Source organism: Cellulomonas sp. Root137, assembly GCF_001426725.1.
Lineage (GTDB): Bacteria > Actinomycetota > Actinomycetes > Actinomycetales > Cellulomonadaceae > Cellulomonas.
The window spans coordinates 1,463,610-1,576,816 of record NZ_LMFG01000001.1 but is presented as its reverse complement, the minus strand read 5'-3'; the positions used below and the strand labels follow the sequence as shown (position 1 = coordinate 1,576,816).

General features: G+C 72.7%; 107 protein-coding genes and 1 tRNA gene (2 of these 108 cut by a window edge). 27 read left to right on the top strand and 81 right to left on the bottom strand.

What is annotated here, in order from left to right; all coding sequences use genetic code 11:
• Nucleotides 1-134: the 3' portion of an isochorismatase family protein gene (locus ASD18_RS07510; protein ID WP_056088825.1), read on the top strand. It extends 466 nt beyond the left edge of the window; 134 of the gene's 600 nt are visible here — the last part of the coding sequence; the start codon falls outside the window, past its left edge; its stop codon occupies nt 132-134.
• Here the strand turns inward: ASD18_RS07510 and ASD18_RS07505 are convergent, their stop codons facing one another.
• A complete protein-coding gene (locus ASD18_RS07505) occupies nt 135-2,225 on the bottom strand; it encodes a RecQ family ATP-dependent DNA helicase (RefSeq protein WP_056091782.1) in 2,091 nt (696 codons plus the stop codon).
• Between the two features lie 78 nt (nt 2,226-2,303).
• Nucleotides 2,304-2,385: transfer RNA gene (locus tag ASD18_RS07500), tRNA-Tyr, on the bottom strand.
• A gap of 140 nt (nt 2,386-2,525) precedes the next feature.
• Here ASD18_RS07500 and ASD18_RS07495 point away from each other — a divergent pair.
• Nucleotides 2,526-3,032, top strand: coding sequence for a YajQ family cyclic di-GMP-binding protein (locus tag ASD18_RS07495; protein WP_056088822.1), 507 nt, complete (start codon nt 2,526-2,528; stop codon nt 3,030-3,032).
• Nucleotides 3,033-3,114: 82 nt separating this feature from the next.
• Here ASD18_RS07495 and htpX read toward each other — a convergent pair whose 3' ends face one another.
• Nucleotides 3,115-3,999 (bottom strand): zinc metalloprotease HtpX, encoded by an 885-nt coding sequence (htpX, locus tag ASD18_RS07490; RefSeq protein WP_056088819.1) that lies wholly within the window; start codon nt 3,997-3,999, stop codon nt 3,115-3,117.
• 104 nt (nt 4,000-4,103) lie between these two features.
• Between htpX and ASD18_RS07485 the strand changes: the two genes are divergently transcribed.
• From ASD18_RS07485 to ASD18_RS07475, 3 genes are read left to right on the top strand one after another with little or no spacing between them, the layout of a single operon-like run.
• Nucleotides 4,104-4,940: an ABC transporter substrate-binding protein gene (locus ASD18_RS07485; protein WP_056088817.1), complete on the top strand. Its 837-nt coding sequence runs from the start codon at nt 4,104-4,106 to the stop codon at nt 4,938-4,940.
• Complete coding sequence (locus ASD18_RS07480) at nt 4,937-5,803, top strand: amino acid ABC transporter permease (RefSeq protein WP_369817253.1); 867 nt, start codon at nt 4,937-4,939, stop codon at nt 5,801-5,803. Before ASD18_RS07485 ends, ASD18_RS07480 begins: the two co-directional genes overlap by 4 nt.
• Nucleotides 5,800-6,588 carry an amino acid ABC transporter ATP-binding protein gene (locus ASD18_RS07475; protein WP_304438215.1) on the top strand — a complete coding sequence of 263 codons (789 nt, stop codon included), beginning with the start codon at nt 5,800-5,802 and terminating at the stop codon, nt 6,586-6,588. The genes ASD18_RS07480 and ASD18_RS07475 overlap by 4 nt, the downstream gene beginning before the upstream one ends.
• Nucleotides 6,589-6,655: 67 nt before the next feature.
• On the opposite strand, the gene ASD18_RS07470 is transcribed toward ASD18_RS07475, so the two are convergent.
• Together ASD18_RS07470 and ASD18_RS07465 are read right to left on the bottom strand one after the other, a co-directional pair.
• The gene (locus ASD18_RS07470; protein ID WP_056088807.1) at nt 6,656-8,029 is read right to left on the bottom strand and encodes an FAD-dependent oxidoreductase; all 1,374 of its coding nucleotides are present in this window, start codon (nt 8,027-8,029) and stop codon (nt 6,656-6,658) included.
• A 271-nt stretch (nt 8,030-8,300) separates the two neighbouring features.
• Entirely contained in the window at nt 8,301-10,085 is a 1,785-nt protein-coding gene (locus ASD18_RS07465) for a carbohydrate-binding module family 20 domain-containing protein (RefSeq protein WP_056088805.1), read from the bottom strand.
• Nucleotides 10,086-10,387: 302 nt separating this feature from the next.
• Here ASD18_RS07465 and rarD point away from each other — a divergent pair, with 302 nt between their 5' ends.
• Nucleotides 10,388-11,359: an EamA family transporter RarD gene (rarD, locus tag ASD18_RS07455; RefSeq protein WP_056088798.1), complete on the top strand. Its 972-nt coding sequence runs from the start codon at nt 10,388-10,390 to the stop codon at nt 11,357-11,359.
• On the opposite strand, the gene ASD18_RS07450 is transcribed toward rarD, so the two are convergent.
• From ASD18_RS07450 to ASD18_RS07335, 24 genes are all read right to left on the bottom strand, one after another.
• Nucleotides 11,328-12,059, bottom strand: coding sequence for a PP2C family serine/threonine-protein phosphatase (locus ASD18_RS07450; RefSeq protein WP_056088795.1), 732 nt, complete (start codon nt 12,057-12,059; stop codon nt 11,328-11,330). The genes rarD and ASD18_RS07450 overlap by 32 nt on opposite strands.
• Before the next feature lie 88 nt (nt 12,060-12,147).
• Nucleotides 12,148-13,542, bottom strand: coding sequence for an RDD family protein (locus ASD18_RS07445; protein ID WP_056088792.1), 1,395 nt, complete (start codon nt 13,540-13,542; stop codon nt 12,148-12,150).
• A gap of 73 nt (nt 13,543-13,615) precedes the next feature.
• A complete protein-coding gene (locus ASD18_RS07440) occupies nt 13,616-14,623 on the bottom strand; it encodes a polyprenyl synthetase family protein (RefSeq protein ID WP_056088788.1) in 1,008 nt (335 codons plus the stop codon).
• Between the two features lie 48 nt (nt 14,624-14,671).
• Nucleotides 14,672-16,342 carry an NADH-quinone oxidoreductase subunit NuoN gene (gene nuoN / locus ASD18_RS07435; protein WP_056088786.1) on the bottom strand — a complete coding sequence of 557 codons (1,671 nt, stop codon included), beginning with the start codon at nt 16,340-16,342 and terminating at the stop codon, nt 14,672-14,674.
• The gene (locus tag ASD18_RS07430; RefSeq protein ID WP_056088783.1) at nt 16,339-17,886 is read right to left on the bottom strand and encodes an NADH-quinone oxidoreductase subunit M; all 1,548 of its coding nucleotides are present in this window, start codon (nt 17,884-17,886) and stop codon (nt 16,339-16,341) included. Before ASD18_RS07430 ends, nuoN begins: the two co-directional genes overlap by 4 nt.
• A gap of 15 nt (nt 17,887-17,901) precedes the next feature.
• Nucleotides 17,902-19,887, bottom strand: a complete 1,986-nt coding sequence (gene nuoL / locus ASD18_RS07425) for an NADH-quinone oxidoreductase subunit L (RefSeq protein ID WP_082573636.1) — start codon at nt 19,885-19,887, stop codon at nt 17,902-17,904.
• 6 nt (nt 19,888-19,893) lie between these two features.
• On the bottom strand, nt 19,894-20,193 hold the full coding sequence (nuoK, locus tag ASD18_RS07420) for an NADH-quinone oxidoreductase subunit NuoK (RefSeq protein WP_056088780.1): 300 nt from the start codon (nt 20,191-20,193) through the stop codon (nt 19,894-19,896).
• Nucleotides 20,190-21,122: an NADH-quinone oxidoreductase subunit J gene (locus ASD18_RS07415; protein ID WP_056088777.1), complete on the bottom strand. Its 933-nt coding sequence runs from the start codon at nt 21,120-21,122 to the stop codon at nt 20,190-20,192. Before ASD18_RS07415 ends, nuoK begins: the two co-directional genes overlap by 4 nt.
• Entirely contained in the window at nt 21,119-21,796 is a 678-nt protein-coding gene (gene nuoI, locus ASD18_RS07410) for an NADH-quinone oxidoreductase subunit NuoI (protein ID WP_056091775.1), read from the bottom strand. The genes ASD18_RS07415 and nuoI overlap by 4 nt, the downstream gene beginning before the upstream one ends.
• Before the next feature lie 115 nt (nt 21,797-21,911).
• Nucleotides 21,912-23,267, bottom strand: coding sequence for an NADH-quinone oxidoreductase subunit NuoH (gene nuoH, locus ASD18_RS07405; protein WP_056088776.1), 1,356 nt, complete (start codon nt 23,265-23,267; stop codon nt 21,912-21,914).
• Nucleotides 23,264-25,843 (bottom strand): NADH-quinone oxidoreductase subunit G, encoded by a 2,580-nt coding sequence (locus ASD18_RS07400; protein WP_056088773.1) that lies wholly within the window; start codon nt 25,841-25,843, stop codon nt 23,264-23,266. Before ASD18_RS07400 ends, nuoH begins: the two co-directional genes overlap by 4 nt.
• Complete coding sequence (nuoF, locus tag ASD18_RS07395; RefSeq protein ID WP_056088770.1) at nt 25,840-27,171, bottom strand: NADH-quinone oxidoreductase subunit NuoF; 1,332 nt, start codon at nt 27,169-27,171, stop codon at nt 25,840-25,842. The genes ASD18_RS07400 and nuoF overlap by 4 nt, the downstream gene beginning before the upstream one ends.
• Complete coding sequence (gene nuoE / locus ASD18_RS07390; RefSeq protein ID WP_056088767.1) at nt 27,171-28,007, bottom strand: NADH-quinone oxidoreductase subunit NuoE; 837 nt, start codon at nt 28,005-28,007, stop codon at nt 27,171-27,173. The genes nuoF and nuoE overlap by 1 nt, the downstream gene beginning before the upstream one ends.
• Nucleotides 28,004-29,353: an NADH-quinone oxidoreductase subunit D gene (locus ASD18_RS07385; RefSeq protein WP_056088764.1), complete on the bottom strand. Its 1,350-nt coding sequence runs from the start codon at nt 29,351-29,353 to the stop codon at nt 28,004-28,006. The genes nuoE and ASD18_RS07385 overlap by 4 nt, the downstream gene beginning before the upstream one ends.
• The gene (locus tag ASD18_RS07380) at nt 29,350-30,135 is read right to left on the bottom strand and encodes an NADH-quinone oxidoreductase subunit C (protein WP_056088760.1); all 786 of its coding nucleotides are present in this window, start codon (nt 30,133-30,135) and stop codon (nt 29,350-29,352) included. Before ASD18_RS07380 ends, ASD18_RS07385 begins: the two co-directional genes overlap by 4 nt.
• Nucleotides 30,132-30,683 carry an NADH-quinone oxidoreductase subunit B family protein gene (locus tag ASD18_RS07375; RefSeq protein WP_056088757.1) on the bottom strand — a complete coding sequence of 184 codons (552 nt, stop codon included), beginning with the start codon at nt 30,681-30,683 and terminating at the stop codon, nt 30,132-30,134. Before ASD18_RS07375 ends, ASD18_RS07380 begins: the two co-directional genes overlap by 4 nt.
• Nucleotides 30,684-30,707: 24 nt before the next feature.
• Entirely contained in the window at nt 30,708-31,070 is a 363-nt protein-coding gene (locus tag ASD18_RS07370) for an NADH-quinone oxidoreductase subunit A (RefSeq protein WP_056088754.1), read from the bottom strand.
• A 34-nt stretch (nt 31,071-31,104) separates the two neighbouring features.
• Nucleotides 31,105-32,355, bottom strand: a complete 1,251-nt coding sequence (locus ASD18_RS07365; RefSeq protein ID WP_056088751.1) for a geranylgeranyl reductase family protein — start codon at nt 32,353-32,355, stop codon at nt 31,105-31,107.
• A 246-nt stretch (nt 32,356-32,601) separates the two neighbouring features.
• Complete coding sequence (locus ASD18_RS07360; protein WP_156387913.1) at nt 32,602-33,282, bottom strand: hypothetical protein; 681 nt, start codon at nt 33,280-33,282, stop codon at nt 32,602-32,604.
• Nucleotides 33,279-34,037: a signal peptidase I gene (locus tag ASD18_RS07355; RefSeq protein WP_056088745.1), complete on the bottom strand. Its 759-nt coding sequence runs from the start codon at nt 34,035-34,037 to the stop codon at nt 33,279-33,281. The genes ASD18_RS07360 and ASD18_RS07355 overlap by 4 nt, the downstream gene beginning before the upstream one ends.
• Entirely contained in the window at nt 34,037-34,546 is a 510-nt protein-coding gene (locus ASD18_RS07350) for a hypothetical protein (protein WP_056088743.1), read from the bottom strand. Before ASD18_RS07350 ends, ASD18_RS07355 begins: the two co-directional genes overlap by 1 nt.
• A gap of 37 nt (nt 34,547-34,583) precedes the next feature.
• The gene (locus ASD18_RS07345; protein ID WP_056088740.1) at nt 34,584-35,042 is read right to left on the bottom strand and encodes a hypothetical protein; all 459 of its coding nucleotides are present in this window, start codon (nt 35,040-35,042) and stop codon (nt 34,584-34,586) included.
• A 13-nt stretch (nt 35,043-35,055) separates the two neighbouring features.
• Complete coding sequence (locus ASD18_RS07340) at nt 35,056-35,646, bottom strand: alternate-type signal peptide domain-containing protein (RefSeq protein ID WP_162251732.1); 591 nt, start codon at nt 35,644-35,646, stop codon at nt 35,056-35,058.
• Between the two features lie 183 nt (nt 35,647-35,829).
• Nucleotides 35,830-36,549 (bottom strand): demethylmenaquinone methyltransferase, encoded by a 720-nt coding sequence (locus tag ASD18_RS07335; RefSeq protein ID WP_056088735.1) that lies wholly within the window; start codon nt 36,547-36,549, stop codon nt 35,830-35,832.
• Between the two features lie 72 nt (nt 36,550-36,621).
• Between ASD18_RS07335 and ASD18_RS07330 the strand changes: the two genes are divergently transcribed.
• Nucleotides 36,622-37,974, top strand: coding sequence for an isochorismate synthase MenF (locus ASD18_RS07330; protein ID WP_056088730.1), 1,353 nt, complete (start codon nt 36,622-36,624; stop codon nt 37,972-37,974).
• A gap of 80 nt (nt 37,975-38,054) precedes the next feature.
• Here ASD18_RS07330 and ASD18_RS07325 read toward each other — a convergent pair whose 3' ends face one another.
• The 5 genes from ASD18_RS07325 to ASD18_RS07305 form a co-directional block, all read right to left on the bottom strand.
• Complete coding sequence (locus ASD18_RS07325; RefSeq protein WP_056088726.1) at nt 38,055-39,734, bottom strand: trypsin-like peptidase domain-containing protein; 1,680 nt, start codon at nt 39,732-39,734, stop codon at nt 38,055-38,057.
• Between the two features lie 97 nt (nt 39,735-39,831).
• Nucleotides 39,832-41,673, bottom strand: a complete 1,842-nt coding sequence (gene menD, locus ASD18_RS07320) for a 2-succinyl-5-enolpyruvyl-6-hydroxy-3-cyclohexene-1-carboxylic-acid synthase (RefSeq protein ID WP_056091772.1) — start codon at nt 41,671-41,673, stop codon at nt 39,832-39,834.
• Complete coding sequence (locus ASD18_RS07315; RefSeq protein ID WP_056088724.1) at nt 41,670-42,629, bottom strand: o-succinylbenzoate synthase; 960 nt, start codon at nt 42,627-42,629, stop codon at nt 41,670-41,672. The genes menD and ASD18_RS07315 overlap by 4 nt, the downstream gene beginning before the upstream one ends.
• A gap of 21 nt (nt 42,630-42,650) precedes the next feature.
• Nucleotides 42,651-43,223 carry a TetR/AcrR family transcriptional regulator gene (locus ASD18_RS07310; RefSeq protein WP_056088722.1) on the bottom strand — a complete coding sequence of 191 codons (573 nt, stop codon included), beginning with the start codon at nt 43,221-43,223 and terminating at the stop codon, nt 42,651-42,653.
• Complete coding sequence (locus ASD18_RS07305; protein WP_056088719.1) at nt 43,220-43,549, bottom strand: multidrug efflux SMR transporter; 330 nt, start codon at nt 43,547-43,549, stop codon at nt 43,220-43,222. The genes ASD18_RS07310 and ASD18_RS07305 overlap by 4 nt, the downstream gene beginning before the upstream one ends.
• A 107-nt stretch (nt 43,550-43,656) precedes the next feature.
• Between ASD18_RS07305 and ASD18_RS07300 the strand changes: the two genes are divergently transcribed.
• A complete protein-coding gene (locus tag ASD18_RS07300; RefSeq protein WP_056091769.1) occupies nt 43,657-44,622 on the top strand; it encodes a 1,4-dihydroxy-2-naphthoyl-CoA synthase in 966 nt (321 codons plus the stop codon).
• Here ASD18_RS07300 and ASD18_RS21315 read toward each other — a convergent pair.
• The 3 genes from ASD18_RS21315 to ASD18_RS07285 all read right to left on the bottom strand — a co-directional run bounded on the left by ASD18_RS21315 (nt 44,619) and on the right by ASD18_RS07285 (nt 47,136).
• On the bottom strand, nt 44,619-44,783 hold the full coding sequence (locus tag ASD18_RS21315; protein WP_200938495.1) for a hypothetical protein: 165 nt from the start codon (nt 44,781-44,783) through the stop codon (nt 44,619-44,621). The genes ASD18_RS07300 and ASD18_RS21315 overlap by 4 nt on opposite strands.
• A gap of 119 nt (nt 44,784-44,902) precedes the next feature.
• The gene (locus ASD18_RS07290) at nt 44,903-45,979 is read right to left on the bottom strand and encodes a DUF3048 domain-containing protein (protein WP_056088713.1); all 1,077 of its coding nucleotides are present in this window, start codon (nt 45,977-45,979) and stop codon (nt 44,903-44,905) included.
• A gap of 62 nt (nt 45,980-46,041) precedes the next feature.
• Nucleotides 46,042-47,136, bottom strand: coding sequence for a DUF3048 domain-containing protein (locus tag ASD18_RS07285; protein ID WP_056088710.1), 1,095 nt, complete (start codon nt 47,134-47,136; stop codon nt 46,042-46,044).
• Nucleotides 47,137-47,229: 93 nt separating this feature from the next.
• Between ASD18_RS07285 and menE the strand changes: the two genes are divergently transcribed.
• Together menE and ASD18_RS07275 are read left to right on the top strand one after the other, a co-directional pair.
• Nucleotides 47,230-48,366: an o-succinylbenzoate--CoA ligase gene (menE, locus tag ASD18_RS07280; RefSeq protein ID WP_056088707.1), complete on the top strand. Its 1,137-nt coding sequence runs from the start codon at nt 47,230-47,232 to the stop codon at nt 48,364-48,366.
• Complete coding sequence (locus ASD18_RS07275) at nt 48,363-49,235, top strand: 1,4-dihydroxy-2-naphthoate polyprenyltransferase (RefSeq protein WP_056088704.1); 873 nt, start codon at nt 48,363-48,365, stop codon at nt 49,233-49,235. Before menE ends, ASD18_RS07275 begins: the two co-directional genes overlap by 4 nt.
• On the opposite strand, the gene ASD18_RS07270 is transcribed toward ASD18_RS07275, so the two are convergent.
• Nucleotides 49,232-49,525, bottom strand: a complete 294-nt coding sequence (locus ASD18_RS07270; RefSeq protein ID WP_056088701.1) for a DUF4229 domain-containing protein — start codon at nt 49,523-49,525, stop codon at nt 49,232-49,234. The two genes, ASD18_RS07275 and ASD18_RS07270, sit on opposite strands and share 4 nt — an antisense overlap.
• A 62-nt stretch (nt 49,526-49,587) precedes the next feature.
• Between ASD18_RS07270 and ASD18_RS07265 the strand changes: the two genes are divergently transcribed.
• Nucleotides 49,588-49,920, top strand: a complete 333-nt coding sequence (locus tag ASD18_RS07265; RefSeq protein ID WP_056088698.1) for a PLDc N-terminal domain-containing protein — start codon at nt 49,588-49,590, stop codon at nt 49,918-49,920.
• An 18-nt stretch (nt 49,921-49,938) separates the two neighbouring features.
• Here the strand turns inward: ASD18_RS07265 and ccsB are convergent, their stop codons facing one another.
• From ccsB to ASD18_RS07235, 6 genes are read right to left on the bottom strand one after another with little or no spacing between them, the layout of a single operon-like run.
• Complete coding sequence (ccsB, locus tag ASD18_RS07260; protein ID WP_056088695.1) at nt 49,939-50,991, bottom strand: c-type cytochrome biogenesis protein CcsB; 1,053 nt, start codon at nt 50,989-50,991, stop codon at nt 49,939-49,941.
• On the bottom strand, nt 50,988-52,640 hold the full coding sequence (locus ASD18_RS07255) for a cytochrome c biogenesis protein ResB (RefSeq protein WP_082573926.1): 1,653 nt from the start codon (nt 52,638-52,640) through the stop codon (nt 50,988-50,990). Before ASD18_RS07255 ends, ccsB begins: the two co-directional genes overlap by 4 nt.
• A gap of 40 nt (nt 52,641-52,680) precedes the next feature.
• Nucleotides 52,681-53,481, bottom strand: coding sequence for a cytochrome c biogenesis CcdA family protein (locus tag ASD18_RS07250; protein WP_056088690.1), 801 nt, complete (start codon nt 53,479-53,481; stop codon nt 52,681-52,683).
• The gene (locus tag ASD18_RS07245) at nt 53,481-54,068 is read right to left on the bottom strand and encodes a TlpA disulfide reductase family protein (protein WP_056088687.1); all 588 of its coding nucleotides are present in this window, start codon (nt 54,066-54,068) and stop codon (nt 53,481-53,483) included. The genes ASD18_RS07250 and ASD18_RS07245 overlap by 1 nt, the downstream gene beginning before the upstream one ends.
• A gap of 1 nt (nt 54,069) precedes the next feature.
• Nucleotides 54,070-54,717: a histidine phosphatase family protein gene (locus ASD18_RS07240; protein WP_056088683.1), complete on the bottom strand. Its 648-nt coding sequence runs from the start codon at nt 54,715-54,717 to the stop codon at nt 54,070-54,072.
• A gap of 48 nt (nt 54,718-54,765) precedes the next feature.
• Nucleotides 54,766-55,254, bottom strand: a complete 489-nt coding sequence (locus ASD18_RS07235; RefSeq protein WP_369817251.1) for a MarR family winged helix-turn-helix transcriptional regulator — start codon at nt 55,252-55,254, stop codon at nt 54,766-54,768.
• 106 nt (nt 55,255-55,360) lie between these two features.
• Between ASD18_RS07235 and ASD18_RS07230 the strand changes: the two genes are divergently transcribed.
• On the top strand, nt 55,361-55,915 hold the full coding sequence (locus tag ASD18_RS07230) for a YceI family protein (RefSeq protein ID WP_056088674.1): 555 nt from the start codon (nt 55,361-55,363) through the stop codon (nt 55,913-55,915).
• A 56-nt stretch (nt 55,916-55,971) separates the two neighbouring features.
• On the opposite strand, the gene ASD18_RS07225 is transcribed toward ASD18_RS07230, so the two are convergent.
• Nucleotides 55,972-56,667: a redox-sensing transcriptional repressor Rex gene (locus ASD18_RS07225; protein WP_056088670.1), complete on the bottom strand. Its 696-nt coding sequence runs from the start codon at nt 56,665-56,667 to the stop codon at nt 55,972-55,974.
• A gap of 48 nt (nt 56,668-56,715) precedes the next feature.
• Nucleotides 56,716-56,985, bottom strand: coding sequence for a glutaredoxin family protein (locus ASD18_RS07220; RefSeq protein WP_056088666.1), 270 nt, complete (start codon nt 56,983-56,985; stop codon nt 56,716-56,718).
• Nucleotides 56,986-57,098: 113 nt separating this feature from the next.
• On the opposite strand from ASD18_RS07220, the gene ASD18_RS07215 reads away from it, so the two are divergent.
• Both ASD18_RS07215 and ASD18_RS07210 read left to right on the top strand, forming a co-directional pair.
• Entirely contained in the window at nt 57,099-57,923 is an 825-nt protein-coding gene (locus ASD18_RS07215) for an HAD family phosphatase (protein ID WP_235522372.1), read from the top strand.
• Nucleotides 57,920-58,456: a GNAT family N-acetyltransferase gene (locus tag ASD18_RS07210; protein WP_056088664.1), complete on the top strand. Its 537-nt coding sequence runs from the start codon at nt 57,920-57,922 to the stop codon at nt 58,454-58,456. Before ASD18_RS07215 ends, ASD18_RS07210 begins: the two co-directional genes overlap by 4 nt.
• Here the strand turns inward: ASD18_RS07210 and ASD18_RS07205 are convergent.
• Genes ASD18_RS07205 through ASD18_RS07195 form a run of 3 tightly spaced genes read right to left on the bottom strand, consistent with a single transcriptional unit; the run spans nt 58,453 to nt 62,310 of the window.
• On the bottom strand, nt 58,453-59,475 hold the full coding sequence (locus ASD18_RS07205; RefSeq protein ID WP_056088659.1) for an arabinan endo-1,5-alpha-L-arabinosidase: 1,023 nt from the start codon (nt 59,473-59,475) through the stop codon (nt 58,453-58,455). The genes ASD18_RS07210 and ASD18_RS07205 overlap by 4 nt on opposite strands.
• Before the next feature lie 4 nt (nt 59,476-59,479).
• A complete protein-coding gene (locus tag ASD18_RS07200) occupies nt 59,480-60,988 on the bottom strand; it encodes an alpha-N-arabinofuranosidase (protein WP_056088656.1) in 1,509 nt (502 codons plus the stop codon).
• Complete coding sequence (locus ASD18_RS07195) at nt 60,985-62,310, bottom strand: glycoside hydrolase family 27 protein (RefSeq protein ID WP_056088653.1); 1,326 nt, start codon at nt 62,308-62,310, stop codon at nt 60,985-60,987. Before ASD18_RS07195 ends, ASD18_RS07200 begins: the two co-directional genes overlap by 4 nt.
• Nucleotides 62,311-62,575: 265 nt before the next feature.
• Between ASD18_RS07195 and ASD18_RS07190 the strand changes: the two genes are divergently transcribed.
• Genes ASD18_RS07190 through ASD18_RS07170 form a run of 5 tightly spaced genes read left to right on the top strand, consistent with a single transcriptional unit; the run spans nt 62,576 to nt 67,779 of the window.
• Nucleotides 62,576-63,931, top strand: a complete 1,356-nt coding sequence (locus tag ASD18_RS07190) for a sugar ABC transporter substrate-binding protein (RefSeq protein ID WP_056088650.1) — start codon at nt 62,576-62,578, stop codon at nt 63,929-63,931.
• A 52-nt stretch (nt 63,932-63,983) separates the two neighbouring features.
• On the top strand, nt 63,984-64,928 hold the full coding sequence (locus tag ASD18_RS07185) for a carbohydrate ABC transporter permease (protein WP_082573628.1): 945 nt from the start codon (nt 63,984-63,986) through the stop codon (nt 64,926-64,928).
• A gap of 29 nt (nt 64,929-64,957) precedes the next feature.
• On the top strand, nt 64,958-65,869 hold the full coding sequence (locus tag ASD18_RS07180) for a carbohydrate ABC transporter permease (protein ID WP_235522287.1): 912 nt from the start codon (nt 64,958-64,960) through the stop codon (nt 65,867-65,869).
• Between the two features lie 3 nt (nt 65,870-65,872).
• On the top strand, nt 65,873-67,126 hold the full coding sequence (locus tag ASD18_RS07175) for an arabinan endo-1,5-alpha-L-arabinosidase (protein ID WP_056088648.1): 1,254 nt from the start codon (nt 65,873-65,875) through the stop codon (nt 67,124-67,126).
• The gene (locus ASD18_RS07170; protein WP_056088645.1) at nt 67,123-67,779 is read left to right on the top strand and encodes a YesL family protein; all 657 of its coding nucleotides are present in this window, start codon (nt 67,123-67,125) and stop codon (nt 67,777-67,779) included. The genes ASD18_RS07175 and ASD18_RS07170 overlap by 4 nt, the downstream gene beginning before the upstream one ends.
• A gap of 6 nt (nt 67,780-67,785) precedes the next feature.
• Here the strand turns inward: ASD18_RS07170 and ASD18_RS07165 are convergent, their stop codons facing one another.
• The 5 genes from ASD18_RS07165 to ASD18_RS07150 all read right to left on the bottom strand — a co-directional run bounded on the left by ASD18_RS07165 (nt 67,786) and on the right by ASD18_RS07150 (nt 72,785).
• Nucleotides 67,786-68,850 carry a LacI family DNA-binding transcriptional regulator gene (locus tag ASD18_RS07165; protein WP_235522286.1) on the bottom strand — a complete coding sequence of 355 codons (1,065 nt, stop codon included), beginning with the start codon at nt 68,848-68,850 and terminating at the stop codon, nt 67,786-67,788.
• A 58-nt stretch (nt 68,851-68,908) separates the two neighbouring features.
• Entirely contained in the window at nt 68,909-70,831 is a 1,923-nt protein-coding gene (locus tag ASD18_RS07160) for a glycoside hydrolase family 127 protein (RefSeq protein WP_082573626.1), read from the bottom strand.
• A 140-nt stretch (nt 70,832-70,971) separates the two neighbouring features.
• On the bottom strand, nt 70,972-71,070 hold the full coding sequence (locus ASD18_RS20710) for a 30S ribosomal protein bS22 (protein ID WP_003792170.1): 99 nt from the start codon (nt 71,068-71,070) through the stop codon (nt 70,972-70,974).
• Between the two features lie 159 nt (nt 71,071-71,229).
• Nucleotides 71,230-71,466 carry a helix-turn-helix domain-containing protein gene (locus tag ASD18_RS07155; RefSeq protein ID WP_056088642.1) on the bottom strand — a complete coding sequence of 79 codons (237 nt, stop codon included), beginning with the start codon at nt 71,464-71,466 and terminating at the stop codon, nt 71,230-71,232.
• Nucleotides 71,467-71,597: 131 nt separating this feature from the next.
• The gene (locus ASD18_RS07150) at nt 71,598-72,785 is read right to left on the bottom strand and encodes an acetoin utilization protein AcuC (RefSeq protein ID WP_056088640.1); all 1,188 of its coding nucleotides are present in this window, start codon (nt 72,783-72,785) and stop codon (nt 71,598-71,600) included.
• A gap of 141 nt (nt 72,786-72,926) precedes the next feature.
• Here ASD18_RS07150 and ASD18_RS07145 point away from each other — a divergent pair, with 141 nt between their 5' ends.
• Together ASD18_RS07145 and ASD18_RS07140 are read left to right on the top strand one after the other, a co-directional pair.
• A complete protein-coding gene (locus tag ASD18_RS07145) occupies nt 72,927-74,303 on the top strand; it encodes a TrkH family potassium uptake protein (RefSeq protein WP_056088637.1) in 1,377 nt (458 codons plus the stop codon).
• The gene (locus tag ASD18_RS07140; protein ID WP_056088635.1) at nt 74,296-75,003 is read left to right on the top strand and encodes a TrkA family potassium uptake protein; all 708 of its coding nucleotides are present in this window, start codon (nt 74,296-74,298) and stop codon (nt 75,001-75,003) included. Before ASD18_RS07145 ends, ASD18_RS07140 begins: the two co-directional genes overlap by 8 nt.
• A 109-nt stretch (nt 75,004-75,112) precedes the next feature.
• Here the strand turns inward: ASD18_RS07140 and yjfF are convergent, their stop codons facing one another.
• From yjfF to ASD18_RS07095, 9 genes are all read right to left on the bottom strand, one after another.
• Entirely contained in the window at nt 75,113-76,132 is a 1,020-nt protein-coding gene (yjfF, locus tag ASD18_RS07135; protein ID WP_082573618.1) for a galactofuranose ABC transporter, permease protein YjfF, read from the bottom strand.
• The gene (locus ASD18_RS07130) at nt 76,132-77,178 is read right to left on the bottom strand and encodes an ABC transporter permease (protein ID WP_056088632.1); all 1,047 of its coding nucleotides are present in this window, start codon (nt 77,176-77,178) and stop codon (nt 76,132-76,134) included. The genes yjfF and ASD18_RS07130 overlap by 1 nt, the downstream gene beginning before the upstream one ends.
• On the bottom strand, nt 77,175-78,725 hold the full coding sequence (locus ASD18_RS07125) for a sugar ABC transporter ATP-binding protein (RefSeq protein ID WP_056088630.1): 1,551 nt from the start codon (nt 78,723-78,725) through the stop codon (nt 77,175-77,177). Before ASD18_RS07125 ends, ASD18_RS07130 begins: the two co-directional genes overlap by 4 nt.
• A 96-nt stretch (nt 78,726-78,821) precedes the next feature.
• Nucleotides 78,822-79,814, bottom strand: a complete 993-nt coding sequence (locus ASD18_RS07120; protein WP_056091745.1) for an ABC transporter substrate-binding protein — start codon at nt 79,812-79,814, stop codon at nt 78,822-78,824.
• Between the two features lie 343 nt (nt 79,815-80,157).
• A complete protein-coding gene (locus ASD18_RS07115) occupies nt 80,158-82,287 on the bottom strand; it encodes a beta-galactosidase (RefSeq protein WP_056088627.1) in 2,130 nt (709 codons plus the stop codon).
• A gap of 33 nt (nt 82,288-82,320) precedes the next feature.
• Entirely contained in the window at nt 82,321-83,358 is a 1,038-nt protein-coding gene (locus tag ASD18_RS07110) for a LacI family DNA-binding transcriptional regulator (protein WP_200938493.1), read from the bottom strand.
• Between the two features lie 134 nt (nt 83,359-83,492).
• Nucleotides 83,493-84,224, bottom strand: coding sequence for an ABC transporter permease (locus ASD18_RS07105; RefSeq protein WP_056091740.1), 732 nt, complete (start codon nt 84,222-84,224; stop codon nt 83,493-83,495).
• A 62-nt stretch (nt 84,225-84,286) separates the two neighbouring features.
• The gene (locus ASD18_RS07100) at nt 84,287-85,030 is read right to left on the bottom strand and encodes an ABC transporter ATP-binding protein (protein ID WP_056088624.1); all 744 of its coding nucleotides are present in this window, start codon (nt 85,028-85,030) and stop codon (nt 84,287-84,289) included.
• A gap of 41 nt (nt 85,031-85,071) precedes the next feature.
• Entirely contained in the window at nt 85,072-85,890 is an 819-nt protein-coding gene (locus tag ASD18_RS07095; RefSeq protein WP_056088619.1) for a maleylpyruvate isomerase family mycothiol-dependent enzyme, read from the bottom strand.
• 53 nt (nt 85,891-85,943) lie between these two features.
• Between ASD18_RS07095 and ASD18_RS07090 the strand changes: the two genes are divergently transcribed.
• The gene (locus ASD18_RS07090; RefSeq protein WP_056088617.1) at nt 85,944-86,333 is read left to right on the top strand and encodes a DoxX family protein; all 390 of its coding nucleotides are present in this window, start codon (nt 85,944-85,946) and stop codon (nt 86,331-86,333) included.
• On the opposite strand, the gene ASD18_RS07085 is transcribed toward ASD18_RS07090, so the two are convergent.
• The 13 genes from ASD18_RS07085 to ASD18_RS07025 form a co-directional block, all read right to left on the bottom strand.
• Nucleotides 86,326-86,949 (bottom strand): TetR family transcriptional regulator, encoded by a 624-nt coding sequence (locus ASD18_RS07085; protein ID WP_082573612.1) that lies wholly within the window; start codon nt 86,947-86,949, stop codon nt 86,326-86,328. The two genes, ASD18_RS07090 and ASD18_RS07085, sit on opposite strands and share 8 nt — an antisense overlap.
• 321 nt (nt 86,950-87,270) lie before the next feature.
• The gene (locus ASD18_RS07080; RefSeq protein ID WP_056088614.1) at nt 87,271-88,230 is read right to left on the bottom strand and encodes a hypothetical protein; all 960 of its coding nucleotides are present in this window, start codon (nt 88,228-88,230) and stop codon (nt 87,271-87,273) included.
• Nucleotides 88,231-88,325: 95 nt separating this feature from the next.
• Nucleotides 88,326-89,828: an L-arabinose isomerase gene (gene araA / locus ASD18_RS07075; RefSeq protein WP_056088611.1), complete on the bottom strand. Its 1,503-nt coding sequence runs from the start codon at nt 89,826-89,828 to the stop codon at nt 88,326-88,328.
• On the bottom strand, nt 89,825-90,535 hold the full coding sequence (locus ASD18_RS07070; RefSeq protein WP_056088609.1) for an L-ribulose-5-phosphate 4-epimerase: 711 nt from the start codon (nt 90,533-90,535) through the stop codon (nt 89,825-89,827). Before ASD18_RS07070 ends, araA begins: the two co-directional genes overlap by 4 nt.
• Nucleotides 90,532-92,112: a xylulokinase gene (locus ASD18_RS07065; RefSeq protein ID WP_056088607.1), complete on the bottom strand. Its 1,581-nt coding sequence runs from the start codon at nt 92,110-92,112 to the stop codon at nt 90,532-90,534. The genes ASD18_RS07070 and ASD18_RS07065 overlap by 4 nt, the downstream gene beginning before the upstream one ends.
• A 97-nt stretch (nt 92,113-92,209) precedes the next feature.
• Nucleotides 92,210-92,548, bottom strand: a complete 339-nt coding sequence (locus tag ASD18_RS07060) for a hypothetical protein (RefSeq protein ID WP_056088603.1) — start codon at nt 92,546-92,548, stop codon at nt 92,210-92,212.
• A gap of 15 nt (nt 92,549-92,563) precedes the next feature.
• Nucleotides 92,564-93,571: a LacI family DNA-binding transcriptional regulator gene (locus ASD18_RS07055; protein WP_235522285.1), complete on the bottom strand. Its 1,008-nt coding sequence runs from the start codon at nt 93,569-93,571 to the stop codon at nt 92,564-92,566.
• Nucleotides 93,571-94,401, bottom strand: coding sequence for a pyrroline-5-carboxylate reductase (proC, locus tag ASD18_RS07050; protein ID WP_056088600.1), 831 nt, complete (start codon nt 94,399-94,401; stop codon nt 93,571-93,573). Before proC ends, ASD18_RS07055 begins: the two co-directional genes overlap by 1 nt.
• A 123-nt stretch (nt 94,402-94,524) precedes the next feature.
• Nucleotides 94,525-96,399, bottom strand: coding sequence for an HlyD family efflux transporter periplasmic adaptor subunit (locus tag ASD18_RS07045; protein WP_056088596.1), 1,875 nt, complete (start codon nt 96,397-96,399; stop codon nt 94,525-94,527).
• Nucleotides 96,392-97,108 carry a DUF5666 domain-containing protein gene (locus tag ASD18_RS07040; RefSeq protein WP_056088594.1) on the bottom strand — a complete coding sequence of 239 codons (717 nt, stop codon included), beginning with the start codon at nt 97,106-97,108 and terminating at the stop codon, nt 96,392-96,394. The genes ASD18_RS07045 and ASD18_RS07040 overlap by 8 nt, the downstream gene beginning before the upstream one ends.
• 208 nt (nt 97,109-97,316) lie before the next feature.
• Complete coding sequence (locus tag ASD18_RS07035) at nt 97,317-98,549, bottom strand: ABC transporter permease (RefSeq protein ID WP_056088591.1); 1,233 nt, start codon at nt 98,547-98,549, stop codon at nt 97,317-97,319.
• The gene (locus ASD18_RS07030) at nt 98,546-99,265 is read right to left on the bottom strand and encodes an ABC transporter ATP-binding protein (protein ID WP_056088588.1); all 720 of its coding nucleotides are present in this window, start codon (nt 99,263-99,265) and stop codon (nt 98,546-98,548) included. Before ASD18_RS07030 ends, ASD18_RS07035 begins: the two co-directional genes overlap by 4 nt.
• The gene (locus ASD18_RS07025) at nt 99,258-100,358 is read right to left on the bottom strand and encodes an efflux RND transporter periplasmic adaptor subunit (protein WP_235522284.1); all 1,101 of its coding nucleotides are present in this window, start codon (nt 100,356-100,358) and stop codon (nt 99,258-99,260) included. Before ASD18_RS07025 ends, ASD18_RS07030 begins: the two co-directional genes overlap by 8 nt.
• Nucleotides 100,359-100,626: 268 nt before the next feature.
• Here ASD18_RS07025 and ASD18_RS07020 point away from each other — a divergent pair, with 268 nt between their 5' ends.
• Nucleotides 100,627-103,566, top strand: a complete 2,940-nt coding sequence (locus ASD18_RS07020) for a glycosyl hydrolase (protein WP_056088582.1) — start codon at nt 100,627-100,629, stop codon at nt 103,564-103,566.
• Between the two features lie 57 nt (nt 103,567-103,623).
• Here the strand turns inward: ASD18_RS07020 and ASD18_RS07015 are convergent, their stop codons facing one another.
• The 4 genes from ASD18_RS07015 to ASD18_RS07000 form a co-directional block, all read right to left on the bottom strand.
• Nucleotides 103,624-105,159 carry a methyltransferase gene (locus ASD18_RS07015; RefSeq protein WP_235522283.1) on the bottom strand — a complete coding sequence of 512 codons (1,536 nt, stop codon included), beginning with the start codon at nt 105,157-105,159 and terminating at the stop codon, nt 103,624-103,626.
• A gap of 7 nt (nt 105,160-105,166) precedes the next feature.
• Entirely contained in the window at nt 105,167-105,862 is a 696-nt protein-coding gene (locus ASD18_RS21310) for an endonuclease/exonuclease/phosphatase family protein (protein ID WP_056088579.1), read from the bottom strand.
• A gap of 18 nt (nt 105,863-105,880) precedes the next feature.
• Nucleotides 105,881-106,543: a ThuA domain-containing protein gene (locus ASD18_RS07005; protein WP_056088576.1), complete on the bottom strand. Its 663-nt coding sequence runs from the start codon at nt 106,541-106,543 to the stop codon at nt 105,881-105,883.
• Nucleotides 106,544-106,606: 63 nt separating this feature from the next.
• The gene (locus tag ASD18_RS07000) at nt 106,607-108,901 is read right to left on the bottom strand and encodes a sodium-translocating pyrophosphatase (RefSeq protein ID WP_056088573.1); all 2,295 of its coding nucleotides are present in this window, start codon (nt 108,899-108,901) and stop codon (nt 106,607-106,609) included.
• Nucleotides 108,902-109,128: 227 nt separating this feature from the next.
• On the opposite strand from ASD18_RS07000, the gene ASD18_RS06995 reads away from it, so the two are divergent.
• The 4 genes from ASD18_RS06995 to ASD18_RS06980 all read left to right on the top strand — a co-directional run bounded on the left by ASD18_RS06995 (nt 109,129) and on the right by ASD18_RS06980 (nt 112,900).
• Nucleotides 109,129-109,662, top strand: coding sequence for a sigma-70 family RNA polymerase sigma factor (locus tag ASD18_RS06995; RefSeq protein ID WP_056088571.1), 534 nt, complete (start codon nt 109,129-109,131; stop codon nt 109,660-109,662).
• Entirely contained in the window at nt 109,659-111,089 is a 1,431-nt protein-coding gene (locus tag ASD18_RS06990) for a hypothetical protein (protein WP_056088568.1), read from the top strand. Before ASD18_RS06995 ends, ASD18_RS06990 begins: the two co-directional genes overlap by 4 nt.
• 66 nt (nt 111,090-111,155) lie before the next feature.
• Nucleotides 111,156-111,695 (top strand): RNA polymerase sigma factor, encoded by a 540-nt coding sequence (locus ASD18_RS06985; protein WP_056088565.1) that lies wholly within the window; start codon nt 111,156-111,158, stop codon nt 111,693-111,695.
• Nucleotides 111,692-112,900, top strand: a complete 1,209-nt coding sequence (locus ASD18_RS06980; RefSeq protein WP_056088562.1) for a hypothetical protein — start codon at nt 111,692-111,694, stop codon at nt 112,898-112,900. The genes ASD18_RS06985 and ASD18_RS06980 overlap by 4 nt, the downstream gene beginning before the upstream one ends.
• Nucleotides 112,901-112,943: 43 nt before the next feature.
• Here the strand turns inward: ASD18_RS06980 and ASD18_RS06975 are convergent, their stop codons facing one another.
• Nucleotides 112,944-113,207: the 3' portion of an STAS domain-containing protein gene (locus tag ASD18_RS06975; RefSeq protein ID WP_056088560.1), read on the bottom strand. 72 nt of this gene lie beyond the right edge of the window; only the last 264 of its 336 coding nucleotides appear in the window; its start codon lies beyond the right edge, outside the window; the stop codon is at nt 112,944-112,946.

Sequence of the window (113,207 nt, the reverse complement as noted above, 5' to 3'; positions counted from 1 at the left end):
CCCGTGCCGACGGGTTCGACGCGACCGTCCTGGTGGACCTGACGGCCGCCGTGGCCCTGCCCACGACGCTGCGTGCCGTGGCCCGGTTGTCGCAGGGGGGCGTGAGCGTGACGACGGCCGAGCCGCCCGCCTGATCAGCCGCGCAGGGCCAGCGCGAACGGGAGCACGGCCGGCGCACCCGCCCGGCGCAGCTCGCGGGCGGCGACGGTCATGGTCCACCGGCTGTCCACCAGGTCGTCGACGAGCAGCACCGGCCCGGTCGGCAGCTCCAGCGCGGACGCGTCGAACCGGTTCCAGACGCCCGCCAGCCGGAACGCGCTGTTGCCACCCGGCTCCCCGCTCGGACCGCCGTCGCGCATCGCCAGGGCACCCGCGTACGGCAGCCTGCCGATCTCGGCGATCCCGCGGGCCAGGGAGTCGACGAGCAGCGGCCGCCGCCGCGACGGCAGGGCGACCACGGCGACCGGCCGCTCGTCCCAGCCCCACTGCGCGAGCACGCGCACGCAGCCGTCGAGCATGGCCCGTGTGACGGGCGCATCGACCGCGCCGGCGGCGAAGATCTCCCGCAGGGCGGTCCCCCACCCCAGGTCGGTGAGCCGGGCGAGCGCCCGACCCTCGACCGCACGCTCCGACTCGGCCAGGCGCCCGCGCACGGGCAGGCCGAGGCGGTCGGCGCCGACCGGCCACTGCACACGCGGTTCGACGGGCACCCCCACGCGGTCCAGGGAGCGCTCCGCCGAGGCTGTCGCTCCCTCGGCCACGTCCCGGGGGTACCAGGCGCCCGCGCACGAGTCGCACCGCCCGCACGGGGTCGCCGTCTCGTCGTCCAGGCTCCGCTGCAGGAACTCCATGCGGCAGCCGTCGGTGCGCTCGTACTCGAGCATGTGCTCCTGCTCGGCCTGACGGGCCGCGGCGATGCGTGCGTAGCGCTCCGCGTCGTAGGTCCACGGCAGCCCGGTGGCCACCCAGCCGCCCTGCACGCGTCGCACGGCGCCGTCCACGTCGAGCACCTTGAGCAGCAGCTCCAGCGGGGTGCGCCGGACGTCCACCCGGGCCTCCAGCGCGGGCGTGGACATCGGCCGGTCCGACAGCTCCGCGATCACGCGCTCCGCCCGGTCCTGGTTCGGCATCGAGGCCGTGGCGAAGTACTGCCAGATGTCGGGGTCCTCGGTGCCGGGCAGCAGCAGCACGTCCGCGCTGTCGGTGGCGCGGCCGGCGCGGCCGACCTGCTGGTAGTAGGCGACCGGCGAGGACGGCGCCCCGAGGTGCAGCACCCAGCCGAGGTCCGGCTTGTCGAAGCCCATGCCCAGCGCGCTCGTCGCGACCAGCGCCTTGACCTCGTTGGCCTTGAGCGCGGCCTCGGCGGCCTCGCGGTCCGCGGGGTCGGTCTGCCCGGTGTAGGCGCGCACGTCGTGGCCGGCCTCGCGCAGCAGGCGGGCGGTGTCCTGCGCGGCCGCCACCGTGAGCGTGTAGATGATGCCGGAGCCCGGCAGGTCGCCGAGGTGGCTGAGCAGCCAGGCCAACCGTGTCCGCGCGTCGGGGAGCCGCAGGACGCCGAGCCGCAGGGACGCCCGGGCGAGCGGCCCGCGGATGGTCAGCACGCCGTCCCCGCCCGCATCCAGCTGCTCCGCGACGTCCGCGACGACCCGGCTGTTGGCGGTGGCCGTCGTCGCGAGCACCGGGACACCCGGGGGCATCGTCGCGATGAGGTCCCGCAGACGCCGGTAGTCGGGGCGGAAGTCGTGGCCCCAGTCGCTGATGCAGTGCGCCTCGTCGACCACCAGCATGCCCAGCCGCCGCACCAGCGCCGGCAGCTGGTTCTCCCGGAACGCGGGGTTGTTGAACCGCTCCGGCGAGACGAGCAGCACGTCGACCTCGTCGGCGGCGAGGCGCGCCAGCAGCTCGTCCCACTCGTGCGCGTTGGTCGAGTTGATCGCCACGGCCCGCACCCCGGCGCGCTCGGCGGCTGCGACCTGGTCGCGCATCAGCGCCAGCAGCGGCGAGACCAGCACGGTCGGACCGGCACCCCGCTGCCGCAGGAGCATCGTCGCGACGAAGTACACCGCCGACTTGCCCCACCCGGTCCGCTGCACGACGAGCGCGCGACGGTGGTCGTCGACGAGCGTCTCGATGGCCTCGAACTGCCCCTCGTGGAAGTCGGCGGTGGGGTTGCCGACGAGTCGGCGCAGCACGTCGAGGGCGGCGTCATGGGTGGTCTGGGGCACCCGCCCACCCTGCCAGCACTCGCCCACACCAACGACACGACCCCGGACCGCAGGCGGTCCGGGGTCGTGATCACAACGTGGCGGGTGAGGGATTCGAACCCCCGTAGGCGTTGCCAGCTGATTTACAGTCAGCCCCCTTTGGCCACTCGGGTAACCCGCCGGGGATGCCTGCCGAACGAGAGGACGCCCCAGGGGCGAACGCGCGTGCAGCGTGCGGGTGGAAGGATAGCAACACCCGGGCGGTGCTAGCGAAAGCGATGCCGTGCCCGCGCCCCAGTGCCCGTAGCAGCAGGAGGAAACATGGCGAGCGAAGCCTCGTTCGACGTCGTCAGCAAGGTCGACCGCCAGGAGGTGGACAACGCCCTGAACCAGGCCGCCAAGGAGATCGCGCAGCGGTACGACTTCAAGGGCGTCGGGGCCTCGATCGCGTGGAGCGGCGAGAAGATCCTGATGATCGCCAACTCCTCCGAGCGCGTGCTGGCCGTCCTCGACGTGTTCCAGTCCAAGCTGATCCGGCGCGGCATCTCGCTGAAGTCCCTGGACACCGGTGGCGACGACGGCCCCGAGCCCAAGCCGTCCGGCAAGGAGTACCGCCTCGAGGCCCTCATCAAGGAGGGGCTGAGCAGCGAGACCGCCAAGAAGGTGGCCAAGATCGTCCGCGACGAGGGGCCCAAGGGCATCAAGACGCAGATCCAGGGCGACGAGCTGCGCGTCACGGGCAAGAGCCGCGACGACCTGCAGGCGGTCATCGCGCTGCTCAAGGGCGCCGACGTCGACGCCGACCTGCAGTTCACCAACTACCGCTGACGACGTCCAGCTCGGTGGTCCGCGCCGAGCTCGGTGGTTCGAGACACCGAGCTCGGCGGCAACCACCGAGCTCGGCGCCGGGTCAGTACCGCGAGATGCCGTCCTGCGGGCCGGCCTGGCGCTCCAGGCGGGCGATCCGGTCGGCCATCGGCGGGTGCGTCGAGAAGAGCTTCGCCATCCCCGCGCCGCGGAACGGGTTCGCGATCATCAGGTGCGAGACGTCCACCAGCTCGCGGTCCTGCGGCAGCGGCCGGGCCTTGGTGCCCATCTCGAGCTTGCGCAGGGCGGACGCGAGCGCGAGCGGGTCTCCGGTGAGCCGGGCCCCGTCCTCGTCGGCGTCGTACTCGCGGGTGCGGGTGATGGCGAGCTGGACCAGCATCGCGGCGATCGGTGCCAGGAGCGCCAGCAGCAGCCCGGCGATGGGGTTGCCCCCGCGGTCACGGTCGCTCCCCCCGCCGAAGAACAGGGCGAACTGCGCGAGCGACGTGATCACCCCGGCCACCGCGGCGGCGACGGACGACGTGAGGATGTCGCGGTTGTAGACGTGCATGAGCTCGTGCCCGAGCACCCCCCGCAGCTCGCGCTCGTCGAGCAGCTGCAGGATGCCCTCGGTGCAGCAGACCGCGGCGTTCTTCGGGTTGCGGCCCGTGGCGAAGGCGTTGGGCGCGGCCGTCGGGGAGATGTACAGGCGGGGCATCGGCTGGCGGGCGGCGGTGGAGAGCTCGCGCACGATGCGGTACATCGCCGGCTGCTCGATCTCGCTGACCGGCCGGGCCTTCATGGCACGGATCGCGATCTTGTCGGAGTTCCAGTAGCTGTACGCGGTCATCACCAGGCCGAGCGCCGTGAACAGCAGGAGGAACTTCGGCGTCCCCCGGCCGAGCAGCCACCCGATGCCGAGCAGCACGGCCCACATCACGCCGAACAGCGCGGCCGTCTTCAAACCGTTGTAGTGCCGGTGACCCATGTCTCTCTCTCCTCGCAGCAGTGCACCCGTGGAACGCACGCCACCGCGCCGGGGTTCCCTCGTATCCTGACCCCACCCTTCCCACGACACCTCCGGAGCACGCCGTGCGCAGAGCCCGCTGGACCACCCTCGCCGCGATCGCCGCCCTGACGCTCGCCGCCTGTGCACCGACCGACGAGGACGCGGGCGAGGCGCCGAGCGACGGGACGCTGGCCACGGTCACGGACGGCGTCCTCACCATCGCGACGTCCGACCCGGCCTACCAGCCCTGGGTCATCGACAACGACCCGACCAGCGGCGAGGGCTTCGAGTCGGCCGTGGCGTACGCCGTGGCCGACCAGCTGGGCTTCGACAAGGACCACGTGGAGTGGACCGTGGCCAGCTTCGACCAGATCATCGCGCCGGGCGCCAAGGACTTCGACTTCGCGATCAACCAGGTGTCGATCAGCGACGAGCGCGAGGCCAACCTCGACTTCTCCTCGCCGTACTACACGACCTCGCAGGCCGTCGTGACGCTCGAGGGCTCGGCAGGCGCCGACGCGACGACGCTCGCCGACCTCAAGTCCCTCAAGATCGGTGCGATGGTCGGCACGACGAGCCTCACGGCCGCGCAGGAGACCATCGACCCGAGCACCCCGGTGTCGCCGTTCAACGACAACGACCAGGTCAAGCAGGCCCTGACCGCCGGGCTCGTGGACGCGATCGTCGTCGACCTGCCGACCGCCCTGTACCTCACGGCGGCCGAGCTGGACGGCGGGAAGATCGTCGGCACGCTGCCCGACAGCGCCGGGGGTGACGAGTTCGGGCTCGTGCTCGACAAGGGCAGCGCGCTCACCGGGCCGGTCACCGACGCTGTCGACGCCCTGCGCGACGACGGCACGCTGGCCGACCTCGAGGCGGAGTGGCTCACCGACGCCGCGGGTGCACCGGTCCTCCAGTGAGCTGGGTGCCCTCCGAGCGCCAGCAGGAGCGGGACGCCTACCGCCGCAGCCGTGCCCGCCGGTCGACCGCGGTCGCGTTCCTGTCGACGATCGCGCTCGTCGCCATCGCGGTGCTGGCGCTGGTGTCCTCCCCCGGCTGGCCGCGCGTCAAGGCGTCGTTCTTCGACTGGGACGTGGCGCTGGACTCGTTCCCCGCGATCCTGCAGGGGCTGTGGCTGAACATCCGCGTCATGGCGGTCAGCGCGGTCCTCATCGTCATCGTCGCGATGGGCCTCGCGCTCGCCCGCACGCTGCGCGGACCAGTGTTCTTCCCCGTCCGGGCGCTCGCCACCGGCTACGTCGACGTGTTCCGCGGGCTGCCGCTGATCCTCGTCCTGCTGCTCGTCGGCTTCGGCCTGCCCGGCCTGCGGCTCCAGGGCATCCCGACGTCGGCGGTCGCGCTCGGCACCCTCGCGCTGGTGCTCACGTACTCGGCGTACGTCGCGGAGGTGTTCCGGGCCGGGATCGAGTCCGTGCACCCGTCGCAGGTGGCCGCGGCGCGCTCGCTCGGGCTGACCCGCGCGCAGGCGATGCAGCACGTGGTGCTCCCCCAGGCGGTCCGGCGCGTGATCCCGCCGCTGCTCAACGACCTGGTCGCCCTGTCCAAGGACTCCGGGCTCATCTCGATCCTCGGGGCCATCGACGCGGTCCGCGCCGCGCAGATCGAGACCGCGCGGTACGCCAACTTCACTCCCTACGTCGTCGCGGGGGTGCTCTTCGTCGCCCTGACGATCCCGCTGACCCGGTTCACCGACGTGCTGGCACGACGCTCGGGATGGGTCGGTGCGCAGAGCACGCTGGCCGGCGGCGGGGCGCTGCGATGAGCCCGGGACCGATGCGCGACCCGATGCCCGGCCGCCCGCTGCGCCTGGACCCACCGCTGCTGTCCGTCCGCGGGGTCCGCAAGGCCTTCGGCGACCACGTGGTGCTCGACGACCTCTCGCTCGACGTGCACGCGCACCAGGTCGTCGTGCTCATCGGCGCGTCCGGCTCCGGCAAGTCGACCCTGCTGCGCTGCATCGACCTGCTCGAGGACGTCGACGACGGCGTGATCGAGCTCGAGGGGCAGGACATCACCGACCCGCGGCTGGATGCCAACGCGGTCCGGGCCCGCATCGGCATGGTGTTCCAGGCCTACAACCTGTTCCCGCACCTGCGCGTGATCGACAACGTGACGCTCGCCCCGCGGCTGGTGCACAAGACCTCGCGCGCGGAGGCGGAGGCCGAGGCGCTCGCCGTCCTGGAGCGCGTGGGGCTGGCCGCGAAGGCGCAGGCCTTCCCCGACGAGCTCTCGGGCGGTCAGCAGCAGAGAGTCGCGATCGCCCGCGCCCTCGTCGGCAAGCCGGCCGTGATGCTGCTCGACGAGGTGACAAGCGCGCTCGACCCGGAGCTGGTCGGCGAGGTCCTCGCGCTGCTGGCGGAGCTCAAGCAGACCGGGCTGACCATGGTGATCGCGACGCACGAGATGGGCTTCGCGCGCGAGGTGGCCGACGAGGTCTGCTTCCTGCACGAGGGTCGCGTGCACGAGCGCGGCACGCCGGCTCAGGTGCTCGGCAGCCCCCGTGAGGACCGCACGCGCGAGTTCCTACGCCGCATCACCGGCCCGTAGACGACGACGTCCGAGGAAGTGAGCGCTGGAGCAGCCACTTCCTCGGACGTCGCGTGGTCAGACGGGGTCAGTCGCGGCCGAGGGACACGTTCACCATCTCGTCGCGCGGGACCAGCTTCACGCGCTCGCGGCCGTGCGGCTCCCCGAGCGAGCGCTCGTAGGCGTCGAGGAGCTCCCAGCCCTGCCAGGTGATCACGTCGACGCCGCGGCCGTGCAGGAACTCGGTGACCGCCTCGGGATCGCGGTCGGTGGCCGTGTAGAACGCCTCGCCGCCGTCTGCGACGTCCTCGCCCAGGTGGCGGATGGTCTCCGACGCGTCCGACTTGGTGTGCCCGATGAGGCCGACAGGCCCGCGCTTGATCCAGCCGGTCGCGTACACGCCGGGCAGGTGCTCGCCGTCGACGTCGACGACGCGGCCCTCGCGGTTGGGGATCACGCCGGCGACGTCGTCGAACGGGATGTCCACCAGCGGTGAGCCGAAGTAGCCGACCGCGCGGTACACGGCCTCGACCGGCCAGTCGTGCAGCTGGCCCGTGCCCGTGACGTTGCCGTCGCCGTTCAGGGCGGTGCGCTCGGTGCGGACGCCGACCACGCGGCCGTCCTCGCCCAGGATCTCGACCGGCTTGTGCAGGAAGTGCAGGTGGATGCGCCGGCTCGCGGTGTTCTCCTCCGGCTCCTTCAGGGTCCAGTCCGTCAGGGTCTTGACCACCTGCTTGGTCTGGTTCGAGGAGTGGATGGCCGCCATCGAGCCCTCGTCGAAGTCGAAGTCCTCGGGGTAGACGATGACGTCGACGTCCGGGACGTGACCGAGCTCGCGCAGCTCGAGCGGCGAGAACTTGACCTGGGCCGGGCCGCGGCGCGCGAACACGTGCACGTCCGTCACCGGCGAGGCCTTGAGGATCTCGTAGACGTTGGCGGGCAGCTCGGTGGGCAGCAGGTCGTCGGCGTGCTTGGACAGGATGCGGGCCACGTCGAGCGCCACGTTGCCCGCGCCGAGGACCGCGACGTGCTGGGCGTTCAGCGGCCAGGTGCGCGGCACGTCGGGGTGGCCGTCGTACCAGGACACGAAGTCGGCGGCGCCGTAGGAGCCCTCGAGCTCGATGCCCGGGACCGGCAGCGCGGCGTCGCGGATGGAGCCCGTCGAGAAGATGACCGCGTCGTAGAACTGGCGCAGGTCGTCGAGCTTGAGGTCGGTGCCGTAGTCGACGTTGGCGAGCAGGCGGATGTCACCGCGCTCCAGCACCTTGTGCAGCGCCACGATGATCTGCTTGATGCGGGGGTGGTCGGGCGCGACGCCATAGCGCACGAGGCCGAACGGCGCGGGCAGGCGCTCGAAGAGGTCGATGCTGACGTCGAGGTCGGTCTTCGACAGGATGTCGGCGGCGTAGATGCCGGCCGGGCCAGCGCCGACGACGGCCACTCGCAGAGTCGGGGTGCTCACGGGACGCGGGTGCCTTCCGATCAGGGGAGCCCTGCGGGAGGTGCGTCACGCCGGGTGCAGGCACGACGGACGGCACCGTGCAGGACTGTGCTCGAGGCCAGTGTAGGACCGGGCGTGAGGCACACCTTCCGTGGCCGCCAGCATCTGGACAGACGTGAGACGCGCGAAGGGGTGGCGCCGCACACCTCCACGCGCTCGACGCCACCCCCGTCCGCGGGTCTTCTGCATGACGAGCCGCCGCCGTCGGCACCTCGTCACGCAGCTGACCGGTCTAGCTGCGCCAGGTGTCGGTCAGGGTGAGGACCCCGCTGGCCGGCACCGTCGCGGTGCGGTTGGACCCGGACTCCCAGGTGACCGCGCCGTTCGACTCCTTGCGCACGTACTTGTACTGGACGACCGTTCCCGCCGGCAGGGTCACCGACGCCCGCCACACCGGGTAGGTCGCGGACGAGAGCGCGACGGCGCTCGCCGGGTTCCAGCTGCCCAGCTCCGCGCGGTCGCCCACGACGAACACGTTCTGGCCCCACGACGTCGTCGCGTTGACACCGAAGGAGATCTGCGACGTCGTCGGCGTGGGGGTCGCCGTGCCCCCGGCCGGCTGCCCCACGTGCAGGGCGACCGAGCCGTTGGCGGGCACCGTGAACGACGCCGAGCCGCCGGACGCGACGGTGACCGTGGTGCCCGAGCAGCCGCCGCTGGTCGTCGCGCCGCTGATCACGTCGCAGTACCGCCCGGCCGGCAGGGACGTCTGGAACGTGCGCTGCAGGGCCGAGCCGTTGCGGTTGATCGCCACGTACCCGAGCGACCCGCGCCCGTACGCCAACCGGCCGCCGTCGCTCCAGACGTTGGTCAGGGCCGCGGTGCCGACCGCGTTGCGGAAGCCGACCATGTGCGCGGTCTCGTTCCACCGGTGCGCGCAGGTCCAGGTGCCCTGTCCGCAGACGGCGTCGTTCACCTTGCCGTTGCCCTGCTGGGGCGCACCGGTGTCGTTGTTGCTGAACGCGTAGCCCGAGTACACCGTCGGCCAGCCGTACGGGTAGCTGAGCGCGAACACGTTGGCCAGGCGGTAGTCCGACCCGTTCTTGTAGCTCAGGGTCTCGCCGTTGCGCTCGGTGTCGTGGTTGTCGACGAACACGGCGGCCCTGTCGGTCGGCAGCAGCCAGGACTGGTCCTTGAGCCCGCCGAGCGAGGACAGGTTGCCGCTCTGGAACACCGACTTGAGGTTCCGGGAGTAGGTGAACTCGTTGGAGTCGCCAGAGCCGAAGTACTCCGCCGGCTGGATCGGCTCGCCGCCGCCCGCGATCACCTCGTGCTCGATGTAGACGCTCTGGTCGGTGAGCTTGCCCCGGATCGCCTCCAGGTCGACGGCGGCGATGTGCTTGGACGCGTCGACCCGGAAGCCGCGGACGCCCAGCGAGATGAGGTCGTTGAGGTAGGCGGCGATCTCCGAGCGGACGTAGTCGCTGCCCGTGTCGAGGTCCTGCAGCCCCACCAGCCGGCAGTTCTGCACCTGGTAGCGGTCGGTGTAGTTGCTGATGTTGGTCTTGCAGGAGTGGAAGTCCTGGGGGCCGTAGCCGCCCTCGGGTCCGGGATAGCGCTCCTCGGAGTACGCGGTGCCCGCCCACCCGGTGCCGGCGCTGGTCTGGCCGGACATGTGGTTGACGACGACGTCTGTGATGACCGAGACGCCCGCCGTGCGGCAGGTGTCGATCATGGCCTTGTACTCGGCGCGGGTGCCCAGCTTGGACGCCACCTTGTAGCTGACCGGCTGGTAGGAGGTCCACCACTGGCCCGCGAGCACCACGTGCTCGTTGGGGGGCGACGTCTGGACGTACCCGTAGCCGGCGGGGCCCAGCTGGGTGGAGCACTCCTGCGCGATCGCGTTCCAGGTCCACTGGAACAGGTTGGCGGCCGGGCGCATCGTCGCGGGTGCGGCTGCGGCGGGCGGGGCGGTGGACAGGCCCGCGGCGGTCAGCCCGGCGAGGGTCAGGACCGCGGCGAGCAGGGCGCCGAGGGCGGCTCGGCGCGGTCGGACGTGGATCGGGTGGTCAGACACGTGGTGCACTCCTCGAGGTGGGGCCCGACGACGTCGTCGAGCCGCTCGCGGTCACCGCACCGTCGCGGGACCGACCTGCATCCGCCCGACGCGCACCGGGTGGTGGCGGCGCACGGCAACGCGGGTGGGACCGGCGGGACCGGTCCCGGGAGGAGGTGTGCCGACCGCCGGAACCCGGTGGAGGGCGCGCTGGACCGGCGGAGCATCGCGCTGTAACACGACCTGCAACGCCGGTGAAACTTGCTGCAACCGGACACTAGGGGAGGTCTCCCGACGCGTCAACAGGGACCTAGGCTCTGCTGGTGACCGACTCCCCCGCCACGCGACCGGCGGCCACCCCCCTCGACGGCCTCGGCCTGGCGACCGGCGTCGGCGCCTACGTCCTGTGGGGCGTGCTCCCCCTGTACTTCCCGCTGCTGCAGCCCGCCGGAGCGGTCGAGATCATCGCGCACCGCGTCGTCTGGTCCCTGCTGTTCTGCCTCCTCCTGCTGATGGTCACCCGCACGTGGGGCACGTTCGTCGCGGCGCTGGGCAACCGGCGGACCCTCGGCGTGCTCGCGATCGCGGCCGTCCTGCTCGCCGTCAACTGGCTGGTGTTCGTGTTCGGGATCCTCACCGACCGCGTCGTCGACGCCGCCCTGGGCTACTTCATCAACCCGCTCGTGACGGTGACGCTCGCGGTCGTCGTGCTGCGCGAGCGGCTGCGCGCGGTGCAGTGGGTGGCGCTCGGGTTCGGGGCCGCCGCGGTGGTGATCATCACCGCGGGCTACGGGCAGCTGCCCTGGATCGCGCTGACCCTCGCCCTGAGCTTCGGGTTCTACGGGCTGCTGAAGAACCGCGTGGGGCGCAGTGTCGGTGCGGTGCCGGGTCTGGCGGTCGAGACCCTCGTCCTGTTCCCCGTGGCGCTCGGCTACCTGGTCTGGCTGAGCGCGGTCGGCGAGGGGACGTTCGAGACCGAGGGGCTCGGGCACGCCCTGGTCCTCGCGTCGTCCGGCATCGTCACGTCCATCCCGCTGCTGCTCTTCAACACGGCTGCCCGACGGCTCCCCCTGTCGATGATCGGGCTGCTGCAGTACATCGCGCCGACCCTGCAGTTCCTCATCGGAGTCCTTGTCCTGCACGAGCAGATGCCGGCCGCACGCTGGTGGGGGTTCGCGCTCGTGTGGGTGGCGCTCGGCATCCTCACGGTCGACGGCATCCGCCACGGTCACGCCCAACGGCTCAGCCGTCGCGCGGCCGACGTCAGCGCCGCAGCGTCGCGTCCACCACGATGACCGTGATGTTGTCGTGCCCACCGGCCGCGAGGGCCGCCGCCACCAGCCGGTCCGCCGCGGGCTGAGCCGCGTCCTCGGCTCGCAGCTCGGCCTCGATGCGCGCGTCCGACAGCTCGTCCGTGAGGCCGTCGGAGCACACCAGCATGCGGTCGCCGGGGCTCACCGGGAGCAGCCAGACGTCGGGCTCGACCTGCGTGGCGCCGCCGCCGAGCACCCGCGTCACCACGTTCCGTCGCGGGTGGCGGCTCGCCTCGTCGGCGGGCACGATCCCGCTGGCCACCAGCTCCGCGACCTCCGAGTGGTCGAGCGTGACCTGCTCGAGCACGCCGCCCGCCATCCGGTACGTCCTGGAGTCCCCCACGTTGACCACGAGCCAGCACGGGGTGTCGCCGTGCTCCGTCAGCACGACGCCGGTCGCGGTGGTGCCCGGTCGCCGTCCCGTGGTCGCCGGGAGGTCCCGGACCGCGGAGTGCGCCTGACGGACCGTCCGGCGCGCGTCGTCGGGTCCCGGGGTGCCGACCGCCAGACCCCGGAGCACCTCGATCGCCGTGCGGCTGGCCACGTCGCCGGCCTCGTGCCCGCCCATGCCGTCCGCCACGAGGTACACCCCGTCGGCAGCCCAGTGGAAGTCCTCGTTGCGAGCCCGCTGTCCTCGCGCCGTCGCGACACCGACGTCCAGTCGCACCCGGTCCTCGATCATCGGCGCGCCCCCGCGGCCCGGCGTCGTCGCTGGGCGGTCGGCGTCCTCACGGCGGCCATGCTACGGGTCGGCGCAGCCGCGATGCAGGTCAACCGTCCTGGACCAGCAGGCTCCGCCGGCCGAACCGCACGGTCCACCCGCGCTCGACCACCGCCCGCGTGCCCGGGGGCAGCGCGACGCTCGTGCCGTCCGGGCCGACGAGCACCGTGCCGTTGGTCGACCCGCGGTCCACGACCCACAGGCGCCGACCGCCGGGCTCCGGTCCGAACGCGAGGTGGACCCTCGAGATCGACCGGTCGGGGTCGTCGATCGACACCACGTGGGCGATCCCCGGCTCGGCGGCCGGGCTGCGTCCGACGAGCCCGTCGCCCTCGACGTCGAGCTCCTCGCCGGTGTCGAACCGCAGGTGCAGGTGGACGCGGGGCGCCGGGGCCGACGGACGCAGCCGGGTGTGCTCCAGGTCGCCCAGACCGACATCCGCCGGCTCCGGGTCGTCGAGCCCCGGGTCCGCAGGACGCACCACCGGCGCGTCTGCGAGACGCTGGAGCTTGCCCAGGCCCGGGTCGGCCGGACGCACGCGCGGGGCTCCCGTGAGGTCGGGGCGCGGCCCGGGGAGGAGGCCGGGTGCTGCGACCGGCGGTGCGGGGACGTCGAGGGCCGGCGCGTCCGGCACGTCGATGACCGACGCCGCCGCCGGCGCCTCGACCGCGGGCGGTGCAGCGTCGACGCCGGGCATCCCCGTGATGACGGGGGTCTCGAGGGGTGCAGGGGTGGTTCGGGTCCGGTCGTGCGGGGCGCTCCGGACCAGGCCGGGGGCGTCCGGTCCGGGCGGCGGCGGCACGAACGGGATCGGCTCACGCGGCCCCTGGCCGACGGCGTCCGGCGGCACGGACGGGCTCGGCTCGCGTGGCCCCTGGCCGACGGCCCGCGCGACGGCGGTGTTCCACGCCGCCGTGGTGCCCGCTCCGACCACCGGCGACCGCAGGGCTCGTGCGCGCAGGACGAGCGTGCCGGCCGCCTTGTCGTGCCAGCCCCGCTGCGCCGGGCTGTGGTCCCACGCACCGGACGCCACCACGACCCACTGGCCCACCAGGCACGCGAGGGCACCGGCCGCGACGACCAGCTGCCGGACGAGGATCGCCAGCATGCCGGCGGGCCGGCCCGTCGGGACGGCCACCGTCCGGATGCCCACCACGGCGCCGCCGACCGTCGCGCCCGTGCGAGCCTCCGCCACCCACTGCCCGATCGCCACCAGCAGTCCCAGCAGGCCGGGCAGGAGAGCGGACCGAGGCGCCGACGTGGCCGCGGCGATCGCGTAGCCGAGGCCCACCGCGGCCAGCGCGACGAGCAGGTCGAGGGCGTGCGCCAGCACGCGCGTCCCGACGGGGGCGACCGATCCCGGCGTGACGGGAGCACTGCTCGTCGCGCGCCGGGCGGCACGCGTCTGTACCGCCGCTGTCGGCTCGGTCGGGGTCGTGCTCACGGCGGTCCTCCGGCTGCGGTCCCCGGAGCGGGGCCGCGCGGCCATGGTGCCAGATCGCGTTCCCGCGACAGGCTCAGGACGCGCGGTCCACCAGCGCGTCCGCGAACGACACGAGGGCGTCCTTCACCGGACCGGCCGGCAGCGGGTCGAGCTCGCGGACGGCGGCCTGCGCCAGCGCGACCGCGCGGTCGCGCGTCTCACCGACCACCGGGTGCACGCGCAGCGCGGCGACGGCCGAGGCGAGGTCGTCATCGCCCGAGAGGTCGCCGTCGAGGAGAGCGACCAGTCGCCGGTCCTCCTCCGTCGCGTCCGGGCCGGCGGCGCGGGCGCGCAGGAGCAGCGCCGGCATCGTCGGCACCCGCTCCCGCAGGTCGGTGCCGGGGGTCTTGCCGGTGACGTCCCCGTCGGAGGTGAGGTCGATGACGTCGTCCGCCAGCTGGAACGCCACGCCGATCTTCTCGCCGAACCCGGTGACGGTGGCCACGACGTCGGGCCGGCACCCCGCGAACATCGCGCCGAACCGGGCCGACGTGGCGATGAGCGACGCGGTCTTGTCCGCCAGCACCTGCAGGTAGTGGGCGACCCGGTCGTCCTCGGGCCGCGGGCCGACCGTCTCGTGCAGCTGACCGAGGCACAGACGCTCGAACGTGGCGGCCTGGATGCGGACCGCGTCGGGACCGAGCCCGGCCACGGTGGCCGACGCCCGGGCGAACAGCAGGTCCCCGGTGAGGATGGCGACCGAGTTGCCCCAGACCTCGTGCGCCGCCGGGGCGCCGCGGCGCAGCGGCGCGGAGTCCATGACGTCGTCGTGGTAGAGCGTGGCCAGGTGGGTGAGCTCGACGACGACCGCGGCGTCGACCACCTCACGCCGCGACCCGTCGCCCAGCTCCGCCGCCAGCAGGGTGAGCAGCGGACGCAGCCGCTTGCCGCCGGCGTTCACCAGGTGGCGCGACGCGTCGTCCGCCAGGGGGTCCACGTTGGTCACCGCGTCCCGCAGACGCTCCTCGACCAGCGCGAGCCGCACGGCCAACCGGTCGGCCAGGTCAGGATCGGCCAGCGGGAAGGCCGTCAGGGAAGTCACGGCTAGAACCTATCCCGGCGCAGCGACCGCGCCCGACAGGCGGGGCACTCAGGGCAGGAATGCCGCCACGCCGTCGATCAGCTCGAGCACCGGGGACGGGAACACGCCGAGAACGACCGTGAGGATCGCGCAGACCGCGATCGCGACCACGGCGAACCCCTCGGTCCCCACGACCGTCGTCGTGACCGTGGAGCGGGCCTCGACCACGACCGCGGTGTCCCCGATCGCCGCGAAGCCGTCGCCCGAGGGCGCCGCCACCGCCGTGCCCGTGGCCTCCTCGTCGGTCCCCGCCGGCTCCGTGAAGAACATCAGCACGATGATCCGCACGTAGAAGAACACCGCCGCCGCCGACGCCAGGACGCCGATGAGCGCCAACGGCCAGGCGCCGCCCTCGACCGCCGCGGAGAACACCGAGAACTTCCCCGCGAAGCCGGCCGTCAGCGGGATGCCGGCGAACGACAGGAGGAACAGGGCGAACGTGAGGGCGAGCAGCGGGTGGGTGCGGCCGAGGCCGGCCCACTGCGACAGGTGGGTGGCCTCGCCGAGGACCGCCCCCGGTCCCTCGCCGGACCGCTCGCGCACCAGCCAGACGATGCCGAACGCGCCGATCGTCGCCGCCCCGTAGACCAGCAGGTAGAAGAGGACCGCCGTGATGCCGGCCTGGTTCAGCGCGATGATGCCCGTGAGGATGAACCCGGCGTGCGCGATCGAGGAGTACCCCAGGACGCGCTTCATGTCCGTCTGCACCAGCGCGGCCACCGTGCCGACGACCATGGTGAGGATCGCGACCGTCCAGAGCACCACGCCGAGGTCCCATGCCAGGCCCGGGAGCATCGTGTAGACGATCCGCAGGAGCGCACCGAACGCGGCGGCCTTGGTGCACGCGGCCATGAAGCCGGTGATCGGGGTGGGCGCACCCTGGTAGACGTCCGGCGTCCACGTGTGGAACGGCACCGCGCCGACCTTGAACAGCAGGCCGGACAGGATCAGCACGGACCCGACGAGCAGCAGGCTGTCCAGCCCGCCGGGCACCTGCGTGGCCTCGGCGATCTCGGAGTACCGCAGCGAGCCGGAGTAGCCGTAGACCAGCGCGATGCCGAACAGGAGCAGCGCGGAGGAGAACGCGCCCAGCAGGAAGTACTTCATCGACGCCTCCTGCGAGAGCAGGCGACGCCGCCGGGCCATGCCCGTGAGCAGGTACAGCGGGAGCGAGAGCACCTCGAGGGCGACGAAGAGCGTGAGCAGGTCACCCGTGGCCGGGAAGATCAGCATGCCGCCGGTGGCGAAGAGCACGAGCGGGTAGACCTCGGTCTGCCGGACGCCCTTGCGGCGCGCCAGCTCCTCGTACTCCGAGCCCGGGACCGCGGCGGCGTTGGGCGCGAACGCGTCCTCCCCCGTCTCCGTGCGGTCCGCGATGATCAGGAGCGCCAGCAGGGCGAGCAGGGCGATGGTGCCCTGCAGGACGAGGGTCGGTCCGTCGACGAGCAGCGACCCGCCGAGCACGACGGTCCCGCCCGTGTCCTCGACCCCGCTCCACAGCGCCGCGACCGCGATGATCGCGCCGAAGAGCGCGGCGAGCGCGAGGGACAGCTGCACGGTGCGCCGCGCGCGGACGGGCACGAAGGCCTCGACCAGCACGCCGAGCACGGCGGCGATCAGCACGATGACGACGGGGCTCAGGGCGGCCCAGTCGACGTCCGGTGCGACGAAGTCGGTCACTGGTCGCTCCCTTCGTCGTCGGTGATGTGCGAGGTGGCGGCGACGGGCACGTCCTGCACGCCCACCTGCTCGAGCGTGACGGACGCGGGCGGCCGGACCAGGTCGAGCGCGGGTCCGGGCACGAAGCCGAACACCACCATCAGGGCGAGCAGCGGGGCGACGACCCACTTCTCCCGGGTCACCGCGTCGGGCATGGTCGCGAGCTCCGGGCGGACCGGGCCGGTGAACATGCGCTGGTACGTCCAGAGCACGTAGACCGCGGCGAGCACCACGCCGAGGCTCGCGACGATGGCCGCGGCCGGGTGCCGGGCGAACGTGCCGACCAGGACGAGGAACTCGCTGACGAACGTCGACAGGCCCGGCAGCGACAGCGCCGAGAGGCCCGCCACGAGGAACGTCCCCGCGATGACCGGCACCACCTTCTGCAGCCCACCGAAGTCGGCGATCTGCTGCGACCCGCGACGGGCCACCAGGAAGCCGGCGATGAGGAACAGGGCGGCCGTCGAGAGGCCGTGGTTGACCATGTAGAACGACGAGCCCGCCACCGACGTCGAGGTGAACGCGAAGATCCCCAGCACGATGAAGCCGAAGTGCGAGACCGACGTGTAGGCGATCAGGCGCATCAGGTCCTTCTGCCCGATCGCGAGCAGCGCCCCGTAGAGGATCGAGATCACGGCCAGCACGATGACCACCGGCGCTGCCCAGCGGGAGGCGTTCGGGAACAGCGGCAGGCAGAGCGTGAGCATCCCGAACGTGCCGACCTTGTCCAGCACGCCGACCAGCAGCGTGGAGGTGCCGGCGGGGGCGTTCTCGGCGGCGTCGGGCAACCAGGTGTGCACGGGGAACATGGGCGCCTTGATGGCGAACGCCAGGAAGAACGCGCTGAACATGAGCTTCTCGGCGGTCGGGTCGAGCGTGAGCCCCGTGAGGTTCTCCGTCAGGAAGCCCTGCGGCCCGCCCGGTCCCTGCAGGTACAGGGCGATCACCGCGACGAGCATGATCAGCCCGCCGGTCAGCGAGTACAGGAGGAACTTCACGGCCGCGTACCGCCGCTGCGCCCCGCCGAACAACCCGATCATGAAGTAGACCGGGATGAGCATGGCCTCGAACAGGACGTAGAAGAAGAACACGTCGCGCGCGGCGAACACCGCCACGATGAACGCCTCGAGCAGCAGGACGAGGGCCAGGTAGCGGCGCAGCTGGTCGGTGGCGACGGTGAGCGCGCCCTGCTCGCGCCAGGCGGCCAGCACCACCAGCGGCACGATCAGCACCGACATGAGCACCAGGATCAGGCCCACGCCGTCGACGCCGACCGCGTAGGACACCCCGAACGCGGGGATCCAGCCGTGGACCTCGGTGAGCTGGACGGCGCCGGCGTCGGCGACGTCGAAGGCGGTGAGCGCAGCGACGCCGAGCAGGAGCTCGAGCAGCGCCACGCCGAGCGCGACGGCCCGGGTGCGGCCGGCCGGGAGCACCCACAGCGCCACCGCGCCCAGCAGGGGCACGACGATGAGGGCGGTCAGCCAGGGGAAGGAGGACGACATCGGTGTGAGCACTCCTCAGTTCTGGATGACCAGGACGGCGACGACGAGGACGACGAGCCCGAGCAGCATCGACGCGGCATACGACCGGACGTACCCGGTCTGCAGCCGCCGCGCCCATCCGCCCAGCACGACGGTGGACAGGCCGACCCCGGTGACGGTGCCGTCGATGGCCGTGCGGTCCGCGTACACGAGCGAGCGGGTGAGCGCCTGCCCCGGCTCGACCAGCAGGACGTCGTTGACCGAGTCCTGGTAGAGGTCGACGCGGGCGGCGCGGGTGAGCTCCGTGCCCACCGGGGGGATGACGGGCACCTGCGAGATGGCGTACCGCCGCCAGGCGATCACCACGCCGACGATCACGAGCCCGAGCGTGAGGACGGTGATCACCCAGATGGGCAGCACCGGCTCCTCGTGCTCGGGGTGCCCGAGCACCGGCGCGAGCCAGTCGACGAACCGACCACCGAGGTTCAGGAAGAACCCGAGTCCGATCGACCCGATGGCCAGCACGATCATCGGCCACGTCATGAGCCTCGGGGACTCGTGGGGGTGCTGCGCCGTGCCGTCGCGCTTGGTGGACCAGCGGCGCTCGCCCTCGAACGTCATGAAGAACAGCCGGGACATGTAGAACGCGGTGATCCCGGCGCCCAGCAGCGTGATGCCGCCGAACACCCAGGCCCGCCACGGCGACCCGTCGACCGGCACGAACGCGGCCTCGATGATCTTGTCCTTGCTGAAGAACCCGGAGAACGGTGGGACGCCGATGATGGCCAGCCAGCCGGCCATGAACGTCAGCCACGTGATCGTCATGTACCGCGCGAGCCCGCCGAAGCGGCGCATGTCCACCTGGTCGTCCATGCCGTGCATGACGGAGCCGGCGCCGAGGAACATGCCGGCCTTGAAGAAGCCGTGCGTGATCAGGTGGAAGATCGCGAACGCGTACCCGACCGGGCCGAGGCCGGCGGCCAGGATCATGTAGCCGATCTGGGACATCGTCGAGGCGGCCAGCGCCTTCTTGATGTCGTCCTTGGCGCAGCCGACGATCGCCCCGAACAGCAGGGTGATGGCGCCGACGATGACCACGACCAGCTGGGCCGTCGGAGCGGCGTCGAACAGGGGTGCCGACCGGACGATGAGGTAGACGCCGGCGGTCACCATGGTCGCCGCGTGGATGAGCGCGGACACGGGCGTCGGGCCGGCCATCGCGTCGCCGAGCCAGGACTGCAGCGGGAACTGTGCCGACTTGCCGCACGCGGCCAGCAGGAGCATGAGCCCGATGGCGGTGAGCGTCCCCTGGCTCGCGCTGCCCTCGACGCCGCTGAGCACCGTCCCGAAGTCCACGGCGCCGAAGGTCGCGAACATCAGCCCGAGCGCGATGATCAGGCCCAGGTCGCCGATGCGGTTGGCGACGAACGCCTTCTTGGCGGCGACCGCGTAGTCGTAGTGGTGGTTCCAGAACCCGATGAGCAGGTACGACGCCAGGCCGACGCCCTCCCAGCCGACGAACAGCAGCAGGTAGCTGTCGGCCAGCACGAGGATGAGCATCGCCGCGACGAACAGGTTGAGGTACGCGAAGAACCGGCGGCGGTCGGCGTCGTGCTCCATGTACGCCACGGCGTAGACGTGGATCAGGGTGCCGACGAACGTCACCAGCAGGACGAACGTCAGCGACAGCGGGTCGAGTCGCATCCCCGCGTCGAGCTGGAAGGCGCCGGCGTCGATCCAGGTGCCCAGCGACACGTCGATCACGCGGGCGTCGGCCGACCGCTGCAGCATGGCGACGAACACGATCGCGGCGACCACGAAGGAGGCCGTCGACGCCAGCACGCCGAGCCAGTGTCCCCACCGGTCGGACCGGCGGCCCGACAGCAGGAGCACCGCGGCGCTCAGCAGCGGGAGGCCGACGAGCAGGGGTGCGACGAGCAGCACCCCGCTGCGCACGATCTCGCTCGCGGGCTCGAAGCTCTCGGACGGCAGGCTGGCCACCAGAGTTGTCAGGCTGTGCACGGCCCCTCAGCTCTTCAACAGGTTGATGTCGTCGACCGAGGCCGAGCGCCGGGTGCGGAAGATGGCCACGATGATCGCGAGCCCGACGACGACCTCGGCGGCGGCGACGACCATCACGAAGAACGCGAGCACCTGCCCCGTCAGGTCACCGTGGATCCGGGCGAACGTGACGAGCGCCAGGTTCGAGGCGTTGAGCATGAGCTCGACGCCCATGAACACGATGATCGCGTTCCGGCGCAGCAGCACCGTCGTGGCGCCGATCGAGAACAGCAGCGCGGACAGGACCAGGTAGTGGGTGAGGCTCACTTGCCGTCCTCCTGTCCGATGACGCCCGAGGTGCCGGTCGACGGCCCGTTCTGGCCCGTGTCGCTCACGGCGGCGCCGAGCTCAGGCGCGTTCGCCGACGCTCCCTCGGGTGCCGCCAGGGGTGGTGGGGTGCCACGGACCTGGGAGGCGCCCGCGAGCACCCGCTCGGTCCGCGCGGCGAACTCCTCCGCGTCGGCCTCCTGGCCGCGGATGCGCAGCACGCGGGACACCGAGCTCTCGATGGGCTGGCCGTCAGGCCCGAGGGCCGGGACGTCCATCGCGTTGTGGCGGGCGTACACGCCCGGGGCCGGCAGTGGCGTGAGGGTCGCACCGGCCGCGACGCGCGCGTCGGCCCGCTCCCGCTGCCCGACGCGTGGCGTGAGGCGCTGCCGGTGCGTGAGCACGAGGGCGCCGAGCGCGGCGGTGACCAGCAGGGCGCCGACGACCTCGAACGCGAACACGTACTCGCCGAAGATGATGTGCGCGACGCCGGTGGGGTTCTGCGAGCTCGCCTCGCCGCTCAGGCCGAACGGCTTGCCGTAGCTGGCACGGCCCACGACCCCGACGAGCACCACGCCGAGCCCGGCGCCCGCCAGCAGGCCGATCCAGCGCTGCCCGCGGATGGTCTCCACCAGCGAGTCCGAGCTGTCGACGCCGACGAGCATGAGCACGAACAGGAAGAGCATCATCACGGCGCCGGTGTAGACGACCACCTGCACGACCCCGAGGAACACGGCGTCCTGCGCGACGTAGAGGAACGCCAGCGAGATCATCACCACGACCACCGAGAGCGCGGCGTGCACCGCCTTCTTGGCGAACAGCAGGCTCAGGGCGGCGAGGACCATGATCGGCCCGAGCGTCCAGAACAGCACCGCCTCGGCGGTCGTCGTCTCCCCCGTCTCGAGCAGGGTCGTGGCCAGGCCTCTCATCGCTTCCCCTGCTTCGTCGCGGCGGCCACGGTCGCGGCCATGACGGCAGCCGTCTCACCGGGCACGTTCGCCGCATCCAGCCCCGCGCCGCCGGGCAGCGTCGGGTCGTCGGGACGGTGCTCGGTGACCCACGCGGCCTGCGCCGGGGTCGAGGCCGTGACGGCCCCGCGGTAGTAGTCCGTGTCGGTGGTGCCCTCGACCATGGGGTGCGGCGCCTGGAGCATCCCGCTGCGCAGCGGGGCCAGCAGGTCCTGCTTCTCCCAGATCATGCCGGCACGCGTGGGACCAGCCAGCTCGTACTCGTTGGTCATGGTCAGCGCGCGCGTCGGGCACGCCTCGATGCACAGGCCGCAGAAGATGCACCGCAGGTAGTTGATCTGGTAGACGCTGCCGTACCGCTCCCCCGGCGAGCGCTGGTTGTCGGGGGTGTTGTCCGCGCCCTCGACGTAGATCGCGTCCGCGGGGCACGCCCAGGCGCACAGCTCGCACCCGATGCACTTCTCCAGCCCGTCGGCGTACCGGTTGAGCTGGTGACGACCGTGGTACCGCGGCTTGGTCGGTGCCTTCTCCGACGGGTACTGGTCGGTGACCGTCGGCCGGAACATGTTCGAGAGCGTGACGCCGAACCCGCCGACCGGGGCGAACAGGTCGGAGAGCGGACCGCGCGGCTCGATGAGGGACTGGTACCCCTCCTGCGGGGCCGCGACCTCGCCGGCGCGCGGCTTCGGCGCGACGGCCTTGCCCTTCGCGGGCTGGGCCGGAGCCGGCTTGCGGACGGGCTTGCGCTGGTCAGCCACCGTGCACCTCCTGGGTGACCTGGGGGGTCGTCGAGTTGTCGGTGTCCGCCGCAGCGGCTGCGTCCGCGGCTGCCCGCCGCTTGCGCGGAGACGGCGGCAGGACCTGCCCCGGCAGCGGGGGCACGGGGTACCCACCGGCGTACGGGTCGTACACCTGCGGACCGGGCGGCCGCTTCGGTGCGGGCGGCTGCTTCTTCTCCGGGACGAGGAACGAGATGAGCAGGCCCAGCAGCACGATCCCGGCGAGCACGAACAGGATCGTGCGCAGGTCCAGGCCGGAGAACTGCCGCACACCCTGGACGACGCCCACGCAGACCACCCACGCGAGGGCCGCGGGGATGAGCAGCTTCCAGCCGATCTTCATGAACTGGTCGTACCGGAACCGCAGGACGGAGCCGCGGATCCAGACGAACACGAACATGAGCAGCCAGAGCTTGGCCAGGAACCAGAGCACGGGCCACCAGCCCGAGTTGAACATGCCGTCGTTGATCGCGGAGATCGGCCACGGGGCGCGCCAGCCGCCGAGGAACAGCGTGGTGGCGACCGCCGAGACGTTGAGCATGTTGATGTACTCGGCCAGGAAGAACCAGGCGAACTTCATCGACGAGTACTCGGTCATGTACCCGGACACCAGCTCGCCCTCGGCCTCCGGGAGGTCGAACGGCAGGCGGTTGGTCTCCCCGACCATCGAGATGATGTAGATGATGAATGCCGGGAGCAGGGGCAGGAACCACCACACCGCGGTCTGCGACGTGACGATCTGCGACGTCGACATCGAGCCGGCCAGGATGAACACGCTGACCAGCGACAGTCCCATCGCGAGCTCGTAGCTGATGACCTGCGCGGTCGAGCGGACCGCTCCGAGCAGCGGGTACGTGGACCCGGACGACCAGCCGCCGAGCACGATCCCGTACACGCCGACGGACGCGCAGGCGAGGATGTAGAGGACGGCCACCGGGAAGTCGGTGAGCTGGATCGGGGTGTTCACGCCGAACATGCTCACGTTGGGTCCGAACGGGATGACCGCGAACGTCAGCAGCGAGCAGAACACCGCGATCATGGGCGCCACGATGTAGACCAGCTTGTCCGCGGCCTTGACCGTCATGTCCTCCTTGACCAGGAGCTTCATGGCGTCCGCGAGCGACTGCAGCAACCCGAAGGGGCCGTGCACGTTGGGGCCGGGCCGCACCTGCATGCGGGCGACGACCTTGCGCTCGAACCAGATGGCGATGAGCACGCTGGTCAGCAGGAACACGACGATGGCGACGGCCTTGATCAGCCAGATCCACCACGTGTCGTTGCTGAAGTCGGCGGTGACGGGTGCCACGGCCTCGCCGAGGATCCTCATGCGCTGGCCTCCAGGTCACGAGCACCCGGCGCGAGGCGCACCAGGTGACCCGCGTCGGCGTGCAGGGCGTCGCGGACACCGGCGCCGACCGCGTTCGTCGGCAGCCACACCACGTGGTCCGGCATCTCGGTGACGACCGCCGGGAGCGTGAGCGAGCCCGCGTCGGTGGACACGGTCAGGCTGCCGCCGTCCTCGACGCCGACCGCGGTGGCGGTGCCGGCCGAGATGCGGGCGACGGGGCGCTTGGCGGTGCCGGCCAGGAACGGTTCCCCCGACTGCAGGCGACCGCCGTCCAGCAGCTGGTGCCAGGTGGCCAGCACGGCGGTGCCCGGGGACACGGCGGGCGGCTCGGCGGCGGGCACGTCCGGCGCACCCACGCGGGTGCCGTCCCAGCCGCCCAGCTGGTCGAGCTCGTCGTGCACGGCACCGATCGTCTGCAGGCCGAGCTCGACGCCGAGGGCGTCGGCCAGCCGGTCCAGGACGCGGTGGTCGGCCATCGAGTGCGACACGAGCGCCTGCGGGAACGGGCGCGGGCGCCCCTCCCACGTGACGAAGGTGCCGGGCTTCTCGGTCGGCGGCGCGACGGGCAGGACGACGTCGGCGCGGTCGGTGACCTCGGAGTGCCGGACCTCGAGCGAGACGACGAACGTGGCCCGGTCGAGCGCCTCGCGGGCGATGGCCGGGTCCGGCAGGTCCGCGAGCTCCAGCCCGCCGACGACGAGGCCGCCGAGCTGACCGGCACGAGCGGCGGCGAGGATCTCGGTGGTCGAGCGACCGGGCTCGGCAGGCAGGTGGTCGACGCCCCAGGCGGCGGCCAGGTCGACCCGAGCGGCCGAGTCGGCGACCGGACGGCCGCCGGGCAGCAGCGAGGGCAGCAGACCCGCCTCGACGGCGGACCGCTCCCCGACGCGACGCGGGACCCAGGCCAGCCGTGCGCCGGTGCGCTGCGCGAGCCGCACGGCTGCGGAGAAGCCACCGGGCACGCCCGCCAGGCGCTCGCCGACGAGGACGAGAGCGCCGGCGGTGCCGAGCAGCGTCGCCGTCTCCGCGAGCGCGGGGTCGGTGCCGATGCCGTCGAGCACCTCGGCCTCGGTCCCGGGCGCCGCGGGCAGCAGGGTGCCCGACAACCGCTCGAGGCCACGGCTCGCCAGGGCGGCGACCGAGAGCACCCGGAGCTTGCGGGAGACGACCGAGTCGCGCAGGCGCAGGAACGCGATCCCCGCCTCCTCCTCGGCCTCGAGGCCGACGAGCAGCACCGCGGGGGCGCGGTCGAGGTCCGCGAACGTGACCTGGAGCGTGCGGCCGGCGACGTGGTGACCGAGGAAGGTCTCCTCCTCCGCCGAGTGCGGGCGGGCGCGGCCGTCGACGTCGTTGGTGCCGAGCGCCACGCGGGCGAACTTGCCGTACGCGTAGGCGTCCTCGAGCGTCAGGCGTCCGCCCGGCAGCACGGCGACGCCGATCGCCGTGTCACGCGGGTCGTCCGGCTGCTGGGCCGCGCGCAGGCCGGCGGCGGCGACGTCGAGCGCCTCCACCCAGCTGGCCGGCTCGAGCTCGCCGTCGGCGTTGCGGACCAGCGGGGTCGTGATGCGGTCCGGCGCGGACTGCCACGTGAACGCGAAGCGGTCCTTGTCGGTGATCCACTCCTGGTTGACCGTCGGGTCCTCGCCCGCCAGCCGCCGCAGCACGACGCCGCGGCGGTGGTCGATGCGGATGGCCGAGCCCTGCGAGTCGTGCTCGCCGATGCCGGGCGTGGAGACCAGGTCGAACGGGCGGGACCGGAACCGGTACGCCGCGCTGGTCAGGGCGCCGACCGGGCAGATCTGCACGGTGTTGCCGGAGAAGTACGACGCGAACGGACGACCGGACGTGTCCTCCGCTGAGGCGCCGAGCGGGGCCTCGCCGGCGAACCCGAGCACGTTCGTGTCGAACGTGCCGATCTGCTGGTTGGCGCCGCGCTTCTGGAGGTCGATGAACACGTCGCCGGCGATCTCCTCGGAGAACCGGGTGCAGCGCTGGCACAGGATGCAGCGCTCGCGGTCCAGCAGGATCTGCGTGGAGATCGCGATCGGCTTGGGGAACGTCCGCTTCACGTCGACGAACCGGGTGCTGGCGCGGCCGTTGCTCATCGCCTGGTTCTGCAGGGGGCACTCGCCGCCCTTGTCGCAGACCGGGCAGTCGAGCGGGTGGTTGATGAGCAGCAGCTCCATGACGCCGTGCTGGGCCTTGTCGGCCTCCGGCGACGTGTGCTGCGTCTTGACCTGCATGCCGGGCGTGGCCTCGAGGGTGCAGCTGGCCTGGGGCTTCGGCATCTTGGCCAGGGCGCCGTCGCGTCCCGGCGCCCAGACCTCGACCAGGCACTGGCGGCACGCGCCGGCCGGGGCGAGCAGGGGGTGGTCGCAGAAGCGCGGGATCTGGATGCCCAGCTGCTCGGCGGCGCGGATGACCAGGGTGCCCTTGGGCACGGCGGTCTCGATGCCGTCGACCGTGAAGGTCACCAGCTCACCCTCGGGCGCCACGGGCGCGACCGGCGCGGCCGGGACGAGGGAGGTCGTCGGCCCGGAGGACAGGATCGTCATGCGTGCACCCCAGCGAGCTCGTGCTTCGGCGTGTAGACGAACAGGGAGCTGTTCTCCGGCGGGAAGAGCACGTCCGCGGGGGTGTGCGTCCCGGCGACGAACTCCTCGCGGAAGTACTGCACCGCCGAGGTGATCGGGCTGGTGGCGCCGTCACCCAGGGCGCAGAACGCCTTGCCGAGGATGTTGTCGCACAGGTCGAGCAGCAGGTCGATGTCGGCGAGCGTGCCCTGCCCCGCCTCGATCCGCTGCAGCACCTGCGTCAGCCAGTACGTGCCCTCGCGGCACGGCGTGCACTTGCCGCACGACTCGTGCTTGTAGAACTCCGTCCATCGCGTGACGGCGCGGACGACCGAGGTGGTCTCGTCGAAGATCTGCAGCGCGCGAGTGCCCAGCATCGAGCCCGCCGCGCCGACCGACTCGTAGTCCAGCGGGACGTCGAGGTGCTCGGCGGTGAAGATCGGGGTCGACGAGCCGCCGGGCGTCCAGAACTTCAGCTCGTGGCCCTCGCGGATGCCGCCGGCCATCTCCAGCAGCTCGCGCAGCGTGATGCCCAGGGGCGCCTCGTACTGACCCGGCCGCGTGACGTGCCCGGACAGGGAGAACAGCCCGTGGCCGGTGGACTTCTCGGTGCCCATGGACTTGAACCAGTCCGACCCGCCCACGACGATGCCCGGCACCGACGCGATCGACTCGACGTTGTTCACCACGGTCGGCCGCGCGTACAGGCCCGCGACGGCGGGGAACGGGGGCTTGAGCCGTGGCTGGCCGCGCAGGCCCTCGAGCGAGTCGAGCAGCGCCGTCTCCTCGCCGCAGATGTACGCGCCGGCACCGGCGTGCAGGGTGATCTCCAGGTCGAAGCCGGAGCCGAGGATGTCGGTGCCGAGGTACCCCTTGGCGCGGGCCTCCTCGATCGACTTCAGCAGGCGGCGGTAGACGTGCAGCACCTCGCCGCGCACGTAGAGGAACGCGTGGTGGCAGCCGATCGCGTAACTGGTGATGATCATGCCCTCGATCAGGTGCTGCGGGCTGGCCATCATGAGCGGGATGTCCTTGCAGGTCCCCGGCTCGGACTCGTCCGCGTTCACGACGAGGTAGCGCGGTCCGCCGTCGGGCGCGGGCAGGAAGCCCCACTTCATGCCCGTCGGGAAGCCGGCTCCCCCGCGCCCGCGCAGGCCGGAGTCCTTGACCATGGTGACGACGTCGGCGGCCGGCAGGCTGAGTGCCTTGCGCAGGCCGCGGTAGCCGCCGGCGTCCTCGTACGACGCGAGCGTCCAGGAGCGGTCGGCGTCCCACGTGTCCGTGAGGACCGGGGTGAGGGTCGTCGCCATCACGACTCCTTCGCGTCGTCGGAGGACTGCTTCTTCTGCTCGGCGGCGGGCGACACGTCCGCCGGGGTGGTGACCGGGCGCTGCGCGCTCGACTGCTCACCGCCGACCTTCGGCTCGGTGCTGCCGCCGGGTGCCGCCGTCGTGCCGGTCGGGAACTCGGGAGCCGTCCAGTGCTCGGCCCGGGCCAGCTCGACGCCGCGCAGGGTCGGCACGCCGGCCCCGACGCCCTCGTCGGCACGCCCGTCGCCGAACCCGGCCAGCACGCGGGACATCTCCTTGAACGAGCAGACGCTCGCCGCGCCGCGCGTCGGGACGACCGGCTTGCCGGCGGTGAGGTCGTCGGCGATCTGCCGGGCGGTGTCCGGGGTCTGGTTGTCGAAGAACTCCCAGTTGACCATCACGACCGGCGCGTAGTCGCACGCCGCGTTGCACTCGACGCGCTCCAGGGTGATGACCCCGTCGTCGGTGGTCTCGTCGTGCCCGATGCCCAGGTGGTCCGAGAGGTCCTCCCAGATGGCGTCGCCGCCCATGATCGCGCACAGCGTGTTGGTGCAGACGCCCACCGTGTACGTGCCGTTGGGGTGCCGCTTGTACTGCGTGTAGAACGTGGCGACCGCGGACACCTCGGCGGTGGACAGGCCCAGGTGGGCCGCGCAGAACGCGATGCCCCGGGGGCTGACGTAGCCGTCCTCGGACTGCACCAGGTGCAGCATCGGCAGCAGCGCGGACCGCGCCTGCGGATACCGGGCGACGATCGCGTCCGAGTCGGCCGTGAGCCGCGCGTGCGTCTCGGCGTCGTAGCTCGTCTTGTGGACGCGGCTGGTCTCGATGCTCATCGGTCCACCCCTCCCAGCACCGGGTCGAGGGACGCGACGGCGACGACGACGTCGGCCACCTGCCCGCCCTCGCACATGATCGACGTGGCCTGCAGGTTGTTGAACGAGGGGTCCCGGAAGTGCGCGCGGTACGGCCGCGTCCCTCCGTCGGACACCAGGTGCACGCCGAGCTCGCCGCGAGGGTGCTCGACCGTCTGGAACACCTGACCGGCCGGCACGCGGAAGCCCTCGGTGACCAGCTTGAAGTGGTGGATCAGGGCCTCCATCGAGGTGCCCATGATCTCCCGGATGTGGTCGAGGGAGTTGCCCATGCCGTCCGACCCGATGGCCAGCTGCGCCGGCCAGGCGATCTTCTTGTCCTCGACCATGACCGGCCCGGGGCCCATCTTCTGCAGGCGGTCCAGGGTCTGCTCGACGATCTTCATCGACTGGTAGCACTCCTCGACGCGGAGCACGAGGCGCCCCCAGGAGTCGGCCGACTGCGCGACGGGGACCTCGAAGTCGTACGTCTCGTACCCGCAGTACGGGTCGGCCTTGCGCACGTCGTAGGGCAGCCCGGCCGATCGGAGCACCGGCCCGGTGATCCCGAGCGCCATGCAGCCGGACAGGCCGAGGTAGCCGACGTCCTTGAGCCGCAGGTGCAGGATCGGGTTGGCCATCATGAGGTCTTCGAGCTGCTTGAAGTAGCCGCGGACGAGCACCAGCGCCTCGCGGATGGTGTCGATCGCGCCCGGCGGGATGTCCTGCGCGACCCCGCCCGGGCGGATGTACGCGTGGTTCATGCGCAGGCCGGAGATCAGCTCGAAGATCTTGAGGATCTCCTCGCGGGCGGTGAAGCCCACGGTCATGATCGTCGTGGCGCCCAGCTCGTTGCCGCCCGTGGCCAGGCAGACCAGGTGCGAGGTGATCCGGTTGAGCTCCATCATCAGCACCCGGATGACGGTGGCCCGCTCGGGCACGTCGTCGGTGATGCCCAGCAGCTTCTCGACCGCGAGGCAGTACGCGGCCTCCTGGAACAGCGGCGCCACGTAGTCCATGCGCGTGCAGAAGGTCACGCCCTGGGTCCAGGTGCGGAACTCCATGTTCTTCTCGATGCCGGTGTGCAGGTAGCCGATGCCCGCGCGGGCCTCGGTGACCGTCTCGCCGTCGATCTCGAGCATGAGCCGGAGCACGCCGTGGGTCGACGGGTGCTGCGGGCCCATGTTGACGACGATCCGCTCCTCGCCGAGACGAGCAGCCTCCTCGGCGATCTCGGACCAGTCGCCGCCGGACGCCTCGAAGGACGGGACGCCCTCGGTGTCGGCGTCCACGACGTGCGCGGTGGATCGGGGTGTCTGGGTGGTCATCGGTACGACCTCCGCTGGTCCGGGGGCGGCACGGTGGCGCCCTTGTACTCGACCGGGATGCCCCCGAGGGGGTAGTCCTTGCGCTGCGGGTGGCCCGGCCAGTCGTCGGGCATCTCGATGCGGGCCAGACCCGGGTGACCGTCGAAGATCAACCCGAAGAAGTCGTACGTCTCGCGCTCGTGCCAGTCGTTGGCCGGGTACACCGACACGGTCGACGGCAGGTGCGGGTCCGAGTCCGGGACCGCGACCTCGAGCCGCAGCCGGCGCGAGTGGGTCACCGAGACCAGGTGGTAGACCGCGTGCAGCTCGCGGCCGGCGTCGTGCGGGTAGTGCACGCCCGAGACGCCCAGGCTGAGCTCGAACCGCAGGTCCTGGTCGTCCCGGAGCACCTGCGCCACCTCGACGACGTGCTCGCGCGCGATGTGCAGCGTGAGCTCCTCGCGGTCGACGACGACGGACTCGACGGCGTGCGCGAAGCCGGTGCCGGACTCGTCCAGCACCTCGGTGAGGATGTCCACGACCTCGTCGAACCAGCCGCCGTACGGCCGCTCGCTGGGCCCCGGGAGCGCGATCGCGGTGACCAGCCCGCCGTAGCCGGAGGTGTCACCCGTGCCGCTGGCACCGAACATGCCGCGCCGGACGTCGACGACCTCGATCTGCGTCCGGCCCTCGGTGGGAACGTTCTGCGACCCGGCCTCGAGCGCCGCCTCGCTGGTCTTCTGCGCCCCCGTCGTCGCGTCGCCCGGCTTGGCGGCGTCGGCGGCGTCGGTCTTCTCCGTCACTTCAGCAGCCCCGTCATCTGCGACGTCGGCGTCGCGGCCAGCGCGGCGGCCTCGGCAGCGGCGGCCGCTTCCTTGCGGTTGACGCCCAGCGGCTCGTTCTCGATCTGCTCGTGCAGCGCGAGGATCGCGTTGATGAGCATCTCGGGCCGCGGGGGGCAGCCGGGCAGGTAGATGTCGACCGGGATGATGTGGTCGACGCCCTGCACGATCGCGTAGTTGTTGAACATGCCGCCGGAGCTGGCGCAGACGCCCATGGAGAGCACCCACTTGGGCTCGGACATCTGGTCGTAGACCTGACGCACGACGGGGGCCATCTTCTGGCTCACGCGGCCGGCGACGATCATGAGGTCCGCCTGGCGCGGGGACGCGCGGAACACCTCCATGCCGAAGCGCGAGATGTCGAACCGGCTGGCGCCGGCGGCCATCATCTCGATGGCGCAACAGGCCAGCCCGAACGTGACCGGCCAGAGCGACGCCTTGCGGAAATAGCCGACCAGGTCCTCGACCGTGGTCAGCAGGAACCCCGAGGGTGCCTCTTCGATGCCCATCTCAACACTCCTTCGACGAGGCGGTCAGTCCCACTCGAACCCGCCGCGCTTCCACTCGTAGACGAACGGGACCGTGATGAGCACGAGGAAGCCGATCATCGCGACCAGCCCGAACAGGGCCAGGTCCGCGAAGCTCACAGCCCACGGGTAGAGGAAGACCACCTCGATGTCGAAGATGATGAAGGTCATCGCGACCAGGTAGTACTTGATCGGGAAGCGGCCGCCGCCGATGGCGTGCGGGGTGGGCTCGATGCCGCACTCGTACGCCTCGAGCTTGGCGCGGTTGTACCGCTTGGGGCCGAGGATCACGCTCGCGCCGACGCCACCGAGGGCGAGCACGGCGGCGATGCCCATGAGGAAGAGCAGCGGGACGTACGGGTTGCTCATCGTGCGTCACTCCACTTCGTTGTGGTCGGCGGCCTCATGCGGCCGGGGCGATCCGCGCCAGGCCGGCGATCACCCGGTCCACCAGGTCACCGCCCTTGGGCTCGTAGCAGTCGGACAGGAGCTTGAGCACGAACTTCATGACGAGCGGCCGCGGCAGACCGTACCGCGTGCACACCCGCATGACCTCGGGGTGCTCGATCAGCCGCACGAACACCCGGCCGAGCGTGTAGTAGCCGCCGAGGTCGTCCTTCATCCTGCCCTGGTACGTGGCGAACGCGCGCTCGCGACCTGCGGCGGTCCCGCGCGCGAGCCCCTGGGAGATGGCGTCGGCCGCGACCCGGCCGGCCTGCAGGCCGTACGCGATGCCCTCGCCGTTGAACGGGCTGATCATCCCGGCGGAGTCGCCCGCCAGCAGGAGACCGTTGCCGTACAGCGGTCCCCGGTTGAACCCCATGGGCAGGGCCGCGCCCTTGACGGGACCGACCTGGTTGTCGGGCGTGAACTCCCACTCGGCGGGCACGTGCCGCATCCAGGTGGCGAACAGCTTCTTGTAGTCGACCTTCGTCGGCGCCGCCGTCGAGGCCACCGAGCCGAGCCCGACGTTCGCGGTGCCGTCGCCGAGCGAGAAGATCCACCCGTACCCGGGCATGAGGTTGCCGTCGTCGTTGCGGAGCTCGAGGTGGCTCTCCATCCACGGGTCGTCGTGCCGCGGTGTCTGGAAGTAGGTGCGGACCGCGACACCCATCGGGCGGTCCATGCGCTTCTCCAGGCCCATCCCCGTGGCCAGCCGGGCGGAGACCCCGTCGGCGGCGATGACGACCGGCGCCCGGTACGTGACCGTCTCGCCGTCGACCTTGGCGTGCACCCCGACCACGCGGCCCGAGCGCTCGTCGCGCACCGGTCCGGTGACGGTGGTGCGCTCCTGCAGCTTGGCGCCCGCGGTCCGCGCGTGGTCGGCCAGCGTGTGGTCCAGCGACATCCGTGACTTCGCGAGCCCGTACGAGGGGTAGCTGGACAGCTCCGGCCACGCCAGCTCGAGGCGGTGGCCCCCGCCGATCACACGCAGCCCCACGTTGCGGATCCAGCCGTCCTGCTCCCGGATGGGCAGCCCCATCCGCACCAGCTCGGCGACCGCGCGCGGCGTCAGCCCGTCCCCGCACACCTTGTCCCGGGGGAACTCCGACTTCTCCAGGAGCAGCACGTCCAGGCCCGCGGAGGCGCAGTGGAACGCGGCAGCGGACCCCGCTGGGCCCGCGCCGACGACGATGACGTCCGCGTCATCCATCGCTGCATCCACCACTGGAGACCCCACTTGTGACGTTGTTCACGCACTGCTCCGGCGAGTGTAACCAGCGCCCCAAGGGCTGTCTGCGAAGGCTTTCCTTACTTCACGGAAGGGGGTGAGGAACATGCCGTGAAGTGCCGGTCGACCGCCCGGGAAACCCCGGCGAGCGGGCGCAGACGTGCCGCCTCGAGGCACATTGTTCACCCGCCGGGGCGGGGCCGTACAGACGGCGACGACGACGACGGGTCAGGCGTCCGCGCGACGGGAGTGGCGACGGGCCGCGAGGAGGAGGACACCCAGACCGAGCGCCGCGAACGACACCCCGAGAACGCCTGCGACGTCGGCGCCCGTGTGCGCGAGCCCGCCGGCGCCGCCCGACGGCGGACGGGCAGCCTGGGAGACCCCGGCCGGGGAGGTGGGCGTGGCGGTCGGCGTCGGGACCACCGCGGGGCCGGCGCCGGTCTGCACCAGCGTGACCGACTCCAGGACGGCCGCCACGCGGACGCTGCTGGACAGCGAGGACGACGCCGCGAACGTGACGACGAGCGGGATCCGCGCCGAGGCGCCGGGCGCGAGCTCGGGTCCGTGCCAGCTGGTGCCGCCGGGCACGGGCGTGCCGTCGATGCTCAGCGAGAGGTCACCGGCGAAGGTCCCCGGGGTCACGCCCAGGTCGTCGGCGACCTCGAGGTCCACCCGCGCCGGGTCGCCCGAGCTGTTGCGGACCCAGAGTGCCGAGGAGAGGACGTCCCCGGGCACGACCGCCGCCGGCGAGGAGAAGAGCATGCCGGGGAGCGCGGCCGACCAGGACGTCCCGTCGAGGGACAGCTCGAGCCGGTCCACCGCGAGCGCGGGACCGGCCGGGCCGACGACCAGACCACCGGCCACCAGCACGACGCCCGCCCAGGACGCGCCCCGCGCGCGCCTCATCGGTCTCGCCCGGCAAGGAGCGCGACCCCGAGGACGACCCCCGTCAGGACCACCAGCGTGACGACGACAGCCGGCGCGGCCGCGCGGCGCGGGCGTGCGTCCGGCGGCGGGCTCGACGGCGTCGGCAGAGCACGCACGGCGACGGAGGACCCGACGTCGGCGGGGACGGGACCGACCGGTGCGCTCGCGGGGACCTCGTCGGCGGTCCGGCGCCGGACGCGGTCCCGCACACCGGCGCCGACGAGCACGAGCCCGTAGAGGATGAGCGCGCCCGCCACCGACTTCAGCAGCCAGCCGGGACGGTTGATCCCGACCCAGGTGTTCAGGTAGCCGAGGTACGGCACGTGGTAGGCCACCACGCCGCGGACCTGGACCGCGCGCACCGGGTCGTCGTCGACGTTGTTGGCGTCGCCCCGCGTGACGACGAGGCGCTCGCCCTCTCCCGTGAACCCGACGCCGACGACGCGGTGCGTGACGACCTCCGGCTGGTTGGAGTGCAGCTGGTAGGTGAGGACGTCGCCGATGTCGATGCTCTCGACGGGGACGACGCGGGTCACGACGAGGGTGCCCGGCGGCAGCGTCGGCTGCATGCTGCCGGTGAGGATCGTGTAGGGCGTGGCGTGGACGGCCAGCGGCACCACGATCATCACCAGCGCGACCAGGACGAGGGCCACCAGCGCGAACGACGAGATCGCCGCGGTGACGTGGTCGACGCGGCGGGGCGGGCGGGCCGGGAGCGGCGTGGTGGCGTCCATCAGCAGTGCATGTCGACGACGCCGAGGAGGTTCTCGCCGTGCGCCGTCACGGCCGCCGAGGCGGTGGAGACCAGCCTGCCGGTCGGGTACACGGCGAACGCCTGCACGGTGATGGTCTGGTCCCGCACGCGGTCGGCGTTGTTGGTGCCCAGCTGCGTGGAGACGACGGAGACCGAGGTCGCCGTCGTCTCGGTCGTCGCGGAGGGGAACGAGCTCTGCCCCCCGGCGTCGTTGACGAACAGGACGCGGTACCGCACCTGCGTCGCACCCGCCGGGACGGCGACGGCGTTCCAGGAGACGACGACCGGGTCGTTCTGGAAGTTGAACGAGGGGTTGCAGGTGGCGTCGACCCCGCCCGGGGCTGCCAGTGCGGGCGCCGTGCCGGCGGCCGTGGCGCTGGCCGAGGCCATCCACCAGGCCCACGCCGAGGCCGAGCCCGCGAGCAGGAGGACGAGGGTGATCACGACGACGGACAGGACGCGCGAGCGCGCGGCGCGCACACCGGTCATCGGACCCCTCCTTCCTCGTCGCCCCGCGGGACTGTGCTCAGTTGGTCGAGCGGTTCTCCGCCGACACCGGTATCGAGACGCTGAGCGCCTGGCCGGCGGTGAGCGGGGTGGCGGCGGTGAACTCGACGCAGTGCTGCGCCGTCGCCGTGCCCGCCTGGATCGTCGTCTGCGACCACGGCAGCGCCAGGGTGGCCCCCGAGCACGACGCCGTGGGGAAGACCCTGACCGTGCCTCCGGCCGCGACCGGGGTCCCGAGCGAGTAGACCCACCGACCGTTCCCAGTGCGGGCCACGGAGAGCACCCCGGTCCTCACCGAGCCCGGCGCGGCGGCCGTCAGGTTCAGCGGCACCGCCCACGTCGTGGTCACCGCGAAGGTGCCGGACTGCAGTGCGGGACCGCTGCCGACGGCAGCCCCGCGCGACCACGCGGCGTAGGCCGTGGCGCTCCCCGACAGGAGGAGCGCCACGACCACGATCGCCAGGAGACGGAGGCGCACGGTGCAGGGTCGATCAGGGGAAGGTGACCTGGGTGAGGTTCAGCGTCGCACCGGCGAGGCTGACGCTCTTGCCCATGGTCGTCGCCGCGTCCGAGCCCGCCGTACCGAAGTTCCAGGTGACGATCGAGGTCACCGTGACGTCGAACGTCACGTCGGCCGAGCCGGTGCCGGGCGTCACGGTGAGGACAGAACCAGGGGAACCGGTGATCGTCGCGCCGGCCGGCGCGGTGGCCGACAGCGTCGTGGCCGCGGTGAGCGCCGCCGTGAGGTTGGCGTCGCCGGAGATGACCGGGGCCAGGTCGAGGTCCGCGGTGAACTTGAGGCGGTCACCGCGAGCGGTCACCGTGAAGACCTGCGTCCGCTTGACCACGTCGCCCGGGACGATGCGCGAGTTCGTCGCGTCGAACGTGCCCGCGCCCGAGTTCCAGGCCCACACCGGGGTGAGCGCGCCCACCTTGGGGACGATGGTCAGCGAGCCCGAGCTGATGCTCGAGCCGGCAGCGACCGCCGTACCGGTCTTCCATGCGGCCATCGTGCCCGCGCCGCCCAGCAGCAGTGCCACACCGGCGCCTACCGCGATGGCGCCCTTCGTCGTCTTGCGCATGTCCATGCCTCCCGTAGCCGAGGCCGGTGACAACGACCGGCTGCGAGGGCTCTCGGCAGGGCGGAGACCGAACTGAGCGGTTGAGAACCGTCATCATCCGATCGTGGAGAGTCACGGAGGGGCTACCACCCGAACACTTGGGAGTCCAGTGGAGGAAAACGCGTGAACCGGACTGTCCGGGGGCTACGCCGAACGGGCGATGGCGTCTGTGGCCGGACGGGTCCCCCGGTGCAGGGCGACGATGCCGCCCGAGAGGTTCCGGTACGCCACGTGGGACCACCCGGCGTGCTTGATGAGCAGGCCGAGCGCGTTCTGGTCCGGCCACTCGCGGATGGACTCGGCCAGGTACACGTACGCCTCGGGCTCCTTGGAGACCGCGCGGGCGACGGGTGGCAGCGCCCGCATCAGGTAGTTCTGGTAGACCACGCGGAAGGGCGTGAAGGTGGGGCGGGAGAACTCGCAGACCACCAGCCGACCGCCCGGCTTGGTCACCCGCAGGAGCTCGGCGAGGGCGGTCTCGACGTCCTGCACGTTGCGCAGCCCGAACGACATGGTCACCGCGTCGAACGACTCGTCCGCGAACGGGAGGTGCAGCGCGTCGCCGGCGACGAACGACAGGTCGGGGCGCCTGCGCTTGCCCACCTCGAGCATGCCGACGGACAGGTCGCACGCGACGACGCGGACTCCCGCGTCGGCCATCGGCTCGGACGACGTGCCGGTGCCCGCGGCGAGGTCGAGCACGGTCTCACCGGGCTGGGCGCCGACGGCCTTGAGCGTCGCCTTGCGCCAGGCACGGTCCTGACCGAGCGAGATGACGTCGTTGGTCCGGTCGTAGCGGTGGGCCACCGCGTCGAACATGGCGGCGACGTCCTGGGGGTCCTTGTCGAGGGAGGCACGGGACATGTGTCCATCGTCGCAGGTCCGACGCGCCCCTTCGACAGGGAGCACCGGTGACCGAGGCATACGCTGGTACCGATGAGTACGCAGACCTCCGCCCCCGCGGACGCGGTCCCGTACCCGCTCGTGGTCCGCACGGTCGCGCTGGACGCGCTGGGCGGGTCGACCGAGGCGGTGACCACGGACCCCCTGGACCTGCTCGGCCTGCTGCCGTCGCAGGCGCCGCTCGCATGGGTGCGTCGCGGGGACGGTCTGGTGGCGTGGGGCGAGACCCTGCGCATCCCCGTCAGCGGACCCGACCGGTTCGCCGAGGCCGAGCGGGCCTGGCAGGACGTCCTGGCGCACGCGATCGTGCGCGACGAGGTCCAGCTGCCGGGGACCGGTCCGGTGGCGTTCGGCTCCTTCGCGTTCGACGAGGACTCCCCGGCTGGCAGCGTGATCGTGGTCCCGAGCGTGATCGTGGGCCGCCGCGGCGGTCGCACCTGGCTCACCTCGATCACCACGGGCGCCCGGCTGGGTGCCGCGCCGAGGCTCGCCGACGTCGTCGGGCCACGCGTACCGCCCGTCGACCCGGGAGTCGTCGCCTACTCGGACGGCGCGGTGAGCGCGGACGGGTGGCGCGAGGTGGTCGCCCGCGGGATCGCCGCGATCAAGGCGGGCGACGTGGACAAGGTGGTGCTGGCCAGGGACGTGCACGCGCGCACCGAGAACCCCGTGGACGCGCGCTGGGCCCTCGAGCGGCTGGCCGTGCAGTACCCCTCGTGCTGGACGTTCAGCGTCGACGGCATGATCGGTGCGACGCCCGAGCTGCTGGTCCGGTCCGAGAAGGGCCTGGTCACCTCGCGCGTGCTCGCCGGGACGATCCGGCGCACCGGGGACAACGCGGCGGACATGGCCCGCGCGGCGATCCTCGCGCACTCGTCCAAGGACCTCGAGGAGCACGAGTACGCGGTGACCTCCGTGGCGCACGCGCTCGAGCCGTTCTGCTCGTCGACCAACGTGCCGGACGTGCCGTTCGTCCTGCACCTGCCCAACGTCCTGCACCTGGCGTCGGACGTCACCGGCGTCCTCACCGCTCCGAGCGGCGACGCGGCGCACCCGTCCTCGCTCGCGCTCGCGGCGGCCCTGCACCCGACGGCCGCCGTGTGCGGCACGCCGACCGCGGCGGCCCGCGAGCTCATCCGCAGCATCGAGGGCATGGACCGCGCCCGGTACGCCGGCCCGGTCGGCTGGTTCGGCGCCGACGGCGACGGCGAGTGGGGCATCGCGCTGCGCTCGGCGGCGGTCGACCCCGCCGACCCGCGGCGCGTCCGGCTGTTCGCCGGCTGCGGCGTCGTCGCCGCGTCCGACCCCGCCGCCGAGGTCGCCGAGTCCGAGGCCAAGCTGGTCCCCATGCGGTACGCGCTCGGCCGGGACGCCAGCGACAGCTGACGTCCCGGCCGAGAGGCCGGCGGCCAGGGGTCCGTGGGGGACGAACGACCCGGCGGCCGCCGGCGGTCGAGGGGCTGTGCTCAGCCCTGGCCCTGCTGCCCCTGCTGCTGCTGGAACCACTCCCACAGCTCGTCGGGGGTCATCCCCTCGGGGAAGCCGTTCTGCCCGGGCTGGTCGTCCGGCGCCTCCTGCTCGTCCGGCGCCTGCTGCTGCGGCTCCGACTGGGCCGTCTCCGGGCGGACCGCCAGGGTCACGTCGACCTCGATCGTCTTGCCGTCGCGGACGACCGTCAACGTGACGTCGGTGCCGGACGGGAGTGCCCGGACGTAGGCGGTCAGGGACTCGGCGCCACCGACGGCGTCGCCGTCGATCGCGACGATCGCGTCCTTCGCCTGGAGCTCGGCCTTCGCCGCCGGGGAGCCGTCCGTGACCTGCTCCACGACCGCGCCACGACGCGTCACGCCGTCGGCGGTGGCCGTGCCGTCGGACAGGGAGACCCCGAGGAACGCGTGCTCCGCGGTGCCGTCGTCGATGAGCTGCGCGGCGATGTTCTTCACCAGGTCCACCGGGATGGCGAACCCGAGGCCGATCGACCCGGACTCGCTCGACAGCGTCGCGATCGAGGAGTTGATGCCGATGACGCGGCCCTGCGCGTCGAACAGCGGACCACCCGAGTTGCCGGGGTTGACCGCCGCGTCGATCTGGATCGCGTTGGTGACCGTGGCCTCGCTCGTGCTGTCGCCGGAGGTGGAGACCGGACGGTCGACCGCGGAGACGATGCCCGTGGTGACCGTGTTGGCCAGGCCGAGCGGGTTGCCGACGGCCATGACTGGCTGGCCGACGACGACCTTCGACGAGTCGCCGAGGGCCGCAGACGTGAGGTCGTCCGGGGCGTCCTTGAGCTTGATGACCGCCAGGTCCGTGGTCGCGTCGGTGCCGACGATCGTGGCGTCGAACAGGCGGCCGTCGGTCAGGGTGACCTGGACCTCGCCGTCCGCGCCGGCGACCACGTGGTTGTTGGTGACGATGTGGCCGGCGTCGTCGATGATCACGCCGGAGCCCTCCGCGCCGCCCCCGTTGCCGGTGCTGACCTGGATGGCGACGACCGACTGCTGGACCGCCTGGGAGACCGCCTGCCAGTCCGGGTCCTCCGACGTCGAGCCGGCCACGGGGACCGTGTCGTTGGCCGACTGCCCGATGGTGGCCAGCGAGGCCGGGCGGTTGCCGGCCACGTCGTCGTCGGACAGCACCTGCGTGATCCCGACGGTGGCGATCGCCGCGACGATCGCCGCGGCCGCGGCCGCCGACGTGACGGGGAGCCACAGGCTGCGCTTGCGCTGCGGGGGGACGGGACCCTGCGGAGCCGGTCCCCCCGCGTAGGCCGCCGCGGGCTGGTAGGCAGCCTGCGGGGCGGTGGCCGGGTCCTGCGCGGCGGCGCGCTGCGCGGCCTCCCACTGGGCGCGGCGGACGGCCTCGAACTGGTCCATCTGCGACGCCTGCTGCTGGGCCGGCTGCTGCGCGGCGGCCTGCCGCTGTGCCGCCTCGTACGCGGCACGCTGGTCGGCCGGCGCGGCGGGGTGCGGCGGGAGGAACGGGTTGGTGGGGTGCGCCGGGCGCGGGTGCACGGGCAGCGGCTGGGTGGCGTTGACCGGCAACGGCTGCGTCGGGTTCACGGGCAGCGGCTGCGTCGGCTGCGTCTGGGCGTGCTGGTCGGCTGCGGGCGTCTGGTCGGCCGCGCCGTTCTCCGGGGTGGTGGTCATCGGGGGTGCCCTCCTTCGTCGACGACCATCAGACCTGGTCGCGCTGGAGGGACCCTTCGCAGAACCTGGGAATCCGCTGCGAGTTTCGCATGGACGCTCAGCCGGCGAGCACCGCGTCGACCGCCTGCGCGACCTCGGCCGCGATCCGCTCGCCGAGGGCGCGGCGGCCGGTGCGGTCGACCCGGACCTCCACCACGCTCAGGCCCGGCCCCGGTGCTGCCAGCGCCGGGAGCAGGCCGTCGACGTCGCTCACGCGCGTGTGCCGGACGCCGTAGCCCGCGCAGAGGGCCGCGAGGTCGGCGCCGTGCGGGGTGCCGAACACCCGCTCGAACACGTCCGCGCGCGCGGGCTCCCCCGGTTCGAGCGTCGCGAAGATCGAGCCGCCGTCGTCGTTGGCGACGACGAGCTGCAGGTGCACCGGCGCCTCCAGCGGGCCCCGGAGCAGGCCACCGACGTCGTGCAGGAACGTGAGGTCGCCCAGGAGGGCGCGGACCCGGCGGGTGGGCAACCCGAGGGCCGCTCCGACCGCGGTGGAGACCGTGCCGTCGATGCCCGCGAGGCCGCGGTTGGCCAGGACGACGGGCGGGGTGTCCCAGCGCGCCATCAGGTCGAGGTCACGCACGGGGTTCGACGAGCCGACGACGAGCGCGTCGTCCGGGCCGCTCACCTGCGCGACGACACGCGCGAGCGCCTGACCGGTCACGCGGGTGCCGCTGCGCGAGCGGCGACCCGTGTCGAGCCCGTCGAGCACCTCGTCGATCGCGGACCCCGCGGTCGCGTCGGCCGTGTGCCACGAGTCGAGCCAGCCGGCCGGTGCGGGCATCCGCCCCTGACGCATGCGCGCCAGCGGCTCGAGGAGCACGTCGGCCGCGTTGCGCGGGGCGTCGGGCCAGTCGGCGCCGCGCGGGGCGATGACGATCACCTCGACGTCGTCGCGGGCCAGCAGCTGCTGCACCGGGCGCGAGAGCGTGGGCCGCCCCAGCACCACGACCCGGCGGACGGCTCCCCCGAGCAGCGGGCGCGCGAGCAGCAGGCGGTAGGCCGCGATCGCGTGGGACCCGCCGCGCGCGCCGGAGGACGGCTCGGCCAGCAGGGGCCAGCCGTTCGCCTCCGCGAGCCGGCGCGCGGTCGGCCCGGCGCCGTCCCCGGCGACGAGCACGGTCGGCACTCCCCCGCGGCGTGCGGGTGCGGTGGGATCCGCGACCGCGGGCACGGCCCCCGTGGTCGAGCTCGGCGAGACGTGCCGGGCCTGCACCACCGTCAGACCGGCCGTCGACGGCGCGGGCCACGGGGAGTCGCCGGGCACGAGCGGCTCCCGGAACGCGAGGTCGAGGTGCACCGGTCCCGGGTCGCCGGTGCGCGCGCCCGTGGCAGCGGCCACCGCGCGGGAGACCGTGCGGCGCAGGCCGCGCGCCTCGTCGGAACGCCCGACGGGAGCCGGGACGTCGACGGTCAGCCGCACCGCGCCGGCGAAGAGGCCCACCTGGTCGGTGGTCTGGTTCGCGCCGGTGCCGCGCAGCTCGTGCGGGCGGTCGGCGGTCAGGAGGAGCAGGGGAAGCCCGCTGTGGTGCGCCTCGAGCACCGCGGGGTGCAGGTTGGCCACCGCGGTGCCCGACGTCGTGACCACGGCGACCGGCCGGGGCGCCTGCACCTGGTCGCCGTCACCGTGCGCGGACGCGCGGGCGAGCCCGATCGCCAGGAACGCGGCCGACCGCTCGTCCACGCGCACATGCAGGCGCAGGCTGGGGGCTCCGGCCGGGCGTTCGCCGTCGGGGCGGGCGGCGTCGGCGATCGCGTAGGCCAGCGGCGCGCTGCGGGAGCCGGGGGCGAGCACGACGTCCTCGACACCGAGGGCCGCGAGCGCCTGCACGATCACGCGGGCCGCCGCCGTCGCCGGGTCGGGATCGAGGGCGGTCGTCGTCGGCACGCCCGCCATCATGCCCGAGCCCGGACGGCCGCGACGCGCGCGCGCCACTGGTCCATGAGCTCGGGGGACGCCGCCGCGCCGGCGAGCAGCGCCGGGTCGGGCTCGGTCCGGCGGACCTCGAGCATGCCGTCGACCGGCAGGAACGGTCGGTCGACCAGGTCGGAGGTGAACAGCTGCGCGGTGGCCAGCCCGCAGGCGTAGGGCAGCTCCGGGAGCGCGGCGGCGAGCGCGACCCCGGCGGCGAGCCCCACGGACGACTCGAGGGCGGACGAGACGACGACCGGCAGGCCGATCCGCTCGGCCAGCTCGAGGCACGCGCGCACCCCACCGAGCGGCTGGACCTTGAGCACGACGACGTCGGCCGCCTGCGCCCGCGCGACGGCGAGCGGGTCCTGCGCTCGGCGGATCGACTCGTCGGCGGCGATCGGCACGTGGGTGCGGCGGCGCAGCGCGGCGAGGTCGTCCACGCCCGGCACCGGCTGCTCCGCGTACTCGAGGCCCCCGGCGGCGCGGTCGAGGGCGACCAGCCGGCTGACCGCGGTGTCGACGTCCCAGGCGGCGTTGGCGTCGACGCGGATGGCACCGTCCGGGCCGAGTGCGTCGCGGACCGCCTCCAGCCGGGCGACCTCGTCGGCGAGCGACTGTCCCGGCTCGGCGACCTTGACCTTCGCGGTCCGGCAGCCGCCCGAGGCCCGCACGATCCGGTGGGCAGTCTCCGCATCGACGGCGGGCACGGTCACGTTGACCGGGATCCGGTTGCGCACCGGCGCCGGCCAGCCGTCGTCGGCAGCCTCCCGGGCCGCGCGCCACCATGCCGCGGACTCCTCGGCGTCGTAGTCCCAGAACGGGCTGAACTCGCCCCAGCCTGCCGCGCCCCGCACCAGCACCCCGTCGCGGACCGTCAGCCCACGGAACCGCGTCCGGAGCGGCAGCGACCAGACGTGCAGGTCAGCGGGGTCGCTCGGCATCCCGCCAGCGTACGACGCCCGTCATCGACCCCACGCCGCGACCAGGATCGCGCGCGCCGTCCCGCGCACGTCCCGGTGCTCGGTGAGCGCGGTGACGACCGCCCCGTCGACCAGGGCGATCGTCACCGCCGCCGAGGTGGGCGCCCCGACCCGGGCGACCAGCTCGGCGAGGACGGCGTCGACCACCGAGCGGCCGCTGGCGAACGCACCCGCGAGCGCGGGGTGCCGACCGGCGCCGAGCAGGTGCTCGTAGTGGCTGCGCACCTCGGTGTCGTCCCCGGGGGGAAGCACGGCGCCGGCCAGCACGTCGGCGGCCGCCTCCGGGTCCTCCTGCACGGTGACACCGGGGGCACGCGCGACGACGGTCCGGGCGTGCTCGGCCCACGTCTCGGCGAGCGCGCCGCCGGCCGCCGCCGCCAGCTCGTCGAGGGACGCGAAGTAGTACGTGGTGGCCGACAGCGACGCCCCGGCCTCGAGCGCGACGCGTCGGTGCGTCAGGGCACCCGGCCCCTCGCGCAGCATCAGGGTCGCGGCCGCGCGGGCCAGCTCCTGGCGGCGACGCGCACCCTTGCCCCGGACGCCCCGCTCAGTCATGCGTGGGCACCACCGGAGGAGAGGTTGAGGCCCACGACGCCGGCGACGATGAGCACGAGCGACACGATCTTCAGCACCGAGACGGTCTCGTGGAACAGGACGACCGCGAGCACCGCCGTGAGCGCCGCCCCGATGCCGACCCAGACGCCGTAGGCGACCCCGACCGGGAGCGACTTCAGGGCCCAGCTGAGACCACCCATGGACGCGACGAGCAGGACGACGAACGTCACGCTGGGCCACAGCCTGGTGAAGCCGTCGGACGCCTTGAGGCTGAGCGCCCAGCCCGCCTCGAGCATGCCGGACAGGACGAGGACGATCCAGGCCATGGTGTGCACCTCCGCGTGCGCGCCGGGTGGCAACCTCCGCCGTCCCGCGCACGTTCTAGTACAAGCGTACCAGAACAGCCCTGCGCGGTTAGGCTGCCGCCGTGACCCTGCCTCCGCTGCCGGACCCCGTCTCCGACACCTTCGACCCGACGCGCTGGCGCACGGTCGACGGGTTCGAGGACCTCACCGACCTCACGTACCACCGCGGGTTCGCCCGCCCGAACGCGGACCAGGTGGCCTCGGGCGCGGTCGCGCGGGACCTGCCCGTCGTCCGCGTCGCGTTCGACCGCCCGGAGGTCCGCAACGCGTTCCGGCCGCACACCGTCGACGAGCTGTACCGGGTGCTCGACCACGCACGCACCACCTCCGACGTCGGCACCGTGCTGCTCACCGGCAACGGCCCGAGCCCGAAGGACGGCGTCTGGGCGTTCTGCTCCGGCGGCGACCAGCGCATCCGCGGCCGCTCGGGCTACCAGTACGCGTCGGGCGAGACCGCGCAGGACGTGGACCCCGCACGCGCCGGCCGCCTGCACATCCTCGAGGTCCAGCGCCTGATCCGGACCATGCCCAAGGTCGTCGTCGCACTCGTGAACGGCTGGGCGGCCGGCGGCGGTCACTCGCTCCACGTCGTCGCCGACCTCAGCATCGCCAGCCGCGAGCACGCCCGGTTCATGCAGACCGACGCCAACGTGGGCTCGTTCGACGGCGGCTACGGGTCGGCGCTGCTGGCGCGGCAGGTGGGCCAGAAGCGGGCCCGCGAGATCTTCTTCCTGGCCCGCGAGTACTCGGCGGAGCAGGCGCTCGCGTGGGGTGCGGTCAACGACGTGGTGGACCACGCGCAGATCGAGGAGGCCGGGCTGGAGTACGCCCGGGTCATGGCGACCAAGTCGCCGCAGGCCATCCGCATGCTGAAGTTCGCGTTCAACCTGGCGGACGACGGCCTGGCGGGGCAGCAGGTGTTCGCCGGCGAGGCGACCCGGCTGGCGTACATGACCGACGAGGCGGTCGAGGGGCGCGACGCGTTCCTGCAGCGCCGCGAGCCCGACTGGTCGGGCTTCCCGTACGCGTACTAGCTGCTGGACAGCGCCCAGCCGGCGAGGTCGACGATCGAGCCGAGGACGCCCGCGGCGCCGACGAGCAGCGCGACGAGGACGACGGCCGAGACGATGACCGCGCCGAGCGACCGGACGTCGTGCTCGACGGGGGTGGGCTGCGGGTGGGTGAGTGTGGCCATGCGCCCAGCCTCGCCCGCGCACGTGACGCCGGGCATCGGTCCGCGGGCTCGTCGTGCTCCCGCCCTGGGGTGGCCAACCCGCCCTCGGAGATCATCCCGTGGGCGGACAACCGATCAGGTCAGCCGATCGTGAGCGACCCGCTCCCGGCCGGCACGAGCTCGACCCAGGTGTTCCCCGGAGCCAGGTCGGCCGGGGCCCCGTCCATCGTGAACAGCCGCATCGGCGCGTCCTGGGACTCCTTCTGCCACCGGACGGGGATCGTCCTGCCGCCCGTCGCCGCGACGCCCTCACCCGAGCCGATCAGCTCGTACGTCGGCACGGGGGCGCCGCCCTGCGCACCGAAGCCGGTGTTCGGGTGGGCGGCGGTGATCGACACCACGTTGACCGCCGACAGCCGCGCACCGCTGCGGGCCGTCGCCGGCGCCGACCCCTCCGACCTCAGCCACGTCCCGCTCCCGGCGTCCCAGGTCCACGACGGGCTCGACGCGGGCGAGAGCCGGAACGCGAGCGTGCTCGCCGGTGCGCCTGCCACGACCGCGGTGGCGCGGTCGGCGCTGCGCGCGAAGGTGAACTGCTCGCCCGGGGGCGCCTGGTGGTCGGCGTCCGCCTGGTCCCAGAACGTCTGCGGGGTGCCGTACACGTTGTGCGGCGCGGCTCGGTCCCGCACCCGGTACATGCCCGGTGCGCCGGCGTCCTGGCTGATCATCTGGACGCCGCTGGCCTCCACCAGGTCGAGGATCCCCGGCTGACCGCCCGAGAAGGCGAGCAGCCCGTGCATGGGGGCCAGGATCAGGGGGTCCATCGGGCGGACGGACCGGATGGGGCCCACCTCGGCGGGCACCTGCGAGTGGTACACCGCGATGAACCGCGACACGTCGAACTCGACGATGGTCTCCCAGACGACGTCCGCCTGCTCCAGCCCGGTCTGCGGACGCGCCACCGCGGTGTTCTCGATCTTCACGGCGAGCGACGGTCGCGCAGCCGGCTCCCCCGCCACCCCGGTCAACGGCCAGGTGGGCGGGACGACCGGCACCGGCGCCGGTCCCTTGTCGGGCGCGATCGTCGGCCCCTGCACCACGGGGGACGGAGACTCCTGCGGAACTTCCTGCGGCGAGCTGCAGCCGGCGACAGCCAGCGCCAGCGCCGCGAGCAGCGCCGCGGCGCCTCCCGTCCGTCGTCGTGTCGTCGTCGTCATCGCGTTCCCCCGTCGTCCACCTGCACTGCACCAGGCTGCCGCACCGGCCGGCCCGGATCTTCTCAACTGATCGTGACGGCGCCCGAGTCCGTCGGCACCAGCTCCACCCACGTGGTCCCGGGCGCGAGCGCCAGGACCGCGCCGTCGGGCGTCGCGAGCGTGAGGACCGCGTCCGTGCCCGTCTTGCTCCACGTGCCCGTGACCGTCTTGCCCCCGGACGAGACGGTCGCGTCGCCCGCGCCCTCGAGCACGGTCTCCGGGACCGGGTTGCCGGCGGGGTCCTTGGTGCCGGAGTCGATGAGGCGGACCCGCAGCGTCACGAGGTTCGTCGCGGCGATCCGGGCGCCGGACCGCAGGGTCGCGGGCGTGGCGCCCTCCGCGCGCAGCCAGGTCGCCGTCCCCGCGTCCCAGGTCCAGGTGGGCCGCGAGAAGCCGGAGAGGCGCACGGCCACGGTCGACGACGGACCCCCGGAGACGGCCGCCGTGGCCTTCTCGGGCACCTTCGCGATGACGAACTGCGCGGCCGGCGCAGCGCTGTGGTTGCCGTCGGCCTGGTCCCAGAACGTCTGCGGCGTGCCATAGACGTTGTGCGGCGCCGGACCGACGCCCTTCTTGCGGTAGAAGCCACCTGCGCCGGCGTCCATGCTGATCGTCTGCAGGCCCGCGTTCTTCAACGCCTGGACGAACGGCTGCTGACCGCCGGAGAAGGCGATGAGGCCGTGCAGCGGCGCGGCGATCGCCGGGTCCATCGGACGGACCGACCGGATCGGACCCACCTCGGCTGGCACCTGCGACTGGTACACCGCGACGAACCGGCTGATGCCCCCCTCGACGACCTGCTCCCAGACGACGTCCGCCTGGTCGAGACCGGTCTGGGGGCGGGCCTCCGTCGAGTTCTCCACCTTGATCGCGAGCGCCGGGCGCGTGGAGACCTCCGTGGCGGTGACGCCCGTCAGCGGCCAGCGCGGAGGGACGACGGGTGCCGGCGGAGCTCCCTTGGCGGGCTCGATGACGGGAGCCTGCGTCACAGGCGCGACCGGCGTGGGGTCGCTCGGCGGTCCGCCGCACGCACCGAGCGCGAGCGTGGCGCCGGCGGCGAGGGCCACGAGCGCGGCTGCCCGACGGCGGGCGGGCGGGGCGGTGAGGACGGACGGCACGGTGCTCCTTCGGGTGTGAATCGCGCGACACTCTACGGCGTCGCGGCGCCGTGCCCGGGCGGGGGCGCGCGCAGACGGACCTACGCTGGGCGGGTGAGCCGGTCCCTGCGTGACGTCCCCGCGCGGCCGGAGATCCTGCTCCCCGCGCTCGAGGCCGCGCTGACCAGCACCGGACCTGCCGTGTCGCCGGGTGCGGTCGACGCCACCGAGGTCCCCGACGCCGTCGCCGTGGTGGTGCGGACCTCGGGTTCCACGGGCGATCCCCGCGCCGTGCTCCTCTCGGGGTCGGCCCTGCGCGCGTCGGCCGCCGCCACCGAGGCCCGCCTCTCCGGCCCCGGGCAGTGGCTGCTGGCTCTGCCCGTGCACCACGTGGCCGGGCTGCAGGTGTTGGTCCGCTCGGTGCTGGCGGGCACGGTGCCGGTGGCGATGCCGCCCGGACCGTTCCGCGCGCCCGCGTTCGTGGCGGCCGCCGACGCGATGGCCGGGACAGGGCCGCGGTACACCTCCCTGGTGCCCACCCAGCTGGTGCGGCTGCTCGACGACCCCGCCGCGACGACCGCCCTGGCCTCGTTCGACGCCGTGCTCCTCGGTGGGGCGGCGACGAGCCCGGACCTGCTGGCCCGCGCCACCGCCGCGCACGTCCGCGTAGTCACCACGTACGGCATGTCGGAGACCTGCGGGGGCTGCGTGTACGACGGACGGCCGCTGGACGGCGTGTCCGTCCGGCTGGACCCCGAGGGACGCATCCTGCTGGCCGGGCCCGTGCTGGCGGACGGCTACCTCGGCCGACCGGACCTCGACGCGGCTGCGTTCGTGCAGGTGGACGGCGTCCGGCACCTGCGGACCACCGACCTGGGCACGTGGTCCGGGGGGACCCTGAGCGTGCTCGGTCGTGCGGACGACGTGCTGGTCACCGGGGGCGTCAAGGTGCCGCCCGGTCCCGTGGAGTCGGTGCTCGCCGGGCTGCCCGGGGTCGGCGAGGTGTGCGTCGTCGGGATCGCGGACGCCGAGTGGGGGCAGCTGGTCGTCGCCGTCGTCGTCCCGCGGCCGGGCGTCGGCCCACCGTCGCTCGCCGACGCCCGCGCCGCCGTCTCCGCCAGGCTCGGTGCCACCCACGCGCCGCGGCACCTCGTGCTCGCGGACTCGCTCCCGCTGCGCGGGCCGGGCAAGATCGACCGTCGGGCCGCCACGCTGCTCGCCGCACGCCACCTCGAGAGGACCTCCCCGTGACGACAGCCAGCGACTGGGTGCAGGGTGCACGACCGCGGACGCTCCCGGCCGCCGCGGCCCCCGTGCTCGTCGGCACCGGCGCGGCCGCCCAGCTGGGCGAGGCCGACCTCGGGCGTGGCGCGCTGGCGCTCGGCGTCGCGCTCGCGCTGCAGGTGGGCGTGAACTACGCCAACGACTACTCCGACGGGATCCGCGGCACCGACGTGGACCGCGTGGGCCCGATGCGGCTCACCGCGTCCGGCAGCGCCAGCCCGGGCACCGTCAAGGCCGCGGCGTTCGCGGCGTTCGGCGTCGCGGGCCTCTTCGGGCTCGCGCTGGTGTACGTGAGCGGCTACTGGTGGCTGCTCGGCGTCGGGGTGATCGCGATCGCGGCGGCCTGGGGGTACACCGGCGGCAAGAACCCCTACGGCTACCTCGGGCTCGGCGAGGTCGGCGTGTTCACCTTCTTCGGCCTCGTCGCGGTGCTCGGCACCACGTACACGCAGGCCGACGAGCTCTCGTGGCCCGCCTGGGTCGGCGCCGTGTCCGTCGGCATGCTCGCGTGCGCGCTGCTCATGGCCAACAACCTGCGGGACATCCCCACCGACGCCCTCGTCGGCAAGCGCACCCTCGCCGTGCGACTCGGCGACCGGCTCGCCCGACGCGCCTACGCCGGCCTGGTGATCCTGCCCGTCCTGCTCGGCGGGATCGTGTGCGCGTTCGCGTCGCCGTGGGCGCTGCTCGTGCTTCTCCTGCTGGCGCCCGCGGTCATCCTCGCGGTCACCGTGCTGCTCGGTGCCCGCGGCCGCGCGCTGGTCCCCGTGCTCGCCGGGACCGGGCTGCTCGAGCTCGGGTTCGGCGTCCTCCTGGGGCTGGGTCTGGCCCTCTAGGAGTCCTGCGTCCGCGTGGCCTCGTCGGCCGCGTCCTCGACGTCGGCGTCCTCCTGCGCGCGCCTGCCCAGCACCGTCTTGTCACCGGCCGCTCTCCGACGCTCCGCGCGCTCCGCCAGCTGGCGCGCAGCCGCGTCACGCGGGCCGCTGAGCAGCACGTACGACAGCCCCCACGCCAGGAACGCGGCGACGATGACCACGAGCCACGACCGCAGCCCTGCCCACCAGAGCAGGCCGAGGCAGGCACCGAAGAGCGCGAGGCGCAGGACCGAGTAGACGACGAAAGGCACGGTCCCAGGGTAGGACGCTCCGCGGGGGCGCCCGTCCGCCGAGCGGCGTCTAGTCTGACGAGGTGAGGAACCTCGCCGTCCTGCTGATCATCGGACTGACTGTCTACTGCGTGTTCGACGTCGTCCGCAGCACCGCCGAGGAGCGGCTCGGGGTGCACCCCGCCTTCTGGGTCCTGCTGATCCTCTTCGTGCCGCTGCTCGGTGCGCTGGCGTGGCTCGCGGTTCGGTGGTCCCGACGCACCGCGGCCGCCGGGCACCCGGGCACACCGCGGCAGGGCCGTCGACCGACCGCCCCCGACGACGACCCCGAGTTCCTGTGGCGGCTCGACGAGGACCGCCGGCGGACCGACCCCGGCGCCTCGGGCGACGCGCCGCCGCCGCCGCCGGCTGCGTGACGCGTCTGACCGCGAGCGTCAGACGCCCGAGTACGAGTGCTTCCCGGTGACCACCAGGTTGACGACCGTGAAGTTGGCCAGCACGACCGCGTAGCCGACGAACACGAAGTACGCCGCGCGGCGCCCGCTCCAGCCGCGGGTGGTCCGGGCGTGCAGGTAGGCCGCGTACACGACCCACGCGACGAACGTGCCGACCTCCTTGGGGTCCCAGCCCCAGTACCGACCCCAGGCGTGCTCCGCCCAGATGGCCCCACCGATGAGCGTGAGGGTCCACAGGACGAACGCGATCGCGTTCAGCCGGAACGACATGGCCTCGAGCTCACGCGAGCCGGGCACCTGCTCGAGCCACCCGAACCGTCGCCCGCTGACCACCCGGCGGAACCGGTCGGCGCGGGTGGCAACGGCCGCGGGGACCGGCTGCCCGGTGGCGCCGACGGTCACCGCGGGGGCGTCGGCGGCGGCCTCTTCGCGGTAGCTCTTCAGCACCTGGAGCACCGAGGCGGCGAACGCGACCGTGAAGATGCCGGTCGCGGTGATCGCGACGCCGACGTGGATGATCAGCCAGTAGCTCTGCAGGGCGGGTTGCACCTGGTCGGCCTGGATGAAGAAGGCGTTCAGCGCGAGCACCAGCGCGAGCACCGCCATGCCCATGACCAGCACACCGACGAACGCGATGATCCGGCGGCGCTGCACGACGGTGAGCACGAGGACGGCCACGAAGACGCCGACGATCGTGAACTCGTACATGTTGGCGGTCGGCCAGCGACCGGCGGCGATCCCGCGCAGCACGATGCCGGCGAAGAGCATGACCAGGCCGAGCATCGTCGTGGACCGGGCGATCCCCTCGGCGCGCACCGACCGACCGGGCGCGCTCTGCTCCTCGGAGCCGCTGACGGCGGTCGCGGGACGCGCGCTGCGGCCGGCGCCCGCACCCGCGGTCGCGAGCTCGGGGACGCGTCGCTGCGAGCGCTCCGCGATCCGCGCGAGGTCGGCGCTGAACGCGATGAGGGCGATGGTGAACGCCGTCGCGGCACCCCAGACGAGCAAGGTGCTCAGGTCACCGGTGGTCATGGCGCGCTCTCTCCAGAGGTCGGGCCGCGTGGAGCAGCCGGGGGTCCGTCGTCGGTCGGGGCGAGGGTCGCTGCGAGCACCCTGTCGAGCTCGGGTTGGAGGCCGACGTCGTCGCCGCGCGCCAGGCCAGCCGCGGTGACCACTGTACGACCGGAGTCCTCGGTACCGCCTGGGGCGAACCGGAGCCAGAGGCGCCGACGCGGGGCGAACAGCGAGGTGGCGAGCCCGGCGAACGCGAGCAGCGCGAAGACGAGCACGAACGGCAGCGCGGGGTCGTGCCGCAGGTCGAGCGCCACGTACCGGGGCAGGCCGTTGAAGGTCAGGGTGCCGAGCCCGTCGGGCAGGTCGACGGTCTCCCCCGGACGCACGTAGAGCGTGACCGTGGTGCCGTCCTCGTCGACGGCCTGGGTCATCCGCGCCTCGTCCAGCTGGTAGACGTTCTGCGGCACCCCGGTGTCGAGCCCGAGGTTCCCGGACCACACCGAGAGCACGAGCAGGGGGTCGGTGGGCTGCGGGTCGATGGACCGGTAGAGGTCCTCGCCCACCTCCTGCGCGGTGGGGAGCAGGTAGCCGACGATGCCGATCTGCTCCTGGTCGCCCGACACGTCGGGCACCTTGAGCACGCCGCGCGACGTGTAGACCTCGTCCTGCGGCAGGAACGGGGTCGGGCCGGAGAAGGCCACCTCCCCCGCGGCGTCGTGCACCGTGATGTCGGGGGCGTACCCGTTGCCCTGCAGGTAGACCTTCGCGCCGCCGGCCTCGAGGGGGTGGTTGACCTTGATGGTCTCCGCCACCGGCTCCTCGCCCGGGTTCGTGAGCGTCACGTGCGCGGTGAAGTCCCGCGACTGCAGGGTCTCCGGGTCGAACCGGGACTCGAACTCGTCGAGCCGCAGCGTGAACGGGACCAGGCGCGACGGCGAGAACCCGGTGCCCTGCTCGAACGTGTCGTAGTCGACCTGCGCGTTGGCGAACCCGCGCCCCTGCACCACGATCGCCTGGCCGCGGTAGTGCAGCACCTGGCCGGTGGCCACGGAGATGAGCAGCCCGACGAGCGCGAGGTGGAACACGAGGTTGCCGGTCTCGCGCAGGTAGCCGCGCTCCGCGGAGACGGACCAGGTGCCGCCGCCCTCGTCGCGGGTGTCGACGCGGTAGGTCGGCACGAACGGGAGCCAGCGCCAGCCACCTCGCAGCACGCCGGCGGAGTGCTCGGCGGCCTGCGACGCCGGGACGTCAAGGTCCCCCGACCCCTGCGCGGGGAACCGCGTGAAGCGTCGGGGCGCCCGGGGCGGTCGACCCCGCACACCCGCGAGGTGGACCTTGGTGCGCGGCAGGATGCAGCCGACCAGCGAGACGAACAGCAGGAGGTAGATCGCGGAGAACCAGACCGACGAGTACACGTCGAAGAACCCGAGCCGGTCGAGCCAGGGGCCGGTGGTCGGGTGGTCGGAGATGTACGTCGCGACCTTGGCGGTGTCCTGCGCCCGCTGCGGCCAGACGGTGCCCGGCACGGCGGCCACGGCCAGGAGCATGAGCAGCAGGAGCGCGACGCGCATGCTCGTGAGCTGACGCCACGCCCAGCGCAGCCAGCCGACGAGCCCGAGCGTCGGGAGCGTCGGCGGAGCGGCCGGAGGGGCCTCGGTCGGCTCCATGAAGACGTCGGACAGGCCCTCGGGGCGATGGGTCGTCACGTCACACCACCGGCACGAACGGGTCGCCGCCGACGAGGACACCCTGCAGCCAGGACGCCCAGGTGCCCCACACGCCCGTCACCAGGGCGAGCCCGAGGATGACGAGCATCGCGCCGCCGAAGCGCATGATCGCCAGGCGGTGCCGGCGCAGGAACCCGAGAGCGCCCTTGCTCCGGTCCACGAACAGGGCGACCAGCAGGAACGGCAGACCGAGACCCAGGCAGAACGCCACGGCGAGGAGCGCGCCGCGGCCGGCCGAGCCGCCGTCGAGCGAGAGCGTGAGGATCGCGGCGAGCGTCGGGCCGATGCAGGGCACCCAGCCGAGCCCGAAGGTGATCCCCAGCAGCGGCGCTCCCCACAGGCCCGCGCGGGGGGCGAGGTGCACGCGCTTCTCGTTCTGCAGGAACGGGACGAGCCCGAGGAAGCCGAGGCCGAGCACGATGACGACGACGCCGAGCACACGGGTGATCAGGTCCTGGTACTCGACGAGCACCCCGCCGAGCGAGCCCGCGAGCGCGGCCAGCGCGACGAACACGGCGGTGAACCCGGCGACGAACAGGGCGACGCCCAGCAGCACGCGGCTGCGCGCGGGCGCGGTGCGGACGAGTGTGTCGCCCTCCGAGAAGACGCTCTGGGCAGACCCGGTCATGCCGCCGAGGTACCCGACGTAGGCCGGCACCAGGGGCAGCACGCACGGCGACGCGAACGACACCAGCCCGGCGACCAGCGCGACCGGGACGGCCAGCAGCAGCGACCCGGAGGCGACGGTCTGACCGAACGCGTCGCCGGCGTCGGCGAGCATCACGTCGTCGGCGCGGGCTCGGCGAGGAGCTCGTCGATCATCGAGCGGAGCGTGGACGGGTCGGCGAGGCCCAGGATCCGCCCGGCCACCTTGCCGGAGCGGTCGAGCACCACGGTCGTCGGCACGGCGTTGATCGGCACGGTGCCCTGCAGCGCCGCGATCGCGGCGCCGTCGGTGTCCGCGAGGCTCGGGTACGGGACCTCGAACTGGCGCTCGAACGCCAGCGCGGTGCCGGCGTCGTCGGTCCGGTTGATGCCCAGCACCTGCACGCCGTCGGCGGCGTAGTCGGTGGACAGGGCTGCGAGGTCGGGAGCCTCGGCGCGGCACGGCGGGCAGTTGGCGTACCAGGTGTTGAGGACGACGACGTCCCCGCGCCAGTCGGCCACGTCCTGCGCGGCGCCCTCGAAGTCCGTGCCGGCCAGCTCGAGCGGGCCGGTGCGGTCGTCGGCAGCCCAGGTCGTCGTGCTGCCGTCCCCGGATTGGTAGCCCTGGTCGGCGACGTCGTCGGGGTTCTCCTGGGCGCCGCCCGTGCAGCCGGCGAGCAGGAGGAGCGCGACGGTGCCCACCAGCAGGGCGCGACCGCGCACGTCAGACCCCCGCCACCGACGAGACGCCCGGCAGCAGCGAGGCGGCGGGCTCGCTGTAGCCGATGCCGACGAGGGTGTCGTCCTCGTACCGCAGGCTCGTGAGCGAGGCCACCGAGCACTGCCGCTTGCGGGGGTCGTGCCACAGGTGCCGGTTCTCCAGGGACAGGCGGGTGACCCAGACGGGCAGCTGGTGGCTGACCAGCACGGCCTCGTGCCCCCGGGCCAGCTCGCGCGCGGCCGCCACGGCGGCGAGCATCCGCTCCACCTGCTCCGTGTACGGCTCGCCCCAGGACGGCCGGAACGGGTTGCGCAGGTACGGCCAGTGCTCGGGGTGGCGCAGCGAGCCGTCGCCGACGCCGAACGTCTTGCCCTCGAAGTGGTTGCCGGCCTCGATGAGCCGCTCGTCCGTGCCGATCTCGACGTCGAACGCCGCCGCGATGGGGCCTGCGGTCTCCTGCGCGCGCTGCAGCGGGGAGGCGACCACCGCGACGACGTCGCGCGGCACCGGCCCGGACAGGTGCGCGGCGACCATCTCCGCCATCGCCACCCCGCGCTCCGAGAGCCGGTAGCCGGGCAGCCGTCCGTAGAGCACGCCGCGAGGGTTGTGCACCTCGCCGTGCCGCATCAGGTGGATCGTGGTCGCGACCATGGGCTCAGTGTCGCAAAGACTCCTGTGCACCACGGCCACGGGACCGGGTCACTCGACGTGACACGCGCCACCCGTGAGGTGCAGGCGCACGGTCTCCATCGCGTCGCCGAGCGCCGCGAACTGCTCGGGCGTGAGGATGTCGACCAGGTGGTCCCGCACGGACTGGACGTGGCTCGGCGCGGCGGCGACCAGCACCTGCCAGCCCTTCTCGGTCATGGTGCAGTTCACGCCGCGGGCGTCCTCGATGCAGGGCAGGCGCTCGACCAGCCCCTGCTCCTCCATGCGCCGGATGGTGTGGGTCAGCCGGCTGCGCGAGTGCGCGAGGTTGTCGGCGAGCTGCGCCATCCGCAGTGTCCGGTCGGGGGTCTCCGACAACCGGACCAGCACCTCGTACTCGTGCGTGGACAGGCCGGTGTCGCGCTCGAGCTCGTGCTCGAGCGCCGCGAACAGCCGCGCCGAGCCGCCGCGGAACGCGCGCCAGTGGGTCTGCTGCTCGGCGGTCAGCCACTCCACGGTGGTGGGTGTGTCAGTGGTCACAGCGAGGCCTCCGTCCGCGGGCATGGGGTTGCGCCCGCCCTCCGAGTGTAGTACAACTTTGAACTAACAGTTTGGTTGACAGTTCAACAACCACGGAGGACACCCCATGAGCACCACGACCGCGATCCCCACCGGCCTCACCACCGGCACCTGGGCCGTCGACGCCTCGCACACCGAGGCCGCGTTCACCGTCCGGCACGCCGGCATCTCCAAGGTCCGCGGCACCGTCGCGGTCACCGACGGCACCGTCGTCGTCGGCGACGACCTGGCGAGCACCTCGGTCTCCGTCACGCTGGACCCGTCCACCGTCACCACGGGCGACGCGAACCGCGACGGCCACCTCAAGAGCGGCGACTTCTTCGACGTCGAGAAGTTCGGCCAGTGGACCTTCGTCTCCACCGAGGTCCGCGAGGCCGGCAAGAACTACGTCATCGCCGGTGACCTCACCATCCACGGCGTCACGCAGCGCGTCGAGCTCGAGACCGAGTTCAACGGCACCGCGGTGGACCCGTTCGGCAACACCCGCGCAGGCTTCGAGGCCGGCGTGACGATCTCCCGCAAGGACTTCGACCTCACGTGGAACGCGGCCCTCGAGGCCGGCGGCGTGCTGGTGTCGGACAAGGTCGTCATCGCGCTCGACGTCTCCATCATCAAGGGCTGACACAGCTCGTCCCACGCGAACGGCCGGGTCCACCACGGACCCGGCCGTTCGCATGCTCACGCACCCGTCCCGGTACGACGCCGGTCGTGGAACGCGAGGATCTGCAGCTCGGAGGCCACGTCCACGGCCCGCAGGTCCACGGTCGGCGGCACGCGCAGGGCCCGCGGCGCGAACGTGAGGATGCCGACGACGCCGGCCGCGACGAGGGCGTCGCACACGTCCTGGGCGACGGACGCCGGGGTGGCGATGATGCCGATGGTCACGTCCGACCCGCTCACCAGCGCGGCCAGCTCCTCGGGCGGCTGCACCACGAGCCCCGCCACGGTGGTCCCGACCACCCCGGGGTCGGCGTCGACGAGGCCCACCACCGCGAACCCGCGCTCGGCGAACACCGAGTAGCTGGCCAGCGCGTGCCCGAGGTTGCCGATGCCGACGATGACGACCCGGCGCTGCGTGGTCAGGCCGAGCACCACCGCGATCTGCTCGGACAGGTGCACGACGTCGTACCCGACACCGCGTCGCCCGTACGACCCGAGGAACGACAGGTCCTTGCGCAGCTGCGCCGGGGTGACCCCCGCGCCGGCGGCCAGCTCCTCCGAGGACGTGGTGACGACGCCGTCCGCGGTGAGCCCGCGCAGCGCCCGCAGGTAGCCGGGCAGGCGCGCGACCGTGGCGGGTGGCACGTCGCGCGCGCCCGGACGCCCGGACGCACCGGGCTCACCTGCCCGGGTGCCCCTTCGCTGCGTGTCCACCTCGACCCCCGCGACGCCCCATGGACCCGGTCGCCCGGGCCCTGGGGGTCAGGCTAGGGGGCGGGGACCGGCGGCGGTAAGGGTTCGGCGCAGACGGGCCGCATCGATGCGCCAGTACCCCTGCCGCACGCCGTCGACCTCGACCACCGGCACCAGCTCGCCCAGCTCGTCGACCAGGTCCCGGCCCGACGACGAGTCGGCGTCGATGTCGACCTCGGACCACTGCTCGCCCGTCTCGGCGCACACCACGCGCACCACCTCGCGCGCCTCGTCGCACAGATGGCAGCCGGCCCGGCCGTAGAGCACCACACGCGTCATGGCCCCACCGTCTCACGGAGGTCCGGCGCCGACCCTGTACCGCCGGCGCGCTCGACCGTCGTTACAGTGACCGGGTGCGTCAGGCGTCCGGGAACACCACCGCCCCCGCTCCCGTGCTGCGGGACCCCGGGGCCGGTCCGGACGGTCCCGGTACCGGAGCCTTCTTCGACGTCGACAACACGATCATCCGCGGGGCCAGCTCGTTCCACCTGGCCGTGGGCCTGTACCGGCGCGGGTTCTTCCGCAAGCGGGACCTCGTCGAGTTCGGGCTGCACCAGTTCCGGTACCTGACGTTCGGGGAGAACAAGCACCAGATCGACGAGGTCCGCAGCCGCGCGCTGTCGATCATGCGCGGCCACTCCGTCGCCGAGGTCACCGCCATCGCCGAGGACATCTACGACGAGGTGCTCTGCCTGCGGATCTACCCCGGCACGCAGCGGCTCCTCGACCAGCACATCGCGGCGGGTCACTCCGTCTGGCTGGTCACGGCCACGCCGGTGGAGATCGGGTCCCTGATCGCCCGGAGGCTGGGGGCGACCGGGGCGCTGGGCACCGTCGCCGAGCACGAGGACGGGTTCTACACCGGTCGGCTCGTCGGGGACATGCTGCACGGCCAGGCCAAGGCCGACGCCGTGCGCGCGCTGGCCGAGCGGGAGGGCATCGACCTGTCGGCGTCGTACGCGTACGGCGACTCGACCAACGACGTCGCGATCCTGTCCGAGGTCGGCTTCCCCTGCGCGATCAACCCCGACCGCCGCCTGCGCCGGTACGCCGCCGAGGTGGGCTGGCCGGTCCGCGAGTTCCGCAACCGCCGCCGCAACGCCCGCCGCGGCACCACCGTCGCCAGCTTCGCCGGCCTCGCCTGGGCCGGGGGGCTCGTCACGCGCGCGGTGCTGCGGTCCTGGCGCGGCACCCACGACGGAGAGGACCTGCTGTGACCACCCTCGAGTCGACGGTCCGCCCGGCCGTCCCCGCGGACCTGGACCACCTGGCCGCCCTGGCGGCGCTCACGTTCCCGCTCGCGTGCCCGCCCGGGTCCACCCCGCAGGACCAGCAGGTGTTCATCGACACCGTGCTCTCCGTGGACCGGTTCGCGGAGTACCTGGACGACCCGTCCCGGGACGTGCTGGTCGCGCAGGACGGCGGCCTGGTCGGCTACACGATGCTCGTCGCGGGCGAGCCGGCCGACGACGACGTGCAGGCCGCCCTGCACCTGCGCCCGACCGTCGAGCTGTCCAAGTGCTACGTGCACCCCGACCACCACGGGGCCGGGATCGCGCACGCGCTGATGACGGCCTCGCTGGAGGCCGCCCGCGAGCGCGGCGCGCAGGGGATGTGGCTCGGCGTCAACCAGCAGAACGCGCGGGCGCAGGCGTTCTACGTGCGGTCGGGCTTCGCCATCGTCGGCACCAAGCACTTCACGGTCGGCGCGCGGGTCGAGGACGACTACGTGCTGGAGCGCCCCCTCTAGGGAGCGGTCGTGGCGACCGGCCAGCCCTCGTCGTCCCAGTCCAGCTCCCGGATCTCCAGCCGGAAGTCGCCGCCCGCGGCCGCGTCGTAGTAGTGGAACGCGAGGTACCCGCGCGAGACCGACTGCCCACCGGGTCCGACCATGTCGCCGTCCGAGGTGAGCAGCTGCTCGCCACCGTCCAGCGTCATCTCCGTGCCCGACCGGTCGACGTACGGCCCGGTGACCTCCCGCGACCGGCCGACCGCCATGTTGTAGGTCGAGTCGGTGCCCTGGCAGCAGGAGTCGCGCGACACGAACAGGTAGTACCAGTCGTCGTGCCGCACCAGGTAGGGCGCCTCGATCGCGTTCGGCGGCGAGGTGCGGCTGGCGATGGTCATCGGCGTCGCGCCCTCCACCGGCTTGCCGGACGGCCACGACAGCTCGACCAGCTGGATCCCGCCCCAGAACGAGCCGAACGCCATCCACGGCGTGCCGTCCGCGGCCTCGATCACGCCGGGGTCGATCGCGTTGTAGTTCGTCTCCCCCGGCTCGGACGCGATGACCTGTCCCTGGTCCACCCAGGCGTAGTCGGGGTCGTCCGGGTCGAGCGTCGTGTTCGTCGTCAGGCCGATGGCCGAGCGGTTGGAGCCGAACGTGGACGCCGAGTAGTAGAGGTAGAACGTGCCGTCGTGCTCGATGACCTCGGGCGCCCAGAAGTTCGACACCCCCGGCACGGCCTCGTAGGCCCACTCCGGCCGGGTCGCGGCGTCCCAGACGGTGCCGACGAGCTCCCACGTGAGGCCGTCGTCGGTGGACCGCCGGATCTGCGGGGCGCCGAGGCCCGTGCGGACGTCGCCGGTGGAGAACACGTACCAGGGCTCACCCTCGGCTCCGGCCACGAGCGCCGGGTCGTGCGTGTGGATGTCCCCGCTCAGCGAGAGGGCGGTGGCGGCCGGGGCGTCCGGCCGGGCCCAGACCGCGGCCGCACCGGCCCCGCCGACCAGCGCGACGGCGACCAGGGCGACCACGGTCCGGCGCACGCTCTCAGACCCCCAGCCGGACGACGTTCCAGGACACCGGCGGCACCTCGACGGTGAGCCGGCCGTCCCGCACGACCGCGGTCGCGTTGGCCCGCGGCGCCACCGAGGTGTCGTCGTCGGCCGTGGCGGACCAGGTGTGGTCCGGGTTGGACAGGGTGCTCGCCTCGACCACGCGCAGGCCGGGCAGCGAGCGGGCGTCGACCTCGAGCGTGACGGTCTCGGTCAGCGAGCGGTTCACCGCGAAGAGGGCGACCGCACCGGTCTCCGGGTCCCGCGTGGCGACCGCGTCGACCAGCGACGCGTCGCCGTACTTCGCGGTCTCGTACGTGGGCGACTCGACCGCCACCTGGAGCACGTCGCCCACGGCGTACCGGGACGCCTGCGCGAACGGGTGGAAGATCGTCTGCTTCCAGGACCGGCCGCCGGGCTCGGTCATGATCGGCGCGATCACGTTGACCAGCTGCGCCAGCGACGCCGAGTGCACGCGGTCGGTGTGCCGCAGCAGGGAGATGAGCAGGTTCCCGACGACGACGGCGTCGGCCACGTTGTACTTGTCCTCGAGCAGCACGGGTGCCACGGGCCAGTCGTGCCCGGTCGGCGGCTTGGACTCCGCGCGGTGCTGGTACCAGACGTTCCACTCGTCGAACGAGATGTGGATCCGCTTGTCCACCTTCTTGTGCGCCCGCACGGCGTCCGCGGTCGCGCTCACCGACTCGACGAAGTGGTCCATGTCCACCGCCGACGCCAGGAACGAGCCGAGGTCGCCGTCCTCCTCCCAGTAGTACGCGTGGGCGGAGATGAGGTCCACCTGCTCGTACGCCTCGGAGAGCACGATCCGCTCCCACTCGCCGAACGTCGGGATGGCGACGCCGGACGAGCCGCACGCGACGAGCTCCAGGTCCGGGTCGACCATGCGCATCGCGCGACCGGTCTCGGCGGCCAGGCGGCCGTACTCGTACGCGGTCTTGTGGCCGATCTGCCACGGGCCGTCCATCTCGTTGCCCAGGCACCACATGCGGATGTCGTACGGGTCCTGCGCACCGTTGGCGCGGCGCTGGTCGGACAGACGGGTGCCGCCGCGGACGTTGCAGTACTCGAGCAGGTCCACCGCCTCCTGCACGCCGCGGGTGCCCAGGTTGACGGCCATCATCGGCTCGACCTCCGCGAGCCTGGCCCAGCGCATGAACTCCTCGACGCCGACCGTGTTGGGGTCGGTGGAGTGCCACGCGAGGTCCAGGCGCGCCGGGCGCTGGTCGAGGGGGCCGACGCCGTCCTCCCAGCGGTAGCCGGAGACGAAGTTGCCGCCGGGGTAGCGCACCGTGCTCACGCCCAGCTCGCGGGTGAGCTCGAGCACGTCCTTGCGGAACCCGTCGGCGTCGGCGGTCGGGTGCGCGGGGTCGTGGATGCCGGTGTAGACGCAGCGGCCAAGGTGCTCGACGAACGAGCCGAACGTGCGCCGGCGGACCGGGCCGACCCGGAAGGCCGGGTCGAGGGTGAGTCGGACGGGGATCATGAGGTCTCCTGGTTCGGTCGGGTGTCGAGTGCGGTCCAGCGCACCCCGTGGGAGGGCACGTCGAGGACGAGCGCCCCCTCCGGTTCCCACGTTGTCGGGTGCAGGTCAGGGGTGGTGCCGGGTTCCCACAGGTCGCGGGTGGTCCAGGTGTCCCGGGCGGCGGCGTGGCCGACCAGGGACGAGAGCGGCAGCGAGACGGTCCGCGGCTCCGGGCCGGTCCAGAAGGCCGCGACGTAGGTGGTCGCGTCCTCCACGGAGGTCCAGACGATGAGCTCGCCGTCGCCGAGGGGCTCCCGGACGATCTCCCGGCCTCCCGTCGCGGCGCGCAGCACGTGCCCGACCGCGGGGTTGGCCAGCAGGTCCAGGGTCGCGGGGTCGCTCGTCGGCAGGTCACCGCCGACGATGAGCGGCGACCGGGCCATCACCCAGAGCGTGAGGATGGTCCGCTGCTCGTCGGGCGTCAGCCGGCTCTGCCGGTCGTCGCCGCGCTCGGCACGCAGGCCGATGCGCCCGAGCGGCAGCATGTCGGCGTCGGCCCACCCGCCCGGCTGCTGGAACGGGGCCCACCGGGCCAGCCGGGCGAACTGCGCGTGCACGTCCTCCCAGCGGTCCCAGAGGTCGTCGGAGATCCGCCACATCTGGGCGTGCTCGCGCAGGTGGTCGACCTGCGCGGTGGACAGGTGGGTGCCGGGCGACAGGGAGAGCACGATGTCCCGGCCGGAGCGCTCGATCGCCCGCGCCCACGCCTCGACCGCGTCGGGGTGGTAGGGGGCCAGCATGTCGTCGACCTTGAGGAAGTCGACGCCCCAGCCGGCGAGCTGCGCGACCAGCCCGTCGAGGTACGCCTGCGCGGCGGGGTGGTCGTGGTCGAGCCCGTAGTTGTCGTCGTTCCAGGGGCAGACCGAGGTCGTGTCGGCGGCGTCGCGGGCGGTCCAGGAGGTGCCCTCGACGGGCAGGTCCTGCTCGACCGCGATCCGCGGGATGCCACGCATCATGTGCACCCCGAACCGCAGGCCCAGGGCGTGCACCTCGTCGGCGAGCGGTCGGAAGCCTCGGCCGCCGGCCGCCGACGGGAACCGGTTCTCCGCGGGCAGCTGGCGCCCGAAGGCGTCGAGGACGAGGGACGAGCCGTCGTTGTAGCCGTGCGCGCGGGCCGCCGGGTCGTACCAGTCGATGTCCACGACGACCGTGTCCCAGCCGTGCGGCAGCAACCGTTCGGCCAGCACACGGGCGTTCGCGAGGACCTCGTCCTGCGTCACGGTGGTCCCGAACGAGTCCCAGCTGTTCCAGCCCATGGGCGGCGTCCGAGCGTGCAGCGACATCGTCAGCCCCTTCGCCGTCGGTCGTTTCTACATCGTTGTAGACGCATCATGCACGGCGGCTCCGAGGACGTCAACCGGCCGTTACCGGTTCGTGGCTTGACCGCACGCCGGTTCTCGTGTCATGTTCTACATCGTTGTAGATCAACGTTGTAGACACAGCGTCGATCAGAGCGAATGAGGTCAACGACGACCCTGACGGACCAGCCCCCACCGGTCCCGACGCGACCGTGACCTCGCACATCCTTGGGATATGGGAGGCAGGACGATGAAGAGGAACAGGCTCATCGCAGGCGCCGTGTGCGCCGCGGTCGCCGGGACGTTCACGCTCACCGCGTGCAGCGACGGCGGCGACGGCGCAAGCGACGGCGGAGACAAGCAGATCACGTTCATGTTCCGTGGTGGACCGGACGAGAAGGCGGCCTACGAGGCCGCCATCGCCAAGTACACCGAGGACACCGGCGTCAAGGTGAAGGTCATCGTGACCGACGCCGACCAGTACGCCACCAAGCTCCAGGCGGCCGTGGCCGGCAACAACGTGCCCGACGTGTTCTACATCGAGCAGGCCACGCTCCAGTCGTACGTCAGCTCGGGCATCCTCATGGACATCACCGAGCAGGTGGACGCCAGCGGCATCGACCTGGACAACATCTGGCCCTACGGCGTCGACTCCTACCGGTTCGACGGCACGCTCCAGGGCACCCCCGACGGCAAGCTCTACGGCCTGCCGAAGGACGTTGGCCCGTTCTCGTTCGGCTACAACAAGACGATGCTCGAGGCGGCCGGCATCCCGCTGCCCGACAAGGACACCCCGCTCACGTGGGAGCAGTTCGTCGACATCAGCAAGCAGCTGACCGTGGACACCGACGGGGACGGCGCCGTCGACCAGTGGGGCACCGGGCTCAACGTCCAGTGGAACCTGCAGTCGCTGGTGTGGAGCAACGGCGGCGACTGGACCAACGAGGACCGCACCGAGGTCACCGTGGACACCCCGGAGTTCGCCGACGCGCTGCAGAAGTTCGCGGACCTCACCAACGTGGACAAGGTCACGCCGTCGGCGTCCGACGCCGCGACGCTCGACACGTACCAGCGGTGGATGGCCGGCGAGATCGGCTTCTTCCCGGTCGGCCCGTGGGACGTCTCGGTCTACAACGACCTCGACTTCGACTACGACCTGATCCCCTGGCCGACCGTCGGTGACGGCGGCGCGGCGACGTGGCTCGGCTCGCTCGGCATCGGCGTCTCCGCGACGTCGAAGCTGCCCGAGGACGCGGTCAAGCTGGTCACCTACCTGAGCACCGACGCCGACGCCCAGCAGACGCTGGTCGACGCCAACATCCAGATCCCGAACCTCATCGACATGGCCGAGACCTGGGCCGCCGAGGAGGGCGCGGAGCCCGCCAACCGCCAGGAGTTCCTGGACATCGCGCAGGACTACGGCCGGGCGATGCCGGCGGCCTTCACGTACGGCGCCGAGTGGTACGACGAGCTCTGGACCAACATCCAGCCGGTGCTCGACGGCAAGCAGACCGCCGCCGACTACCTGGCCGAGGAGCAGCCGAAGATGCAGGCCCTCCTCGACGAGTCGAACGCCACGGCCGAGCAGGCCGCGGCCGGCAACTAGCCGCACCACCTCCTCCCGTCCCCGCCGCCCGGGCACGCCTCCGGTTCTCCAGATGACCGCGACGCAGCTGTCGACCACCCCCGGACTCACGTCCGAGCAACGAGCGAAGCAGGCCAACCGACGCCTGCACCGCACCGAGCACCGCTGGGCGCTCGCGTTCGTCGCGGCCCCGATCCTGGGGTTCCTGCTCTTCACGCTCTACCCGATCGGCTTCGCGGTGTACGCGTCGCTGACCAGCTGGAACGGTCTGGGCCCGATGACGTTCGTCGGCCTCGACAACTACGTGACCCTGTTCGGCGACGAGTACTTCCGCATCTCGCTGTACAACACGTTCTTCTACATGATCGGCATCCCGATCGGCCTGGCGCTCTCGCTGCTGCTCGCGCTGGCCATGAACCGCCGGATCCCCGGTCGCACCGCGTTCCGCACCATCTACTACGTGCCGGTGATCTCGTCGCTGGCCGCCATCGCGATCGTCTGGCAGTTCGCCTACAACGGCGACTTCGGCCTCATCAACCAGGTGCTCGCCTGGTTCGGCATCGACGGCCCCGACTGGCTGCAGAACACCGCGACCGTCAAGCCCGCGATCATCATCATGGCCATCTGGAAGGGCCTCGGGTACTCGATGCTCCTGTACCTGGCCGCGATCCAGGGGGTGCCGGCGTCCCTGCACGAGGCCGCGGCGCTCGACGGTGCCAACGCGTTCCAGCGCTTCCGGAACATCACGCTGCCCATGGTCCGGCCGGTGACCTTCTTCCTGGTCGTCACCAACATCATCGCCGGGTCGCAGATCTTCACGGAGATCAACATCATGACCCCCGCCGGCGGCCCGGAGTTCAGCTCCGCGTCGGTGGTCTGGTACATCGTCCGCAAGGCGTTCAAGTACCAGCAGATGGGGTACGCCACGGCGATGTCGATCGTCCTCGGGATCCTCGTCTTCGTCATCACCTTCATCCAGTTCCGCCTCAACCGGCGCAACAGCTTCAGCATCGACTGAATCGACTGAGGAAGAAACGGAACGCAGCCATGGCCACCACCTTGATGACGCCCCCGACGACCTCCCCCGGTCAGCGCGGCCCGTCCGAGAAGAACCGGATGAGCGCCAGCTCCCAGAACCGCCTCGGCAACGTGGTCGTGTTCACCCTGCTCGCCGCCGGCTCGCTCGTGATGCTCGCGCCGCTGCTGTGGATGTTCACCACCGCGCTGAAGACCAAGGTGCAGGTGTTCGCCCTGCCGCCGGTGTGGATCCCGGACCCGCCGCAGTGGAACACCTTCGTCCGCATGTGGACCGAGGCACCGATCCTGTCGGGCTTCCAGAACAGCCTGATCGTCGCGCTCTCGGTGACGGTGGTCGGGTCGCTCACGTCCGCGCTCGCCGCGTTCGCGCTGGCCAAGCTGCGGCTGCCCTACAAGAACGCGATCTTCCTCGTCCTGCTGTCCGGGCTGATGGTGCCGTACCCGACGATCATGATCCCGCAGTTCGTCATGTTCTCCCGGCTGCACTGGGTGGACACCCTGCTGCCGCTGATCGTGCCGCTGCTGTTCGGCAACATCATCATGATCTTCTTCCTGCGCCAGTACCTGTCGAGCGTGCCGGACTCCATGATCGAGGCCGCCAAGATCGACGGCGCCTCCTACCTGCAGATCTTCCGCGTGATGATCATGCCGATGATCCGCCCCGCGATCGCCGCCCAGTTCATCCTCTGGTTCATGGCGATCTGGAACGACTACCTGGCGCCGATCCTGTACTTGAACACCCCCGAGCGGCAGACGCTGCAGGTGGTCATCGCCAACCTCAACGTGGAGTTCGCGACGCAGCGGGACTACCCGCTGATCATGGCCGCGTCGTTCGTGGCGCTGCTGCCGATCCTCATCGTGTTTCTCATCTTCCAGCGGCAGATCATCGAGTCCGTCGCGCTCACCGGCTCGAAGGGCTGACCGATGGTTCCCGACACCACCGTCTGGGGCGGTCGGCACGCGCACGACCCGACCGCGGTCCGCGACGACGACGGCACGTACTGGCTGTTCTCCACCGACGCGTGGGCGGACGGTCCCGTGCGGGCCGGCGTGCAGGTGCGCCGCTCGGACGACCTGGTGACGTGGGAGTTCCACGGGTGGGCGCTCGACGGCGTCCCGCCCGCGGGGGCCGACTGGTCCGGTGCCGCCGGACTGTGGGCGCCGGACGTGGTGCGGGTGGGCGACGAGTGGCGGATGTACTGGTCCGCGTCGACGTTCGGCTCGCGCACCTCGGCCATCGGCCTGGCGGTCGCGCCGCACCCGTCGGGACCGTGGGAGGACCGCGGGCTGGTGGTGACCAGCCTGCACGACGTCGACGGCCCGAACGCGATCGACGCGAACGCGGTGGTCGACGCGGACGGCCGGCACTGGCTGGTCTACGGCTCGTTCTTCGGCGGCATCCACGCCCTCGAGCTGGACCCGGTCTCGGGCCTGGCGGTCGGCGACGCGCCCGGGATCCTGCTCGCCCGGCGGCCGCGCAGCGTCGAGGGGGCGGTGGAGGGCGCGTTCGTCCTGCCCCGCCCGGGCGGGGGCTACGCGCTGGTCCTCTCCTACGACTCGCTGTTCTCCACGTACCACGTGCGGGTGGGCGTCTCCGAGTCCGTGACCGGCCCGTACGTGGACCGCACGGGCCGCGACCTCACCGACCTGGACGGCGACCCCGCCCTCGTCGGCACCCTCATGCTGGCCGGGCACGCGCTGGCCGGCGGACGCGCGTGGCTGGCCCCCGGGCACGCCTCGGTGCTCACCGACGGCGACCGGCAGCTGCTGGTGCACCACGTCCGGGACGCGGGCGACCCCACCCAGCACGAGGTGCAGGTGCGTCGGCTCGTGTGGACCGCCGACGGCTGGCCGGCGGTGTCGCCGCAGCCCTGGGCCGGCGCCGCGGAGCCCGACGACGAGCGGCCCACCGACCCGGCCGCGCTGGCCGGCACCTGGGAGCTGGTGACGTTCGACCAGGCCACCGCCGGCGGCGTCGCCACCTCCCGCACGCTGACGATCGACGACGAGGTCATCGCGACGATCCGGTCGCACGGCGACGGGCACTTCACGTCCCCCGCCCTCGAGCTCGTGGTCTTCCCCTCGGTCGACGCGGTGCGCGGCGTGAGCACGCTGTCGTTCGCCGGCCTCGACGCGGACGGCAACGCGACGCTCGGCACCCGGGTGGTGGAATCGTGAGCAGCCTGCCGACGACGCACGACGACCTGGCGGTCGGCGGCTGGGCCGGGCGCGTCATGGTGTTCCTGCGCGTCGCCACCCAGCTCGTCGCCGTGAACGTGCTCGTCGCGCTCGGCACCCTCGCGGGCGGGATCGTCCTGGGCGCCTACCCGGCGCTCGGCGCTGGCGGCTCGGTGCTGGCCAGGCTGGCCGGAGGGACTCCGTCGGAGCACCTCTGGCAGGAGTTCTGGGCCGGGTACCGGGCGGGCTTCCGCCGGCTCAACGTGCTCGGCGCACCGCTCACGGTCGGCTTCCTGCTGCTGGCGCTCGACGCGTCGGTGCTCGCCGCCGCGTCGGCCGGTCCCGCGAGGGCCGCCCTCACCGTCGGCGTCGTGGCGCTCACCGGGTACCTGCTGGTCGCGCTCGCCACCCTGGTGCCGGTCGCGCGCCGGTACGAGGACGTCCCGGCCGCGCGCACGTGGCGGTTCGTCGCGGTCGCGCCGCTGCTCTCCCCGCTGACGGGCCTGGCCGTGGTGGTCGCCATCGCCGTTCTGGCGGTCACGTTCACCTACGTCACGGTCCTGATCCCGCTGGTCGGGCTCAGCCTGCCCCTGCTGGTCAGCGGCTGGCTCGTGGACCAGCGGCTGACCACGCTCGACGCCCGCGCAGCCTGAGCCCGCTCACGACGCGACCGGAGCGACCCCCGTCGCCTGCTCGCCCAGCGTCGACTCCCGGCCGATGATCTGGAAGTCCGTGATGACCCGCTCGAACGGGCGCCCGGGCTCGACCTCCTCGATGCGCGCCAGCAGCAGGTCGACGGCCGTCGTCGCGATCTGCACGCGTCCGGGCGCCACCGTGGTCAGGGTCGGGGAGGAGTACGCGGTCTCCTCGATGTCGTCGAAGCCGATGACGGCGATCTGCCCGGGGACGTCGATGCGGCGCGCGTGCAGCACGTGCAGGGCGCCGAGCGCGAGGGCGTCGTTGAGGCCGAACACGGCATCGATCTCCACGCCCGAGTCCAGGAGCCGGTTCATCGTCTCCGCGCCGGTCGCCCGGTGCCACAGGCCCGCCTCGCCGATCAGCGCGGGGTCCACCTCCAGGCCGGCCTCCTCGAGCGCCTGCCGGTACCCCTGCACACGGAGCGCGGCCGAACCGACGGTCTCGCCCTCGTGCGCGCCGATCACGGCGATGCGGCGACGCCCCAGGTCCAGCAGGTGCTGGGTCGCAGCCCGTGCGGCCTCGATGTTGTTCATGGTCACGTGGTCCGCCGGACCGCCGAAGATGCGCTCGCCGAGCAGCACCATCGGGTAGTCGACCCGGAGCGCCTCGGCGTCCTGCGGCCCCAGCTCCAGCGGCGAGAAGATCAGGCCGTCGGTGAAGTGGCGACGCTGGCCGGAGAGCACCTCGAGCTCACGCTCGCGCACCGACCCGGTCTGCTCGATGAGCACCGTGAGCCCGCGTGCCTCGGCCGCGCGGATGACCGAGTCCGCGAGCTCGGCGAAGTACGGGAGCGAGAGCTCCGGCACCGCGAGGCCGATGATGCCGGTCTTGCCGCGACGCAGGTTCCGCGCCGAGATGTTCACCTGGTACCCGAGGTCGGCGATGGCCTTCTCGACCCGCTCCTTGGTGGCCGGCCGGATGTACTGGTAGCCGTTGACCACGTTGGAGACGGTCTTGATCGACACCCCCGCCCGTGCGGCGACCTCGTGCATCGTCACTGCGGTACCGCGCCTCGCCGTGCTCATCGCGTTCTCCCGATCCGTCCGTGCCTCGTCGAGGGCCAGCGTGGCAGACCCGGCCCTCTCACGGTCGCTCCGCCACGGGCAGCCACACCCGCATCGCCCCAGGTCCGCGGCTGCCCCAGCGGTGGTAGGGCACGGCCCGCAGCGTGATCCGCCCGGCCGAGGTGCCCGGTCCGGGGGTGCCGACCCCTCCTGCGGACGCGGCGCGGTACAGCGGCCCGCCGGTCGCCGGTCGGTGGACCGCGACGGCCTCGACCGTGACCAGCGCGTCGACGCCCGCCACGGGAGACGCCGCGGACAGCGGGCTGCCGGGCACCAGGGCGAGATCCTCGAGCACCACCCCGGACGGCAGCCCGGCCTGCTCGACGCAGTAGACGACCGGGCCGCGGCGCAGCGCCACGCAGCCGCGCACCGCGTCGACGCGCGGGTGCGCCGCCACGGCGACCACGGGCATCGGGAGCTCGAGCTCGACCCGCCGCACCGGACCGGCCACGCGGACGTAGCCCTGCTCGACGACGACGTCGGTGACCGTGCCGTCGACGACGAGCCGCACCGCCTCGGCGTCGACCCAGGCCGGGATCCGCAGCGCCAGGTCCTCGGCCAGCCCGTCGGCACCGGCGTCGACGACCACCCGGCCGTCCCACGGGTACTCGGTGCGGACCCGCAGCACGGTCGATCCCACGGTCACGTCGGCGTCCGCGTAGAGGTGCAGCTGCACCCCGTCCGCGTCGCGCGTGGCCACGTAGCTCTGCAGCGAGGCCACCAGCCGCGCGAGGTTCGGCGGGCAGCACGCGCACGCGAACCACGGCAGCCGCTCGGCGGGCGCGAACTCGCTCGCGCCGTCGTGCCCGGTCCGCACCTGCAGCGGGTTGGCGTAGAGGAACCCCGTCCCGTCCACCGAGGTCGACGCCGGGATGGCGTTGTAGAGCGTGCGCTCCATCTCGTCGGCGAACCGGCTCTCGCCCGTGAGCAGGAGCATCCGCCACGCCCACTGGAACGTCGCGATCGCGGCACACGTCTCGGCGTAGGCACGGTCCGGCGGCAGCTCGTAGGGGTCGCCGAACGCCTCGTCCTTGTGCCGCGACCCGGTCCCGCCGGTCACGTACGTGCTGGTGCCCTGCGCCGAGTCCCACAGCCGCAGGAGGTACGCGAGCAGCTCGGGGTCACCGGTCTCGGCGACCACGTCCGCGACGCCCGCTGCGAGGTACGCCTGCCGGACCGCGTGCCCGGCCACCTCGGTGACCTTGCGGACCGGCAGGTGGTCCTGGTGGTACGCGGGAGGGAACGGGCCGGACCCGAGCACGCCGGAGCCGCGCAGGTCCACCTGCCGCCGGGCCAGCTCGAGGTACGACCGCTCGCCGGTGAGCCGGTACAGCTCGACGAGCGCGGTCTCCACCTCGGGGTGCCCGCAGTAGCCGTCCTGCCCGCCCTCACCGAAGCGCATCACCGCCAGGTCTGCGAACCGGCGCGCGACGTCGAGCAGGTCGGTGCGGCCGGTGGTCCGCGTCCGCGCGACGGCCGCCTGCACCAGGTGACCGAGCACGTACAGCTCGTGCCCCCAGCGCAGGTCGGCGAACACCTCGTCGCCGCTGTAGAGCGTGTGCAGGTACCCGTCGTCGCGCTGTGCCGCGGCGAGCAGGTCCACCAGCTCGCGCGCGCGGTCCTCCCACGGCTGGTCCTCGGGCAGCCGGCCGGCCTCCCACGCGAGCGCCTCGAGCGTCTTGTAGACGTCCGAGTCCACGAAGTTGAACCCGCGGTGGGCGGCGTCGGAGCGACCGACCAGGCGCCGGAAGTTGTCGACCGTGCCCGCCGACTCCAGCTGCGCGAGCACGTGCGGGATGGTGGCGTCCCGGTTCACCGACTGCCAGCGGCCCAGGAACGAGCCCGGATCGAGAGCGACCGCGTCGAACGGCAGGGGGGTCCGACGGACGACGGGCGCGCGAGGCACGGTCGGGCCGTCCACGACCGCGGTCGGCGTCGACATCGGGCTCCTGGTGACGTGGGGCACTCTCGAACTCTACATCGTTGTAGAAGCGTCCGACCTCAGCCGGGGCCAGAAACACGACGGGCCCGGCAGATGCCGGGCCCGTACGTCGGAGCAGGCGACCTCGCGGCCGCCCGGGCTCACTTCTTGTTGCGACGCTGGTGGCGCGTCTTGCGCAGCAGCTTGCGGTGCTTCTTCTTGGCCATCCGCTTGCGGCGCTTCTTGATGACGGAGCCCATGGGTCCTCACTTCGCTTCCGATGGAGGCCCGGCGACGGGCCGTTCTGGTGGTCGATCGACGCGTAGAAGAGATCGAGTGCAATCGAGTCGCCCACGCACGAACAAAGTCCGAGGCTCTACCTTACGCGATCCGGAGGGTGCCGGACGACGCGCGGGCTCTCAGGAGCTCCGTCGGTCCTCGTTGCGCACCTCGACGGCCGGCGACGTCGCGAGATAGTGGTCCAGCGCGTCCTGCGGGACACGGAACGAACGGCCGACGCGGACGCCGGGGAGCTCGCCGGAGTGCAGCAGCCGGTAGACCGTCATCTTCGAGACGCGCATGACGTCCGCGACCTCGAGCACGGTGAGGAATCGCGTGCGGCCGGGCTGGCCGGGCTGGTCGCGCTCGTCGCTCATGTTGTCACCCGTTCCGCCCGGCGCGCGGCGGGCCCGCGCACCCACCCTGCGGGTGCCGGCTCAGCCTAGTGGCCCGTGGGACGCGTGGGAAAGAGGGGACGCCTGGGACGTCGCCCGTGTGGCCCAGCACCTCAGTCGTGCTCGGGGTCCAGCCCGAGCGACGGGAAGACGGCCGCGCGGGTGGCCCGGATGGTGCGGTCGACGTCGTCCCCCGGGTCGTACCCGTTCGCCCACGGGCTGAACGTCGCGTCGCGGTCGTCCGTCATCCGGTCGGGACCCAGCCGCCCGTACCTCTCGCGCACCAGCGAGCGCCACTCCTCGGGGATCTCGGTGGCGGGGTCGACCGGGTGGTGCGTCGCGATGCCGAGCAGGTGCGTCCACGAGCGCGGCACCACGTCGACCACCGCGTAGCCGCCGCCCCCGAGCGCCAGCCAGCGACCGCCCGCCACCTCGTGCGCGAGCTCGTGCAGCAGCTCCGCGGCCCGCCGCTGGCCGTCCAGGCTCACCCGCAGGTGCGTCAGGGGGTCGAGGGTGTGCGTGTCGCAGCCGTGCTGGGTGACCAGCACGTCCGGCGCGAACTCCCGCACCACGGCGGGGACCACCGCGTCGATGGCCCGGAGCCAGCCGGCGTCGCCCGTGCCGGACGGCAGCGCGACGTTGACGGACGTGCCCTCGGCGCCGAGCCCACCGGTCTCCCGCGCGTGGCCGGTGCCCGGGAACAGGGCGTGACCGGTCTCGTGCAGCGAGACGGTGAGCACGCGGGGGTCGTCCCAGAACACCGACTGGACGCCGTCCCCGTGGTGCGCGTCGATGTCGACGTAGGCCACGCGCTGCGCCCCGGCGTCCAGCAGCGCCACGATAGCCACCGCCGCGTCGTTGTAGACACAGAACCCCGACGCCGCCGACGGCATCGCGTGGTGCAGGCCACCGGTGACGTTGACGGCGTGCTCCGCGCGCCCCTCCCAGACGGCGAGCGCCGAGTCGACCGACCCCTGCACCACCATGGCGGAGGCCTCGTGCATGTGCGGGAAGACGGGGTCGTCGCTGGAGCCCAGGCCGAACGAGAGGTCGGGGGTGCCGTCGTCGGACGCCCGGTGCACCGCGGCGACGTAGGCGGGGTCGTGCACGGTCTGCAGGAGCTCGTCCGACGCCTCCTTGGCGCCCACCAGCTCCACGTCGGGCCCGGTGAGCAGGCCGAGGGCCTCGGCGAGCCGGATGGTGAGGTCCAGGCGCTCCGACGTCATGGGGTGCCCGTGGCCGAAGTCGTACGCGAGCATCTCGCGCGACCAGACCACGCGCACGGGTGCCGACGACGTCATGGGCTCACCGTCGCACCCGACGCCCCCGCTGTCGATCCGACGCGGGTGTACCCGTCGCGTGCCTGTCGGGTCGAACCTCACGCCCGGGGCGTGCCAGAGTTGCCCCGACCGGCGAGCGCCGGGCCGGTTGCGGGAGGTGTGATGGCGCGGGGTGGCCCGGGCGTGGCGTGGCGGTGGCGTGAGTACGTCGACCGTTCCGCACGGCAGTCCCCCGCCCGCCTCGCGCTCGGCGTGTTCGCCCTCGTGATCGCCGGTGTCACCGCCGGTCTCTACGCACCCTGGGCGACCGCCAGCGGGCGTCAGGCACCGTTCGTCGACGCCCTGTTCACCGCGGCGTCCGCGAGCACCGTCACCGGCCTGGTCGTGGTCCCCACCGGCGAGTACTGGTCGGCATGGGGGCTGGTCGTCATCCTCATCGCCATCCAGATCGGCGGCCTCGGGGTGATGACCCTGGCGTCGCTGCTCGGCATGGCCGTGTCCCGCCGGATCGGCCTCACGCAGCGCCTGCTCGTCTCGTCGGAGACCAAGGAGACGCGGCTCGGCGAGGTCGGGTCGCTGATCAGGACCGTCATCATCACGTCCGTCGCGCTCGAGCTGATCATCGCGGCCGTGCTCTTCCCGCGGTTCCTCATGTTCGACGAGAACCTGGGCGAGGCGGCGTGGCACTCGATCTTCTACTCGATCTCCGCCTTCAACAACGCCGGCTTCGTGCCCACCCCGTACGGCCTGGAGCCGTTCGTGTCGGACTGGTGGGTGCTGATGCCCATCATCGTCGGCGTCTTCATCGGCTCGCTCGGCTTCCCGGTCATCCTCAACGTGGCCCGGCACCTGCGCGAACCCCGCCGCTGGAGCCTGCACTCCAAGCTGACCGTGACCACCAGCCTCGGCCTCGTGGTCGCCGGGTCGATCCTCGTCGCCGCGTTCGAGTGGACCAACCCGGGCACGTTCAAGCCGCTGGGCCCCAGCGCCACCGCGCTCGCCTCGCTGTTCGCCGGCGTCATGCCGCGGTCGGGCGGCTTCTCGACGGTGGACGTCGGGGAGATGCACGAGGGCACGTGGCTGCTCATGGACGCGCTCATGTTCGTCGGTGGCGGCTCGGCGTCGACCGCCGGCGGCATCAAGGTCACGACGCTCGCCGTCATGCTGCTCGCCATCCTGGCCGAAGGCCGCGGCGACAAGGACGTCGAGGCCTACGGACGACGGATCCCGCGCGAGGCGCTGCAGGTGGCGATCGCCGTCTCCCTGGTCTCGGCGACACTGGTGCTCGTCTCGTCGCTGCTGCTCCTGGCCCTGACCGGGCTCACCCTGGACAAGGTGCTGTTCGAGGTCATCTCGGCGTTCGCCACCTGCGGGCTGTCCACCGGCATCACGCCGGACCTCCCCGACCCGGCGAAGTACGTGCTCACCGTGCTCATGTTCATCGGCCGGACCGGCACGATGACGCTTGCGGCCGCGCTCGCGCTGCGCAACCGTCGTCGGGTGATACGGCTACCAGAAGAGAGGCCGATCATTGGCTGACAGATTCGGCGACTCGCTCAAGGGGCCGCAGAACGCACCGCGCACACCCAAGAAGGACTCGGGCGTGCTCGTCATCGGGCTCGGACGGTTCGGGTCCGCCATCGCGGCGACCCTCGACCGGCTCGGCCAGGACGTGCTCGCCGTCGAGCGCAACCCGGAGCTGGTGGCCCAGTGGGCCGGCCGGGTCGCGCTCGTGGAGGCCGACGCCGCCAACCCCGAGGCGCTCGAGCAGCTGGGCGCGCGGGAGTTCCCCGTGGCCGTCGTCGGCGTCGGGTCCTACCTCGAGGCGTCCGTGCTGATCACCGGCAACCTGGTGGACATCGGCGTGCCGCAGATCTGGGCCAAGGCCGTGAGCAACGAGCACGCGCGCATCCTGCAGCGCATCGGCGCGCACCACGTGGTGCTCCCCGAGGCCGACGCCGGGGCGCGCGTGGCGCACCTGGTGTCCGGCAAGCTGCTCGACTACATCGAGGTCGAGGACGGGTTCACGATCGTGAAGATGCGCCCGCCGAAGGAGACGCAGGGGTTCACCCTCGCGCAGTCGAAGGTGCGCGAGCGCTACGGCGTGACCGTGATCGGCGTGAAGAGCCCCGGCATCGACTTCGTCTACGCGACCCCGGAGACCCGCTTGTCGCAGAACGACCTGATCATCGTCTCGGGCCACGCCGACCTGCTGGAGCGCTTCGCGGCTCGCCCGTGACGATGCGCTGACCGGCGCCGAGTTCGGTGGTTCGAGTCGAGCTCGGCAGCTCGAACCACCGAACTCGACGCTCACCACCGAACTCGCGGGCGTTGCGGCCCTCGCCGGGTCAGCGGCGGCGGATCACCAGGAGGCGCTGCAGGACCACGAAGATCAGCAGCAGCGCGCCGATGAAGATCTTGGTCCACCACGAGCTGAGCGTGCCCTGGAACGTGATGATCGTCTGGATCAGACCCAGCACCAGCACGCCGAGCACCGACCCGAGCACGAAGCCGCTGCCGCCGGTCAGCAGGGTGCCGCCGATGACGACCGCGGCGATGGCGTCGAGCTCCATGCCGACGCCGGTCAGGGCGTACCCGGACCGCGAGAAGATGGCGAACAGGAGGCCACCGAGCCCCGCGCACGTGCCGCTGATGACGTAGACCAGCACCTTGGTGCGCGCGACCGGCAGGCCCATGAGCTTCGCGGACTGCTCGCTCCCCCCGATCGCGTACACCGTGCGGCCGAACCGCGTGTAGTGCAGCGTCACGAAGGCGATGGCCACGACGGCCAGCGCGATGACGCCGCTCGGCGTGATCACCAGGCCGTCCTCGGTGCCCCAGCGGGTGCGGGCGAGGGCGACGATGGTCGGGTCGGTGATCGGGATGGACTCGGGCGCCACGATGTAGCAGAGGCCTCGGGCGAGGAACATCGCCGCCAGGGTGGCGATGAAGGGTTGTATCTCGAACACGTGGACCATCACCCCGACGGCCAGACCGATGACGGTGCCGACGAGGATGACCAGCGGGATCGCGACCGCGGCTCCGTAGCCGTGGGAGAACATCCACGCGGCGACGCACCCGGACAGCGCGACGACGGCGCCGACGGACAGGTCGATGCCCCCGGTGAGGATCACGAACGTCATGCCGACGGCGATCACCACGAGGAACGAGTTGTTGATGAGCACGTTGGCCATGACGCGGCCGGTGAGGAAGTTCTCGTACCGCGAGCCGCCGATGGCCAGCATGATGATCAGGACGACCACGGTCCCGATGACAGGCAGGTAGCGCTCGTCGATGCGGAACCGGCGGACGCGGGAGCCCAGCGAGGGCGGGGCGTCGGCGGGACGAGTGAGCTGGTCGGTGGTCATCACGCCGGCACCTCCACGGGAGCAGGGGCTGTTCCGACCGGCGCAGTTCGCCTTCTCCGTAGCCTCCGCCTGACCACCGGCGACTGCAGCAGGCAGACCAGGATGACGACGAGCGCCTTGAACAGGGAGACCGCGTTGGCGGGGATGCCCAGGATCGTGACCGAGAACGTCAGGGTGGTGATCACGAGGACGCCGACGAGCGTGCCGACCAGCGAGAACTTGCCGCCGGCCAGCGAGGTGCCTCCGATGACCACCGCGAGGATGGCGTCGAGCTCGATGAACAGTCCGGCGTTGTTGGCGTCGGCCGCCATGATGTCGGAGCTGCGGATGAACCCGGCGACGCACGCGAAGAACGCGCACAGGATGTAGACGGTCCAGATGATCGTCCGGGCGCGCACGCCCGCCAGCCGGGAGGCGACGGGGTTGATGCCGACCGACTCGATGAGCACGCCGAGGGCCGTGCGCCGGGTGATCAGCGCGGTGACGAGGAAGAAGAACCCGGCGATCAGCGCCGCGACGGGCAGCCCCAGCCAGTAGCCGGTGGCGATCGTCTTGTAGGGCGCGCTGGTCACGGTGGTGATCTGGCCGCCGGTGATGAGCATCGCGATGCCCCGGCCGGCGGTCATGATCACGAGGGTCGCGATGATCGGTTGGATCCCGACGACCGCGACGAGGAACCCGTTGAACACCCCGATCAACAGGCAGACGAGCACGGCGCTGCCGATCGCGGACAGGACGACGGCCAGAGACCCGGGGTCGTCGGACGCGGCGATCTGGGACAGCGCGACCGCGCCGGCGATCGCCATGACGGCGCCGACGGACAGGTCGATGCCGCGCGTGGCGATGACGAGCGTCATGCCGAGGGCCACGAGGAGCAGCACGCTGGACCGCCGCAGGATGTCGATCGGCCCCCCGTACAGGTGGCCGTCGCGCACGGCGATGTCCAGGAAGGTGTTCGACTTGAGCACGCAGGCCAGCAGCAGCACGGCCAGCGCGACGACCGGCCAGAACAACCGGTGCCGGGTGACGGCTCCGACGGCGCTCATGACTGCCCTCCGCTCGCGATGAGGTGGACGACGTCGTCGGTGGTGACGTCGTCGGAGTTGGTGATCTGGGCGACGAGCCTGCGGTCGCGCAGGACGGCGATGCGGTGCGAGAGGCGCAGCACCTCCTCGAGCTCGGCGGAGATGAACACGACCGCCATGCCTTGCGCGGCCAGGTCCGCGACGAGCCGCTGGATCTCGGCCTTGGCGCCGACGTCGATGCCACGGGTGGGCTCGTCGAGGAGCAGGAGCTTCGGGGCGGTGGCCAGCCAGCGCGCGAGCAGCACCTTCTGCTGGTTGCCGCCGGACAGGTTGCCGGCGATCGCGTCGGGGTTGGCGGGGCGGATGCCGAGGGCCTCGATGTAGCGGTTCACCACCTCGTCGGACTTCCGCTTCGAGATCCGGCGCAGCCAGCCGCGGTCCGCCTGCAGGCCGAGCACGATGTTCTCCCGCACGGTCAGGTCGCCGACGATGCCCTCGGTCTTGCGGCTCTCCGAGGAGTAGACGATGCCGCGCGACAGGGCGGTGCGCGGGGTCCGCATCTTCGTGGGCGTCCCCTCGACGCGGATCTCGCCGGTGTCCGCGTGGTCGGCGCCGTACAGCAGGCGAGCGAGCTCTGTGCGGCCCGAACCGAGCAGACCCGCGAGCCCGACGACCTCGCCGGCGTAGACGTCGAGGTCGAACGGCTCGATCGTGCCCTTGCGCCCGAGGCCGATGGCCTGCACGTACGGCTGGGTGTCCGCGCGCTCGGCGACGGAGCGCTTGGGCGCCTCCTCGAGCTGCTCGAGCACCTCGAGCGCGCGGCCGATCATCTTCTGCACCAGCTCGACGCGGGGCAGCTCCGCCGTCAGGTACTCCCCGACGAGCGCACCGTTGCGCAGGACCGTCATGCGGTCGCTGATCTCGTACACCTGGTCGAGGAAGTGCGAGACGAACAGGATGGCGACGCCGCGGCGGCGCAGGTCGCGCACCACGCGGAACAGCCGGGCGACCTCGTCGGCGTCGAGGCTGCTGGTGGGCTCGTCGAGGATGAGCACGCGGGCGTCGACGACCATCGCGCGTGAGATCGCGACCAGCTGCTGCACGGCGAGCGAGTGCGCGGACAGCGACGACTTCGGGTCGATGTCGAGGTTCATGGTCCGCAGGTGCTCGCGGGCCGCCGCGCGGGTGCGCCGCCAGTCGACCACGCCGCCCCGGCGCACCTCGTGGCCGAGCATGATGTTCTCCGCGACGGACAGGTTGTCGCAGAGGTTGACCTCTTGGTACACGGTGCTGATCCCCGCGGCCTGCGCCTGCGCCGGACCGGCGAACGTGCGCTCCTGGCCGTCGATGACGATCTGACCGGAGTCGATCGTGTACACGCCGGTGAGGGCCTTGATCAGGGTGGACTTGCCGGCGCCGTTCTCGCCCATCAGGGCGTGCACCTCGCCGGGGAACAGTCGGAAGTCGACGCCGTCCAGCGCCTTGACCCCGGGGAACGTGATCGAGATCCCCGTCATCGCCACGATCGGGGCGGCGTCCGAGGTGCTCACAGCAGTGTCGTCGGTCATCGTCGACCTTTCGTCCGAGCCGGTCCCACGGTACCGGCAGGGCGGTGCTGCCCGGGGGGACGCGGAGGTCCCCCCGGGCAGCGGGAGCGGGTCGGGTCAGTACTGCCGGTCGGCCAGTACTGCCTGCGCGCCTGCCTGGTCGAACGCCTCGTCCTTGGTGACGATGCGGGGCTCGACGGTGCCGCCCTCGTCGAGGGTCTTGATGATGTCGGCGAGGTCCGGGCCGAGCAGCGGGTTGCACTCGACGATGTAGCTGATCTCGCCGGCGGCGAGGGCGGTCATGCCGTCCTTCACGCCGTCGATCGTGACGACCTTGATGTCCTGACCGGGCACCTTGCCGGCCGCCTTGATGGCCTCGATGGCGCCCAGGCCCATGTCGTCGTTGTGCGCGTACACGACGTCGATGTCCGGGTAGGCCTGCAGGAAGCCCTCCATGACTGTCTTGCCCTCGGCGCGCGTGAAGTTGCCGGTCTCCGAGGCGATCACCGAGATGTTGTCGTTGCCGGCGATGGCGTCCTCGAACCCGGTCTTGCGGTCGATCGCGGGCGCGGAGCCCGTGGTGCCCTGCAGCTCGACGACGTTGATGGGCTCGGTGCCGAGGTTCTCGGACACCCAGTCACCGATGCGCTTGCCCTCCTCGACGAAGTCGGAGCCGATGAACGTCACGTAGAGCGACGTGTCCTCGGAGTCGACCGCGCGGTCGGTGAGGATGACCGGGATGCCGGCGTCCTTGGCCTCCTCGAGCACGCTGTCCCAGCCGGACTCGACCACCGGGGAGAACGCGATGTAGTCCACGCCCTGTGCGATGTAGGACCGGATCGCCTGGATCTGGTTCTCCTGCTTCTGCTGGGCGTCGGAGAAGCTGAGCTTGAAGCCGGCGTCCTCCGTGAGTGCGTCCTGGATCGACTTGGTGTTGGCGGCTCGCCAGCCGCTCTCGGCACCGACCTGGCTGAAGCCGACGGAGATCGCGCCGTCGCTGCCGCCGTCGCCGCCCGCGGTCTCCGCGTCGCCGCCGTCGCCGCTGCTGCATGCTGCGAGCCCGAGTGCGAGCACCGCGATGCCTGCGGCGATCGATCGTGTCCTGAACATCTTGCTGACCATCTGCTTCTCCTCCTCGAGAAACGCACTCGCTCGCGGACCCGACCCACGCCGGCCGGCCCACGTCGTGCGCCCGGGGCACCGGGGCACGAGTCCTGCTGAACCGAGGTCCAGTAGGTGGTTCGCCTGATGTTAGCGCTCACATTCTCTCCGGTGGCGCGGTTGTCAGGTTGCATTCCGGTCACGCTTCGCAGCTGACGGGTGCACGGTCAGGCCCGCGCGGCACGTCCGATACCGCCGCACCTGTGACGCGTGGTGTCGGAGGGACGCGAGTGGCGGCTCAGAGCGAACGCCCGTCACTCCTGTCCCGAGCGCGGCTGGTCCGGTCGGCGGCCTACCGTGCCACCGCCACGAGCACGTCCCAGGAGCCGAGGGTGATCGCGTCGCCGGCGGCGACCGAGGGACCGGCGGCGTCCGCGGGCGGCGGGTCGGCGGGCGCGGTGCCGCGTGGGGCGACGAGCAGGTCGAGACCGGTCGGAGCCGTCACGGTGGCGGCCTCCCAGGACCAGTTGTGCACGATGTGGACGCGCGTGCCGTCCGGTCGGGTGGAGCTGTGGACGGTGATGCTCGGGGGCAGGTCCTCCCAGCCGGCGAGCGGGGCAGGCACCAGCCAGTCGGCCAGCGACCGGGCCAGCTCCAGGCCGGGCACGGTGCCGACGACGGTGATCCGGCCGTCACCGTGCGACCGCGTCGTGGCCGCGGCCCACGCGCCCAGGTGCGGGTGCTCGTAGGTGGCCAGCACGTCGGCGCCGTCGGCGACCAGGCACTCGGCCCACGCGGTCGCCTCCCCCGCGAGCGCCCCGGAGACCGGCACCGGCTCGGCGAGGTTGCTGAACTCCTCGTACCAGGCGCCCGCCGCGGTGGACAGCCGCGCGGGCTGCACCTCGGTGCGGGCCCGGCCCTCGTGGTCGGCGTAGCCGGTGCGGGGGCCGACGACCAGGTGCCCGCCGGCCTCGGCGTACCGGAGCAGCCAGGCGAGGTCCGCGTCGGACGCCGGGTAGTAGCCGGCGGCGACGAGCACGGGGTGCGTGCCGACGACGGCGGCGGGGTCCTCGCTGAACAGGTACCGCGGCCGCACCACGCGCACCTGGAGGCCCGCGTCGAACGCCCCCCGGTAGAACGCGCTGACGATCCGGGGGTAGCTGTTGGGGTCCCCCGTGCCGTCGGCCTTCTGCAGCGGCGGCTGGGCCGCGAGCGCGAACCGCGACTCGGTGGACGACAGGATCGCGATGTCGGAGTCGGGGACGGCGTCCGCCAGCTCCCCGCCGACCCGGGCGAGCTCGGCGCCGAGCAGCGCCATCTCGCGGTAGGGCCGCCCGGGGACCCCGCTGTGGGGCAGCACGCCGCCCCAGTAGGTCTCCGCGCCGTAGTGCAGCGTGCGCCAGTGCCAGTACTCGACCATCCGGGCACCGCGCGCCACGAGCGCCCACGCGGACTGCCGCCACTGGCCCGGGTAGGCGGGGTTGTTGGTGCTGGGGCCGCCGATCGCCTGCGCGTTGGTCTCGGTGACCAGGAACGGCTCGCCGCGGCTGGAGAACATCGCGTCGCCCACCTGGAACAGTGCCCACGTGCCGTACGCGGTCCAGTACTGGGCCGGGGTGTGCGTGCTCGGGTGGGCCAGCGAGTCCTGCATCCCGTAGTAGGCGTTCCCGCTGGTCACGTCCAGGACCGAGGCGAGGTCGGCGTCCTCCAGCGCGGGCCGGTCGTACGCGATGCAGGTGGTCACCCACTGGTCCGGCCGGGCAAGCGCGCGGACGGCCTTCGCCTGCCAGTCGATCATCTCGGTGGTCAGCGACGCCTGGAACCGCCGCCATGCCAGGTCGTACTGCGGCTGCGCGTTCCCGTCGGGGGTCCACAGGTCCGCCCACGTGGACAGCCGGTGCGACCAGTACACGAGCCCCCACTCCCGGTTCAGGGTCTCGACGTCCCCGTAGGTGTGCCGCAGCTCGTCGACGAACCTCTGGAACACCCCCCGGTTGTGCAGCAGGTGCAGCCCCGGCTCGTTGTCCACCTGGAACCCGACGACCGCGGGGTGGTCCTTGTAGCGCTCGACGATCTTGGTGAGGACGCGCTCGGCGTGGAACCGGAACGCCGGGTGCGTGATGTCGGTCTCCTGCCGGGCGCCCCAGCCCATCGGCTGACCCGTCCGGAGCTCGCCCGCGACCTCCGGGTACCGGCGCACCAGCCACATGGGCAGCGCGTACGTGGGCGTGCCCAGCACCACGTCGATGCCGCGCGCGTGCGCCCCGTCGAGGACGGGCTCGAGCCAGTCCAGCGCGAACCGGCCCTCGTCGGGCTCCCACGTGGACCACACCGACTCCCCGACGCGGATCACGGAGAAGCCCGCCGCCTGCATCAGGTCCAGGTCGCGCTCCAGGGTCTCCGGCCTGGGGTCGTCGCCCGGCCCCGCGTACTCGTAGTAGTACGCGGCGCCGAAGCGCACTCCTTCGTGCTGCACAGCCATGGTGAGGTGTCTCCGTCGCGCTGGTGGGGACCGTCAGCGCCCTGTCGGCGGTGCGGCCGTCGTCTCCCGGACCACGAGCTCGACCGGGACGTTCTCGCGGCGGTCCTGCCGCCGCGGGTTCTCGATGGCGTCGATGAGCATCCCGACGCCGAAGGTGGCCAGGTGGGACAGGTCCTGGCGGACGGTGGTCAACGACCGGGCCAGGTACGCGGCCTCGGGCACGTCGTCGAAGCCGACGACGCTCACTTCGCCCGGCACGTCCCGGCCGGCCTCCATGAACGCGCGCAGCAGGCCGATCGCCATCTGGTCGTTCGCGACGAACACCGCGGTCACCGTCGGCTCGGCCGCCAGGTGCACGCCCGCCTCGTACCCCGAGCGCGCGGACCAGTCGCCGGTGAGCACCGGGGGCTGCGGCGCCCCGGCGGCCTCGAGCGTCGAACGCCAGCCGTCGGTGCGCAGCCCGCTCGACCGCCAGCCGGCGGGGCCGGCCACGTGGTGCACCGTGCGGTGACCCAGGCCGAGCAGGTGCTCGGTGGCCAGCCGCCCCCCGGAGGCCTGGTCGGCGTCCACCACGACCTCGTTGGCCGAGATGCCGTACCGGCCGGACAGGCTGAGCACCGGCAGGTCCCCGATCGCTCCGGGCTCGAGGGTGAACGCGCCGACCGGCTCGTTGACCACGATGCCGTCGACCCCCTGGTCCACGAGCTCGCGCAGGGACCTGGTGATCGACTCCGGCTCGCCCTCGAGGGTGTTGACGACCGACATCGAGTAGCGGGCGCTGCGGATGGCGTGCTCCGCGGCGACCATCAGCGCCGACGGGCCGTAGTCGGTGGATCCGACCGACAGGACGCCGATGGTCCGGCTGCGCCCGAGCACCAGGTTGCGGGCCGCGCGGTTGGGCCGGTAGCCCAGCGTCGCGATCGCCTGGTGCACGCGGTCGCGCACCTCTGCGCTCACGTGCGGGTCGCCGTTGATGACCCGGGACACCGTCTTCTGCGACACCCCGGCGGACCGTGCCACGTCCACGGCGACGACCGGGCGGGGCTTGCTCGTGACGGTGCGATCAGTCACGGCGATGTCCCCTCGACGACGGCGATGTCGGATGACTACGTAGTCAACGTCAGGGCGACTCGGTGATCAAGGCCGGCAGGTCACAGGAGTGCAACGATTCAGCGGCGCCGCTGCCCCTCCTCGCTGATCGCGGGTCAGGGGGTGCGGCGGCGGAGGGTGGCGCTGCCGACCAGGAGCGCGCCGACGATGAACGCCGCGATCACCCCGACGTCGCCGCGGACGTCGGCCCACGCCCCGCCCGCCGCCAGCTGCTGCATCGCGTCGAGCGCGTACGTCAGGGGCAGCACGCGCGACAGCCACTCCAGGACGGTCGGCATCTCGTCGCGCGGCATGAGGATGCCGCAGGTGATCAGCTGCGGGAAGAGGACCAGCGGCATCAGCTGCACGGCCTGGAACTCGGTCCTCGCCAGCGCGGACGCCCCCAGCCCGAGCGCGCACCCGAGCACGGCGTCGAGCACCGCCACGAGCACCACCAGCCCGATCGGCCCCGCCACGTCCATGCCGCACACCCACACGGCGAACCCGACGATGACCAGCGCCTGCACGGTGGCCAGCACCGCGAACGCCAGGGCGTAGCCGACGACCACGTCGCCGCGCCCGATCGGCAGGGTCATCAGCCGCTCGAGCGTGCCGGAGATGCGCTCCCGCAGGGTGGCGACGCTGGTCACCAGGAACATCACCATCATCGGGAACAGCCCGACCAGCAGCGGCCCGAACTGGTCGAGCACCGGCGTGCCGTCGAACATCCAGGCGATCAGGCCGATCAGCACGCACGGGAGCAGGATGACCAGCGCGATCGTGCGCTTGTCGTGGCGCAGCTGCGTGAGCACGCGGCGCGCGGTCGCGGCGGTGAGCGCCGCAGTCATCCCTCGGCCGCGCTCCTGACGGGTCGTCGTCCGGAGGTCCGTCGCGACGCTGTGGGCGGCGTTCACGCGACTGCTCCCTTCGCAGCGTCGCGGGCCACGGCCTCGTCGACCAGGGCCAGGAACGCCCCCTCGGCGTCGGGGGCACCGGTGCGCGCGAGCAGCTCGTCGAGCGTGCTGTCGGACAGCACCGCGCCGCCGCGCAGCAGGATCAGCCGGTCGCAGCGGGCCGCCTCGTCCATCACGTGGCTGGACACCAGGAGGCTCACGCCGGAACGGGCGAGGCGGTGGAACAGGTTCCACAGGTCGCGGCGCAGCACGGGGTCGAGCCCCACGGTCGGCTCGTCGAGCACCAGCAGGTCGGGCCGGCCGAGCAGCGCGATGGCCAGCGAGACCCGCGAGCGCTCCCCGCCGGACAGGGTGCCGATGGACTGGTCGGCGTGCTCGACGAGGTCGACCTCGGTCAACGCCCGACGGATCCCGTCGGCGTCGACGCCGAGGATGGCCGCCGCGTACCGCAGGTTCTCCGTGACCGTGAGGTCGCCGTACACGCTGGGCGACTGCGTCACGTACCCGATCCGGCGACGCAGCGGGGCCGACCCAGCCGGCAGGCCCAGCACCGTGACGGTCCCCCCGTCGACGATCTGCGCACCGACGATCGCCCGCATCAGCGTCGTCTTGCCGCTGCCGCTGGGGCCGAGCAGCCCGACCACCTGCCCGGCCGGGACAGTCAGGTCCAGCGACTCGACGACGCGGGTGCCGCCGCGCACGACGCGGAGCCCGGCGACCTCGATCGCGCTATTCCCCATGTGAGGAATTGTGCTCCTCGCCGGTCGACCGGCACAAGGCGCTACTGCGTCGACTCGACGATCACCGCGCGCAGCCGCTCGATCGCCGCCGGGTCGCCGTCACGCTGCAGCGCGTCCGTGCCGCCGCGCCCCCAGAGCCAGAGCTCCAGGTCCCACGCGGAACCGGACACCGTCGCCGTGACGTCCTCGTCCTCCCCCTCCCACGGCGCCCCGCCGACCAGCTCCGCGCACTCGTCGTCGTACTGCTTCCCGCTGGCCGGCGACGTGCCGTGGAACCGCCCGAACGCCATGACCCACTCGCGGCCGGCGTCGGTGGCGTGCAGCCGGACCCGTTGGCCGTCGGGGGTGAACGACGCCCACTCCGGCAGCCCGCTGACCATGACGCCGAGCATCTCGTCGACGCCGTCCGCGGCGAGCACGACGCCCGGATCGGTGACCGGCAGCCCGGCGGTCTGCTCGGCGTCGACCCGGTGCACGAGCGCCTCGTGCGCCTGGCGCCGGAGCACCCAGCCGACGGTCCCCCCGACGGGCGACCAGGACCAGCACGGGTCCGCCGGGTCGTGCGCGGCGATCGCGGTCAGCAGCGCGTCCGTGCGGGTGCGCAGGAACGCCACGAGCTCGTCGTCCGGCAGGCGTTCCGTGTCCTGCGCGTCGTCGGGACCCGCGGGGGCGTTCCCGACGATCTGCGACCAGAAGTCCTGCACCTCGCCCAGGTGGTACGCCAGGTCGGCGGTGCTCCAGTCCGGGCACGCCGGGACCTGCGCGGACAGCGGCGCCTTCTCGAGCGCGTCGGCCGTGCGGGCCGACTCCTGCCCGATCACGCCGGCGTACGAGTCGAAGGAGAGGTCGACGGTGTCCATGCCGCGCACGCTATCGACCGGCACCGACAACGGCCTCCCGGATACCGTGGCGCGTGCTCTCCTCGACGCTCCGCCGCCACGGTCCCGCGATCGCGCTCGCCGCCCTGCTGGGCACGTCCGGCGTGCTGCACCTGCGCCGGCCGGGCATCTTCCGGCCGCTGATCCCCCGCTCCCTGGGCAACCCCGACCCGTGGGTGCTCGGGTCCGGCGTGGCCGAGATCGCCTGCGCGGCCGCCCTGACGGTGCCTGCGACGCGTCGGCTCGGCGGGCTGGCGTCGGCGGCCCTGCTGGTGGGCGTGTTCCCCGGCAACGTGACGATGGCGGTCCGCTCCCGGCCGGACGCGCGCGGCTGGGCGGGCAGGCCGGTGGTGGCCTGGGCGCGGCTGCCGCTGCAGGTGCCGCTGGTCGCCTGGGCGGTCGCCGTGGCCCGGCAGCCTAGGTGAGCGGCCCGGACAGGTAGCGCTGCAGCGTGGGCCCGACGAGGGCGACCACCTCGTCGACCGGCAACGAGGCCAGCGGCTCCAGCCGCAGCACGTGCCGGGCCACGAGGACGCCGACCATCTGGGACGCCACGAGCGACACGCGCAGCTGCTGGTCCGGCGGCGGCAGGACCCGCGCCACCTGCCCGAACACCTCGCGGCCGACGTACCCGACGAGCGCCTCGGCCTGCAGGTCGCCGGCCGTGATCCCGGCGAACGCCACCCGGAACGCCACCCCGCCGTCGGCCTCCCACACCCGGAGAACGGCGGTGAGCAGACGCGCCCCGAGCCCGTCGACACCGTCTCCGGCCAGACCGGACGCGATGGCCGCGGGGTCGGCGCCCGCCGGGATCATCCCGGCGACGAACAGCTCCGCCTTGTCGCGGAAGTAGTGCCGCACCAGCGCGGGGTCCACGTCCGCGCGACGCGCGACCGACCGGATGCTCGCCCCGTCGAACCCGCGCTCGGCGAACTCGTCGCGCGCGGCCGCCAGGATGGCGCCACGGGTGTCCTCGCCGGCAGGCCGACGACCGCGCCGACGCCCCAGGCTCGAGGTGGCGTCGTCGGTGCCGGTGGACATGGGCCCAGCGTACGGAGCCCCGGGTCACGACTCCGGGTGTGCGCTGCGCTGGGTCGGCACCTCGGTGAGCGTGGACGGTCGGCGGGCGGCGGCCCAGCGGTGCTGGCGGGCGATGACGGGCGATGACGGGCGACGCTACCGCGGACACCATCGCGGTGGCGACGGCTGCGGCCGTGCCGGCGAGCTGGAGGACGGTGGCGGCGAGGCCGCCGGAGACGAGTGCTGTCTGCAGGGAACGACGGACGAAGGAACGCATGGCGGACTCCTCAACGAGGGACGGACGGATGCGGGGCGGGTCGCGCATCAGCGCGACGACCCAGCTCACGCCGGGGAGTCGGGGACCTCCGGGCCGGGGGCGGACGGGGGTGCGGGCGATGGACTGCCACGGGTGGTCACCCCGCGAAGGGCGGGCGGCTGGACGCCGCTCGGGACGTCACCGTCGACGGCACCCCGCGCGGCACCGGTCGACGTGCTGCCGGACGGCGGAAGACCCACACCGTCGGCGCCGGGAAGGTTCGGGGGGCGGTGGGGGGCACGGCCGGGCGCGACCTCCGTGGGTGCGTGGACGGCGACGAGCGTGTCGGGCCGGCGGTCCAGGATCCCCGTCCCGCGCATGGCGGTCGTCGGGGCCAGGGCCGGCACTCGCTGTCCAGCGGGCTCGGCGGTCGACGGCACCGTGACGCTAGTCCCCAGCTCGGGGGCACCGGCCCCGGGTGACGACCCGTCGTCGGGCACCAGCACATCGGTCACCGGCCGGAGTCCCCCCGTCACCGGCTCCAGCGCACCCACCACGGGCACCAGCACATCGGTCACCGGTCGAAGCCCCCTCGTCACCGGCTCCAGCGCACCCACCACGGGCACCAGCGCATCGGTCACCGGCCGAAGCACCGGCTCCAGCACACCACCCACGGGCGTCAGCGCGTCCGCGACCGGCGTGATCACGGCGACCACCGGCGCCGTGACCTGCGCCGCGGGCACGGGCGAGGCGACGGCACCCACGACGCCAGCCGCAGGTGTCACGACGACGGAGAGCGGCCCGGCCACCGCACCCAGCACGTCCGCCACGGGTGCGACCACGGGCGTCACCACCGCGTCGGAGAGGACGCCCGTCGCGTCGGTGACCGGAGCGAGCACGGTCGGGAGGTCGCTCTCAGCAGACGGGCTCGCGTGCGCGGGCGCGGCCGACAGCAGGACCGAGACGAGTGCCGCCAGGAGGCCTCCGCCGACCGCGAGGAGTGCGCGGAGGAGCCAGGTCCTCCCTGACGCCCCCTGCACGGTCATGGCGTAATCCCCCTCGTCGCGCTAGTCACGACGCTAGAGACATCAGTTGCAACGAGCAATCGGGGGACTCAGGTCCACCCGTTCGGACGTACCTCTCAGAACCCCTGGGCCAGGCGGAAGTAGACCTGGTTCCACCGCACCTGGTCGCGGAAGCCGCGGCGCGTGGTGTCCTCGTCGATGACGAGCAGCTCGGTGCGCGCAATCTCCGCGAAGTCCTCGAACGCCTCGACCCCGACGGCCGTCGTGAGCACGGTGTGGTGCGCTCCCCCGGCGGTCAGCCAGGACTCGGCGGACGTGCGGAAGTCGGGGCGGGGCTCCCAGACGGCCCGGGCGACCGGCAGGTGCGGCAGGTCGGCGGTGGGCGGGACGACGTCGACCACGTTGGCGGTGAGCCGGAAGCGGTCGCGCATGTCGGCCAGGGAGACGACGACGCCCACGCCGGGGTCGGCGTTGAACACCAGGCGGACCGGGTCCTCCTTGCCGCCGATGCCGAGCGGGTGGATCTCCAGGGTCGGCTTCGACGTGGTCAGCGTCGGGCAGATCTCGAGCATGTGGGCGCCGAGGATCCGCTCCGAGCCGGGCGTCAGGTCGTAGGTGTAGTCCTCCATGAGCGACGCGCCGCCGGGCAGCCCGGCGCCCATCACCTTGGCGGCGTGGACCAGGATCGCGGTCTTCCAGTCGCCCTCGGCACCGAACCCGTAGCCGTCGGCCATGAGCCGCTGCACCGCGAGGCCGGGGAGCTGGCGGAGGTCACCGAGGTCCTCGAAGTTCGTCGTGAAGGCCTTGGCACCCAGCGACTCGAGCAGGGTGCGCAGGGCGATCTCCTGGCGGGCGCCGTAGCGCAGGGACTCGTGCCGGTCGCCGTCCGCCCGCAGCTCCGGGGCGACGTCGTAGAGCTGCTCGTACTCGGCCACGAGCGCGTCGACGTCGTCTGGAGCCACCGCGTCCACGGCCGCCACGAGGTCGTTCACGCCCCAGGTGTTCACCGAGACGCCGAACCGCAGCTCGGCCTCGGTCTTGTCGCCCTCGGTCACGGCGACGTTGCGCATGTTGTCGCCGAACCGGGCGAGCTTCAGCTCGTGCGTCGCGGCCCAGCCGGCGCAGGCGCGCACCCAGGTGTCGATCGACGCGACGACGGCCGGGTTGGACACGTGCCCCGCGACCGTCTTGCGCGCGGCACCGAGCCGGGTCGCGATGTAGCCGAACTCGCGGTCGCCGTGCGCGGCCTGGTTCAGGTTCATGAAGTCGAAGTCGATGGTGTCCCACGGCAGCTCGACGTTCGCCTGCGTGTGCAGGTGCAGCAGCGGCGTGCGCAGCGCGTCGAGGCCGGCGATCCACATCTTGGCCGGCGAGAACGTGTGCATCCACGCGATCACCCCGATCACGGCGTCGTCGGCGTTGGCCTCGAGCGCGGCGCGGCGGATGGCGTCGGAGTCGGTGAGGACCGGCTTCCAGACGAGCGTCGCCGGGAGCGTGTCGCCCAGGACCCGCGCGATCTCCTGCGACTGCGTGGCCACCTGGCGGAGCGTCTCCTCGCCGTACAGGCCCTGGCTCCCGGTGAGGAACCAGATCTCGCGGTCGGCGTAGGGCTTGGTCATGAGTCGCTCTCCGGGGTGTGGGTGGGCTGCTGTCCGTAGACGTTCTGGTAGCGGGCGTAGAGGGAGTCGATGTCCGACTGCGCGATCGGGACGGTGTCACCCAGCTGCCGCGCGATGTGCACCGTCCGGGCGACCTCCTCGACCATGACGGCGGCCTTCACGGCGGCCTTGGCGTCGCGGCCGATGGTGAACGGTCCGTGGTTGCGCATGAGGACGGCGGGGCTGCGGGAGACCTGCAGGGTCTCGACGATGCCGCGGCCGATCGAGTCGTCGCCGATGAGCGCGAACGGGCCGATCGGCACGTCGCCGCCGAACTCGTCGGCCATCATCGTGAGCACGCACGGGACCGGCTCGCCGCGGGCGGCCCAGGCGGTCGCGTAGGTCGAGTGCGTGTGCACGACTCCCCCCACCGACGGCATGTGCCGGTACACGTAGGCGTGCGCGGCGGTGTCGCTCGAGGGTGCTCGGGTGCCGTCGACCAGGTTCCCGTCGAGGTCGCAGACGACCATCGACTCGGGGGTCAGCTCGTCGTACGTGACCCCGGAGGGCTTGATGACGAACAGGTCGGCGGGCCCGGGAGCGGCTCCGACGACCACCCGCTGCGACACGTTCCCCGCGGTCCACACCACCAGGCCCCAGCGCGGCAGCTCCGCGTGCAGCTGCGCGACGACGGTCCGCGTCTGCCGGATCAGGTCCTCGGTGCTCACAGTGCCTCCACCGCGGCCTGCTCGATCGCCAGCCCGGCGCAGTAGCGCTCGAGGTAGGCGTCGAAGCCGCGGACGTCGTCCTGGTCCGGCGCGACCGTCTCCGAGACGGCGTCGCCGAACACGCGGGTGGTCAGGTAGGTGCTCAGGTCCTGCTCGTCGGCCGCACCCAGGTACGCGGCGAGCACCGCGATCCCCCAGGCGCCGCCCTCCCCCGCGGTGCTGCCCACGGTGACCGGCGCGCCGACCGCCGCGGCGAGCAGCCGCTGCGCCACGCCCGCGGTCCGGAACAGCCCGCCGTGCGCGTACATCGCGTCGAGCTCGACACCTTCTCCTCGCAGCACGCGCATGCCCAGGCTGAGCGTGCCGAACGCGCTGTAGACCTGGGTGCGCATGAAGTTGGCGAGGGTGAGCCGGCTGTCAGGGGTCCGCACGAACAGCGGCCGCCCCTCGGTCAGACCCGTGATCGGCTCACCGGACAGGTAGTTGTAGGCCAGCAGCCCGCCCCCGTCGGCGTCGCCGGTCAGCGCCTCGCGCAGGAGCGCGCCGAACACCTCGTCCGAGCCGGTGGGCTGCCCGATCGCGGTGGCGAACTGCCCGAACAGGTCCGCCCAGGCGCCGAGCTCGCTGGCGCCGTTGTTGCAGTGCACCATCGCGACCAGGTCGCCGCCGGGTGTGGTGACCAGGTCGAGCTCGTGGTGCACCTGCGCGAGCGGCTTCTCCAGCACGACCATCGCGAAGATGCTGGTGCCGACGCTGACGTTGCCGGTGCGGGGTGCGACGGAGTTCGTCGCGACCATGCCCGTGCCGGCGTCACCCTCGGGCGGGCAGAGCGGGATGCCCGGCTGCAGCGTGCCGGTGGGGTCGAGCAGCGCCGCGCCGGCCTCGGTCAGCCGGCCGGCCTCCTGGCCGGCGAGCAGGATCTCGGGCAGCAGCGGCTCGAGGTCCGCCCCGGGGAAGGCGGCGAGCATCGTCGCGTCGTACGCGTGCGTCGCCGTGTCGATCGGGAACATGCCCGAGGCGTCGCCGACGCCGAGCACCTTGCGGCCGGTGAGCTTCCAGTGCACGTAGCCGGCCAGCGTGGTGAGGAACCGGACCTGCGGGACGTGCGGCTCCGCGTCCAGCTCCGCCTGACGGAGGTGCGCGATGGACCAGCGCAGCGGGATGTTGTGACCGAACAGCCCGGTCAGCTCCTCGGCCGCGCGGCCCGTCGTCGTGTTGCGCCAGGTGCGGAACGGGACCAGCAGCTCGTCGGCCTCGTCGAACGCGAGGTAGCCGTGCATCATCGCGGAGATCCCGATGGCCTGCAGCCGCGCCGGCCGCACCCCGTACTTCTCCTCGGCCTCGGCCAGCAGCGCGGCGACCGACTCCTGCAGCCCGGTCCACACGGCGTCCAGCGAGTACGTCCACACGCGGTCGACGAACTGGTTCTCCCAGTCGTGGCTGCCGCTGGCCAACGGAGCGTGGTCGGGGCCGATCAGGACGGCCTTGATGCGCGTGGAGCCCAGCTCGATGCCGAGGGTCGTCGCGCCGGACTCGATGGCCGTCCGGGGGTCGGTTCCGTGGGGATCGACCGTCATCACGCGGCTCCGCTCTTGCGACGAGGACCGCGACGGACGCCGGCGGCCGAGACACATGTTAGCGCTAACATCTGCCCCGCGGTCCACCCGCCCCGACTCAGCCGTGCGAGGACCGACCGACTCCCGTGAGGGTGGTGAGCAGGAAGACGCTGTCCTCGATCGCGTGCACCGAGTGCCGCTCGTGCGTCAGCACCCACAGGTGACCGGTGCTCGCCTCGACGTCCCCGTCGGGCGACTCGACCCGCACCCTCCCGCGCCAGACCTGCAGCGTCGCGGCGTTCGGGGAGTTGTGCTCGCCCAGGCTCGATCCGGCGGTCATGGCCATGATCGTCTGCCGCAGCTCGCCGTCATGGGCGACGATGCCCGCCGAGCGGCCGTGCTGGTCGGAGCGGGCGGCGTCTAGGTGCTTCTCGGCGAGCTCGGCGATGTCGATCATGACCCGAGCGTAGGACTACGCCGGACGCACCGAGCTGGCCCGCACCACGAGCTCCGCGGGGATCTGCTGGCGCGCCACGTCCTCCCCCGCGAACGCGGACTGCAGCGAGCCGACCGCCAGCCGCCCGAGCGCCCCGAAGTCCTGCCGGACCGTGGTCAGCGGCGGCGTGTAGTGCGCGGCGCCGACCTCGTCGTCGAAGCCCACGACCGCGACGTCCGACGGCACGCCGACACCCTTCTCCCAGAACGCGTGCAGCAGCCCGAGGGCCAGCTGGTCGTTGGCCGCGAAGATCGCCGACGGCAGCCCCTCGCGGACCATCCGGAGCCCGAGCTCGTACCCGTCGGCCGCGTCCCAGCCCGCCTCGATGTGCTCCGGGGCACCCGGTCCGGAGACCTCGCGCCACCCGGCGAGCCGGTCCTGGGCGTCGAACCAGTCCTGCGGGCCGGCCACGTGCACCACCTCGGTGTGGCCCTGGTCGAGCAGGTGCTGGGTGGCCAGCCGGGCGCCGTGCCGCTGGTCGACACCGACCGCGTGCAGGTGCGCGACGGGCGGGACGTCGGACGCCGACGAGATGAGCACGACCGGCACCGGGGACGCGATCGCGGCGATGGCCTGGGCGACCTCGGTGGTGGGCGCGATGATCGCGATCCCGTCGACGCCCTGCCCCAGGAAGTGCTCGATCGCGGTGTGCATGCTGTCGCCGTCGAACTGCCGGATGGTCGCCACCGACACGTACCAGCCGACCACCCGGGCGGCCTCCTCGAGCCCGACCAGCGTGCTCGTCGGCCCGTACAGCGCGGTGGCGGGGGTGACCACGCCGAGCGTGCCGGACCGGCGGGTGACCAGCGTGCGGGCGGCGCTGTTGCGGCGGTACCCCAGCCGGACGATGGCCGCGTTGACACGCTCCCGCGTCTCCGGGCGGACGCTCGGATGGTCGTTCAGCACCCGCGAGACGGTCTGGTGCGAGACGCCCGCGAGCGCGGCGACGTCGCTCATCGCCGGCGGACGCGCGGAGGCGTTCATCAGTACTGCTTGCCGAGCTCACGCGAGCGGTCGCGGGCCGCCTCCGCCGCCGCGACGACCCCGGCGCGGACGCCGTGGGCGTCGAGCACCTGCACCGCGGCGACCGTGGTCCCGCCCGGGGAGGACACGCGCTCGCGCAGCACGGCCGGGTGGTCGCCCGACTGGGCGGCGAGCGCCGCGGAGCCCTCGACGGTCGCGACCGCGAGCTTCGTGGCCAGGTCACGGGTGAGGCCGAGCAGCACTCCCGCCTCGGCCATCGCGTCGATCAGGTAGAACGCGTAGGCGGGGCCGGAGCCGGAGATGGCGGTGACCGCGTCGAGGTCCTTCTCCTCCACACGGACGACGAGCCCGGTGGCGCCGAGCATCTTCTCGACGAGGGCCAGGTGCCCCTCGCTCGCGTGCGTGCCGGGGGCGATGGCGCTGGCCCCCTTGCCGACGACGGCGGGCGTGTTGGGCATGACCCGCACGACCGGCTGTGCCGGGTTGAGCCGCTTCTCGTAGCTGGCGATCGGCAGGCCGGCCGCCACGCTGACCACGAGCTCGCCGCCGCGCAGGGCGTCCTTGATCTCGTCCAGGACCGAGGCGACGACGTTGGGCTTGACGGCGAGCAGCACGACGACGGCGCGGGCCGCGGCCTCCGCGTTCGACGACCCGGTGCGGACCCCGTACCGGGCGGCGAGCTCCTCGGCCCGCGGCGCGTACCGCTCGGTGACCTCGACCTGCTCGGCCGTCCAGCCCGCCGTCAGCAGCGCGCTGAGCAGGGTCTCCCCCATGACACCGCCGCCCAGCACCGCGACCCGCGGTGTGTCGGCGGTGGGCTCGTCGGTCATCGTGGTCCTCCCGTCCGTGCCGCCGGAGGGCGACGCCGCGAGCCTATCCACGCGGGGCGGGACTCGGTGGCGACGCGAGGGATCGGGGAACCGCCGCTCGGTCCCCCGATCCCTGGCCCGCGGTCAGCCGTTCCCCGGAGGGGCGAACCCGGCCGGCGGACCGCCGTCGCCACCCTGCATCACGAAGCCCTCCGGAGGGCCGCCCTGCGTCGCGTCTTCGCCCAGACCCGACAGCCCGGTCGTGGTCGACGTGCTGGTCTCGATCGGCTCGTCGAGGTCCGCGAGGACCACCTCGTCGCCGGCGGACAGGCCGTCGGTGATCTCGGTGCGCTCCGTGCCGACCGCGCCGCGGGTGACCGTGACCTCCGTCGGCGTGCCACCGTCGAGCACCTGGACCGTGGCCGTGGCGCCGTCGACGTGGACGGCCGACGTCGGCACCGTGAGCACCTGGTCGGCGCCCGCGACCGTGACCCGGACCTGGGCGGAGGCGCCGTCGAACAGCCTCTCCTCGGTCGGGTCGACGGCGAGCTCGACGGTGTAGGCCGGGTCGGCGGTGGTCGACGTGTCGAGGACCCCGATGCTGCTGACCGTGGCCGTGAGCGCCGCATCCGTGCTGGGCGTGGTCACCTGGGCCGTCTGGCCGACCGTGACGATGTCGATCTTCGTCAGCGGGACGCTGGTGGTGACCGTGTAGCCGTCGGGGCCGAGGATCGTGATCACCGCTGTGGTCGACGAGGCCGTGACCGAGTCGCCCGGTGCGAGCGCGACCGCCGCGACCGTGCCGGCGATCGGGCTGGTCAGGGTGGCGAACGGGAGCCGGCTCTGCGCGAGCGCGACGTTGGCCTCGGCCAGGTCGATCGCGGCCTGGTCGGCGACGACCGTCGCTGCCGAGGCCACGGTCGACGTGTCGTCCGACGAACCCGACGGCGTGCCGGTCGACGGGGTGCTCGCCGACGGGGTCGTCGTGGACGGCGTGCTGACGGACGGTGTGCTCGTCGACGGTGTGCTCGTCGATGCTGACGCCGCGACCGCCTTCTGCAGCACCTGCACCGCCTGGTCCAGCGCGGTCGCGAGCGTCATGAGCGCCTGCTGCTCCGCGTCGGTCGCGGTCTGCGCGTCCAGGGCGCCGGTCAGCGCGGCCTGGCAGTCCGCCAGGGCCTGCTCGACGGCGGAGACGTCGGGCTCGGTCGTGTCGCCGGCGTCCTCGGTGGCGGCGTCGGCGGGATCTGTCGGCTCCGTCGGCTCATCCGTCGGCTCCGGGTCCGCGGGCTCGACGTCGTCGCCGACCACCGCGAGGAACGCCGCGCACGAGGCCTGCGACGCCGTGACGCTCTGGCCGCTGGACGCGAGGGCGTCGGCGGTGACCTGGTACTGGTCGAGCAGCGCCTTCTGGGCCCGCTCGACGTCGGACAGCGCCTTCTCGACGGCGGGGTCCGCGGAGTCTCCGCGCGTGTCGTCGGACCCGGTGGTCGGTGCGGCGGAGGAGGCCGCGGGAGACGCGGACGGCGATGCCGACGGCGTCGATGACGACGAGGTGGAGGTCGCGGAGGACGAGGAGGTCGACGACGAGCTCGAGGTCGACGACGTCTGCGAGTCCAGGTCGTCGGACAGCTGCTGCTGGGCGCCCGCGAGGTCGGCCTGCGCCTTCTCGACCGCGTCCTGCAGCGCCTCGGTGTCGAGCGTCGCGAGCACGTCACCGGCCGCCACGGCCTGACCGACCGACACGGTGACGGTCGCGACCGTGCCGTCGACGGAGAACGCCGCGTCACGCCGGCTGGCCGACGCGATCGTGCCGACGGCGTCGATCACCTGCTCGACGCTCGACAGCTCGGCGGTGGCCGTCCGGTACCGACCGTCCTGTGAGCCGCCGACGGCGAGCGCGACGCCACCGCCCGCAGCCACCAGGACGACGGCCCCGGCGGCGCCGAACCCGATGATCCGACGACGGCGCGCGCGACGCCGCAGCGCGACGGAGGGGCGGACCGCGCGGTCAGGCATCGGTGCCGCCGTCCTGCGACGAGTCGTCCGACGACCCCTGCGAGCCGCCGCCGGGGAAGCCGCGCCCGCCGACCATGCCGGTGGTGCACTCGCCGTCGGTCGGCGCGGAGATCGTGATGCTCGTCGCGGTGACCTTGCCGCTGTCGTCGGACTCGCCGCGCGCGGTGGCGCACTGCCCCACGACGACCGCGGACGCGTCGGCCGCTGCGGTCGTCGTGTAGGTGGTCGCGTCGGTGACGGAGACGGTGCGCGAGGTCGTCGCGTCGTCCTGACCGGTGGCCTCGACCGTCAGCGTGCTGCCGTCGATCGCGGTGACCGTGCCGCCGGCCCCGCCGCCGAACATGCGCGCGCCGTCGGGTGCTCCGGACGGCAGGTCGGTGGGCGCGCCGTCGGGGGCCCGCATCGACGGCATGTCGGTGGGCGCGCCGTCGGGACGGTCGCCACCTCCGGGTCCGCCGGCGAAGCCGCCGAAGCCGCTGACGCACGTGCCGTCGTCGGCCGGCTGCGTGATCCGGATGCTGGTGGCCTCCACCGGCGCGGTGGTGTCCGTCGAGTCGTCGGCGGTGGCCGTCGACACGGCGACGACGCACGACCCGACCGTCACGTCGGCGAGCGTGCCGGCGACGGTCGCGGAGAACGTGGTCGCGTCCGTCCAGGTCACCGCGGTCTGCGCGTCGGTGGACCGGACCTGCATGACCGTGCCGGTCACCGAGGCGATCTCGCCGGACGCGCCGCCGCCACCACCGGGAGGCTGCGCGCCGCCGCCGTCCTGCTGCTGAGGGGTGGACGAGGCGGCCGGGGCGGCCGCCTCGGAGGTGCCGGCCGAGCAGCCGGCGAGGACGAGGACCGACGCCGCGGCGATCGCGGGAAGCAGTCGCGTGGTCAGGGTGGATATGGGGTCTCCTTGCTGAGAGGGGCTATTCCGCGCGCAGCGCGTCGATGGGGGCTAGGCGCGCGGCACGCGTGGCGGGGTAGACGCCGAACACCAGCCCGATGCCCATCGCGACGACGACCGAGCCGACGACCGCGACACCGGACACGACGACCGAGCTGTCGAGCAACCGGGGCAGGACCTGCGCGGCGGCGATCCCGAGGACCGCACCGAGCACCCCGCCGGCCAGGCCGAGCACCGTGGCCTCGACCAGGAACTGCCGGCGGATGGCCCACGGCGGGGCGCCGAGCGCCTTGCGCAGACCGATCTCGCGGGTCCGCTCGGTGACCGAGACGAGCATGATGTTCATGACCCCGATGCCCCCGACCAGCAGCGAGAGTGCCGCGATGCCGGTCAGGAGGACGGTCAGAGTCTTGTAGACCGCGGTCGCGGTGGACACGAGGGCGTCCTGGCTGTTGATCGTGAAGTCGGCGCTGTCGGCGTCGGTGATCCCGTGCAGGTTGAGCAGCAGGGCCTGCGCCTCCTGGTACGCCGCGTTCAGCTGGTCGGTCGACTCCGCCTGGACGTAGATCGTCGAGACCGCGTTCCGGTCCGAGCCGCCGACGACCGTGTCCGCCGCCGTCGACATGGGGATGACCGCGAGGTCGTCGAGGTCGCTGTCGCCGGACGCGCCCTCGGCCTCGAGCACCCCGACGACCCGGAGGTCGGTGTCGCCGATGGTCACGGTCTGGCCGACCACGCGGGTGGAGCCGAACAGCTCCTCCGCGGTCGACGGTCCGAGCACGACGACCGCCGCGCGGGAGGCCTCGTCGTCGGCCGTGAAGAACGCGCCGGACGCGAGGGTGCGGCCGCGGACGTCGAGCCAGTCCGTGCTGGTGCCGACGACGCTGGTGGTCCAGTTGGTGTCGTTGGCCTCGAGTGAGGTGGAGGTCGTCTTCTCGGCGGCGACCTTGCCGATGTCGGGCGCATTGACCGACGAGGCCAGTGCCTCCGCGTCGGCCGTGGTGAGCGTGGTGCGCGAGCCGAAGCCCCCGCGGACGCCCTCCGTGCTGGTGCTGCTGCCCGGCTTGACGATGAGCAGGTTGCTGCCCAGCTGACTGATCTGCTCGCTGACGTCCTTCTGCGTGCCGAGCCCGAGGCCGACCGTGAGGATGACGGCGGCGATGCCGATGAGGATGCCGAGCACGGTGAGGATCGACCGCATCGCGTGCGACGTCACCGCCGACCAGCCGGTGCGCAGGGTCTCGGTCCAGGTCATCGGGCACCGTCCGACACGATGAGTCCGTCGTGGACCCGGACGATCCGCTCCGCACGCTCGGCGACGTCCGCCTCGTGGGTGATGAGGACGATGGTGCGGCCCTGGGCGTGCAGCTCGTCGAACAGCTCCAGGACGTCGCGGGTCGAGGTCGAGTCGAGGTTGCCGGTGGGCTCGTCGGCCAGCAGCAGGGCCGGTTCGCCGACGAGGGCGCGGGCCACCGCGACGCGCTGCTGCTGCCCGCCGGACAGCTCGCCGGGCCGGTTGTCGAGCCGGTCGGCGAGCCCGACGCGGGACAGCGCGGCCGCGGCCCGGTCGCGTCGGACCCCCGCGTGCACCCGTCCGTAGACCAGCGGGAGCTCCACGTTGCGCCACGCCGACAGCGCCGGCAGGAGGTTGAACTGCTGGAACACGAACCCGATGCGCCGGTTGCGGATGTCCGCGAGGTCGATCTCGTCGAGCTCCCCCACGTCCTCGCCGGCCAGGTGGTACGTGCCGCGGGTGAGCGTGTCCAGGCAGCCGAGGATGTTCATCAGCGTCGACTTGCCGGACCCCGAGGGGCCCATGACCGCCACGTACTCGCCCTGCTCGATGCGCAGGTCCACGCCGCGCAGGGCCTCGAACTCGATGCTGCCGGACGTGTAGGTCTTCGTGACGCCGACCAGGTCGATGACGGTGCTGGTGCGTGTCTCGACGAGCGGCGACGCGAGCTCAGCCATTCGTCCGACCGCCCTGCATCTGGGTGGGGTCGAAGCCCTCCGGGGGACCGCCCTCGGGGAACGTGCCGCCGTCCTGGGTGCCCTGGCGTCCTGTCCCGCCGGTGCCAGGCGTGAACGTGGCCAGCACGACCTCGTCGCCCTCGGCCAGCCCCTCGGTGATCTCGGTGACGTTGCCGGAGGTCTCGCCGACCGTCACGGGCACGTCGACCGTCTCGCCGTCGGCGCCGACCTGCTGCACGGTCGTCGTGCCGTCTGTAGCCGTGGTGACCGCGAGGCTGGGCACCGTGAGCACGTCCGTCCGGCGCTCGTAGACCAGCTCGACCTCGGCGGCGACCCCGTCGTGCAGCCCCTCCTGGTCGCCGGTGACCGCCACGGCCACGGGGTAGGCCGCCACGCCGGTGTCGCTGGTGGACAGCAGCCCGATCTCGCTGATGGTGCCGAACACCGGGTCGGTCGCGCCGTCGAGGGTGACCTCCGCCTGGTCGCCCACCTCGATGAGCGCGACGTCCGCGTCGGAGACCGTGACGTCGACCTGCCACGCCTCGGTGCCGACGATGGTGAACTGCGCCGTGGTCTCGCCGCCGCTGCCGGAGGGCGCCGAGGAGGACCCCACCGCGTCGCCCACCTCGAGGTTCACCGCGGTCAGCAGCCCGGCGACCGGGGCCGTGAGCGTGGCGCCGTCCATCGCGGCCTGCGCGGTGTCCACGCCCGACTGCGCCACGTCGACCTGCGCCTGCGCCGCGGCGATCTGCGCGGTCCCGCTCGCGTCGGCCAGCTTGGCCTGCGCGCTGGCCAGCGTCGCCTTGGCCTGCAGCAGGTCCGCGGTCAGCTGCAGGGTGTCGACCGTGGCGAGCGTCTGCCCGACGGTGACCGCCTGACCGACCGCGACGGGCACACCGGTCACGGTGCCGCTCACCTCGAAGCTCACGTCCTGCTGCACCGACGGGGTCAGCGTGCCGCTGGCGCTCACCGACTTCTGCATCGTCGTCAGGCTCGCGGCGACCGTCCTGGTCACGGGTGCGGCCGATGCCGCCGACGCGTCCCTGATCCCGAACCACCAGACCGCTGCGCCGACGAGGGCCACGACGACCACGGCAGTGACCGTCCTCGTCAGCGGCGTCGTCCGCCTCCATACGTGCTGCATGTTCTCCCTCACGTCGACCCGGTCCTGTGACCTGGGCCGAACGTAGGGAGGGCGGCTGGGCCGGCCGTAGCACCGACCTGTGCCTGACCTGTGGATCGAGCGCGCTCAAACGATTCGGGCCTGTCCGGTCGATCCTTTGTTTGGTAACTTGACTAAGTTCGTTCCAGTGCTCGTCCGTGGATGCCGGCTCCGGGGGCGGGACGACCCAGGAGGTTCAATGAAGAACCGTCATCTCGCGCGCGCCCTCACCGCAGGGATCACCGCCGCAGCCCTGTGCGGGACCGTGACGCTCCCCGCGACAGCCGCCGAGACCGTCACGCTCGTCGACCCGGGCGCCAGCCCGCAGACCCGGTCCCTGTTCTCCTACCTCGACGACGTGCGCGGCGACGGCATCCTGTTCGGCCACCAGCACACGACGTCGTACGGCCTGACGTTCACCGGCGCGGACGGCCTGAAGTCCGACGTGAAGAACGTGACCGGCGACTACCCCGCCGTGTTCGGCTGGGACACGCTGATCCTCCAGGGCGACGAGGCCCCGGGCTCGGCCGGCAACACGACCGCGCAGAACATCGCCGCGCTCGACGACTACATCGGCAAGGCGCACGAGCTGGGCGGCATCAACACCCTGTCCGCGCACATGGAGAACTTCGTCACCGGCGGCAGCTTCTACGACACCACCGGCGACACCCTGCGCGCGGTCCTGCCGGGCGGCCCCAAGAACGCCGCGCTCAACGCGTACCTGGACAACATCGCGGCCGCGGCGGACGGTGCGCGCGACGCCGACGGGAACCTCATCCCGATCGTCTTCCGCCCGTGGCACGAGAACGCCGGCTCCTGGTTCTGGTGGGGCGCCGCGTTCGGCTCCCCCGGCGAGTACAAGGAGCTCTACCGGTACACGGTCGAGTACCTGCGCGACCTCAAGGGCGTCTCCAACTTCCTGTACGCGTTCAGCCCGGGCAGCGGGTTCGGCGGCAACGCCGAGCAGTACCTGCGCACCTACCCCGGCGACGAGTTCATCGACGTGCTCGGCCTGGACGCGTACGACAACACCGGCTCGCAGGCGTTCCTCGACGGGCTGGTCGCGGACCTCGGCATGATCGCCGACCTCGCCGACGCTCGCGGGAAGGTCTCCGCGTTCACCGAGTTCGGCGTCTCGGGTGGCGTCGGCACCAGCGGCTCGTCTCCCGAGCAGTGGTTCACCAAGGTGCTGAACGCCATCAAGGCCGACCCGCGTGCCAGCCGGTCCGCCTACATGGAGACGTGGGCCAACTTCGACGCCGGCCAGCACTTCGTGCCCGTGCCCGGCGACGCACTCCTGGAGGACTTCCAGGCGTACGCGGCGGACCCGTTCACCTACTTCGCGGGTGACGTCACCGGCGCGTTCGACCGTGCCGTCGACACGACTCCCGCGCAGCCGCTCGTGCACATCGCGTCGCCCGCGGACAGCGCGCGCGTCGCGACGTCGCCGACGACCATCCGGGCCACGGTCCAGAACGTCGACGCCGACCGCGTGTACGCGACGGTCGGGACCACGGAGATCGAGCTCTCCCCCGGCGACGGCCTCTGGTGGTCGGCGCCGTGGGACATCCCGGCCGCCGAGCTGGACAACAGCACGCAGACGCTCGAGGTGCATGTGATCGTCGACGGCGCCGAGGTGCTCACCGACAGCGTCTCCGTGGTCCTCGGGCCGAGACCGACCTTCGGGCCGGGCGTGGTCGACGACTACGAGGGGTACGGCGACAACACCGCCCTGCGGGCCGAGTACGTCTCCTACGGCGCCAACACGCTGTCTCTGGACACGAGCGGGCCGTCGAAGGCGCTGCGGATGGACTACGACTTCGCCACCCAGACCTACACGGGGTTCGGTAAGCAGATCAGCGGTGACTGGTCGTCCTTCAACGAGCTGGCCCTGTGGGTGAAGCCCGACGGGTCCGGCAACAAGATGGTGCTCCAGCTCGTGGCCGGTGGCGTCTCGTACGAGGCGTACCCGTCGCTGGCAGGCACGACGGCGGGCGTCGTCACGTTCCCGTTCGTCGACTGGCGTCCGGCCCCCTGGGACACCGCCAACGCCAACCGCCGGATCACCGACGCGGACCTCCAGGCGATCTCGCAGTTCAACATCTACGTCAACGCGGCCGACGACGGCACCGGCGCCTCGTCGGGAAGCATCGTCGTCGACGACATCGCCGCCCTGCCGGGGGTCGAGCCGCCACCGGTGTTCTCCGACGTGCTGCCGGGGTCCCCGAACTTCGACTCGATCATCTGGCTGCACGACCAAGGGCTCGACGACGGCTACGCGGACGGCACGTTCCGGCCGACGAAGCCGGAGACCCGTCAGGACGTGGCGACGCTGCTCTACCGCTACGCGGACGCGACCTGGGTGCCGACCGCCACGCGGCCGACGTTCCTCGACGTGCCCAAGAAGCACGCGGCGTACACGGCGATCGAGTGGCTGGCGCACGAGGGGCTGGTCGACACGACGCTGCCCGTCTACCTGCCGAAGGCGCCGCTCGACCGCTCGTCCGCCGCCGAGCTCCTCTGGCGGCTCGCGGGCAAGCCCGAACCGGCGGCACCCGAGGCGTTCACCGACGTCCCGTCGTGGCACCCGTACGGCAAGGCCATCGCGTGGGCCACCGAGACGGGGATCGTCGTGCCGACGTCAGCGACGAAGTTCGGCGTGCTCAAGGTGGTCACGCGCGGGGACTTCGCCGGGTACCTCGACCGCTACGACCACCGGCCGACGCCCCTGGAGCCCGTCGTGCTCTCCGACTTCGCGGACGGCGCCCAGGGCTGGGGGCCGATCGGGGAGGGCACCGTCTCCTCGACCGGAGGCACGCTCACCGTCGACGCGGCCTCGCCGGACGGCGGCTGGTTCGGGTTCGGCCCCTCGGTCGGCGACTGGACCGGGCGCACCCAGCTCACGTTCGACGTGGTGTCCACCACCGGGTTCGACACCAAGGCGGCCCTGCAGGTGGGCTCGTCGTGGACCTGGTGCGAGACCGCGCAGGTGGGCTGGATCTCCGGGCCGACCGCCGACGTGGTCGTCGACCTGGAGACCCTGACCGCCGACTGCGGCGCGCAGCTGGCCGACGTGAAGAAGGTGAACCTGTACTTCAACGCCGGCACCCACGTCCTGGACGACGTGGTGCTGCACTGACAACCCGCGTTGCGTCCGAGGATGTGGTTGCCCTGGCAGCCACATCCTCGGACGTTGTCAGTCGGCGGGCAGCAGGAGGCCGTCGCGGATGAGGCCGCGGGCCGACGGGAGGACGTCCGCCGCGACCGCGTCGCCGCCGACCTCCAGCAGGGCGCCCAGTGCGTTGACGATCTGGCCCACGGTGAGCTCGCCGTCGCAGACGCCGACGAACCCCGCCAGCGCTGTCCCGGCCTGCACGGCACGCCCGAAGCCGCCGCCCTGGCGCAGGAGCACGACCTGCGGGTCCGGGTCGCCCGGGGTCAGGTAGCGCTCCTCCGTGACGTCCGGTGCGACGACGAGGCGCTGGTCGGCCAGCTCGCCGTCCGTCATCGACTGCAGCCAGTCGTGAGCGGCGAGCGTCGCCGCGATGGACGGGCCCAGCGGCTGGCGGACCGTCCCGGTGACCTCCTCGAGGCGGCGCAGGGACGGCTCCCGGAGAGGCTTGCGGAGGGTCACGAAGCCGAACCCGATCCCCTCGACGTCCCGCGACGCGAAGTCGTCGAGCCACTCGCCGTACCGCGAGGCCCACGCCGCGCGGTCGCGGTCCGGCGTCGTTCCGCCGTCGCGGATCCACGTCTCGGCGTACTGCGCGGGGTCCTGCAGCTCGCGCTGGACCACCCAGCCGTCCAGCCCGCTGGCGTCGAGCCACGACCCCACCCGCTCGTGCCACTCCTCGCCGCGCCGCACCTCCCAGTTGCCCAGCAGCTGCGCCACCCCCCCGGGGGCGAGCACCGCGCCGACGCCCTCGACGAGCTCGCGCACGATCGCGTCGCCGGAGCGCCCGCCGTCGCGGTACTCGTACGACGGCATCCCCGGCGTCCGCGGCGTGATGACGAACGGCGGGTTGCTCACGACGAGGTCGAAGCGCTCGTCGGCGACCGGCTCGAGCATCGACCCCTCGCGGAGGTCGAGCTCTACCCCGGCGAGCGCCGCGTTGAACTGTGCGAACGCGAGCGCGCGCCGGGAGATGTCGGTGCCGACCACCCGGCGCGAGTGGCGGGACGCGTGCAGGGCCTGGATCCCGCAGCCCGTGCCGAGGTCCAGCACGTGGTCGCGGTCGTCGCGGACGGTCACCTGCGCCAGCGTGGTGGAGGCCCCGCCGACGCCGAGCACGTGGTCGGTGCGCAGGGCCGAGCCGGTGGCCAGCTCGCCGAGGTCCGACGCGATCCACCAGTCGACCTCGCCGCCGCCGTCGACCGCCGCGTACGGACGCAGGTCGACCCGCGCACGCACGTCGTCGCCGTCGGACTCCACCAGGCCCAGGCGCTCGGCGCCCGCGACCGTGAGCGTGGGCAGCGCCCGCTCGAGCAGCCGCCGCGGCGTGGTGGAACCGAGCAGGAACGTGCGGACCAGCGCCGCGACGACGTCGCCGGACGCCGCCGTGGCGCGCAGCGCGGGAACCGGCTCCTCGCGGTGCAGGGCGTCCGCGGCGACCGGCCCGAGCACGTCCTCGACCCCGGCCACGCCGTACCCGGCGGCGGTCAGGTCGGTGCGGAGGGCCGCGACGAGCGCGGCATCGGTCAGGGGCGCACCGGGCGCGGGCTGCAGGACCACCCCGCCATCATCCCTGCACAGTCCGGGCCTCCGGGTCCAGGAGCAGGTCGACGACGAGCGGGCGGTGGTCGCTGCCGTGCAGGACGGGCGGGCCGGAGGGGACCCGCGCGTCCTCGATGCCGAGGTCGGAGGACGCGAAGACCGCGTCGATCCGGTGCAGCGGGTCGATCGCGGGGTACGTGGGGTCGCCCTCGGGGTCGGCGTCGACCAGCACGCTGGACAGGCGCTTCCACGTGGGGCCGCCCGGGCGCTCGTTGAGGTCGCCGAGCACGACCGTCCGCGTGGCGGGGACATGGGCGAGCAGGATGTCGGACAGGTGCGCGGACCGCTCGTCGCGGACCAGCGACAGGTGCACGACGACGAACCGGACACCGTCGACCGTGGCCATGGCCACGCCCCGACGCGTGCGACCCGCGAGGTTGACCAGCTTGAGCGCGTGCGCGTGGGAGGCGGACCGGCGCGAGGCGACCAGCAGCGCCGTCGTCCGGGCACCGCGGCCGTTCACGACCGTCCGCAGGCCCACGTCCCGCGCGAACCGCCACATCTGCCACCGCCCGAGCAGCCCCCGCGGGGGTTCCTGCACGCCGAGCACGTCGGGGGCCGCGATGCGCACCACAGCGACGGCGTCCGCCCGGGACAGCTGCAGGCCCTTCAGGTTGTACGTCATGACCCGCAGGCGGCCGGCGTCGAGGCTCGTCGTCACCGGGACATCCTGTCGGACTCAGCGGCCGAGCAACCAGCGGACCTCGTTCCGGAACAGCTGAGCGCGGGACGGCGAGTCGTACGACCGGACGTCGTGCCCGAGGGCGTCGTAGACCACGCGACCGGGGCCGGGGGCCACCCAGACGACCGGGTGCGGGGCGCCCTCGTGCTCGGCGACGACGAGGACGTGCACGTCCGGCGACACCTCCAGCGACAGGTACTGCTCGTCGGGCGCCTCGACCACGGACAGCCCGGCCGTGACCGGGTGCGTCGGGTCCACCACGCGGAAGACCGACGGCCCGAGCGGCGGGTGCCAGGACGCGCCCTCGACCCACCGACCCCCGAGCGTCGACGCCCACGCGGGCCGGTCGAGGAACGTGTTCGCCGCCTGGTGCAGCCCGAGCACCGGGACTCCGGAGGCGACCAGCGAGGCGAGCCGGTCGTGGAACGGCGCCCAGTCGTCGTCGGTGCCGTCGAACTCGGGGTCCGGCCGGCCGCGCCCCGCGGCGACGATCACGAGGTCCGGGTCGACGTCGTCCAGCGCGGACGGCAGGGTGCCGCGGATCGTGGCGTCCACCCCGTCCTGCGCCAGCAGCCCGGCCAGCCGGTGGGCGACCGCGGCGGCGTCGTGCCACGGGTCCTCGTAGCGGCCGTGGCCGGCGAGCACGATCGCGTGGGGCATCGGTCCTCCTCCTGCACGGACGACGATGCCCCCGGCAGGAGCCGGAGGCATCGTCGTCACGCGTCAGTGTGCGAGCGCCTTCTCGGCCTCGCGGGTCAGGTCCTCTCGGTCGGCTCGCGCGGCCCGAAAACGAGACATCACGACGGCCCCGCCCGCCACGAGCGCGGCCGCGATCGCGATCGACAGGCGCGCCGTCTGGTTGGCGTCGGTCCCCACCGAGATGGCGACCACGGCCGGCGCGATGAGCAGCGCCACGAGGTTCATCACCTTGATCAGCGGGTTGATCGCCGGACCGGCGGTGTCCTTGAACGGGTCACCGACGGTGTCGCCGATGACCGCAGCCGCGTGGGCGTCGGACCCCTTGCCGCCGAAGTTGCCGTCCTCGACGATCTTCTTCGCGTTGTCCCAGGCACCGCCCGAGTTGGCCAGGAAGACCGCCATGAGCACGCCTGTCGCGATGGCCCCGCCGAGGAACCCGGCGAGCGGACCGACGCCGAGTCCGAACCCGACGGCGATCGGCGCGAACGCGGCGAGCAGACCCGGTGTCGCCAGCTCCCGCAGGGAGTCACGGGTGCAGATGTCGACGACCTTGCCGTACTCCGGGCGCACCTCGTACGTCATGATCCCGGGGTTCTCGCGGAACTGGCGACGCACCTCGAAGACGATGGCTCCGGCTGCCCGGGTCACGGCGTCGATCGCCAGGCCCGAGAACAGGAACACCGTCGCGCCACCGAGGATCACGCCGACCAGGGTGACCGGGCTGATGATGCTGTAGTTCAGCATCGCCGCGGTGAGCTCGTCGCCCGCCTGCCCCGCGGTGCGCAACGCGTTCTGCACGGCGTCCGCGTACGACCCGAACAGGGCGGTCGCGGCCAGGACGGCCGTCGCGATCGCGATGCCCTTGGTGACGGCCTTGGTGGTGTTGCCCACGGCGTCGAGGTCCGTGAGGATCTGCGCGCCCTCGGGCGTGACGTCGCCGGACATCTCCGCGATGCCCTGCGCGTTGTCGCTCACCGGGCCGAACGTGTCCATGGCGACGATGACGCCGACCGTGGTCAGCAGGCCGCAGCCCGCGAGCGCGATGAGGAACAGGGACAGCGACACGGAGCCGCCGGCCAGCAGGAACACGCCGCAGATGGCCGCCGCGATGATGCCCGCGGTGTACACGGCGGACTCGAAGCCGACCCCGATGCCGGACAGGACCACGGTGGCCGCGCCGGTCAGGGTGGTCCGCGCGACGTGCAGGGTGGGCTTGCTGGTGGTGCCGGTGAAGTAGCCGGTGACCCAGAGGATGACGCCCGCGAGCACGACGCCGATGGCCACGGCCACCGACGCGATCAGCCGCGGGTCGCCGGGGTGGGACTCGAGGCCGGCCGTGCCGCCCGTGAGCTCCGAGAACGACGACGGCAGGTAGATGAACGCCGCCACCGCGGAGAGCAGGACCCCCACCAGCGCGGAGGTGTAGAAGCCGCGGTTGATCGCCTTGAGGCCGCTCTCCGCGCCGCGCACCCGCGTGATGAACACGCCGAGCACGGCGACCAGGGCACCCATCGCGGTGACCACGAGCGGGAACACGAGCCCCTGCTCGCCGAACGCCGCCTTGCCCAGGATGAGCGCCGCGACGAGCGTGACGGCGTAGGACTCGAACAGGTCCGCGGCCATGCCGGCGCAGTCGCCCACGTTGTCGCCGACGTTGTCCGCGATCGTGGCCGCGTTGCGCGGGTCGTCCTCCGGGATGCCCTGCTCGACCTTGCCCACCAGGTCGGCGCCGACGTCGGCCGCCTTGGTGAAGATGCCGCCGCCGACGCGCATGAACATGGCGAGCAGCGCGGCACCGAAGCCGAAGCCCTCGAGCACGGCCGGAGCCTCTGCCCGGTAGATCAGCACGACGGACGCGGCGCCGAGCAGGCCGAGGCCCACGACGCTCATGCCGACGAACCCACCGGTCCGGAACGCGATGCGCGCGCCCTCCGCGCGCCCACCGACCTCCGACGCGGCCGCCGCCACCCGGACGTTCGCCCGCGTGGCCAGCCACATGCCCAGGTACCCGATCGCCGCGGAGAACCCGGCGCCGATCAGGAAGAACACCGAGCGACCGATCTTGACACCGCTGTCGCCCGGCAGCAGGAAGAGCAGGGCGCAGACGACGACCGCGAAGAGGGCCAGGGTCCGGAACTGCCGGCTCAGGTAGGCCGACGCCCCTTCCTGGACCGCGCGCGCGATCTCGCGCATGGACTCGGTCCCCTCACCGGCCGCGAGCACCTGGCGACGCAGGACGACGGCGATGAGCAGGGACGCGACCGCAACGGCCGCGATGACACTGACGATCGTGATGCTCGTTGACCCGAGCTCGACCATGCATCCTCCTCGGACATCAGCGAGGCCCCCCTGACCACGCCTGTCCCACAGCCCCGTTGCTGCGCGACTGGGCGAGTCTAGCCACGAGATGTGACGTGGATCGCACACCGACGCAGACGGGTGACCGGGACCCTGAACCGCGGGACGATCGGCTTCACCCCAACCGTTCGGGTGGTGAGGGCGTCTGGACAGGTGAGGGCAGCGCTGCCCGTCCAAGGAGGTCGACCATGAGCTGGGAGGACGATCTGGACCGGCTCGTCACCGAGCGGGGGTCGGCGCTGGTCGCGTACGCCTACCTGCTGACCGGGGACATGTCGGCGGCGGAGGACCTGGTGCAGGACGGGCTCGTGCGGACCTACGCACGCCGTCGGCCCGACGACGTCACCTGGGTCGAGGCGTACGTCCGGCGGGTCATCCTCCACACCTATCTCGACGCCTACCGGGCACGACGTCGCTTCGCCGCCGTGACCCACCTGGTCGCGACGCCCGAGGCCGCGGACGACCAGGCCGCCGCCGTGGGCGACCGGGCCGACGTGGCGCGAGCACTCACCGTCCTGTCCCCCCGCGAGCGCGCCTGCGTCGTCCTGCGGTTCTCCGACGACCTGACGCTGCCCGAGATCGGCCGGCGGCTCGGGGTGTCCCCGGGGGCGGTCAAGCGGTACCTGTCCGACGCCCGACACAAGCTCGAACCGCTCCTGGGACCGCAACCCGGCCTGTCCACCGAGGACGTCACCACGATCGCGAAGGGAGCCGGACGATGAACCACGACCTCGAGTCCGCCCTGGGCGAGCTGGCGGACCGCGCCGAGCAGAGCCACCGCGTCGGACGCGCGCCGCTGCCGGTCGCCCGGATCACCGCCCGCGCGCGCACCCGCCGACGCACCCGTGCCGCCGTGGCGATCGGAGGCGCGGCCGCCGCGGTCGTCATCGTCGCCGGGACCGCGTTCGCGTTCCTGCCGGACCGCACCAGTCCCGCGCCCCCGGCGACCCCGTCCCCGTCGGTCACGACGACGACACCCGCGCCCTCGCAGACCCCGACCCCGACCCCGACCGTCGCGCCGGTGGTGCTGCCCGTCGGCAACCCCGCCCTGCCGTTCGGCACCTGCGGCTCGCTGGCGTCGTCGGCGCCCGCCGACCCGGTGGACACCCGCGTCGTCGCGCGTGTGGTGCCAGACGCGGGCGCGATGGCGTCCGGCGGGCACCTGGCCGTCGGTGGCGAGGTCGAGCGCAGCCCCGAGCTCGGGGCGTCCCTGGTGCTCGCCGTGCCCGACGGCGGACCGCGGGTGGCGATCGTGCGCGAGGGCGTCGTCGTCGGCACCGCGGGCTTCTACCCCGGGACGTACGACGCGATGTCCGGCCGCAGCGGCAACCAGGGCGAGACGGCCTGGTTCCGGGGCGCCCTGGACCTCACGGTCTGCGATCCCGCGGACGGCGGCCCGGCGACCCCGGAACGTCCGCTGCCGGCGGGCACCTACGAGCTGCGGCCGTGGGCCACGGTGGTGACCTTCGACGGCTTGGTGGACATCCCCCAGGACCTGGCGCAGGGGACCCTCCCCCTCGCGCAGACGGCGGCGCTCGACGGCGCGGAACGCGCGACGGCCCTCGGCGAGCCGGCGACCGTCACCGTGACAGGTGAGGCCGACGTGCAGCTCGCGGCGCCCGGCTCGGACGTCCCGCTCGACGCGTCGACCACAGCGGCTCGGCCGGTGTGCGACGGCCCGGCACCGGCAGCCCCCGTCCGGACGGCGATGCTCGACCTCCAGGTCACCCCGCAGGCGACGACGTTCGCGGCCGGGTCGCCCCTGCGCGCGAGCGGCTCCGTGCAGTACACCGGACCGGGCCGGCTGCGGGCGTTCGGCTACTACGCGATCGAGTACTGGATCGTGCGGGACGGGATCGTGGTCGGCACCACCGTGCAGGCCAACGACGCCTTCTCCGTGGTCGACCTGGGCGCGGGCGCACCCCTGGCCTTCTCCGAGGAGGAGCGCGTGCTGACGTCCTGCATCTCCGGCGTGGAGCAGCCGCTGAGCGACGGGAACCCCCTGCCGGCCGGCGTCTACCAGGTGTACCCGGGCTGGATCTTCTCGGCACCCGTCGTGCGGCTGCCGTCCGAGACCGTGCCGCTGCAGGACACGAGCTCCGGCTACGCGGTCACGCTGGGCACGCCGTTCACCGTCACCCTCACATAGCCGATCCGACCAACGGTTCACACCTCCCGGTCGTCCAGGAAGATGACGGCACCACAGGGAGGTGGCATGACGGCCTGGGAACAGGTACTGGACGAGCTCGTGCGGGCTCGAGGGCGTGCGCTCGTGCGCTACGCGACCCTGCTCACGGGCGACGAGCGCGAGGGTGAGGACCTGGTCCAGGACGCGCTGGTGCGCTGCTTCAGCCAGGGGCGTCCGCTGCGTGAGCCGGCGGCCGCCGAGGCCTACGTGCGCCGGGCGGTGCTGACCATCTTCCTGGACGGTCACCGCCGCACGGCCCGCTGGACCGCGGTGCGCCACCTGCTCGCCCGCGACGACGACACCGCCGACCACGTCCCGGCGAGCACCGCCCGGCTCGACGTGCAGACCGCCCTGCTGACCCTGCGCCCACGGCTGCGCGCCTGCGTGGTGCTGCGGTTCTACGACGACCTCACCGTGCCGGAGATCGCCCGCCGCCTGGAGGTCTCCGACGGGACCGTCAAGCGTTACCTCTTCGACGCGATCCGGCACCTCGAGTCCCTGCTCGGACCGCTGCCCGACGCGCACACCCTCGACATCCAGCTGGTCCCGACAGGAGTGACCCGATGAGCCCCGACCTCGCCCGCGCCCTGCACGACGCCGTCGACACCGGCCCGGACGACTCCCCGTTCGACGTCACGTCACTCACCGGCCGCATCCGGCGCCGCCGGACCGTCCGCGCGGGTGTCCGCGGCGGGGTCGCCGTCGGAGCCGTCGGAGCCGTCGCGCTCGGCGCCGTGTACGTCGGGGGGCGACAGCCGATGTCCGTGCTCCCCGCGGCGCGTGCCGACGCCGGGCCCGGGACGTGCGGGTCGGACATCGGGCTCCTCCCGACGGCCGACCCCGTTCGGGTGGGTCTGCTGCCGTCGACGGACGGCTCCTGGTACATGGAGGACGCTTCCGCCGTTCCCCAGCAGGGCACCCACCTGGGAACGCTGCTCGGGCGCACCATGAGCCCGGTCCTCGTCCGCGAGCTGTCACCGGCTGCTCGGGACGCCGCGGTCGCCGAGCTGGTGCGCAGCGCGAACGAGACGCTGGCCGCCGCGGAGGAGCGTCGCGCGGCCGTGATGGCGGATCCGCCGGCTGCTGTCCCGCTCACCGCCGGCCAGGTCGCCGCACTGGACCGAGGGGTGGAGGTCGCGCGCCAGCAGCTCGAGGCCGCGGAGAGCTCGGAGCGGATCAGCGGCACCGGCGACGAGCTCGACAGCCAGATCCTGATCACCCACGACGGCACGGTCGTGGCGTCCGACGCCGACCCGTCGCCGGACCCGCGGTACTCGTGGCTGTCCTCGCCCGATCGCTCCGTGGTCTCGGGCATGACGAGCACGGAGCTGAGCACCTGCGCGACGGACGGGGACCCCGGGGGCGTGCCGTTGCCCTCCGGCGAGTACTCGGTCTACGTGAGCTATGCCGAGGCGGACGGGCGCGCCGTGGCGGGCCCCTGGTCCCTGACCCTGCTCGACATGCCCCCGGCACCGACCGGCTTCCCCGAGGGCTTCCCGGTCGACGACGTCCCCCTCATCGGTGGCCGGCTGGTGTCGGTCACCCCGATGGCTGGGTCGAACGGCGAGGGGTGGAGCGTCGTGATCGCCGCCGACGGGGACGACGCCGCCAAGGAGGCCGTCCGGCTGCTCGGCGACGACTGGTCGACCTACCCGGCGCTCGCGCCCCCGCCCGGCATCACCTTCCCCGTGGCGGGGTGGGAGGTCGGCGTCACAGCATCGACGTCGGAGGACGGAGAGCAGACGGTCGTCTACTCGATCCTCCCGGACTGATCCGTCAGCCGATCGGCGCGACCGTTGCACGCGCACCCGCTGCTCAGGCGTCGAGGGCCGCCTCGACCGTCTCGTGCACGGTGAACACCTGGAGCAGCGCGGTGATCCGGAAGACCTTGAGCAGCCGCTCGGAGTCGATCACCAGCTGCAGCTGACCGCCGGCCAGCCGGACCTTCTTCAGGGTGCCGACGAGCACGCCGAGCCCGGTCGAGTCCATGAACCTCACCGCTCGCAGGTCGATGACCAGGTCGGTGCGGTCACGGTCGAGCAGCTCGGACAGCTCGTCGCGCAGGACGTCGGCGGAGGA

Bases quoted from the DNA above. Each gene is read 5' to 3' on its own strand.
- ASD18_RS07495 (WP_056088822.1), top strand. From the start codon at position 2,526: ATGGCGAGCGAAGCCTCGTTCGACGTCGTCAGCAAGGTCGACCGCCAG.
- htpX (WP_056088819.1), bottom strand. From the start codon at position 3,999: ATGGGTCACCGGCACTACAACGGTTTGAAGACGGCCGCGCTGTTCGGC.
- ASD18_RS07475 (WP_304438215.1), top strand. From the start codon at position 5,800: ATGAGCCCGGGACCGATGCGCGACCCGATGCCCGGCCGCCCGCTGCGC.
- ASD18_RS07450 (WP_056088795.1), bottom strand. From the start codon at position 12,059: ATGATCGAGGACCGGGTGCGACTGGACGTCGGTGTCGCGACGGCGCGA.
- ASD18_RS07430 (WP_056088783.1), bottom strand. From the start codon at position 17,886: ATGTCGTCCTCCTTCCCCTGGCTGACCGCCCTCATCGTCGTGCCCCTG.
- ASD18_RS07415 (WP_056088777.1), bottom strand. From the start codon at position 21,122: ATGAGAGGCCTGGCCACGACCCTGCTCGAGACGGGGGAGACGACGACC.
- nuoH (WP_056088776.1), bottom strand. From the start codon at position 23,267: ATGAGGATCCTCGGCGAGGCCGTGGCACCCGTCACCGCCGACTTCAGC.
- ASD18_RS07400 (WP_056088773.1), bottom strand. From the start codon at position 25,843: ATGACGATCCTGTCCTCCGGGCCGACGACCTCCCTCGTCCCGGCCGCG.
- nuoF (WP_056088770.1), bottom strand. From the start codon at position 27,171: ATGGCGACGACCCTCACCCCGGTCCTCACGGACACGTGGGACGCCGAC.
- nuoE (WP_056088767.1), bottom strand. From the start codon at position 28,007: ATGAGCATCGAGACCAGCCGCGTCCACAAGACGAGCTACGACGCCGAG.
- ASD18_RS07385 (WP_056088764.1), bottom strand. From the start codon at position 29,353: ATGACCACCCAGACACCCCGATCCACCGCGCACGTCGTGGACGCCGAC.
- ASD18_RS07375 (WP_056088757.1), bottom strand. From the start codon at position 30,683: ATGGGCATCGAAGAGGCACCCTCGGGGTTCCTGCTGACCACGGTCGAG.
- ASD18_RS07370 (WP_056088754.1), bottom strand. From the start codon at position 31,070: ATGAGCAACCCGTACGTCCCGCTGCTCTTCCTCATGGGCATCGCCGCC.
- ASD18_RS07365 (WP_056088751.1), bottom strand. From the start codon at position 32,355: ATGGATGACGCGGACGTCATCGTCGTCGGCGCGGGCCCAGCGGGGTCC.
- ASD18_RS07360 (WP_156387913.1), bottom strand. From the start codon at position 33,282: ATGAGGCGCGCGCGGGGCGCGTCCTGGGCGGGCGTCGTGCTGGTGGCC.
- ASD18_RS07355 (WP_056088745.1), bottom strand. From the start codon at position 34,037: ATGGACGCCACCACGCCGCTCCCGGCCCGCCCGCCCCGCCGCGTCGAC.
- ASD18_RS07350 (WP_056088743.1), bottom strand. From the start codon at position 34,546: ATGACCGGTGTGCGCGCCGCGCGCTCGCGCGTCCTGTCCGTCGTCGTG.
- ASD18_RS07340 (WP_162251732.1), bottom strand. From the start codon at position 35,646: ATGCGCAAGACGACGAAGGGCGCCATCGCGGTAGGCGCCGGTGTGGCA.
- ASD18_RS07335 (WP_056088735.1), bottom strand. From the start codon at position 36,549: ATGTCCCGTGCCTCCCTCGACAAGGACCCCCAGGACGTCGCCGCCATG.
- ASD18_RS07330 (WP_056088730.1), top strand. From the start codon at position 36,622: ATGAGTACGCAGACCTCCGCCCCCGCGGACGCGGTCCCGTACCCGCTC.
- ASD18_RS07325 (WP_056088726.1), bottom strand. From the start codon at position 39,734: ATGACCACCACCCCGGAGAACGGCGCGGCCGACCAGACGCCCGCAGCC.
- menD (WP_056091772.1), bottom strand. From the start codon at position 41,673: ATGATGGCGGGCGTGCCGACGACGACCGCCCTCGATCCCGACCCGGCG.
- ASD18_RS07315 (WP_056088724.1), bottom strand. From the start codon at position 42,629: ATGCCGAGCGACCCCGCTGACCTGCACGTCTGGTCGCTGCCGCTCCGG.
- ASD18_RS07310 (WP_056088722.1), bottom strand. From the start codon at position 43,223: ATGACTGAGCGGGGCGTCCGGGGCAAGGGTGCGCGTCGCCGCCAGGAG.
- ASD18_RS07305 (WP_056088719.1), bottom strand. From the start codon at position 43,549: ATGGCCTGGATCGTCCTCGTCCTGTCCGGCATGCTCGAGGCGGGCTGG.
- ASD18_RS21315 (WP_200938495.1), bottom strand. From the start codon at position 44,783: ATGGCCACACTCACCCACCCGCAGCCCACCCCCGTCGAGCACGACGTC.
- ASD18_RS07290 (WP_056088713.1), bottom strand. From the start codon at position 45,979: ATGACGACGACGACACGACGACGGACGGGAGGCGCCGCGGCGCTGCTC.
- ccsB (WP_056088695.1), bottom strand. From the start codon at position 50,991: ATGACCACCGGTGACCTGAGCACCTTGCTCGTCTGGGGTGCCGCGACG.
- ASD18_RS07255 (WP_082573926.1), bottom strand. From the start codon at position 52,640: ATGGAGCCGACCGAGGCCCCTCCGGCCGCTCCGCCGACGCTCCCGACG.
- ASD18_RS07250 (WP_056088690.1), bottom strand. From the start codon at position 53,481: ATGCTCGCCGACGCCGGCGACGCGTTCGGTCAGACCGTCGCCTCCGGG.
- ASD18_RS07240 (WP_056088683.1), bottom strand. From the start codon at position 54,717: ATGGTCGCGACCACGATCCACCTGATGCGGCACGGCGAGGTGCACAAC.
- ASD18_RS07230 (WP_056088674.1), top strand. From the start codon at position 55,361: ATGAGCACCACGACCGCGATCCCCACCGGCCTCACCACCGGCACCTGG.
- ASD18_RS07220 (WP_056088666.1), bottom strand. From the start codon at position 56,985: ATGACGCGTGTGGTGCTCTACGGCCGGGCCGGCTGCCATCTGTGCGAC.
- ASD18_RS07200 (WP_056088656.1), bottom strand. From the start codon at position 60,988: ATGATCCCCGTCCGACTCACCCTCGACCCGGCCTTCCGGGTCGGCCCG.
- ASD18_RS07195 (WP_056088653.1), bottom strand. From the start codon at position 62,310: ATGTCGCTGCACGCTCGGACGCCGCCCATGGGCTGGAACAGCTGGGAC.
- ASD18_RS07190 (WP_056088650.1), top strand. From the start codon at position 62,576: ATGAAGAGGAACAGGCTCATCGCAGGCGCCGTGTGCGCCGCGGTCGCC.
- ASD18_RS07185 (WP_082573628.1), top strand. From the start codon at position 63,984: ATGACCGCGACGCAGCTGTCGACCACCCCCGGACTCACGTCCGAGCAA.
- ASD18_RS07180 (WP_235522287.1), top strand. From the start codon at position 64,958: ATGGCCACCACCTTGATGACGCCCCCGACGACCTCCCCCGGTCAGCGC.
- ASD18_RS07175 (WP_056088648.1), top strand. From the start codon at position 65,873: ATGGTTCCCGACACCACCGTCTGGGGCGGTCGGCACGCGCACGACCCG.
- ASD18_RS07165 (WP_235522286.1), bottom strand. From the start codon at position 68,850: ATGAGCACGGCGAGGCGCGGTACCGCAGTGACGATGCACGAGGTCGCC.
- ASD18_RS07160 (WP_082573626.1), bottom strand. From the start codon at position 70,831: ATGTCGACGCCGACCGCGGTCGTGGACGGCCCGACCGTGCCTCGCGCG.
- ASD18_RS20710 (WP_003792170.1), bottom strand. From the start codon at position 71,070: ATGGGCTCCGTCATCAAGAAGCGCCGCAAGCGGATGGCCAAGAAGAAG.
- ASD18_RS07155 (WP_056088642.1), bottom strand. From the start codon at position 71,466: ATGAGCGACGAGCGCGACCAGCCCGGCCAGCCCGGCCGCACGCGATTC.
- ASD18_RS07150 (WP_056088640.1), bottom strand. From the start codon at position 72,785: ATGACGTCGTCGGCACCCGTGCGCGTGGTCTGGTCGCGCGAGATGCTC.
- ASD18_RS07145 (WP_056088637.1), top strand. From the start codon at position 72,927: ATGGCGCGGGGTGGCCCGGGCGTGGCGTGGCGGTGGCGTGAGTACGTC.
- yjfF (WP_082573618.1), bottom strand. From the start codon at position 76,132: ATGACCACCGACCAGCTCACTCGTCCCGCCGACGCCCCGCCCTCGCTG.
- ASD18_RS07130 (WP_056088632.1), bottom strand. From the start codon at position 77,178: ATGAGCGCCGTCGGAGCCGTCACCCGGCACCGGTTGTTCTGGCCGGTC.
- ASD18_RS07125 (WP_056088630.1), bottom strand. From the start codon at position 78,725: ATGACCGACGACACTGCTGTGAGCACCTCGGACGCCGCCCCGATCGTG.
- ASD18_RS07120 (WP_056091745.1), bottom strand. From the start codon at position 79,814: ATGTTCAGGACACGATCGATCGCCGCAGGCATCGCGGTGCTCGCACTC.
- ASD18_RS07115 (WP_056088627.1), bottom strand. From the start codon at position 82,287: ATGGCTGTGCAGCACGAAGGAGTGCGCTTCGGCGCCGCGTACTACTAC.
- ASD18_RS07105 (WP_056091740.1), bottom strand. From the start codon at position 84,224: ATGACTGCGGCGCTCACCGCCGCGACCGCGCGCCGCGTGCTCACGCAG.
- ASD18_RS07100 (WP_056088624.1), bottom strand. From the start codon at position 85,030: ATGGGGAATAGCGCGATCGAGGTCGCCGGGCTCCGCGTCGTGCGCGGC.
- ASD18_RS07095 (WP_056088619.1), bottom strand. From the start codon at position 85,890: ATGGACACCGTCGACCTCTCCTTCGACTCGTACGCCGGCGTGATCGGG.
- ASD18_RS07085 (WP_082573612.1), bottom strand. From the start codon at position 86,949: ATGTCCACCGGCACCGACGACGCCACCTCGAGCCTGGGGCGTCGGCGC.
- ASD18_RS07080 (WP_056088614.1), bottom strand. From the start codon at position 88,230: ATGACCGTGCAGGGGGCGTCAGGGAGGACCTGGCTCCTCCGCGCACTC.
- araA (WP_056088611.1), bottom strand. From the start codon at position 89,828: ATGACCAAGCCCTACGCCGACCGCGAGATCTGGTTCCTCACCGGGAGC.
- ASD18_RS07065 (WP_056088607.1), bottom strand. From the start codon at position 92,112: ATGACGGTCGATCCCCACGGAACCGACCCCCGGACGGCCATCGAGTCC.
- ASD18_RS07060 (WP_056088603.1), bottom strand. From the start codon at position 92,548: ATGATCGACATCGCCGAGCTCGCCGAGAAGCACCTAGACGCCGCCCGC.
- ASD18_RS07055 (WP_235522285.1), bottom strand. From the start codon at position 93,571: ATGAACGCCTCCGCGCGTCCGCCGGCGATGAGCGACGTCGCCGCGCTC.
- proC (WP_056088600.1), bottom strand. From the start codon at position 94,401: ATGACCGACGAGCCCACCGCCGACACACCGCGGGTCGCGGTGCTGGGC.
- ASD18_RS07045 (WP_056088596.1), bottom strand. From the start codon at position 96,399: ATGCCTGACCGCGCGGTCCGCCCCTCCGTCGCGCTGCGGCGTCGCGCG.
- ASD18_RS07035 (WP_056088591.1), bottom strand. From the start codon at position 98,549: ATGACCTGGACCGAGACCCTGCGCACCGGCTGGTCGGCGGTGACGTCG.
- ASD18_RS07030 (WP_056088588.1), bottom strand. From the start codon at position 99,265: ATGGCTGAGCTCGCGTCGCCGCTCGTCGAGACACGCACCAGCACCGTC.
- ASD18_RS07020 (WP_056088582.1), top strand. From the start codon at position 100,627: ATGAAGAACCGTCATCTCGCGCGCGCCCTCACCGCAGGGATCACCGCC.
- ASD18_RS07005 (WP_056088576.1), bottom strand. From the start codon at position 106,543: ATGCCCCACGCGATCGTGCTCGCCGGCCACGGCCGCTACGAGGACCCG.
- ASD18_RS07000 (WP_056088573.1), bottom strand. From the start codon at position 108,901: ATGGTCGAGCTCGGGTCAACGAGCATCACGATCGTCAGTGTCATCGCG.
- ASD18_RS06995 (WP_056088571.1), top strand. From the start codon at position 109,129: ATGAGCTGGGAGGACGATCTGGACCGGCTCGTCACCGAGCGGGGGTCG.
- ASD18_RS06990 (WP_056088568.1), top strand. From the start codon at position 109,659: ATGAACCACGACCTCGAGTCCGCCCTGGGCGAGCTGGCGGACCGCGCC.
- ASD18_RS06985 (WP_056088565.1), top strand. From the start codon at position 111,156: ATGACGGCCTGGGAACAGGTACTGGACGAGCTCGTGCGGGCTCGAGGG.
- ASD18_RS06980 (WP_056088562.1), top strand. From the start codon at position 111,692: ATGAGCCCCGACCTCGCCCGCGCCCTGCACGACGCCGTCGACACCGGC.